This is a genomic window from Bacillus sp. 1A, assembly GCF_052682215.1.
This window is the reverse complement of the sequence record NZ_JBQYLZ010000001.1, coordinates 230,687-346,029: the sequence shown is the minus strand read 5'-3', so window position 1 is coordinate 346,029 and position 115,343 is coordinate 230,687. Positions and strand designations below refer to the sequence as shown.

Here is a 115,343-nt window from a genome sequence, read left to right as displayed (position 1 = left end):
CGGCATGAAATTGGAAGAAGTAATTACGATGTTGAAATAATTGGTGTATATAAATAGGGATGATAGATGCGAAAATAGAAGAAACTTATAATAAGCGCTTACAGTAAATATAAAAAAATAAAAGTGAAGAAAAAAACTCTGAATATGAAAATAAGGTAACAGTTGGGTTTGCTTTTTGCACATACAAAACTTATAATTGATAAAGTGTAATAACGTTTAGAAGTATTTTCGCGAAGAATATACGCCCGTTTATATACGTGAGCATTCAGGAAAAGGGCTTTTCCGCAAATTCGGAAAACGCCTTTTTTTAAATGATAAGTATAGGATAGAAAAGGAGAAGTAACATTGACAACATTTCGAGAATTAGGATTAAGTGAGTCTTTACTACAATCTGTTGAAAGTATGGGCTTTGAAGAGGCTACGCCGATTCAAGCTGAAACAATTCCACATGCATTGCAAGGTAAGGATATTATTGGGCAAGCGCAAACAGGTACAGGGAAAACAGCAGCATTCGGATTACCACTATTAGATAAAGTGGATACAAATAAAGAAGCAGTTCAAGGTATTGTTATCGCGCCAACGCGTGAATTAGCAATTCAAGTTGGAGAAGAGCTGTACAAAATTGGTAAACATAAACGCGTTCGTATTTTACCAATCTATGGTGGTCAAGATATTAACCGCCAAATTCGTGCTCTAAAAAAACACCCACACATTATTGTTGGTACGCCGGGTCGTATTTTAGATCATATTAACCGTAAAACACTTCGCTTACAAAACGTAGAGACAGTTGTTCTTGACGAAGCGGATGAAATGTTAAACATGGGCTTCATTGAAGATATTGAAGCGATTTTAACAGATGTGCCAGATACACATCAAACATTATTATTCTCAGCGACAATGCCAGATCCAATCCGTCGTATTGCTGAGCGTTTCATGACTGAGCCTCAACACATTAAAGTAAAAGCAAAAGAAGTAACAATGCCAAACATTCAGCAGTTCTATTTAGAAGTGCAAGAAAAGAAAAAGTTTGACGTGTTAACACGCTTACTAGATATTCAATCTCCAGAGCTTGCAATCGTATTCGGTCGTACAAAGCGTCGTGTTGATGAATTATCAGAAGCATTAAACTTACGTGGTTATGCAGCAGAAGGTATTCACGGTGACTTAACACAAGCGAAGCGTATGTCTGTATTACGTAAATTTAAAGAAGGTGCTATTGAAGTTCTTGTTGCAACAGACGTTGCTGCACGTGGTCTTGATATTTCAGGCGTAACACATGTATATAACTTCGATATCCCACAAGATCCAGAATCATACGTTCACCGTATCGGTCGTACTGGCCGTGCAGGTAAAAAAGGTATTGCAATGTTATTTGTAACACCACGTGAATCAGGACAATTAAAAAATATCGAGCGCACTACAAAACGTAAAGTTGATCGTATGGAAGCACCGACACTTGACGAGGCACTAGAAGGTCAACAACGTTTAATCGCTGAAAAACTTCAAAGCACAATTGAAAATGATAATTTATCATACTACAAGCGTATTGCAGAAGAAATGTTAGAAGAGAATGATTCTGTAACAGTAGTAGCTGCTGCTTTAAAAATGATGACAAAAGAGCCAGATACAACTCCAATCGCTTTAACGTCAGAACCACCAGTTGTTTCAAGAGGTGGCGGTTCTAAAAAACGCGGCGGTAACGGAGGCGGATACCGTGATGGTAACCGTAATCGTAGTCGTGACGGACGCGGCGGTGGCGATGGTCGTAACCGTGATCGCAATCGTGATGGTGGTAGCCGTGGTGGCGATGGCCGTAACCGTGATCGTGATCGTAATCGTGATGGTGGTAGCCGTGGTCGTAAAGGTGAAGGTCAAGGTCGCCCTGGATCTTCAAATGGACGTGGCGAAAGAAAACATCATAGCCGTCCACAAGCTTAATAAAAAAGAGAATGCCTTTTGCTGGCATTCTCTTTTTTTATTTCTGTAATTGTACATACTACATAATAACTTGTGTAGAAAAGAGGTGCTACATGCTTGTTAGACTTGGGTATGTTGCGATGAGTGTACATTTAAAGAATGCATCTCCATCTCAAACGATGACATATGCGCAGTTTCAACGAATTGGTGATCGAGAGGCTGCAATTCGTAAACTCGAAAGAATTGCTAATTCGAATTTAGAAAATTGTTTACGGTTATTAAAGCATAATAAAGGGCATGATATATCTTTCTTTCGGCTTAGTTCCAAGCTTGTTCCTTTAGCGAATCATGAGGAGTTGTTAGAGTGGAACTATATTCGTCCCTTAAAAGAAAATTTAAAAGTACTAGGTGATTACGCTATTCGAATGAATATGCGTATTGATTTTCATCCAGATCATTTCGTTGTGCTGAATTCACCTGAGAAGAATATTTTTAAACAATCTGTAAAGACATTGCAGATGCATAAAAAATTATTAAAAGGTATGGGGATTGAACATAAGCAACGATGCGTATTACATGTGGGTGGAGGTTATAAAGATAAGGAACTCGCATTAGAACGCTTTATAGAAAATTGGTCAAGTGTTCCAAGGAGTATCCAAGAGATGGTCATATTAGAAAATGATGATACGACCTTTTCTTTAGAAGAAACATTGTATTTAGGTGAAAAATTAGATATTCCAGTCGTGTTTGATTTGCATCACCATATGATGAATAATGATCGAGAAGATTGGCATGAAGATTGGGCGCGTGTTGTACATACGTGGGAATCGTCTTTGTTACCAGTGAAAATGCACATTTCTAGTCCTAGAGAGGGAAAAGACCCGAGAGCGCATGCGGACTTTATTGATGTAGATACTTTTTTATCTTTTTTAAAAAAGATAAAGGGAAGTGTTTCGCAAATTGATTGTATGATTGAGGCGAAGAAGAAGGATGAGTCTTTATTTCAACTAATGAGAGATTTAAGTAAACAAACAGATGTAGAAATTGTCGATGGTGCGAGCTTTTATATTAAATAAGCTCTGCACCATCGAATTTTTTTGTTAATAAAGGGGTGCAAATACCACCAATGATCAATCCTGTTAAATGGCTTATAGGGTTAGCGGAGGGATTGAAGAAAGTGAATAGTAGTAATATACATATCATGATTGAAAAAATAGCAATGTCTCTTGGATTGGAAGAACGATACCGACTATACAATAGAAATAATTGTGCACCTAGCAATCCGAAAATACCACCAGATGCCCCGGCATGAATATATTCAAGAGGCATAATGAGATAAGAAGAAATATTTCCAAGAATGCCAGAAAGGAAAAAAATAATGATGAAAGAAAAGTGTCCGAGTTGTTTTTCGATAGAAGAGCCAAGCACAAATAAACAAATACTATTAGAAAGGAAATGTTGTAAGTCTATATGTACAAGTAAGGAAGTTATGAGACGCCACCATTCTCCTTTAGCGATATATTCATTGTAGGATGCCATGGGAAAGAGAAGAAAGTCGCCTAACATAATCATGACTAATTGTATGAGAAGTAAAGCGATGACGATTGGTTGTAAGGAAATGCGGGCAGAAGGTATTAGCATGTTGTGAGTATCACTCCTTTTGCATCAGAAAGATTCTCTGTTATTCTTACAATATGAAAAAAGAAAGCTAAATAGAAGAAGGGGGTTTTGGAATGATTGTAGGGATTGGAATCGATATTATTGAATTGAATCGAATTGAAAAAATGCTAGATGGAAAACTTAAATTTATGGAGCGTATTTTAACTGAAAGTGAACGTAATGTTGCTAAGGAGCTGAAGGGAAGTCGCCTTACAGAATTTGTAGCTGGAAGATTTGCAGCGAAAGAGGCGTATTCAAAAGCGGTAGGAACCGGTATTGGAAAAGAAGTAAGTTTTTTAGATATTGAAGTAAGGAATGATGATAGAGGTAAGCCGATTCTCGTTACAAGTACAGAGCATATTGTTCATTTATCAATTAGTCATAGTAAGGAATTTGCTGTTGCTCAAGTTGTTTTAGAAAGCTCGTCACGCTAGTCTGCATATTTTATATCTTTGTCTCATATATTTGATGTAGCGATAAGGAAGGTACATCTTCCATTCATTTATAGGGGCAAAGGGGCTGAAGTGATGAAAAGGCGTCTGTTTTTAGTTCTTGTCGGTTTATTAACCGTTTTTGTGTTGGCGGGTTGTATGGAAAAGAAACAAGATGATGTTGTGAGAGATTTAGAGGCGAAAGTAAAAGGGATGAAAAGTTATCAAGCTGAAGCAAAATTATCTATTAAAACAGGGAATGAGCCTCAGGAGTACAAGGTAGAAATATGGCATAAGGAACCTTCTTTTTATCGTGTGAATTTGCAGAATGCGAAAAAAGATCAAAGCCAAATTATTTTAAGAAATGAAGAAGGGGTATTTGTATTAACGCCAGCACTTAATAAGAGTTTCCGTTTCCAAAGTGATTGGCCGCAAAATAGTAGCCAGGCTTATTTATATGAATCCCTTGTGAGAGATATTTTGCAGGATAAGAAAAACCTTACTTTTGAAAAAACAGATAAGTATTATATTTTTAAAACAAAAACAAACTATCAACATCAAAACATGTTGCCGAAACAAGAGATTACATTGAAGAAAAGTGATTTAACACCAGTTTCGGTGAAGTTAATGGATAATGATCAAAATGTTCTTGTGAAAGTAGATTTCTCAAAAGTGAAATTTGATGCGAAATTTGATAAAGGTGCATTTGATACGAAACAAAATATGTCTAGAGCGCAAGTAGATGTTCAAACAACAGCGAAAGAAGAAAAACCATTTGCTATTTTGTATCCGCGTGATACGCCGCAAGGTATGGTTTTGAAAGATGAACAAGAGTTGAAGACAGAAAGTGGCAAGCGTGCGATACTCACATACACTGGAAGTAAGAAATCCTTTACTTTGATACAAGAAAAGGCAAAAGTTGCAGAGGCTTCGTCAGCGATAAGTGTGAGCGGAGAATTGGTTGATCTTGGCTTTACAATTGGGGCATTGACGAAAGATTCTTTAACGTGGTCGCATAACGGAGTAGAATATATGCTCGTGTCTAAAGGTTTAGAGCCGAAGGAGCTATTAATGGTTGCTCGTTCAGTTACAGAGAAGCAAGTGAAGTAAACTTCTTAGACGTGGTGATATATGTGCACCACGTCTTTTCTTAGTTTGAAGGGTGGATTTCATAAAAGAAGCATATAAAAGAATAAGCTTCGCATATCGTGTATAAGGAAGTGTATTTATGGAAGAAGCACCATTTTACCGTGATACTTGGGTGGAAGTGGATTTAGATGCGATCTATAACAATATTACACACATTAAAGATTTCATTCCAAGTGATGTAGAGATTTTTGCTGTAGTCAAAGCGAATGCATATGGACACGATTATGTACCGGTAGCTAAAACGGCATTAGAAGCAGGGGCGACAAGGTTAGCGGTTGCCTTTTTAGATGAAGCTCTAGTGCTTCGAAGGGCTGGTATTACTGTGCCGATTTTAGTGTTAGGTCCTTCCCCGGCTCGTGATGTCAATGTAGCTGCTGAAAATGATGTAGCGTTAACTGTTTTTCAAAAAGAATGGGTGGATGAAGCGATCAAACTTTGGGATGGTTCATCTACAATGAAATACCATATTAATTTCGATAGTGGTATGGGGAGAATTGGAATACGCGAACGAAAAGAATTAAAAGCATTTTTAAAGAGTTTAGAAGGTGCGCCATTTTTAGAATTAGAAGGAGTTTATACACATTTTGCAACAGCGGATGAGGTGGAGACTTCTTACTTTGATAAGCAATATAACACATTTTTACAGCAGTTAAGTTGGTTGAAAGAGTTCGGAGTGGATCCTAAGTTTGTCCATACAGCTAATAGTGCTGCGACGCTACGTTTTCAAGGGATTACATTTAATGCAGTACGAATTGGCATTGCGATGTATGGGTTATCCCCGTCTGTAGAAATACGCCCTTTTTTACCGTTTAAATTAGAACCAGCGCTATCATTGCATACGAAAGTTGCCCATATTAAACAGGTGATTAAAGGGGATGGGATTAGTTATAACGTCACTTACCGAACGAAAACGGAAGAATGGATTGCAACTGTTGCGATTGGATATGCAGATGGATGGCTTAGAAGATTACAAGGGTTCGAAGTGCTTATAAATGGTAAAAGGGTACCGATTGTAGGTCGAGTAACAATGGATCAATTCATGATACACCTTCCTTGTGAAGTGCCGCTTGGTACGAAAGTTACACTCATTGGAAAACAAGGTGATGAGTATATTAGTGCTACTGAGGTTGCTGAATATTCTGGGACTATTAATTATGAAATTATTGCAACGATAAGCTTCCGTGTGCCGAGAATATTCATACGGCACGGCAAGGTTGTAGAAGTAATCAATTATTTGAACAATATATAGAAGGTAGTATGGTTTGCTTCTTGTCATTTGAGAGGACTGTTCATTGGTTAAGAATAAGCTCATTTTTGATGAGAAGCTTTTTACTTATCATTACTTTTAACATAATTTAACGTGAATTTTGCTGGGGAACTTTTTCGTTTCTTGTTTGTAATAAGATAAAAATAAAAGAATATGAATGTTTTGTTTGTGAATTGGAAAACATAAGCAAGGAATAAGGAAGTCTTTGCAACAGGCTCCATACAATGGTATTATTACAATAGGTGTCATATATATATTTGGGTGTGTAGTTGACGGTGGAGGTGTATTTTTGTGTCCGAATCAAGTGTAACTACTGAAATCGTGGTTCGGTTGCCAAAGCAAATGGTAACGGAATTGGACGGAATTGGAAAACAAGAGAATAAGAATCGCCATGAACTAATTTGCCAGGCAACACAACTGTTATTGCGTCAACATAAGACGAAGAAACGCTACCAACATGAATCAATGCGACGTGGGTACATTGAAATGGGAAAAATTAATCTTGGTATTGCATCGGAAGCTTTCTTAGCAGAGTATGAAGCAGCTCATACAGTAGAACGCTTAGTTAGCGGGGGGTAATATTTTGATTGTAAAACGCGGCGACGTGTATTTTGCAGACCTTTCCCCAGTTGTTGGTTCTGAGCAAGGAGGCGTTCGTCCGGTTCTTGTCATTCAAAATGACATCGGAAATCGTTTTAGTCCAACGGTGATTGTAGCGGCTATTACTGCACAGATTCAAAAAGCTAAATTACCCACTCATGTGGAAATTGATGCGAAAAAGTACGGTTTTGAGAGAGATTCTGTTATTTTACTTGAGCAGATTCGAACAATCGATAAGCAGCGCTTAACGGACAAAATCACTCACTTAGATGAAGTGATGATGATTCGTGTGGATGAAGCGCTACAAATTAGTTTAGGACTAATAGATTTTTAAATCGGCAGTTTAAGTTGCTCTCTTTACAGGGCAACTTTTTTTTATTATAGAGGAGGTTACGGTTGTATATGGAAATGGTAGATAATCGACAAGCGTTAATGAAAATGTTAGTGAAGGAATTAGGCTTTACCGAAAAGCAAGTTCGTCATGTTATTCAATTAACAGAAGAAGGTAACACAGTTCCATTTATTGCTCGTTACCGAAAAGAATGGACAGGCTCTTTAGATGAGGTGCAAATTCGTACAATTTTAGAGAGATGGCAATATATGATGCAGCTTGAAGATAGGAAAGGAGAGGTTCTTCGTCTTATTGATGAGAAGGGGAAACTGACAGGAGAGTTACGTCAGCAAATTGTTAAAGCTGTAAAGTTGCAAGAAGTAGAAGATTTATATCGTCCATATAAAGAGAAAAGAAGAACGAAAGCAACGATTGCAAAAGAAAAAGGACTAGAGCCGTTAGCTGAATGGTTATTGTTATATAAGAAAGAAGATCCAAATCAGAAGGCAGTGGAGTTTATTAATGCAGAGAAAGAAGTGCAATCTGCAGAAGAAGCATTACAAGGTGCCCAAGACATTATTGCAGAAATCGTTTCAGATGAAGCAGCTTATCGTAGTTGGATTCGGAATGTTACTTTTAGAAAAGGTGTTATGTCTTCGTCCGTAAAAGATGAAGAGAAAGATGAAAAGAATATATATGAAATGTATTACAGTTATGAAGAACCGTTGCAGAAAGTAGTACCGCATCGTGTATTAGCGATGAATCGCGGTGAGAAAGAAGATATATTGAGAGTTTCTGTTGTTCCACCAGTAGATGAGATAGTAACTTTCTTATATAAGAGAGTAATTCGTGATAACGATTCTAAAAGTGCACATTATGTAAAGTTAGCAATTGAGGATGGTTATAAACGATTAATTCAATCCTCCATTGAAAGAGAGATTCGAAAAGAATTAACAGAAACAGCTGAGGAACAAGCGATACATATTTTCTCTGAGAACTTACGTAATTTGTTATTACAACCTCCAATGAAAGGAAAGGTTGTGTTAGCTTTAGATCCTGCATATAGAACGGGGTGTAAATTAGCTGTTGTAGATGATACGGGGAAGGTTCTATATATTGATGTTATTTATCCGCATCCACCTGTTCGTAAATATGAAGATGCAAAAACGAAAGTTCTTTCTATTATAGATAAATATCAAGTTGAAATGATTGCGATTGGGAATGGTACAGCTTCTAGAGAATCGGAAGAATTTATAGTTGATGTATTACAAAATGTGAAACAAGAAGTCTTCTATATTATTGTGAACGAAGCTGGTGCGAGTGTGTATTCGGCCTCCGATTTAGCTCGTGAGGAATTTCCGAATTTACAGGTTGAAGAAAGAAGTGCTGTTTCTATTGGGAGACGTCTGCAAGATCCACTTGCTGAACTTGTGAAGATTGATCCTAAATCAGTTGGGGTTGGACAATACCAACATGATGTATCTCAAAAGAGGTTGAATGAATCATTAACATTTGTAGTAGAGACGGCAGTTAACCAAGTTGGTGTGAATGTAAATACAGCTTCAGTTGCGTTATTGCAATATGTTTCGGGTTTATCGAAAACTGTTGCGAAAAATATTGTGGCAAAGCGTGAAGAGGAAGGGAAATTTACAAAACGAACAGACTTAAAGAAAATACCGCGTCTAGGTGCGAAGACATATGAACAATGCATAGGTTTCTTACGTATATTAGAAGGGGCAAATCCGTTAGATCGAACGGGTATTCATCCAGAACAATATAAAAATGTTGAATTGTTATTGAAGAGTCTAGGGTTATCAAAAGATGACGTAGGGCAATTGCAATTACAAAAGAGCTTAGAAGAAGTGGAGATTTCTAAGTTATCGCAAGAAACGGGAGTTGGGGAGCCAACATTAGTTGATATTATAGATGCGCTCATTAGTCCAGAGCGAGACATGAGGGATGAGTTGCCTAAACCGCTTCTGAAAAAAGGGATTTTGAAATTAGAAGATTTAAAACGTGGTATGGAACTGGAAGGAACAGTTCGTAACGTTGTTGATTTTGGTGCTTTTGTTGATGTAGGTGTAAAACAAGATGGTTTAGTACATATTTCTAAACTAAGCAAACAGTATGTGAAGCATCCGTTAGATATTGTATCTGTCGGACAAATCGTCAAGGTATGGGTAGATGATATTGATACGAAAAAAGGTCGCGTTGCACTATCCATGTTGCCGATTGAATAGTAAGAGAAGAGAGCAGATGAAACTGCTCTTTTTTTTATGGGATAAAACGTGTAATGGATTATGAGCTTTGATTTATTTTGCTATAATAAAACCAGCATTCATTTAGTAATTTAATTTGATACCGGTTTTTTTCAAAATATGCGCGTTGCATTTGTTTTTTTAGCCACGTAGGCATAGGAATCCCTCCTTGTTTAATCCTACTCTCAAAAATGTAAGGTGCTATTGATGAGAGGTTGGTGAGTGGATTTCTATTCATGCTATATTTTTAGAAACCACGCTTCTTGAATGAGGATGGGTATATGTACTATTTAATATATGTATAAGGGAGGAGAAAAGTGTAAAAATATTTTTTAGTTTAGGAGGAATGAGAGTGGATGAGCAAGAAATACAGCGTCTGGTGGAAGAAGTATCACTACAATACTTCGGAATGCCATTTTTACATAGAGCTATGTTCAATAGTAGGTTGCGTACAACTGGTGGACGTTATCTATTGAATACACACAATATTGAACTGAATTATCGATATTACGAAATGTATGGGAAAGAAGAGTTAGTCGGAATCATTAAACATGAGCTTTGTCATTATCACTTACATATTACAGGAAGGGGCTATAAGCACCGTGATAGAGATTTTCGTGAATTGTTGAAAGAAGTTGATGCGCCACGCTTCTGTAAACGAATAATTAATGAAGAGAAGGAAAAAAAGGTTTATACGTATGAATGTATGGGCTGTTTGCTTCAATATGTAAGAAGACGTCAAATAAATACAAAAAGATATGTCTGCGGAAAGTGTAAAGGGAAACTGAACCTGATAAAGAAAACATCTTGACAGTGAAAACGCAATCCAGTATATTATAAACATGTCACGTTTGTACAAGATGTTGAGAAAAAACATCTTGACTTACGATAAGAAATTTTATAAGATACAAATTGTCTTTATTATTCCGCAGTAGCTCAGTGGTAGAGCTATCGGCTGTTAACCGATCGGTCGTAGGTTCGAGTCCTACCTGCGGAGCCATACAGAGAAGTACCCAAGTGGCTCAAGGGGCTCCCCTGCTAAGGGAGTAGATCGCTAACGCGGTGCGAGGGTTCGAATCCCTTCTTCTCTGCCATACATACTGGCCCGTTGGTCAAGTGGTTAAGACACCGCCCTTTCACGGCGGTAACACGGGTTCGAATCCCGTACGGGTCACCACTTCGGAGGATTAGCTCAGCTGGGAGAGCACCTGCCTTACAAGCAGGGGGTCGGCGGTTCGATCCCGTCATCCTCCACCATATAAATTATATAAATAGTATCATCGCGGGGTGGAGCAGTACGGTAGCTCGTCGGGCTCATAACCCGAAGGTCGCAGGTTCAAATCCTGTCCCCGCAACCAAATGGTCCCGTGGTGTAGTGGTTAACATGCCTGCCTGTCACGCAGGAGATCGCCGGTTCGACCCCGGTCGGGACCGCCATTTTAACTTCTGCTATTTGGCAGTTGTTTTTTATTGGACATTATGTTACAATAACATTTGTCTTTGGAAAGAAGATAAATATTTCGATGGGCTATAGCCAAGCGGTAAGGCAACGGACTTTGACTCCGTCATGCGCTGGTTCGAATCCAGCTAGCCCAGCCATTTACGAGCCATTAGCTCAGTTGGTAGAGCATCTGACTTTTAATCAGAGGGTCGAAGGTTCGAATCCTTCATGGCTCACTTTTGTTTTTTCCGCGCGGTCGTGGCGGAACGGCAGACGCGCTAGGTTGAGGGCCTAGTGGGGGAAACCCCGTGGAGGTTCAAGTCCTCTCGGCCGCATCAAAAAATCTTTTTAAAAAGTACTTGCATTTGAAAATGTAGTATGATAAGATAATTGAGTCGCCAAAATACAACGACGAAAAAACATCATGAATAAGCGCCCGTAGCTCAATTGGATAGAGCGTTTGACTACGGATCAAGAGGTTAGGGGTTCGACTCCTCTCGGGCGCGCCATAACGGGAAGTGGCTCAGCTTGGTAGAGCACCTGGTTTGGGACCAGGGGGTCGCAGGTTCAAATCCTGTCTTCCCGACCACGCGGGTGTAGTTTAGTGGTAAAACAAGAGCCTTCCAAGCTCTGGTCGAGAGTTCGATTCTCTTCACCCGCTTTTGAAACGTGTCGCACAAAGGATTATTTTGTTCAGTTTTGTAATAACTCCGGATTTTCATTGATGTTTCCCAAAACTTTTACATTGTCGTACCATCTAAACTCAAATCCTGTATATCCACCATTACCTGCATTCGCTTTATAAAGATTGATAGGGCATTTCTTATATGTAGCCTGTTTTGTATCGTAGACAACAACACCTGTCATTCTTTCTCCTGTTTCAATCATCAGGTTGTACCAGGTAACTACATCACCCTCGTATATTTCATTTCCCTCTGAATCCTTTTGTTCAATGTACTGCATTAAAATAATGTGCCCTTTCCTGTGTTCTTCAATTGGTTCTGTAAATGATTCAACATTATCCTCCATGTACGGATCTTGCAATCATTATCAAATTCAGCTTCACCCATGCACGAAACTTTATTTCTCTCATTTCCCTCTACCCCCTGAATAAAACTCAATATTTCGTCAATACTATAGACAACCCATTTCTAAACCACATTCCATGATTGGAGGAGCAGTTAGCTTTTGCTAGCTGCTCTTTTATATTGAACTAATAATAAAATTTCGTTCTATTTTTCCTTTCTAAAACATATAAATTCAACCTCAGAATTCAGCTCAAAAAGTTACCTCCTATCGTATGAGCGCCCTATAAGGGTGCTCTTTTTTATATTCACGACACAAGAAAAGTATTTTATGCATATCTTATAAAAAGTGAATTCACACCTCATACTTTCTCCTGAAATTCTTGGTCAAAGAGCATCTACACATGGTGCTCTTTTTCATTTCCTATAAAATGAAATTTTTATTAAGTTGTTCCCACATAGCATTTCAAGTTCTGTACATACTATAACTGTAACTTAAAGTTACATATCCGAGCTTGTAGGGCCTAATTTCTTTTGTACAACAAGCAGTTAGCTAATTAAGCTGACTGCTTGTTGTACAAAATGAAGTTTTTATAAAAAGCTTTCTCAACACCTATATACTGGAAATTAATTACCTTTTATGGTAACGTATTGGTAATCCCATAAAGATCTATCGTTCCATTAAAAGGACCCGTCCCCTATGAACTGAACCCAAAAAGTTAGACAAATATATTAAGCAGCTACTAAGGATTGAACTCTGTATTGCACAGGGGACAATCCTTTTAGTTTTGTTTTAATTCTTTTGTGATTGTAGTAATGAATATAAGTTTCTAGTTCTTGCTTAAATTGTTCCATACTTTCAAACTCTTTAAGATAAAGTAATTCAGACTTTAATAAGCCAAAGAAATTTTCCATGACTGCATTATCTAAGCAATTTCCCTTACGGGACATACTTTGGATAACGTTATGTTTTTTAAGCGACTGATGATATTGTCGCATTTGATAATGCGAACCTTGATCCGAGTGTAAAATAGGAGTTTCCTTATCATTCAAACGTTGAAACGCCTTATTTAACATTTTAGAGACAAGGGAATACGCAGGTCTATGTTCTATGTTGTAAGCTATAATTTCTCCGTTATATAAGTCTAAAATGGGTGATAGATATAGTTTTTTACCATGTAAGTGGAACTCTGTCACATCTGTTACCCATTTTTCATTTGGTTTTGATGCGTGAAAATTACGTTTTAAAATATTAGGAGCGAATTTCCCGACAGTCCCTTTATATGAACGATATTTTTTTAATCGAACAAGACATTTTAATCCCAGGATATTCATTAAACGTTGTATAGCGTTTTTCAAACGCCTTTTCCCCTGAAAATTCAAACCGTTTAATCCATTGATAAAGTTCTCTAGGATGAACCCCTATAGAATTAGCAATGGTTTTTCCGCCTTCAGTACCTTCTAGATATCGTTTTACTGCTTGTATTTTATCTTTTGAAGAAAATTTTCACTATATGAAAGTTAAACATGTTTTAAAATTTGTATCTTTCGAAACACTTCACAGACGTATCGAAGATTCTTTTTATCTTAAGATATATGAAAATAAAAACTATTTATGAAGGGGTTCTTTACAAACGAAAAGAAGGCATCTCGAATAAAGATTAATCAAAATGGCCCTCTCTACACATGCCCAGCAACTTAAGAATTCAAAATTACCCCAAAACGAAAATTCTATTCATTATTGACTACTAATAATGATGCATCATTTTAATTAGGTTTGCATATCATAAACATCTTCTTTTCTTCTACTAAGAGTGCGGATTTATACAATAAGATTTATTTTTTCAATTATTAAAAAATAAACAACGAACCAATATTACAACTGATAGAGGTATGTTATAATAAGTGAATAAGGATTTTACCCTTATTCACTTATTATAGGAGAGTGTTTAACATGATTATCAAGTTCATTCGTTTACGTTAATTTTAAACACAATTTGTTATGCCCAATTATTTTTTTCAAGATGTTTGGGTTTATTTGATTGTGTCTTTTTTATTAAATAAATACGAATGAAATGAGGAGTTAATCATGAATGAAAAAATTATTAAAATTAATGAAATTGATATATGTACAGAGAGCTTTGGCAATTTAGAAGATCCAGCAGTACTACTGATTATGGGAGCCATGTGTTCAATGGTTTATTGGGATGAAGAATTTTGTCAACAATTAGCTGATACGGGCCGTTATGTAATTCGTTATGATAATAGAGATGTCGGACGGTCAACAACTTATGAGCCGGGGAGTTCCCATTATACTGTGGTAGATATGGCTGATGATGCGGTTGGGGTACTCGATGCATATCATATTGACGAAGCACACATTGTTGGAATGTCATTGGGTGGAATGATTGCTCAAATTATAGCCTTAAGGAACACACAGAGAGTTCTAAGTATAACTTTGATTGCATCAGGTATTTTTGGTTCTGAAGACAACAACCGTAATTTGCCTCCGATTGACGAGAAGATACTCGCTTACCATGCTAATGGGGCCAAACTAAATTGGTCGGATGAAGAATCTGTTGCAAATTACTTGGTTGCAGGATCAGCGTTACTCTGTGGTTCAAAGCATAAATTTGATGAGAAGAGGACTTATAAGCAGGTAGAAAAAGAAATAAAACGAGCAAATAATCTACTTAGTATGTTTAATCACTCCCTTCTTAAAGGCGATGATTCTTATGAGGGGAAGTTAAAAGGAATTAATATACCAACTTTGGTTATCCATGGTACAGAAGATACAGTGCTTCCATACGAGCACGGTCTTGCTCTTGTTAATGAAATTCCGCATGCTTTGTTACTAACCCTAAAAGGATCGGGGCACGAAATTCATTGCGACGATTGGGTTCATATAATCAACGCTATTTCGAATCATACTTCTGTCTTGTAATCATTATAGGAATCGTATAAAACAAAAAAACACTTGGAAAAAGGGCTACAATCGATCTTGTAACCCTTTTTTCTATTAAAAATCAGTTTTGGAACTGTTGCTCAGTTAAAGAATATTAATATTCTTTAACTGATATTCCCTTCCTAAAAGGGGTAGCGTCGCATTGTCATCAACTTAAGAATTAAAAATTACCCCATGCGTATCTAGCTAAGATTTTGAATCGTCTCCAAAAAGAAAAATAAGCTAACTTCTCAGAGTAACTATTTGAAGAGAAAGAAATTTTTCATTTAGGGGGTTTATGAAAACCTTAGCTTGATAGCGATGGGGTACCGCCAGCATTTTTGAAAAAAACCATGTTAAGTAAATTTCAACACAAAACAGCCGGCTTTAACCCTTTAAGGCTAAATCGGCTGTTTTATATTCAAAACTTAGTTGTATGTAATATCAAAAGAAAATGTTTCTTTTAGTCCCTTTTTCCCGTCAGAAGTAATTTTTATTGCTCTTGTTTTAGGTAAACGTTGAACCCAATTTAATTCTAATAGTCTTTCTAGAAGGGCATTTCCTAATGCTCCCGCAAGGTGGTGACGTCTTTCACTCCAATCTAAACATTTATGTGTGAATGAACGACGCTTTTTCTTAACCCTTTCAAGATCAATTTGAAAAGTTGCAAAGAATGACTCTCCTTTTTCAGTAACAGTAAACCCGTCCTTTTCTTCATAAATAACACCTATTTTAATTAAAGAATCTGTTAATTGTACTCCTAAATTCCCTGCAAGATGATCATAACATGTTCTTGCAAAACGCATCGCTTTATCTTCAGAAGCCTGTTTTAATGATTTAATTTCAATTGGTGGAGCTATTGATAAAAATGACTCCATAACTTGAGCAACTTCCGGATTTCGAATTCCATAATATCGATGTCTCCCCTATTTCTCAACTGTAACTACATTCGCGTCGACCATTTTTGTCAAATGGAAACTAGCCGTCTGTGGTTTGATTCCTGCCATATATGCTAATTCGCTTGCAGGATGGAATCTACCATCTAATAAGACTGTTAATATTGCTGCTCGAGAAGCTTCACTCACAAGAGTAGCAATCATTGCTACATTTGGATTTGCGTTCATTTTAATTCCCCCTAATGTAATCCATATTTCGATGATAATCGAAATGTTTATATTCTACAATAAATAAGGAAGAACATATGAATAGGAGGAGAAATAAAGATGAAAAAAATGGCTCAGGTTCCAAACACAGAAATTATTAAACCTAAAATTCTATACTACGGAACTTCTGTGATTTTACTAAATTCGCTAAATGAAGATGGAACAGTAAACATCAGCCCTATGTCATCATCATGGGCATTAGGCGATTGTATTATATTAGGAATTGGACTTGGCGGGAAAGCTATCGAAAATTTAGAACGACATCCTGAATGTGTAATCAATGTTCCGAGTCCTTCATTATGGGAGAATGTTGAACAATTAGCCCCCTATACAGGGAAAAATCCTGTTCCAGATTATAAGAAAAAGAATGGATTTATATATGAAAAAGAAAAATATGATATTAGTAGATTAACACCTACTGAGTCTAAATCGGTAAAGCCTACTCGAATTATGGAGTGTCCCATACAAATTGAGGCAAGGGTGAAACACATTCGAATTCCTGATTACTCTCCTGATTTTGCAATTGTTGAGACACAAGCTATACATGTACATGCTCATAAGGAAATCATTCTTGAAGGAAATCATATTGACCCAAATAAATGGAGCCCACTTATATATAATTTTCGTCATTATTTTGGCCTTAGTAACCAGTTAGGTAAAACCTTTCGATCCGAAATATAAATAAGTATATTATCTTTTATTGAAGAAAGGTTTTTCACTAATCGGACAGAGCGCTTTTACAATCAATTATACAAGTAATCGTACAAGCTTACCTGGGGCAATAGTCTCAGGTATTTTTTCGTTCGTAGTGTTCGTTTGTTTTGTAAAACAAGGTAAATTTATTAATTCTATCAAATGCGTTAATTTACCTATTACACATTATCATTTAATTCATATACTGTAGTAGATTACTAGAAAGGAGGCGTGAGCATGGACAGTTGTGTTTTGTTCGTTAATGGACAACCTTTTTTAGTAGTCTCAGTTGCTGGAATTGAAATTGCTAGACTAGAGATTTCTCTTCAAGTAGCATTGACTTTAATAGCGTTAGGAATTCCAATTTGTGCGTAACCCTTAGGTGTATAATGATAATAAAGTTGTTTAATTTTGTTATGAAAATATAAGAGCCTTGCTACAATCTAGTGTGTAGTAAGGCTCTTAAAAGTTATTTAATTTCTATACATTTAAAGGTATTTAAACTCAAAAATCATTAATAAAGTTGTTTAATTCTTATTGAACTAAGCACCCGTTAGCTTAGGTGCGATCGTTCACAACCTTTAAGATACTTCTTTACAAATCATTAATAAATTACCATCTAGATCTTTGAACACAAAATAAAAATTATCCTGAATCTCTGTAACAAGTTCAACATTATTTTCTTTCATAAATTGATAAGCAGCTTGAATATCATCTGTTAAAAACTGAATTGATGGAACTTGGTAAGTGGAAATATCACCATCTTCTTTTCTCCACTTTGGCATGGCATCTAAAACTAATCCAGCTGTACCTTCCATGGGTACCACGAATATATGCCCAAAATATTCTTCTCCCCCTTCCAAACCAAGCATTTTTATGTACCATTCTTTAGCTTTCTCTAGGTTACGAACTGGAACAAACACACCACTGATTCGGTTTTTAACCGGTGTTCTGTAGTCAGGTTTTGTCACAAAAACAGCCTCCCTTAATAAATCATTTAATACACTTTAGAATTCTATATTTTCTAACATTTGCCTCTCTTATGTTTAAAAATAATTCGACAAATAACCAATTCTTGTTCAACTAGCCTGCCCTGTTAATAGAAGAAGGATTTTTTAAATAACTATATTATTTTTTAAATGCCTTTATTGTAAATTAAACAACTTTATTATCTCTGCACATTAGGTATTTATTAAAAAGAGGGCTTTAGTCCTCTTTTTTTATTTATCCCTTATCTTTCCTTAACAACAAACAATACGCAACCCAGACCACGGTAGCGCCTACGATAATTGTTATTGGCCATTGCTATCATCCTTTCTGTTAATATCAATTCTCTCAGTTTTAATCCATATATATGATCAGTATCTTGATTGATGCTAGAAATTAAATTATCTTCACTTACAGTCGTGGTAACACTTAAATTACTCATCATCCTCCCTTTTTAGGCGTCCGATTTGTCCAATAAAAAGAGAGCATCTACTAGCGTAGGTGCTCTTCATATAGCAAGGATTTTCTATGAGTATTGAAATATGAAACTATAGAGGGGGTGCCCCATACCTCAATATATGCTTGTCCTTATCAAAAAGTGCGCAAATAAAAAGGCACCTAAGCAAGGTTCCTTTCCGGAATATAAGGAGCATCCACATCGAGAAATTCAAGAAAATTTCTAATATTTGTCTTATAACCTCTGATTCTATTTATAACGATGGTTGCTTATAAAAATACTCAAAAACCCCAAATCATAGACTTTCTTAAGTGTCCACGGTTTGGGGCAGTTCATGAAAGCAAGTAGGCTTTATTTTTCAAATTCTTTAAAAGTACCTTTTAAATCCCTATCTGTTATTTTTATATCTGCTTGTTTGAATAAATTTTTGAAGAATTTCTGTTGCCATTGCTGATCTTTTAAACGTTTCGCTTCTAATTCTTTACTTATATTCTCTTTTTCTTGATTAAACGGTTTTAATTCTTTTTTCTCTATCATTTTAATAATATGATAACCAAAAGAAGATTTAATAGGTTCACTTACTTGTCCCGTTTCTAAATTATAAGTAGCTTCTTTAAATTTAGGATCCATCCGATCCATTTGAAATGCATTAAGTTCTCCCAATTCTCCTCCTCTTCCCTTGGTATCAGGATCTTCTGAATGTTCTTTAGCTACCGTAGTAAAATCTTCGCTGTTATATATTTTTTCTTTTATTTCTTTCGCCGTTTTTTCATCTTTTACTAGAATATGACTTACTTTTAAAATTGGTTTATAGTAATTTTTTATTTCTTTTTCTGTAATTGATGCTTTAATAGCTTTTTCAAAAGCCATTTTTGTTTTCAATTTATCCTTAAGTTCATCTTCATTTCTAACATTCTTTTGTGTTAAATAAGATTTAAAATTATCTCCCATTTCTTTTTTCAATTCATCCACATTTTTCTTTGTTTCATCATCTGAAACTTTGTATTTATCTAATAAAATCTTTTCTAACATTACTTGTTGTAAAACAGATTCCCCTGCTTTTTCTTTTAATTCTTTGTTAAACTCCTCCTTAGTTAAATTTCCTGATTTTGATGTTGCGATAGTGTCCGAATTGCCACATGCTGATAATAATAAAACACTACTCATTGCAGCACCAATAAAGATACGTCGTTTATTCAATTTTTTATACCTCACTCTATACATAAATTTATGTTAAAAATCTATCGCCATTCCTCAGCAATTGCATAGTTTTTCATTCCGTATTTCGTTGAATACTCCTCTTTTTTAATAACGTCGACTTCACCAGGAGCCATGATCCAAAAACCAGGTGCTAATTCTCGGTTGTCAAACGTAGAATGAACCAAAATCAGCCCTGTAGACTTAGCTTCCACAAGTGTTTGTTTTGTTGGTAATCCTTTATTTTTAAGACTCTTTATTTGTGATTCCTCAAGCTCAAATGAATATTTTGGTTTATAGATATTTTGATTACCATTAGTTTTTCTACCTATATTTTGTATATTTTCTACTTTATGTTCCTTTTTATTAGTGTTTTCTGCTGTTTTTGCATTCATTAAAGAAAATATAGACACGCCGATCACTGTTACTATTCCTAAAATTGACCAGCAGTATGACTTTCTATTAAATTTTTTAATCATCAAAATTCTCCTCTTTAATGCATATTTATTTCCACTTAAATTTGCTAAACTTGGTGTTTGATTGTAATTAGAATAGTGTTCTAATAATGTAATAATGGTATGACCGTATGCCAGTTTTTCTTTGTGACCAATAAAAGTTAGTGCTAGTGCATCACATGCAATTTCTTGATCTTCACGCATGGCATAATATGCATACCAAAGAATAGGATTAAACCAATTTAAGATGAGTAAACTATACATGAGCCAATTTACTCCCACATCTCTTCGTTTAAAGTGAGCTAACTCATGATAAAAAATAAATCGTAGCTGTTTATTATCTAATTGTTCAATATGTCTCTCACAAAGTAAGATTCTAGGCCTAATATATCCGAGAAGTGTTGGACTTGGAATCTTTCCAGCCAGAAGTAATGAGATATCTCGTTTAATTGACATTGTCTCTTTGCAACTTTCAAAAATACGTAAAACTCTGTCATCTGTAATAATAGATTGTTTATGTAAATAAACATGCAAACGTCTATTTATAATTATGATGGAAGAACTTAAGCAGAGTACACCTAATAACCACACATACAGAAGAATTTCATACATAGATAAATGCCAAAAACCTTTATCTGTATCCTGAAACATCATTTCATTTTTCACTTCATTCTCCCCTTTTAAATTGAAAGAATATGTTTTTTGCTCATTAATTTCTTTTGAAGTTTGTACCTTTATATTTTCCTGCATGGGATAACGGAGATATTCATAGCCTTGCGAGAGCAAAGAATACATACTAAATGAACTATTAGGTGACCAAGGTAACATAAGTCTTACAAGAAGAATTAACCATAATGCATATTGCCATCTTGGTGTTAGTTGATTTTTTAATAACACTTTCATACATAAGATCAAACCAACTAATATGCTTGCCATAATAGAAGTTTCTATTACCCAATCAAAGATAATAGGAAGATAAACATTGCGTAATATACCAAACATAATTATTTATTCCTTCTTCGATGAGGTTTAGCTTTGTCATCTAGAATTTCCCTAAGTTCATCAATTTCTTCTAAAGAAAGTTTTTCTTCTTTTATAAAATTCACAAGTAATGGTTTTAACGCAGCGCCATAAAAACGTTTCAGAAAAGATTTTGTTTCTATTTGCAAATAATTATCTTGGGAAATTAATGGAGTATATGTATACAGTTTTCCTTTCTCTTGATTAGAAGAAATTGCTCTCTTTTTTACTAACCTGTTAAGCAAAGTTCGGACAGTTTTAGGACTCCAATCATTCGTTTCCTCAAGGCATTGAATTACTTCATTTGCTGTAAGTGAGGATTTCGCAGTCCAAAGTACTTTCATAACTTCTAATTCAGCTTCTGATATTTTGGGTAGACTATTCATACTCAATCTCCTTTCTTAGATTACAATTGTAATACGGTTATCATATTACAATTGTAATCTACAGAAGTCAAGAGTATAGTAAAATATGATTATTCGTTAATTACGTTGACCAATACCGTTAATTTACTGATTTTATTTTTAAAAAATGGATATTTGAATAGAAAGGGTGTATATATTCTTCTAACAATTACTATTTTAGAAGCTACTGTAATTGGTATAGGGTTCTATTTTAAATAGGAGATGTGACACATGGATAAAAAGATGATGTTATTTGCTATTTTAGGACCTTTTTAATATTTTGGATTTCTTTTGCAGGATGTTCAGGTATTTGGTTGGGGGGAGCGATGGTTATTAGTTTTAATTCTAATTTATCTAAATGACGGTATTTACAGTTAGTTCGATTGTATATGTATTGATTATCATTGCGAAAGTAATTTTTGCTTTTATAGGTTCGAGAGTTTTGGATAAGTTATTCGTTAATAGTTGCCTAAAACATCAAATAAAATAAACAAGAATAGAGATAATTAAAGAAGCTATGTTTATACGTTCCAAAAGATATACAAAGGAAAATATATAGGGTTGTTCCAAACTTGTTACTGAGAAATAAAATTTTATACCTAAACGGCTAAAAATCAGCATAACTTATTTCATTTCTGAGGGATATTTCCAATCTCGTTCCTTTTTAGGCAGGGAAAAAGACTTAGATGTTTTTTGAACCTTAACATGTCTATCTGATGTGCTGCCGCGTCACTATCAAGGTAGCAAAACAAAATCTCTCTAAAGAAAAAATATGATTTTTTTGTTACAAATTAACACAAAATTCCTCTTGAAGAAGCGAGTTATGGTTATCAAATATTTAATAATCGTAAAGACGATTGTATAAAAGTTATTCTGAAACCTTAAAGGACTCCTTGTCAATTGCTTAATTTCAGTTATTTTTTATGATAAAGTTAAAACTAAATCCAAGACCTTATCTTTTTCACTTTTAAAAAAATATATATTTAAGTTTTACAAAAAGGATCTTCATTTTAAGGGCTAACCTATAAATATTTTCTCTTTTACCAGAAGCTCCTAGTTATCTTTCATTAACTGGATTTTTAATCCTCCAATCAACTATATAATTACTATATCTATAAAATAGAAGATAAAAAATAAAGCTGAACAAGGGTATTTAAACTGTTCAGCTTTATCCAATAAAATCTAATTAAATATTTTAAAATTTGCAGCTTCCTATTTCTTATATTATTTTAACGGCTGATTAATAGGCTGATAAATGCTTGCTATAGCTCTTATTTCAGAGTCTGGTGCTGGAGATAACGGATAGTAACCTTCTTTAACCATATATTGCCAAATATCATACGCATGTCTACTACTATTTAAAAAGGCCTTTTCTAAAAAAGACCTCAAATTTGGATTCGCGCACTCTAATACAGCCCCAGCATAATTTAATGCAGCTGATTTTTGATTTAAGAGATAGCCCGTAGCAATTGCTCGATCGTTTAGAGGTGCTCCATTTATACTAGGTGCAACTGATGGATATTGTTCAATAGGTGCTTTTAAATAAGAAACCAATACTGGATTTAACTTAGAGGGCTGAAAACGCTCAATATCGGGTGTATTCTGGCTTTGGACAAATTCTACTTTTAAATTATAGTCTTCCACATGGAGCGGAAAGTGTTGCTGTAATAGTTGTTTTAATTCTAGATCTTGTGCTTGCTGAATATATGTACCCATCGTATTAATTGTATTGTAACAGCCAGCAATTAATTCACTTAAATCACGTAACTCATGTGTAGCTAATTGCATTTTTGAATCCTCCTTTTTAAAGTTTTTTTAGTCTCTCCCAAAATATAAAAAATGCATATGAATTTTCTTATTACTCATACTAAAACTATTCATTTTCTTTTTATGGAGGGAGAAGTTTCAAATGCACACGGTATGGAAAGACTCTCTTTCACTTGGATTATTAAACATCGGCATTAGGCTATATAGTACTGTAGAAGAAAAAGATATTAAATTTTTAAGTCTTCATAAGGAATGTCTTACCCCCTATTAAATATAAAAAGATTGCCCCTGATTGTACGGATACTGAAGTAAAAGATGAAAAACTTGTGAAAGCTTATGAATATGCGCCGCATAAATATATAATTGTTGTTGATAGAGAATTAGAAGCACTTCAAAAAAAATATGAGCCGCGAATCATTCGCATTTCATATTTTATCCAAAATGATGAGATTGATTCAATTTTTTTGATCATTCCTATTTTGTTGGTCCTATCCCTGGGAATGAAAAACCCTATTTGTTAGTAAAAGAAGCTTTAGAGAGAACAAATAAACTTGGTCTTATTCATATTACTATCCTTGACACTCCCACGGCTAAAGCCGCAAGTCCTACACCTTACGGTGTAACGGATGGGATTCTTGAATAACTAACCGTTCGCAGTTCATTTCTGTTGTAAGAAACCGCATCTAGCTATTATTCGTAACTTTCAAGAAGGCCTTATTCTACAGACCATCCATTATCCTGATGAGATTCGGAATATAAAAAATATGCCCGGTCTTCCAAATAATGAAGAGCACCCTATTCACAAACAAGAATTAACTACAGCAATGAATCTAATTCATCACCTTACCACTCCATTTAAACCAGAAGAATATGCAGATGAATATAAAGAAGCGCTTACTGATCTTATAGAAGAGAAAATTGAGCAACAAGAAAAGAATAAAGAAGGAATAAACGAACAAAAAGCCACATAATTGTGGCTTTTTTATCTACTCTTAAAGAGGATCACACTTTGGCATCTCTAATCCAGATGATTGTGCTAATTTTAATAAATAGTAGCATTCCTCTCTTGCCATATGATCTGCCATTCTCGCAGACAATGCACTTAATATTTGCTCAGATAGTTCTAATTCTTCTACTTCATGAAGAAAATGTGAAAATAAATTCAGTTCTAATGAAACATCTTTTGTAAACTTCTTCAATGCTGGAAAATGTTTAAGTTCTGTACGTAAATATCCAGTCATTTCAACAGCCTTTAAATAAAACTGCTCAAAATGTTTAGCGTACATCTCACTCTTCTCTTTCAATCGTTTCTCTACAAAATCTAATTCACCTGAAATCGAACCAGCATGACCAGCCGCATCCGTTAACCAAACAAGATGATAATGTAACTCATGAAAAACAGGTGGGACCTCTCTTTTTATTAAATATCCTAATACGTTTATATACTCTTCTACTTCATTTACCATATGATTAATGAAAGTTGGGGTAAAGTGGATAACAATCTTTCCCTCCAATTGTTTTTGTATAATACTCAACTTAAATTTTCGGATTTCCTCTGCCAATTGTTTAGCATCTGTTGCGAATTCGATTAAACTGACTGTATGAATGCGACTTAAATATTCATCAAATTTTTCTACAAAATATATGGCTCTCTGAATATCTTCAGTCTCTTTTGGAGCTAAAGCATCTAAAAGAAACTGTGCATGATCCCCAAGAACTCTCAGCCAGAATTTATGTTCAAACAATGCACTTTCTTCATAAGTTTGATTCACTCTACGTCTCCTCCTTACCAACTTGTCTTTCATACTGATTAATACTAATGAAAGATATAAAATATGAATTTGAGCTAGTTTTTATTAGTTCAAGAAGGTAAATGATTTAATTGTAGTGTATGAATACTTAATTTTTACTATTAATTAGATGAAACTTGTTCAAGAACTACGCTACCAATGTATTAAATCGCTAGTTAATTATCAAAATATCTGTAGATACTTAAATACGGCCAAATAATTGCATGATTGTTGGTATTTATGACCTGTTGGTTAATCCATATATCAAGCAACTAAACCTTGTGCGTGATACTTATATTTAAGCTAATGTTAATAAAAGAGGTATATTCTAAACATGAAAACAGGACAAGCTATATTGCTTGTCCCATCAGGAGCAATTCATAAAGATTTTTAAAATGTCCAAATGACTCATATTGGTAAAATGAATCATTAATAGTTTGTGTAAAATCAATGTAATTATACAAAAAAGAGCAAGTAACTTCTTTAATTCCCTGCTATTACAGCACTTGTATAATGGGGAAGAATTCCGGAATTCCATTATTGTTAACATATAAAGGATATGTACGAAACTGTCATTTGTTATATAAAAAGTTAATGATTTGGCAGACAATATTTTAGATTGTCTGCCTGTGGGTTTCATGAGCTTGATTGGAAAACTAATTGTTTTCCAAGAGTGAAGCCGCTAGTTCAACCGGCTTAGAAATAGTTTATGTAAAAACAGCAAAAATATGTAAAGTGAAGTTAAATTCTAATTCTATAAATAAAATATATCAATATATAAATTTCATACTTTAAATAAGTGGAGTATCAGAGTTCTTACAACTGAGGGCGAAGTAGCATTTACCATAGAATAGATTCTACTTTGCTTCTTCATATTGCTTAATTATTTTATAGTGTTTTTCTTTAATTCTAACATTTCCATAAACATAACAGCGTTATTTCGCCACTCTTCCATTTGGAATAAGTTTCTTCTATATTAAAAAGCCTAATTCCTCAGCATTAAAATTGAGAAATTAGGCTTTTTTCGTTCCTCAATAAAATAGAAACACAGAATATAATTTGTCATAATATAGGTTTACTGAGATTTCTTTAAACTTTTAATAGCGAGAAACAGAATAATGACTGCGCTAAGTGAAAAGACCACATTACCAATCTGGTCTACGGTCCCTGTGGCCCCAATGACTGGTTCTTCGATGAAGCTGTGCCATGCGTAAGTCAGGAGTACTCCTGCTGCTAGGGCTAACTCGTGTATATTACCCCAACCTTTGCGCCGTGACCAATGCAAGAATAAGATCGTCATTATGGCGAACAGTAATATCCAGAAAACGACAACCCCCCAGGCATTGTACTCACGGACAATCATAAATAAACTTGAGGCTATCAGAGAAACTACACCGATTACCCAAGGATTTGGTGCATCTCCTCTTACAAAAGTGCTTGGAACATGGCCAATGCTGACAGCAATGATAATCACTAAGAAAATAGCAATGAGTGTACTGATTAATTGTGTTGGAGTAGCGAGAAAATGTCCTTGTGCATACGAACCATAAAAGGTGAATATCATTCCAGCTACGAATAACAGGCTAGTTATGAATATTCCAATCTTTCCTAACCAGGGTGTTGTTTTCCGGTTAGGTATAAATGATTCAATGAGTGCAATGGGCACACTAGTACTCCAAACTGTGTGTAATGTAAGGACGAACAAAGTCCATCAAGCGCTTATCCCTAGTTCCGGGATAGGTGCATTACTCAGAAGATTGGCATTTGCATACGAAGGATTAAAGAGAGATTGTGTGATTAATCCTTCTTCTAAGATTCCATACGCTAACCCCATTAAGATCATTGTGGGCCATCCGTAACCTCTACGCCTGGTAATCTCCCGAATGAGAATCGACCCACAGCCATACATCAACGCAAGAAAAGGCAATGCTGCTATTGCGCTAATTGAAATGTTTCCTAGCAAATACTCTGCAACGAGCGGTGATAAGAAGAATAACCCGAGTGTTAGAGTAATTCGTCTACCCTTTGTTAGAGGCTTAATGGAAACAGATTTAGAATTTATATCCATCTTGTTATCCACCTTCATAACTTAGTTGTAAATCCGCATTTTCCTGATGCTTCTCCATATCCCCTTGTAAAGTGCGCATACGGTTCCCGTCCCTTTTATAATCGTTTCATAATTTAATTGTAATACTGTATCTTTTATGTATTTCGAAACTAATGCATCTATACCCCCAATCTATAGAAAGTGTTATCCCAAAGGTACAAAGGCCTTCCCCCTATATTAGATAAGAATTGGATGGTGAATAGTTTTTATTTTATATTTTTTTATTAATAAAATTTTCAAAATATGAGTTCAACTTGTTATTAGATTATTAATTTTTATAAAATAGTTTTCTCATTATTCATGAATTTTCCTATACCATTAGATACATGTTTGCTTCTTGTCCTAATCGGGTCAAAAAAGAAGGAATTCTTTTCTTTGCTCTTGAAGAGAAATATGTTCATTTGATTAGATACGAGAATCAGATGTATCATTTTTGCAACATGGAAGGTCATAGAATTATACGGTAAAGAGGAGTATTAATACCAGAGCATTCAATAGTTATGCGCTGATAAGGAGGAAACTAATGAAAAAGATCACTTTTAACGATTTGAACTCACAGGAAACTATGCGCAATCCCATTAAGTTCTATAAAAACCTCATCAAGCAACAAGAGCGTTTCTTTCATATTGATGACTTTTATGGTATGGGAGGAGCATGGGTCGTATTGCAATATGATGATGTTGTTTCTATACTGAAAGACCCGCGTTTTCATAAAGATTTACGGAAATTCACACCGCCCCATGATAAGCAGATGTCCATTGAGGAGAATACACCTGTGAGTAAACTGTTTGAATGGATAATGAATATGCCAAATATGCTTACGGTAGATCCTCCTGATCATACGCGCCTACGTCGGCTAGTCTCTAAATCCTTTACACCACGTATGATCGAAGAACTTCGTCCCCGTATTCAGCAAATTTCTGACGAATTAATAGCTGCTGTGCAGAAACAAGGAAAGATGGAAATTATTGCAGACTTTGCTTACCCACTACCCATTATTGTCATTTCAGAGATGCTCGGAATTCCCGCCACTGATCGAAACCAGTTTCGCAAATGGACACAAGAACTCATGAACGCCTCTGTGGACCCTAGTCAGGGGACTGCAGTTACTGCAGCAACACTTGAAAAGTTTATTCATTACATCGAAGTATTGCTGAACGAAAAGCGCCTAAATCCTGGTGATGATTTGATAAGTGCTCTAGTTCAATCAAAAGAGCAAGAAGACAAGTTGAGTAAGAACGAGCTTCTTTCGACAATTTGGTTGCTCATTATTGCTGGACATGAAACGACAGTCAATTTAATCGGTAATGGCGTACTGGCGTTAATTCAACATCCCGAACAAATGAATTTACTAAGGCAGGACCCTTCCCTGCTTCCTTCCGCCATCGACGAGCTATTACGTTTTGCTGGTCCAGTTATGTTTAGTAGCCGTTTTGCTGGTGAAGATATGACAATACATGGAAAGAAGATTCGCAAAGGCGAATTAATTCTGCTCTCTCTGACTGCCGCGAATATTGATCCAAAGGAATTTACTTATCCAGAGGCATTGAATATTTCACGGGAGGAGAATAATCATTTAGCCTTTGGGACTGGTATACATCACTGTTTGGGAGCTCCGCTGGCGCGTCTAGAAGGACAAATTGCATTAGGCACTTTGTTACAGCGGTTTCCTAATCTTCGCCTGGCAATCGAACCGGATCAACTAATTTATAGCCATAGTAAAATTCGTTCTCTCGCAAATCTACCAGTGGTTTTTTAATCTATAATGCGACATTAATAAGGAAACGTGTCGTGCAAATAACTATTTTGTTAAAATTTTTTTCACATTTAAACCGGACAAGCATATGTTATTGCATTGAGACCCTCTATGCATAGGAATCTACCTTTCTAATCTAAGAACATTGTTATGTGCGTGCTCTTAGATTTTTTATTATGAAATAACAGTATTATTTTTAATATTATTTCAAAGGATTTATTCTCTCAGAGAGCATAAAAACCACGTATAAATCATTATTCAGAAACAGGCATAATAAAAAGAAGAAAAAACATCCTACAAAATGTTTTTTCTTCTTTAATAATCTGGTTGATCACTACATTTTTTCTAATATTCCTTGTCTCTCATACCACTTAGACATTTTTTCAACTGCATTTGCAGATAGCCGCTTGGTTTCTCTGTTACAAAATCTAGATAATGTAGGTGCCGATATTCTTATTTCTTTTGCTAATTCTCGTATAGACTTATTATCAACTTTGCGTTGTTTAAGTATTTTCTCTCGAACAGCCTCTTCATCAAATCTATTAAGCTCTTCACTATTTTTTTTCGGAGGCATATTAACAACATCCTTAGCCCTTTCAAAATACTCTACAGATGCTTCAGTATTATTTTCTAACTCTAGTGTTTTTTTCTTAGGTAAATTATACATAGACTTAATTAATTCTTCCGGTGGAAGTATAGTAATATTTAAATTCACCCAATAATCTTTAAACCAATTCTTCTTATTAAAACGTTCTTCATCTAATGATACTGTATACTCCCACTTAGAAATTACGTTCTCTTTTTCTAAATCAGTAAGAACATTCTCTAGGTGTTCTCTAATCCGACTCGGTTTCCAAGTGAGCGGGATTGCCATAACAGCTAATAAGCCTTTATCTCCCCCAATGGAGTATGGTCGCTTCAAAGTTGAATATATTTGTCGTATTCTCCATTGCCATGTTAGATAACGAATTAAACGTTTATGATACTTATGTCGATAACTATTATACTCAAGTGCCTTTTTAGATAACAATGCTGTGGTATTATTTGAACCATATAAATAACTTGTTAAAAAACTCCCTGGTTTGATACGGCAAGATTCAATGCCCATATATTCATTTGTTGTATTGTGTCTCCATAATACAACTGAATCCAATACAAATAACCGTTTGACAACTTCTCTCTTTACTTTATATTTTTCATCATGTTCATTTTCTTCATTTAAGACTACTACTTCATTATCATCATTTAAATAAATGAAGATACTTGCTAGTGCTGCAATACGCTTAGCAACCTTAATTTTATCTTCAGGTCTGTAGTACTCTCCTTTACTTACTTTCTTTTTTGGTACATTGCACATATCCAATACTTGCTCATATGAAAATTCTATGAATTCATCTGGAGATTTTGCTTGTGCTAGCCACTGGATGGTAATGGAGTCCAATACATCAGCTGTCAGATCATCCATATTACTCATTACATCATTCACCAAAGTATTCCAACGAGATGCTTCATCATCTTTAATAAGCTTTAAATCTTCATCTCTGTGAGAAGAGAGCTGAGCTATTGCATTACTTTCCTTTGTTTCAATAGGGTAAGATTTTACACCCATACCTGCGTCTTCTTCAAAGTGATTTTTAGAGATTCCATCACGTAATTTAAAATAAACTGCAGAATTATTAACTTCAAAATATTCTTTATCAACTGGTTCATCCGTTTCATCCTCATTTACGTCACCCTGGATGATTGTTCCATCATTAAACTTATTAGCATTCTTAAACTCGTCTTCTAATACCTTTTCAATAGTTGCATGAATCTCATCTTTATACTCTTTTAACTTAATACCAATTTGTAACGAAGTAATTCCTTCTTCATTCTTTTTACTCAACCATGATACTAATGCCGAAAAAGATGGGGAAACATATTGAGAAGTCACAACCTTAGTATTATCTTTTTCTATATCTGAACTATAGGCAGTCCATTTGTTCCAAACTACTTTATTATTTCCATATAAGGGCTCAGATATTAATAATGCATCCGTAAACAGTTGTGTTAATCTCTCCATATTTTCACTCCTTCCGTAATTTTCTTTCAAACAAACATTTAATCTAATACATATATGTAAACAATTATTTTTTCCACTTTAGTTATATTCAAACAGTACTGACACGATTTTTCTTTATTTACAACATAAAATAACATTAATTATACATTAGTTTTCCATAGGTCTTCAATCAATCTAATGAATTAAGAGATGAAACACTTTTTACCATATAGTGAACCTTCACTATAAATATGAAACATTTTTATCTAATCGTTTTCATATTCTCATAAAATGTTCATTTGAATAGAATTTATACCGCATATACACTAAATTCTTTACTATTTATTTGAAAGAAATTTGCCATACCCTTAACCTAAACCCGAAAAAATAAGACATCAATTAATTTTATTAATTTAAATACGTAATACAAAATTTTTTCCAATACCTTATAAACCCATAGATATCAACAGTTCACCTTTATTTTAATACATAAAACCTTTAAATTTTAACAAATTGTTTTTACCATATCCTTGACCTAAATACATATATGAAACAGCCATAAACCCTTATGTACCAACGTTTCACCTTATTCCCCCGATAATTTCATTATATATTAAACATGAAACACTTTTGCCATATCCTTGACCTTATAAAAATCAAAACATGAAACACCTTTTACCATATCCTTGACCTTAAAGCTATTACATTTTCTCCTATAACCCTTTCTATAAAGGGATTTACAGTATCTTTCCCTAATGAACGACCTATGATTAAAACATGAAACACTTTTGCCATATCCTTGACCTAAAATTAGAAACAATTCTCCTTAACCCTCTCTATATCAACAATCTTCCCGTGTTTCATTATTGTGTTTATACAATTAGGACATGAAACGTTTTTTACCATATCCTTAACACAAATTTTTTTCCATAGATTCTCCGATCCCTTATAATCATTGGGTTTATAACGTGTTTCATGTTTTAAAAATTCCTCTTAAAGGGGCACCTTTCAACAATTTTCATTTTGCTATAATCAAAATTGGTATATTTTATAGTATTTTGGCATATATTTCTGAATTTGTAGAACGGAGGTGAAAAAGATGGGAAAATCATTTGTAATACGAAATCAACGTAGCTTAAATGGGGAAACAACCAATGCTGTGCTAGTAACCATAAAATCTTGGCAAAAGTTTGTGGAAACATTTGAGGAGAAATACTACAGCTATAAAGATACATATTTAGAAGATATTCTGCAGAACATGACATACGAAGAACGTATTGCTGATGTAGAAGGCTTTGTCGAAAAAGCTAAACCATATTTTTCACGTCGCGCAATGTCTGCACTTGCAGAAAAAACAGGAAGAAAACATAAGCTATATGGCATTACGAATGCAGATCTTGAAGTATTCTTATATCTACATAAGAAATGTTATACAAATGGTGTCATTCCAAATGTAACGATACATATGATGTGGGAAGATTACAAGCAATATAAAGAAGAATTTGCTTTTATCCAGCACTCACAATTCTATATCGCTCTAAAGAAATTAAGCATACATAACATAATCTCTATCGAAAATGGCCTAGATGGCCGATATACAATCAAACTTAATCATTTTATGAATGAAGAAACAGAAAAGGCAAATCCTTACGTATATATTAGTCCTGTTGTATTTACAAGGACTTTCTTTAAGCTTTCTGTAGCAGCTAAGAAACTATTCTTAGACATTGCGATGCAACAACATACGGAAACAACATTAAAGCGTTCTTTGGACAAGCAGGACGAAAGAGGAAATAAAACTCACTTTGGCGGGATGTATCGTTTCTTACATAAAAAATATCCGCATCAAATCCGTGCGGTTATCGATGAATTAACAACTGTATTACCATGTACGGGTAGTCCCCTATTCAAAATTTGCAAAATGCAAAAAGGTGTAAAGCATACAAAACGATATACGACATTATATCTGTCTATCCATTCAGACTTCTTATGTTCGAAAGAAGCTGGAGAAGAACAACATAGGGATCCATTTACACCAAAAGCTACCTATGCTCGAAAAGCGAAATTTATCGAAGCAGTCCTACAAGAGATGAATATCGGTGAACTGTCTGCAGACATGAATAAATTCATTCATGTATTAAAGCATACTTGTCATCGTCAAATTCGCAGTGTAATCCGTGGACTACGTGACATGGTTGATCGCAAAGAAGGATATCCAACGAAAATTGTATATACACTGAAGAAACTATTGCATCAAACATCTCAATATCAAATTCTCGATACAGCAGCAAAAGAAGGTATCTACCCTCTTATTGCGCAGCATATACCAAAAGAGAGAAATAGTGACCGTGAGCAAGCTGTCTTTAATTTCGGTTTACATTATTCTATGTACTCTCTTCACAACATTAAGAAGATGTTTAAGAATGTGCATGCACTACTGAAGCAGAAGTTTGCGGTACCAGTGACGGAAGAGTCTTATCACCGTAATTATCTAAAATACCAGGAAGAAACGTTATTTAGAAAATATGCATATGATCAGGGTGTTAATCTCCATGCATATATCGCTTTAGAAATTGAAATGCGTGAAAAGCTAAAAGTTCGTGGTCATAAAGAACGCACAATTCCAAGTGATGTGCGCGAATGGTTTATCGAGGCAATTGATAAGCTGCCACAAGAAAAACTTCGTGTTATTGAGCTACCAAAGCAGTTTAATTTACTAGAGTTTATGCGTACCTTCGAACGTTTAGTACGTGCTGGTGTAACAATAACAGCTCCAGATCAGGTGCTAAACGTAATGGAAATAAAATAATAGTAATAAGCTCTCTATTTTTGAAAAAATCGAAAGTAGAGGGCTATTCGTGTTTATTTGATTAGCAATCCTTGTTTACTACTCTATTTATAAATACCAAATCCGAAGGACTTCATGTAAAATGGAGTCTTTTTTTATGCACTTCTATACAAATTCTCTTCTACCAATACATAACTCTCCACATAGCGCTAGGGTATATTCTTCTAATGTAGTAAAACCTATCCCATAATACCTACAAAAAATCAGAAGGAAAATTATAAAAACAGTGGATATGAGGACAAATATGATCGGATGTGAATAATATTTTCCCAATACCCTTGAGAATACTAGTGTTGTTGAATATATCTAATAAAAATCATCAATAATAATGTAAGTTATGTGTAAATACTGAGTAATGTTAACAAATAGCAGCCTAATCTGAATAAAATGTGGATAATTAGACGTTTAACATCAACTTAATTACCAAAATAAGTAAAACGAGTTCTATTTTCGAGGTTGAATATATATTCTGCGATTCGTATCAAATTCTTTCCGATTTCATGTAGAAATATAGTATTTTCTTTCTGCTTTTTTGTAGAATTAAAAGTCTAATAATCCTTGAATCTACGGATACATTTTCTACTATTTATGATTTTTTACGTTCTAATATGAATTTTCCCCTTGTGGGAGTAGGTCTTCTCCCTATTTTTGATAACCTATAAAAGTTTTATCTTTATTTCTTTTTAATATATAAGATATATATTTATATTAGATTTTTAATACAGCTAGTATACTTGTTAATAAGATGTCTGACCTAATTGAAAATATTTGTAAATTACGTTATAATAATGGTAATTAAACATATCATTACCCACATACAAAAGGACAAACCTACGTATCCCTACCAGGACGAGGTTTGTCCTTTTTTCATTTTAATAAACAATTTATATTAGTAGGAGGATTAAACATGACTGTACTTAAAGATACGACTTACATAGAGATGAATACCTATAACGAAATTGGATTTTTTAAAGGACTTCTTTGGGGATTAGTTTTTGTAGTACCATTTTGGATATGCCAGCAACCGTGCGTAGCAAAGGGCGGTAGCAGGTCTTCAGCCTACTTTCTGTTATAATATACCCAAAGAAATTAGGTGATTATAATGAACAAGACAATTAGCTTAGAAGAAACATTAGAAGCTTTTTCTAATTACTTAACTGAAAAAGGTCGTAAACATTCTACAATCCAACGTTATTCATATGATATTAAGGATTTTTTTAAATGGTTAGAATTAAATGAGATACTTTTTCATATTAAATCGTGGAGTGAATTATCTCCAGAAGATTATCAGGCGTATTTCTCTGAGTTAGAAAGCAGTCGTAAATATTCCGAGAAAACAAGACACAGAATATGGGTGGTTTTAAAGAAGTTACACATGTTTTTAGGTATAGTTAGTCCATTGGATGGTATTAATATCTCTTTAAATCCTGATCAATCACTAAGTGATAAGGATTTTATTACCGAAGCGGAAGAAAACCTATTAAAACAAACTATACTTTCAACAAAAGGATTAACAGAAAGACAAGCTAAATATCGCCCTCTTATTATGGATAGAAACGCTTGTATAATAAATTTAGTAGTAAACTATGGGTTGTCCTTGCAAGAGCTTGTATCGCTTAATATGAGCCATATACAGTTTGCTAGAAATACCTTAATGGTACCTGGAGAAAATGGAGCAACTAGGTCTGTCTCTTTAACTATGGAAGATACGCAGCAGCTTTACAAATACTACACGACTATTCCGGAACCCGTAAGGCCTCGACAACACACAGATAACCCCCTATTTGTGGCATTTGATTTTAATCGACGTACGTATCGTTGGGTGTACGAAAAGGATGCGCCAAAAGCTTTGTCTGAGGTTGCTATACAAAAGATGATACGACTTGAAGTGAAACGAGCGGAGTTAACTAGGCGTATTTCTGCACAGCAGATGAGAAACACTTTTATTCTCCGTCTTATAAAGCAAGGAGTAACTGAAAAAGATTTGGTAAGTAGGATGGGGTTCAAAACTAAAATATCTTTAAAAAGATATTATCAATATTTACAGTGACCTATATTAACCACATTAAAATAAAAAGACGTATTCTATTTATAGAAAACGTCTTTTTAATAATGTATTTTTCTGTGATTACTTCTTATTTTTCCTCATCTATCTTTTTAATTGCAGCTTCGTTCTGATTGATTATATCTTGAAAATGCTCTTCTTTATTTTCTTCCACAAACTGTATAAGTTCTTCGAATTCCATTATTATCACCTTATTTTATTTACTTTCATTACTTGTTCTAATTCGAATACAGAGAGTACCTGAATATGTAAAAATACCTTTAGGGCATTCCAAAACTCTCCATGGTCATCTAATGATACCTGGAGAACGCTTTTCCAAACATCCATCCCAACCTCGTTATATTCAGGACTTTCTTTCATAAAGCATGCTTTATGAATAGTAAACGAAACCGGATCAGCTTTTTCATCTTGATATAGTACAAGTGTAGGAACCCAATCAATCGGAGTATATAAGTGCATAAGATTCTCTAAACATTTCTTTAGAACGCTATTGTCGCCTATACAATGTATTTCACCGTTTATTGTATCCATTATTAATTTTTCACTCGGATGTATCTCTCTTACGTAAAATGGTACTTGTTTTTCATAATGTTTATATATCCCTTTAAATGCTTCTATGGCCTTTTCTATAGATGTCGCATAAATAAAACTTATTTTATGTTCCGTAGTGATTTCTAATATGTATAGGCGCATTATGAATCATCCCCCTATATTTTCAATATATTAATTAATACAATGTATCTTCTTGCTTTAAATATAGCTTCTATTTACATATTATGCTATTAGAAATGTTTCGTTTCCTAATTCCTTAAGTACTTTTGCAAAGAGATGGTTTGTCTCTTCGGATTGTATTTCCTCTGCTTCTATTAATCTAGAAAGTCTATTTGTAAACTCTGTAGCATATAAGAGCTTCGTACTAGCTTTTTCATCTTCTTTAAACAATTGTTCATTCTTCATGGAATGAATTAAGAGCTGAATAAGCATTTGTTTATGTTGTTCTTTCCTCTTTAATTTCTTTATATATATCCCCATAGCAAAGTATCATTTCATACTACTTTGGAGCATACCCCCTCTTTTTTTAGATAGAAAAAGAGAGTCCCTCGTTAGTTTTATTAAGAATGAAGAAATAACCCATAGGCATTTGTATATCAAGGATAAATATATAATGTTACACTTTATATGTATGAAAAGAAGAGGATAGAGACAAACAGAGAAATTCTGCTTGATTCTATCCTTTTTTGTACGACAAATGACCGCATTTACAACAACAACTACAAATTTGTGAACAGCGAATTATTATGTAGGAAATGCGAAACTTGTATTTTTTTGTCTATATTTATATATTGAATTTTTATATATAGAATATACAATTTAAATTGATTAGAGGGAACTCTACAAAAATATTGAAGGGGATGTTTAATATGAGAAAAATGAAAAGAATTAAAGGCTTAGCTTTAGCTTGTGCAATCGGTTTAAGTTCATTTAGTTTTATTAACGTAACAAGCGCTAGTGCGGCAGAAAAAAACAATGCCACATCAAAGGGTCTTGCAGTCTGTTACGCACAATATGAAAATACAAAAGTACGAACTGACAAAAGCACGAGTTCAAAAATAGCGTATAGTGTTGCTAATGGAACTAGATTTAATGGTGAATGGGTAAAAGGACAAACTGTCAATGGAACTAATCAATGGTTAAAATTTTACAACTCAAACTGGGGAACCTATTTATACGTTTCAAAATCAGTGTGTAACTAAGTACAAAATATAAGAAAAGGCACTTCTTCAAGTGCCTTTTCATTAAGTATAATAATGTGTAACATTATATACATCCTCTTATCCTTATAAGGAAAGATAGATATTGTCACTTATTTATTTTACAGAGTAAGACACTCCCTTTAATGTATATCCTCTATTTTTAATCAACTGTGATTTCATGTATATTCAGCTTGTTTAACTTTTCCATATACAAACTCATTACTTCTTGAGCATGTTGTATAGCGATTAATCCATCTTGAACAGTAAGTGCTTCAAAATACGGATAACGAATGTCAGTAGCATACCCATTTAGCTGCACGCACTGTTCTAAAATCAATGAGAATTCCTCATCTAATTTCCGACACGATTTGTGCAGCATTAAAAGGTTATGAGTTTTTGGGACTGTCCTACCGTTTAGTGCAAGAAATCCTTTTAGAAGTTTTTCCACACATTGTTGACTATGATAACAAATAATTGCAGTAGGGAAAGGTTTCATGTGAGTTAAGTAACTAGCAGAATCTAAATCAGATTTTGCAATAAATCCCCACTCTTTTAGATCCTCAGTATTTCTCATATAGGACCTTCCCTTCTAGTGCAATCTTATGTTCCATAGTAACGGTACGGCTAGCACGTTCTTGAAACTCTTCTGGTCCATACACTAAAATATCAACTGGTGTTTCCATAACATCATAAATACCCCAATTGATACGATTAATGACTTCCCTTTTTCTTTCTCCGACACCTTCCACAACAATACAGAGATCAAAATCACTGTCTTCATTTGGTGTGCCATATGCATGAGAGCCAAAAAGGATGATTTTTTGGACAGAAGATACAGTTTCACGAATCTTTTGTACTAATAGGTTTAATTCCCTTTGTACTTCTTCGTTAATCCGAATCACCTCTTGGATAATTGAATTATATTGACGTTTGATTATATTATACATGCGTTTCTCTTCTCCCTGCTATTACATATTTATTTTTATATTGCTCTCTTGTTTCCCAACGTTCTGCAATGCTTGATAACATTCGTATACCTGCTTGAAGTCTTATAAGAGACTATCGTCTGAACTACTATTCTCTCTTTTACTTACTAAAACAATATATGATACAAGCCTTTTCCCTTCTGCAATATCGATAATAATGCTCATTCTAGATATCCCTTAGTTTTATTTTGAAAGTGTATTCCCTAAGTTTCTTAGATATGAAATTGATAAATTTGTAATCCTGTGTACGGTGTACAAGTCAAATGAATACATCAATAGTATTGATGCAGCATGAATAACTCCTTCCTCCTGCACAATGGATATAACATATTGAAGTAAATTCGCCTGCTTAATAAGTGTATGTATATATACTGGATGAGCATTTGAATCCATATAAGTATCATTCCTTTGGCCTTCAATTGCTTCATATATTTGATTGACCTCTAATTTGCACATGAATTGAAATAGCTTATAGTCATGATGTGGTTCCTCTAATATTGGCTTGGCCTTTGTAAGCAGAAACATGTAATGCTTAATATTTGTAAACATTGCGAATTGGATAGTTTTAAATGTCATCATAACAAAAGAAGGAGACATCAAAATATGCCTCCTTTACGCCCCCTTTTATATTTATTTTAGAAACCTAATCCCACTTAGCTTGTACTCTTCTCTAACTCTTGTTACTAAATACTCACCTGCAAATATGAATTTTGAATGAATACAGTAAAAGTTAGTTACCCTATTTCTATTTTTCCTATCTCTATGAATTTATTCAAAAAAAGACATTGAACCAGGTCGTTCAATGCCTTCTCTCTTCTTACATATTTGTGTACTCGAAGTACAATTTTTCCGGTTTTCCATACTTATTAATTTCATCCTGATATACAGCAGCTAATTGCTGTGACATCTCAATACTCTCCATATAGGATAATGAAGTAACTGCTTCTATTTTTTCTTTAATGCTATTAGGAATAACTGAATAAGATAAGCTATCCATCTTATTCCCTAATTTGGTTTCTGTAGCAGTCTCGTAATAAATCTCAGTAATTAGAACTTCATTATCATCTGGATCGTACATATACCCTCGGTTAACTGTAATCATATTATATGACTCCTCTCTGGTTTATAAATCCTAATCTCAAGTGTTTTTAGCATTGCAACAAGTACCCTACTTCTATATACATTCTCTAGTTTTTAATTTTTATATTCCACTCTGTATCTAGTTTATTATGAATTAGAAATTAATCTCTTTCTTTTATGTCAAATTCAAAAATCCTTAACAATAATAAGAAACGCTGTAAACATAGTGGTGTTATTCACATTATTTTTTATTTATATTACCTGTGTGCTTAACTTTTAAACCTTTAGGTACCTTACACAATCGCAGACATGATATGTTTCTGTTAAATAAAGACCCATTGTTTCATGGTAATTATGAGTACTAATGACTCTCATATTCTTTTTCTTATTCCATACTTTGTAAAATTTCATATAATCTCTCCTCTAAATGAAAAAAAGCAAAATAGATGTACTTTTTTATTTCGCATATTATTAGCCCCGAAGGTCTATGTACAGGTGATTCCTAACTTAAAGACAACACAAAAAGGGCTTCTTTAAGTCGATTAAAAATGTGCATAGCAAAATAAGCTATATATACACTAATCGGCTCAAAGAAGCCCTTTCACAATTGAAACAAGACGCAACTCGCTTCTACAACTCAACCACAACACAATAAGGTGTGGGAATAAACGGAATCAATTAAACAATAAATATACGTTTATATTAAACTAATTTTATGTTATATTCAAACGTTTTTAATGAAACGAAGATAAGAAGGGACTTTCTATGCAGTGGTTATATGTTGTGAAGAATAGTGCCCCTGTTTCCCCTACTAAAAATCCCTTCTTATTTTCAGTTCTTGGTATTACTTCATGTACTGCAGTTCAAAATATAGCTTTTCTGGCTTTTGATTTTGGTCTAAATGGCAAAGTATTTCTTGAATAGTTTCTTCTTCTACTTCCATACTTTCCATATAAGACATACTTTCGTTTTCTTGGATCTTTTCAAAAATGGAAGTAGGTAGCTTGTCTACAGCAAACACACTCATTTTACTTCCTAGCTTTTGTTCGGATGCAGTGTTGTAGAAAATTTCGTTCACAATGACCTCATTATCATCTGGATCGTACATAAACCCTCTTTGTATACGTAGCAAAGTAGTGCTCCCTTCTTATGTATTCCTTCAATTAAAAGACAATATTTATATATATTGCTATTCCGAAAGAAGGTTTCAAAGAATATTATTTCTTAAAATCCGCACTTTGTATAGAGGTAGATACAGGATAATTGGTTTTCTCAAGGTATTTTTAAATATTTCATTCTTTAAAAAACAAAGTTAAACCCACCACATCTGTGAAGGATTTTCTTCAATTAAAATAGATTGAAGATTTTTTGTTGCACGTTTAAATCCTTCTTGAATAGACATGAGTGGATCTTCGTGTTCAATACTTACAACATAATCATATCCATATGTACGAAGTGCACTCATCATTTGCGACCATTCTTCTAAGCTGTGGCCACAACCAACAGAACGGAACGTCCAAGATCTTGTTTTCACCTTACCATAGGGCTGCATATCTGTTAATCCATACATGTTTACATTCTCTTGGTCAATGTAAGTGTCTTTTGCATGAAAGTGATAAATCGCATTTTCTTTCATCAATAACTTAATAGCAGCGACAGGGTCAATTCCTTGCCACCATAAATGACTAGGGTCTAAGTTGGCACCTATCGCATTACATGTCTCTTCACGTAGTTTTAGTAATGTATATGGCGTATGTACTAAGAAACCACCGTGAAGTTCTAAACCAATTTTCACACCATGTTCTTTTGCAAATTCACCAACTTGTTTCCAATAAGGAATGAGCTTTTCTTCCCATTGCCATTTTAAAATATCGTTGTATTCATTTGGCCATGGTGCAACAGGCCAATTCGGGTATTTTGCGTTTTCGTGGTCACCTGCTACGCCTGAAAAACAATTCACAACAGGTACGTCTAGTAGTGAAGCTAGTTGAATGGTTTTTAACAATGTTTCATGGGATTCTTTTGCAAAAGCAGTATCCGGGGATAAAGGATTTCCGTGACAACTAAAAGCGCTAATGATTAAATCTCTTTTTTGTACATGTTCTATATATGTGCTTCTGGCTTGTTCGCTTTCTAATAATAAATCTAAGTTACAGTGCGATCCTCCAGGATAACATCCTGTACCAATTTCTACAGCATTCAAACTGGCTGCTTGTACATAATCTAGCATTTCTTCAAACTCCATATGAGAAAAAAGTGTTGTAAATACTCCTAATTTCATTTATCTTCCCGTCCTTTCTACATGTGTGTTACTACTCTCGTAAATTGCATCAATAATTTGTGATACTTGCAGCGATTCCTCAGGTTTTACAATTAATTCCTCGTCGTATAAGCAAGCTTTTATAAAGTTTTCTGCTTGCAAAATTCCAGGATCACTGTTAGTTCCTATCCAAATAGGTTCACTATTTAATAGCATATTATGTTTTGTTGTATATAATTCAATTGGGAAAACATTCATTCCACCGTTTACTCCGGAGATACTTACTTGTTCTTCATCATTTTTAATATTTGCTGCCCAAGAAGTTTCAAATATTAATGATGCTCCATTTTCAAACTTTATGTATGCGGTAACATGATCATCAACTTCAAATGTTTTATAATCATATTTCCCCCACATGTTTATTTGATTTGGTAGCTTACTAACTGCATTATAGACACTACCAATGACTTCTGTTTGTTTTGGATTTCCAATTAACCATAGTGCTAAATCAAGAAGATGACAGCCGTAATCTATTAAACTTCCTCCACCTTGTAATTCTTTATTTGTGAAAACGCCCCATCCTGGCACTTTTCGGCGACGGAGTGCCTTTACACGAACAACAAGAGGCGTTCCAATCTCATCTATCATCATTTTTTTTGCAACTTGTGACTCCTTCATGTAGCGATAATGATAAGCGATAGCAAGTTTTTTACCGTTGTTTTTTGCAGATTCTATCATTTTTTCGCATTCTGCCGCTGTTAAAGCCATCGGTTTTTCGCATAATACATGTTTCCCTGCTTGTAATGCTGCGATAGAAATCTCAGCATGAAACTTATTAGGTGTACAAATACAAACAGCATCAACTTCTTTAAAGACTTCTTCATACGTTTCAAATACATAAGGAATGTTATATGTTTCAGCGATTTGTTTTGCGTGTTCTATGTTTCTATCATGTATAGCCGTAATCGTACAATATTGATGTAACTTTACAAATGCAGGGATATGGCGATTTTGTGCAATTCCTCCTGCCCCTATTATTCCAATGCGTAGTTTTATCATGTCTTCCCCTTTTCTCATAATGGAATTGTAACAATTTGTTTTGTTTCACTTGATTGTATGGCTGCTAAAATGACTTCTAACGATTTCATTCCATCTACACCATTAATTAATGGTTCCTTATCAGATAGGATAGACACTACAAATTGCTCAATCACATGTGAATTACTTTGGCCAACAGTGGCGTTTGATTGAATTTTATTAAGCTCGTATTTTACAACTTCCCCATTTTTATATTGGATAATGAGTGAGTTAGTTGGGTCATCTTCTAGGCGAAGAGTGGCCTTTTCTCCATAAATAATTGTTGAATTATCTTCCTTGCTAACGTAAGACCAACTTGCTGCAAGTGTTCCGATAATACCACTCTCGCTTTTTAATATGCATACCGCACAATCATCTACATTCGAAAATGTTTTCGCGCTTGTCTCAACAAAGGCACCAACCTCTGTAATTTCTTCATTAAGAATATACCGAATTAAATCCGCTTTATGTACACCTAAATCACCCATTGCACCAAGAAAAGCCTCCTCTTTTTTAAAGAACCAGCTCTCTTTTCCATCTACACTCCAATTTTCAGGACCACTATGACCAAACGCTGTACGAAAGCTATATATTTTGCCGATTGCACCACTTTTAATCAATTGTTTTGCTTTTTGATGAGAAGCAACAAAACGCTGGTTATGGCCAATCATTAACTTTTTACCGCTTTTTTCAGCAGCTCCAATCATCATTTCCGCGTCTGCTTTTGACGTTGCCATTGGCTTTTCACATAGCACATGGATCCCTGCTTGTAATGCAGTGATAGAAATTGATGCATGTAAATGATTTGGTGTACATACACTCACTGCATCTAACTCTTCACAATTGATAAGCTCGTTATAGTCAGTGTACATATTTACACCATAATTATTGGCAATCTCTTTTGCACGTTTTTTATTACTATCACAAACAGCCACAATCTGTACATATGGGTTTGCTTCATATTCTGGTAAATGACGATGCTGCGCGATGCTTCCACATCCAATAATACCTACCTTTAAAATATTCAAGATCATATCCTCCTTTTGCTTGATTTGAAATTATTATAGAAATTTTTTGATTGAAAAAATATGCTATATATCGTTATGTTTTTATCAAAAGTTGCCTTTTTTTATAAGAAATAAGAAAACTTTTGATAAAAGTGTTATATTGCTAACAAGGAGGTGTAAACGTCTATGACAGAAGGGAATTGTAATAAACATACTGAAGCAATTGAAGAAAAGGTCATTTATCAAAATCCATTACTATTTTTAAAGGTATGGGACATTGTTATGGAAACTTCTTATTATGATCAAATTGAGAGGGCGCCTTGGCATTATCATGAAGAGATTGAGTTTTTAGCAATTATAGAAGGATATTTAGGCATACAAAGTAAAGATAAGTATATTGTTCTTGGCCCTGGAGATGTTTTTATTTTAGGGAAATCGGAGTTGCATCGGTCACATAAACCTTCTGCAGATTCTTTACACTACGTTGTGTTCCAAGTGAATTTAAAACAACACTTTGACCGAAGCATTATACAATATTTACATTGCTTTTCAGAACGAACAAAATCCTTAAATGAGTTAAACTATATTTTTGAACAAAATAAAGTAGTAAAACATGAAGCTTATGCTCTTATTATAGAAATTTTTACAGAATCAAAAAAGAAAATAAACGGATATGAAATCGCTATTAGTGTTGCTATTAAGAAATTACTCTTAATACTATTAAGAAACGACAAACATAACATTTTAAATTATAGTGAACAAGACGACTTGGCTCGTTTAAAACCAGTACTTGATTATGTAGAAGATCATTTAGGAGAAAAGATAACCGTAACCAAAGCATGCGCTTTAATAAATTTAAGCTATCATTATTTCATAAAATACTTTAAAAGAATTATGGGTATTTCCTTTTTTGATTATGTGAATTATAAGCGCATCAAACAAGCAGAAAGTTTATTAATAACAAGCGACCTTAGTATTACAGATGTTGGATGTGAAGTTGGAATTGCAAACATGTCACAGTTTTATAAGTTGTTTAAAAAAGAGAATAACTGTTTACCAAAGGAGTTTAAGCAGCGAATACAAAGCAGTAAACAAGCCACCCTTAAAAGAAATTAATAGCTGAACCGCACCCAATTTGTTAGACACATAACTAACAATTGGAGGTGCGGTTTTTGTTATGGCAAAATATACTTTTGAAATAAAACGAAATGCTGTTGAACATTATTTAAATACAAATGATTCCTTTAAAGTGACGGCAAGAAAATATAACGTGAATTATTCTTTATTAAAAGAGTGGGTAGCACGTACTAGAGAACAAGGAATAGAGTCTTTAAATTCTAAATGTACAAGATACGATGTTCGTTTTAAAATGGAGGTATTGAATTTTATGAATAATACAGGAGCTTCGCCCCTACAAGCGGCCGCTATGTTCAATATCCCATCAGCTCGTATCATTAGAAATTGGAAATCAATCATAGAAAAACAGGGGATAGATGCTCTTCGTAAGACAAGTGAGGAGAGTTCCACTGTGAAGAAAAAGAAAGCTATTACACCTAAGAAAAAAAGAAATAACGACTCTCAAAATGATTTACAATCAGAGGTTAAATATTTACGCATGGAAAATGCTTATTTAAAAAAGTTACATGCCTTAATTCAAGAGAAAGAAAGGTCACAGACAAAGAGAAAGCGTACATAATATTTGAGTTAAGGCACGAATATAAAATTATAGACTTAATTAAAGTATCTAGAATTGCTCGTAGTACGTACTATTACTGGATAAAACAAATGAATCGTGAAGATAAGTATAAAGATCTTAAAGAAAGTATTAAACAGATTTTTCATGAACATCAGGGGCGATATGGCTATAGACGAATCACACTCGAATTACGTAATCAAGGCTATATCGTTAACCATAAAACGGTTCTTCGTTTAATGAACCAATTAGGACTAAAATCATTAGTGCGCATCGCCAAGTACCGCTCATATCGTGGGAGAGCTGGAAAAGTTGCTCCAAACATCTTGAAACGTGATTTTAACGCCTCTAGGCCTAATGAGAAGTGGGTTACAGACGTAACTGAAGTTCATTTGTTTGGTGAAAAGCTCTATTTATCACCTATTCTGGACTTGTTTAATGGTGAAATTATTTCTTATAATATTGAAAAACGTCCAACATTTCTCTTAGTTGAAAAAATGTTAGATCGAGCTTTACAACGTTTGGATAAGGATGATACTCCTATTCTTCATTCAGATCAAGGTTGGCACTATCAAATGGATAAATATCAAAATACTTTAAAAGCACATAATATAACGCAAAGTATGTCCCGCAAGGGAAATTGTCTAGATAATGCAGTCATTGAAAATTTCTTTGGCTTATTAAAATCTGAATTACTTTACCTTAAAGACTTTGAAAGTATGGAACACTTTAAAATAGAATTAGAGAATTATATTCATTACTATAACCATAAAAGAATTAAAATAAAATTAAAAGGATTGCCCCCTGTAAAATACAGAGTTCAATCCTTATTAGTTGCTTAAAATATGTGTCCAACTTTTTGGGTCCAGTTCAAGCTTGTAAGGGTGGCTTAGTGTGTTGCGAATAGCTTTGTATTTAATTGTTTAATCTCCCCTTCTGAAAGGGGCTGATAAAATGCATGTTGTAATCCTTGTATATGCAAGGTCTCTCCTATACATAACAATACTTTACCAGGAAGCAGGTCAAGTAATAGTTCATTATTAATTTGCTTTGCTTGTTTTTCAGTAGAAACATAAATAACTAAGATAGTAGGATTATTTCCAAAACCCCGCATAAGAATATCTTTTCCTGATTCTACAAAAGTTTTCCATCTAGCAATAATTCGTTTTAATCGGTCTTTTTTATCAGATAACAAGGTAGAGTATACAACGAAATTAAATTTACGTTCTTCCCCGCCGTTTACTATAAAACTTAAAGGCGGGGTAAAAACCCCTTTATTAATGGATGGATGCATAATATGCCCTAAAAAGGATGAAGCATAACGCAGGTGGCAAAGTAGGTCTATATCATGCCAATAACGTAGGTGAACATATTTACCATGATTATCAATTCGCTCTGGAGCAAAGAAGAACATATTTCCTTGCCAGTATTTTAAGAGTTTATAACCATTATCGGATAACGTATATGTTTCTTCAAAGATCTCCATATCAAAAATCTCTACTTGCCATTTCTCAATTAGACGATAGTAAAGTAATCCTTGAAGTGCATCATTTATTTTCTTACGTGAATATTTACTTTTGAATAAATATAATAAATGATTGAATCTAACGGACATATGCAAACCAATGAAAGTGAGTAATGCATATTGTTCTTCTGTTAAACGCTGCTTAAACTTAACTAATTCGTCATAAGAGTGGAATACATAGGCTTTATCCAAATCATGTATCCGATATATTTGAAGTCCTTGTACATCCTCACTTGATAAATGAGGAATAGAAGGGATATAAGTAGACATTTGTTTCTCTATTGTACGCATAATCATCCATTAAAATTGGTAAATTGACGAATTAGATTTTTTACTCTGACCTTGCGGATAATTTAGGATACGTACGGTTCCTCTTCTATTTTTAGCATCAATATTAAGCAGCTCACATGTAACGATTGTTTGGTTAATTGCATCTTCTGGGTTTGGGTTTGCAAGATTACGGCTCTTTAGTCCTTTAAACTGAATACCTGGTGCAACCTCAACGAAAATCCCAGCAATTGCATCTACACCTACAATTTTACCTACAAAGCGGTCACGGCGTTTGTTTAGTTCTAATAGCTTCTCCATAGGATCTGTTTCTAATATTTTTTTATTCCCTCTAAACTCATAGCGGCCATTTTTTTCTACCACTTTATCAATAATAAGTTCTATAACATCACCAATAATAATATCCTCCGGACGGACGAATGAATGGGACCAGTGTGAGTACCTTATCCCTACTGTTACACCATGAACTTCAACCAACACAGTTTGTGCAGATGGAATATGTCCAGAAACAGTTCCTGTGTATACTTTATTCCCCTCTTGTGACTCTACTTCTTCATATAACCTTTTTTGAAGTGCTAGTTCCCCTGCTGTGATAGATACAACAGCAAAGTTTCCTTCTTCAGTTTTCTGGAAGTGTTCAATGATAACAGGCTTTGTTCTACCCACTAGCCATTGAGGATTTTTAGGAATGTTTATACCTGCCTCTGTAATTGGGCAATATGCTGTTGTATGAGTACCAATTTGCATTGTAAGCACTTGTATACGCTCAGACTTTCCGTTTTTAGTCGGGAATAGCTTTTCGGATACGACTGTAATCAAGCCTTTTCCTACAGTACGCTCACGTTTCATACGGGCTAATTCTTCTAGTTCATGTTCACGTACTCGCTCAAATTGATGAAAGTTTGTTTCTAACTGTGGGTCACCTTGTGGGTTCTCTGATTCAAAAACCATTCCAAGTTCTTCTACAGTTTGAGTGTTTGTCTTATCTTCGGCCATTATATTTTCCTCCTAGAACGTAAAAAAGGACACACCTGTACCGTTGGGATGGTACGTAAGGTGTGTCCTTCACGTAAATTATGATTTATTTATATAGTTGTTAATACAAATATAATGGTATTTTTACTCAAATACAAGAGTAATTTTAAAATCATAAGTTGGCTATAGGTTAAATCAAAATCTAGAATGCAGTCTTACTAAGGGTACCGCCACATCGCTATCAAGCTAAAATTTTATAGTACCCCCAGAACGAAATTTTGTATTAACTTGTAACAAAAAATCTCATTTTTTCGTTTTGGGGTAATTCTGAATTCTTAAGTTGATAGGCATGTGATGCTACCCCAATCAAGAAAGTTTTTGAAAGTAAACTAATGAATAATAATTTACATTAGATCTTTTTAAAAAGTGTAAAAAAACGACCTTTAATCAATCGTTTTTTTTACAGTTCTTTGTTCTAACACTACAGAAAATATAAGTACTATAGTTAACACCATTATAAACCTTACTTCACTTCCATCACTTACAAAAAATGAATACAAAGTATAAATTAAAATTAATATTCCATAAATAATTTTGTGCAATGAACTCCCCCCCTTTTTTCGTAAATTTTTTAGTATAAAAGTTTAATTCAAGTTCTATATCAAAATGAAAAGCACCTGTGATATACACAAAGTGCTTTTCTCTTGTCAATTTATCTAGTTTCTTTTTATAAACTCAAACTTCTTCGAATTGTACTTTTCTAGAGTTTGCTGCAATTCATTTTGTTCATATGGAATATGTTTATCTGTCTGTACATCTTCAACATTTGCTCCATCTAATAATCTCTTGTACTTAAAAGAGTGCCTTGTTAATATTGTAATCAATTTTGTATTGCCCTCCTTTTGTTTGATTACTTGTATCATAAAACAAGTATCTGAAGTTGATACGTAGTCTATCTAGAGTGTATGTAAATTTAAAAAATCTCTAACAAAATGTTTATATTGTAACGTTACCACCAAAACTATTGCTCCAAACACCATAATTTGAAGAGACAGTCCCCCATGTTCTAGCCTCAATTCCACCTACAGTTCTATATTAAGTAAAACTAGTTAATCCCTATAATATAAAAAGAGCACCACCTTTGAACTGCACCCCAATTGTTAGACACAGTCTAACAATTGGAGGTGCAGTTTTTCTATGGCTAAATTTACAGCTGATGAAAAAATACAAATCGTTCTACGTTATTTGAACGGAAATGAAAGTTATCGAGAAATGGGTAGAGCGATCGGTATAAGTGGCACAATCATTTTGAATTGGGTAAACCAATATAAGCAAAATGGTGTGGAAGCTTTTCTAAAACGATGTACAAATTACACACAACAATTTAAACTAGACGTACTAAACTTTATGATTGAAAACGGTATGTCCTTATTTGAGACGGCAGCTATCTTTAACATTCCTGCCCCTTCAACGATTTCTGTTTGGAAAAAACAACTGGAAACACAAGGAATTGATGCCCTTCAATCTAAGAAAAAGGGGCGTTTATCCATGAAAAAAGATTCAAATAAACAATTAAAACAAGCTTTAGCTGAAGGGTCAGTCGAAGCACTTGAAGCACGTATTAAACAGCTTGAAATGGAAAATGAGTACTTAAAAAAGTTGAATGCCTTAGTTCAAAACAAGGAAAAATCACAAAACAAGATAAAGCGCAAGTAGTCTATGAATTAAGGCATAAATATTTGGTGAAGGCACTCGTGGAGCTAGCTGGTATTCCACGAAGCACGTATTATGATTTAGTAAAAAAAATGAATCGCCCAGATGTAGACGCCGATTTGAAAGCGGAGATTAAAGCGATTTATGAGGAGAATGAAGGTCGTTATGGTTACCGTCGCATTCGTGATGAATTAACGAATCGTGGTCAGAAAGTGAATCACAAGAAGGTGCAACGCATTATGAAAGAGCTTGGCTTAAAGTGCGTTGTGCGCATGAAGAAATATAAATCTTATAAGGGGAAAGTCGGTAAAATTGCACCCAATATTTTAGAGCGTAATTTTTATGCAGATGCACCGAATCAAAAATGGGTAACAGACATCACAGAGTTTAAATTGTTTGGAGAAAAACTGTATGTATCACCTGTATTAGATTTGTATAATGGTGAAATTATTACCTATACAATTAGTTCTAGACCGACGTATTCGCTTGTTTCAGAGATGTTAGAGAAAGCATTAGAACGTTTACCTGAAAACCACCAGCTATTGATGCATTCGGATCAAGGATGGCATTATCAAATGAGACAGTACGTCCGTACACTTGAATCAAGAGCTATCGTACAGAGTATGTCTCGAAAAGGAAACTGTTACGACAACGCAGTAATAGAGAATTTCTTTGGGATTATGAAGTCGGAGTTCCTCTATATAAAAGAATTTGAATGTATTGAGCATTTTAAAATAGAATTAGAAAAATATATAGATTATTATAATACGAAACGGATTAAGGCAAAATTAAAAATGAGCCCGGTACAATACCGGACTCATTTTGATCAAGCTGCCTAATGAAATAACCGTGTCTAATTTTTAGGGGTCACTTCACCTTTTGGATGCTCTTCGTTATAACTATATATTATTTAATTTCCTTCTTTTGTTTGTACCATTTTTCCTTCTTGAGAATCTGTACCTTCTGTTCTTTCAACAGTTTTTGCATGTTCTCCAGGTTGTGATTCTGTACCTTCTTTTGTTTCTAACATTTTTCCTTCTTGAGAACCTGTACCCTCTGTTCTTTCAACAGTTTTTGCATGTTCTCCAGGTTGTGATTCTGTACCTTCTTTTGTTTCTAACATTTTTCCTTCTTGAGAACCTGTACCCTCTGTTCTTTCAACAGTTTTTGCATGTTCTCCAGGTTGTGATTCTGTACCTTCTTTTGTTTCTAACATTTTTCCTTCTTGAGAACCTGTACCCTCTGTTCTTTCAACAGTTTTTGCATGTTCTCCAGGTTGTGATTCTGTACCTTCTTTTATTTCTAACATTTTTCCTTCTTGAGAACCTGTACCTTCTGTTCTTTCAACAGTTTTTACATCTCCTTTAGGAGTTGCTGGCACTGCATCTTTAGGCACATCAAAGTTTTGTGAGAAAGATGTTGTTCCATCCGCACCCTGTGTAATTACTTGATTTGAACTATCTTCATTTGATTTTAAACTGTCCATTTTCGCATCATCTGCACCTCCCGCTACTAATCCTGTACTTAAAAGTGCTCCTGCTAATAATGTTTTAATCATTTTTCATTACCTCCTGTTTATTTGTAATATTCATCAAAAAAGTATCTAGAGTTAATGTTTTAGTCATTATCTTTATCTACTTGCTTTTTGATTACATTTAGCATAAGACAAGAATCTATAGTTGATATGGACTGTATCTGGAGATTGCGTAAAGAAAAATAGATGATCAGTTGTATATCTTAATGGGTGTTTAGATAAGATTGAAACTTTATATGAGTTTGAACAATTGAGTTACCCTTTGTTTTGGTTGTGAGGTTTTTGGCTGGGGTGAAGCGTATCGAGGAGCTAACCCTTTCTAATTTGAAAGTAAACTTTTAAATATTAGTTTATATTCATTTCCTTGATTTTATTGACTCTATTTCAATTTACCCATTCCCTCCAAAATCACTAATAAAAGTATACATTCAAAATGCAACAAATAAAGAAGTTAGAGTACTATGAACAAAAAAGAAAAAAGCTAGATCCATGAAGTGACCCCTAAAAGTTAGACACGGTTATTTCATTAGGCAGCTTGATAAAAGTGAGTCCGGTATTGCACCGGGCTCATTTTTAATTTTGCCTTTATCCGTTTGGTATTATAATAATCTATATATTTTTCTAATTCTATTTTGAAGTGCTCTACACTTTCAAACTCTTTTATGTAGAGAAATTCAGACTTCATGATTCCAAAGAAATTCTCCATTACTGCGTTGTCATAACAGTTGCCTTTACGAGACATACTTTGCACGATACCTCTTTCTTGTAATGTGTGACGGTACTGTTTCATTTGATAATGCCAACCTTGATCTGAATGCATCAATAGTTGGTGATTTTCAGGTAAACATTCTAATGCTATCTCTAACATTTCTGAAACAAGTGAATACGTCGGTCTAGAGCCAATTGTATAGGTAATGATTTCACCATTATACAAGTCTAATACAGGTGACAAATAAAGTTTCTCACCAAATAATTTAAATTCCGTAATATCGGTTACCCATTTTTCATTTGGCGCATCTGCCGTAAAATTACGCTCTAAAATATGAGGTGCAATTTTACCAACTGTTCCTTTATAAGATTTATATTTTTTCATACGTACAAGACATTTTAAACCTAACTCTTTCATAATTCGTTGCACTTTTTTGTGATTCACTATTTGATTGCGATTGGCTAATTCATCACGAATACGACGATATCCATAACGACCTTCGTGTTCATCATAAATCGCTTTAATTTCTACTTTTAAATCGGCATCTGGATCGATTCTATCCATTTGTTTTACATAAAAGTAATAGGTGCTTCGAGGGATACCCGCTAACTGTACTAATTCTTTCACTTGAAACTCACGCCTTAATTCATAGACTACTTGTGCCTTGTCTTGTTTGGTGATTTTTCCTTGTTTTGAACTAAGGCATTCAACTTTTTTAAATACGCATTTTCCATACGTAAGCGTTCTAATTCAGCTTGTAACGCTTCAACTGAACCTTCTGCCGGAATCTTTTTCGTATCCTGTTTTGTGTTTTTATTTTTCATGGATGGACGCCCCTTTTTCTTTGGTTCAAGGGCATCTAAGCCACCTAATTCAAATTGCTTCTTCCATTGATAAACCGTTGTAAAAGAAGGAATCATGAATATAGCCGCTGTATCCATTAACGATATACCCGATTGAGCCATAAAATTTAGTACGTCTAGTTTAAACTCTACGGTGTAATTTGTATAGACCTCGTATAAACCTTCTTCCCCATGGAGTTCGTACAAGCGCAACCAGTATTGAAATTGTGCCTTTGTAATATGCAGCTGTTTTGCATATTCTGTTTGAGAAATTGTTTTTGGATTAAATCTTTGGATGAACTTTAACTTTGAATCCTTCGTAAATTTTGTCATACAAAAAACTGCACCTCCAATTGTTAGACTGTGTCTAACAATTGGGGTGCAGTTCACCATACTAGCTTTTTTACATAATTTTCGTTATCGGCAATCGAAAATATTCGAGTTTTATTATATTGCCTTCAAAAATTAGCTAATGACTTGTAACTTTCTTAAATAGAGATAATACCAGTAAACCCAAATATAAGGGATGATATAAGAAAAAAATGTCCAGATAATATTCCATCCGTTACCATATACGACTTTCCCACTTAAAACCAATGTCATTTCAAGGAGAGTAGTAAATAGCGATATAAAAAAGACCATCAAGTAAGGTCTTTTGATTTTCTTTATAAAGAATATCAAGTAACTTGCCAAAATCGGATAAAGTCCTATATTGAAAGGTAAGCCAGACAAAGTTTTTTGATCAAGGAAAGGAGCAATTCTCCAAAAGCCACAATAAAAGCCGAATTCATTTACGACAAAAGCAACGACACAACAAAATGAGCCAATCAGAGGTATAATTCTTCTCTCCTTTTTGTAAAGGTGAAAAATTCCAACACTCCAAGGTAACACAAATGCAATTAGGATATTAAATAGCATTTTGACTCTACCTTCCTTTCCCTATAACCATCTTCACCTTACTCCTTATAATTTAAACTAAAAAAGTTTTCCAAACCAACGCAATTAACTCTTATTTTGTTTTCAAAAATATATCCCATATACAAATCTAATTTACATAACTCCACTTATCAGTAGTCAATCTATCTAGAAATCTATAAAAGTCCCTTCAGAAGATCTAAAGGGACTTTTATAACATTTTCCTTAACTTGATAGTTATAGCCTACAACCTATGCAATTCTATTTTTCGCTTTTATCTAAGTCGCGTAATAACAAGATGTGCTGAAACAGACTCTGTTCCTCCAGCCAGAGGAGTAATTGTTAGTGCTGTGGATTCGCTAGCAGGATTTCGTACAGTAAGTATTGAATTGATGACTGATGTTTGTACAAGAGCCATTCCTACTATCTGAGAAGTACCAGTTGCTCGACCAACTACCGTATAAGTTAATTCAACAGCTCCTGCTCCCGAATCAAGAGTTAAAACTAGTTGACCCGCTTCGCTCACACTCACCTGAAACAAGACCTGATAAGTACCGATTACAGACAAATTAAATGTATCAGCACCAGTACGTGCAATCCCCGCCCCACTAAAAGGTCCGTCTCTTGGAAAATCTACGTCTCCACCGACTGCAACTGTTGCAGCATTATCAGGGGGCATCAACGCATAAAAATCCGCAAAATCTAATACTCCTCCTGTCGGACCTGTTGCTCCCGTTGGACCTATGTCTCCTGTTAGACCTGTTACTCCTGTCGGACCTGTTGCTCCCGTTGGACCTATGTCTCCTGTTAGACCTGTTAGACCTGTTACTCCTGTTGCTCCCGTTGGACCTGTTGCTCCCGTTGGACCTGTTGCTCCCGTTGAACCTGTTGCTCCTGTTAGACCTGTTACTCCCGTTGGACCTATGTCTCCTGTCGGACCTGTTGCTCCCGTTAGACCTGTTGCTCCCGTTAGACCTGTTGCTCCCGTTGGACCTGTTGCCCCCGTTGGACCTATGTCTCCTGTCGGACCTGTTGCCCCTGTCGGGCCTAACTGAGCCAAGGGCAAAATAATCTTTTGTATTAATTGTATTTGAGCCTGTCTTGTAGTGTTATCAATAACAAATAAATTAATAAGGGATAATAAATTATTTACTAATGTTTGTAATTCAGTTGTTAAAACAATAAAATTTAGTGGAGATATATTTAAAATAGTAATTAAGTTCTTAGTAATAGATATAAGATCTGCTTGTTGTTGTTGATTTAAAAATCCAGCTTGTGCAAATGCTAATAATTGATTTAGAATAACAATTAATTTCCCTATATTTTGCGGTGTGGGTACTGTAAGTACTGCTGGTATAGATACAATGAGCTCATTAAGAATATTGGTCCAATTAGTCAATGCTGTTAATGTCAAAGGAATTATATCTTGTCTTTGAATTGGAGGACAATTACAAAAGTTAGGTTGGCAACCCCTCCTGCAATTTAGCATATTTATCACGTCCTTTAAATTTATACATACATATACAATATATTTAATGAATCAATAATTTCTTTTGAACCTATACAAACATCTATAAATTACAAAAAAGGCTCACTCCTTATCTATTTTTATATAGGAGTGAACCTTTTTTGTATTATTAAATTCTAATTTATTTACTAAATAGACGACTCCAAATTGATTTCCTCTGTTCTGAAGCTGCTATTAGTCGCTTGCTGTCTTGTATTTCTCTTAATACTTGCATTAATTGAATATCTCTTTTTTCTTCTCTTATTATTCTTTGAGCATCTGTTTCTTGTAAGAGTTTACTTTGTTGATCCAATCTTTGAATTAACTCTAAATTAAGCTGTTCTAAACGCTCTATACGTTCAGATAATGTTTTTATCTGTTCTGTATCTACTACACTATCCGTAGCAACAGTTGTTATCTCATTTTCTGTAACACTTGTTATTGCTAGGTTTATAGCCTGTTCTAGCGTTACGTTCTTCTTGTTCATAGCTGTTACTAGCCGTTCTATAGTTGCTACATCTTTATGATAAAAAATTCTAGAATTATTACTGCCACGTTCAAAAAGATACCCAGCTTCCTCCAGGGCAAGGCAATATTTACGCAAAGTACTTGAACCAATCCCTAAGTTCTTGGCTACCTCAGACCCCCAATAAGTTTGAACCATATTTTGTCCTCCCTCTGCTCTAAGCTGTTCTTCAGTTGCTATATAGTGTTTTCCTTCTTTAAAAAGGTAACACCTTCTTTTTAAAATTTAAAGAAAAGCTTTCAATTTTCTTTTGAAATTAACTAGAGTAAAACACTATATAGCAACTATTTTTTTATACAAGATTTTATACAAATTTTTGTACTAATACAGGACATTTGTAAGCCGAATAAACCCTAGTATCTCTACAATGTATAAAATCGTGTATATCATAATCAATAAAAGAAAAAGCTAAATCCATTGAAATAAAGGAGATTTCGCTTTTGATTTGCTACCGATAATAATATGTTATGTAAATTAGCAATGAATAGAATATACAATTTCATCGTGGTATTTTAATTATATAATAATATTAGAAAGTAGGTACGGAGTTTGAAAGAATGGATTTTGTTAAATGAACAAGAATATGAGAATGTTTGGGATAGATTTTATGATGAATTTGCTTTTAATCCTAATATAGATGGTGACCAATCATTTAAATTTTCTTGCCCATATATTACTTATGATTTACCTAATTATTTTGAAGGAAAATGGACTGATGACGATGATTATATTTTTGATCATATATTATTAGAAGCTCTTATTTTATGTACCGAGAAACATGAATATATATATGCGTTAGATTGGCAGCATGCTGGCTACTGGATGAATCCTAGTTTAAATTTAAATCTAAACGAAGATGATCATCAATGGAAAATCCCATTTTTTCCGGATGGGGATTATTATTTCTTTTTGCAAAAAGACTTTAAGTGGGGTTATTTAGGGCATCCATGGGAAAAAGTTATTTATATTTTCGGAGAAGAATTAATCAAGAATTTCAAAGAATTAAGGGCTAGTAGATTAAAAAAGACCAATGATAAAGTATAAATTTCACTTCCCATATCGATAATTATGTAAATAAGCTGCCTATATGGGCAGCTTATTTTATTTTTGGCTTAGCGTGGTTTTTTCGAAATGCTGGCGATACCTCTACTAGATTTAATTTGAGGTTTACTAACTATTAATCAAAGAAATTATTCAATTCCTTACTCATTACGTTCGATGTTTTTTGCTTTGGTTTCTCAATTTTATTAAGCAGCGACTGCGAAGTGTTATTCTTATTTTTTTGCTGAGATTTTAAGTGCTCTTGGCGTTCTTTATAACTCATAGGTTTATATTCTGATTGCTTCTCATCCTTTTTCGAATGATCTTCTCGATTTTTTTCTAAGTTTTCTTGAACCGTAATACTAATAGATTCGTAAACTTTTGCTACATCTTCATCTAGCTTATTTTCTTCGGTATGATTAAGCGTTTCTTCAATTGGAACTGTGTTGATTTCTACTTGTGTTTCTTCTGACTCTGTTATTATAACGGGAAGTCCATCAGATGGGAATTCTTCAAACAGTGGTTCAGTCTCATCAGGAATCTCGGAATGAATGCTGGAATCCTTATTCCAATCTTGCTCTAACATAGTAATAGATAATTCTTCGTTTAGTTCAGCTACCTCCATGTTTATTTCATGGCATTCGCTCATAGAAAGTAATTCTATATCTATGATTTTCTCAATATCTTCCTTCACGACTGATTCTGTTATTTCAGCGCTTATACTTTCTATATGTGTTTCTTTTGCTTTAACAGGCAGTTCACCATTTCGTTGTAGGGCTTCTATTAATCTTGATGCATGTGTATAACTAATTTTAAATGTGTCTTGTAGTATAGATATAGAAGCGCTTCCCGACTCTTTTACAAAACTTACAACATCGTCGTATAGAATATCCTTAAAGAAGCTAGTTTCCTCTTGTACGGTTCCTTTGTCTTCGCTTGGAATCGCTACTTCCTGTGAAATAGTATTGTCAGATGAGTGAGTGGTATTAATACTTGTTTCTTCTGTTATTCTACTATTATTTGAAATTAATACTTTACGAGGACCATCCCCTGTGTAAGAACTTACAACTAGATTTTGTTCTAATTTCTCAATACATTGCATAGCTTTCATATAGCCAATTTTGAATTTTCTTTGCAAAAGAGATGGCGAGACTTGTTGTGATTCGATAATAAATTCTTTAATTTCTTCATACAACTTATTTTCAACTTCATCATCAACATCTCCATGCTGATTCATAGCTGCAGATTCATTAGGTAATGTTTCATTTTGAGACTTGTGTTCCTTATAATCTTCCAATGATACAATGTGTTGTTGCTCTTCGTTTGTTTCTATAGAATTATTTTGTTCCATCGCACTCCTTTGCATAGATGGCAAAGGTTGTATTTTCTTCATATTCTCTGCATCTACATGCTTCATAGGATTTGCTTTTGCAATAGATTCATTAATAAGACGAAGACGTTCATTTTCCCAATATCGGCCCATCTCTGTATCTACCTGTATAATTGCTTGAGCAAATTCCTCTTTAGGCACAAAGTTACTTGTAATTTGTTGGACTGGTTGCACATGATTATCTTGTACGATACGAGCAGCACAGATGAATGCCCCTTGTGCCATGATATCTCCTGGTGACATAACAACTTCTTTTGCTTTCTGATAGGTTGATCCTAATCGACTAACAGGATTGTCTTGCATAGGAGAAATACCTTGTTCAGATTCAGCCTCTTTAAATTCTTCTTTCTCACCAAACATATCTGAAAAGATTTTTGCATCATACGGCGTTACATCTCCGAATATCATTTTGTTACGGAATGAGCCTAACAAAGTAAACATGTATTGCTCTGTGAAATCGAGAGCCAATTGAGATAGTGTTTGACTAGCAATTGTTAGAATTACTTTATATTTACGAGATTGTGCAGGGAATTCTTTAAAAGGCCGTACAACATAGTCCGGGAACTCATCGACAATTATGTGATGGTAAGGTGAGACGTTTGGTTCCCTACGGAATACTGCATTCTGCATACTCAGCAATACAAATTTTCCTAATACGTTTGAAAGATCTGCTAATTCCCCTTTCGCAGTATTAACAAGTAGAATGCCACCTTGCTCCAAGTAGGGTAAGTACCCAGCGCCTTATCATATTTCTATGATAGGTTTCCATGTACTCCCCCCCGAACCGTACGTACTTGTCTCCAAGTATACGGCTCTCCATTTATCAATCCAACTTACCTGAGTGTAAATCTACGTGACATTGATGGCAGAGTGCCATAGTTTTTCTTTTTCTAGCAATCATCATTTGCTCCCACATTTTCTTACCTTTTAGGTCTTTTAACTTCCTTATGTGGTGCATTTCGATTGCTTGATTCTTTTTGCCACACACTTCACATTCTTCAGCTAATAATCGTTCAATGAGACTTGTTCGTCCAGACATTTTTAAGGTATTTGGGAGAATATCGACTTCTATGTTGGTATCTATACTTTTTTGTCTCTGAAATCCTTGGTCATAAAGATATCTTATTTTTTCACCGTTTTTAGTTTTGTATCGTATACCAAATTTCCCATTAGTTTTATATTTGTTGAGTATTTTTTTAACACTTTTTTTGTACTTGCTAGCGAACGTCTTATACATACTATATTCCATTATGTATTTGTATTTATTTATAACACTTACGTTGTTCGCCAATTTGTAGTATTCATATAGACCACGAATTTCTGCGTTGTATATACTTAGAATCTCTAAGTCGTCATTATCTTTTAGATAGGTTCTGTGCTTAGGTTTCCAAGTACCTGTATTTTTGTCAATTGTTAGTGCATCTTTTTGAAATAGGTTCTTTATCCATTTGCTTTTGGGTACGTATAGTTTAGGCGTGTAAGAAAATAGCCTTTTCGTCCTTCTATGGGTTGTTTTCGCTGTGGCTTCTTCTCTTGAAATTGTAATATCGTAACTGAGAAATTGTACTAATTTTTCACTATGGGTTATGAGAGTCTTTTCTTGTGACAACTCGAGTTCAAGGGTTTCTTTAAGAAAAATCGTAAGATTTTCTTTGACCTGAATTGCGTCTTCTTTACTACCTATAATTCCTATGAGGAAATCATCTGCGTACCTGGTATATACAATTCTTTTGTAGTTTTCGTCCATAGGTTCTTTTGAATGGATAGAGAGCTGTTCTTTGTGTAGTTTGTTCCACTGTAGTTTCACTTCTCTTTTTTCTTCCTCTGGCATTTGTCCCCATTGTTCCTTATGTTTCTTTCGTAATCGGTATTTCTTTTCCGATAGGTACCCATAATCACGATTTGTTTTTCTTGTTGACCCTTTATCAAATTGTTGTTTGTAAATCTTCATAAATTTGTCTAATTCGTTTAGATAAATATTTGATAGTATGGGACTGATTATGCCTCCTTGTGGAGTGCCAGAGAATGTGTTGTTATATGTCCATTCTTCGAGATAACCTGCTCTGAGAAACTTCCAGATTAACCTTATAAACTTTTCATCATTAATCCTTCTTTTAAGGATATTTATAAGTGTATGATGATTTATGTTATCGAAGAAACCTTTTATGTCTCCCTCTACAAACCATCGTACACCTCTATATGTCTTTTGAATTTGAGTTAACGCAGTATGACAGCTCTTTTTAGGTCTAAACCCATGTGAATCATCTGAGAACGTAGATTCATGAGTACTCTCAAGGATACTTCGTATTATTTCTTGTATAATTTTATCATCCATAGAAGGGATGCCTAGTGGTCTTTTACCACCATTAGCTTTCTCCCTATAAACTCGTCTAGCTGGATAAGGGTTGTAAGTCTCGTGTTTAATTTTGTCTATAAGAGTGTTAATTCTTTCAATACTCATTCCATCGATATTCTTTCCATCCGTACCTTTGGTCATATTACCTTCTTTGGCATATATCTTAGAATATGCCATGTAATAAAATTCTGGATTATACAGGTTTCTGTATAGCCTCTTGAACTTGTAGTCTGTATTACTAGCCATGGTACGTAGGCTGTTTAATACCTCATTTGGATTTCTCATAGAGCCTCGCGCTCCTTCCTAATTTGTATTAAACTGATAAACTGTTTCCCTTCGCCTTGTAATAGGCTTTCCCTATCTCTGACTACTACGGAAACTCCGTTACCTTATTGGATATTCATAAGCCACATACCTTGTTTTGCACTTGGTATCATCCTTAATAGCCAGTTTGTGTTGGCGTTCCAACTTAGGTAATCCCCATTTAGTACATTTAGAGATAAGCTTGTTATAGTGTCGGATGCGACTTTCGTCCTTTTCCACCTACAGTGGATAGTTAGTAATGGGTCTCTGGGGCATGAGTCTAAGGTTACAGAACTCGACCTTCTTTACCATTTAACATCCACCTGATTAAATGGTCATTACTACACAACGTTACTAGTTACCTTTCGTCATGGGGTTCGATATCCCCCTTTGGACTATCGTTTAAGCAGTTTAGCTTTCATCCTTGTCTATACATTTCATCTGGCCATTCAGTCGTAATTGGGTAACTAATTAACTTATGGCTTTACCAACATGCTACACTCCCCGTTCAGTTTCCTTCATGGATAAGTTGGTTGATGATAGGCTTTTGTGAGACCTGAGCCTACAACTTTGCTAGAGTTGAATCTCTAAATGCCCGTATGGGCGCACATGGACATCGAAATCAAAATCAGATTTCCCAAATAAAACACGACGTATTAAAACGTTTGAAGCTAAATCTTTTAAGATGTTGCGTAAACCTTTTACATATTCTTCTTCTCTGTCATAATGCATTGGTTGTCCGCGGTATTTTCCTGATTTATAAATCGCCGGTTCACCTTGAAAATCCATCTTTTCTCGAATAGTATTATTAAACCATTCGTCAATCCCTTTTATAATTTTATATTCATTTTTTTGGTCACGTGAAGCAGCACCACTTTGAACAAAATCATATAACTTTTCGACCTGTATCTTGAATAGTTTATGCATACGGTGAACACGTTCTACATCGTCATACATGCTTATTAAGTCATCAAAGGTGACATCTTTTTGCGGGTTGTGAAGCTTTAATAAATAGATATGTTGTTTAAGGTGGTTACGTTGTGCTTGTTCAAAGAACGCATTGTTAGATTCAGACAAACCTTGAATAACCATTGCGAAAACCTCTGCTACTTTATCAACTGGCCCCCGCAGAATGTTTATATTTTTGGTATCAGGATTAGTTGGATCAATGTAATAAACTGAGCTTGCTGGGATCTTATGTGCTTGTACCAATTTAAATACTTTTTGACATAAATCATTACTTGGTTCAATAACCGTGACACCATTTAAAAATGTTCCTTTTACTTCTTCTGTATCATAATCATTCTTTTTATACGCAGTTTCAAACTTGTTTATGAAACGCACCATCCAGTGTAAATCTTGATTTATCATAGGAATAATTAAACTTGATGTTTTACCAGAACCAATCGGACCAATAATGATACCATTTAACGTTCTATCTTTTCCCTTAATCCGGACCATTTCTTTATGCTCGATATGCGGTCCAATTTCTACATCAGGGTATATTTTTTCTTCTTGGCTATTAAACCATTTCTGTAACTTGTGATTTTTATATTCGTATTTTTGTACCCATTTTAAAATTTCTTCTCGGTAACGAACAATATGGCCACTATACCAAAGTGAAAACAAAATCATAAATACTGTAGGCAAAAATACAAAAATCATAGTGAGTGTGTGAAAATTCCCTGTTAAAACATGACCTATGGCCTCATACTCACCAAAATTAACATGCTTTGATTTTTCTGTAAGATACGGAATAATCTTTGCATGGATCGGAGCAGTTGCAAACCATAAAAATTGAATATCAACTGCAATATGAGAAGCAATTAAAATTATTAACTTCCCGTTCTTCACATGCAAAGCAGGAATACGGCTGTAAAACCTAAAACTAAATTCTCCTAATAGCAAGGAGAAGAACATTAAAATGAGCGGTACATATGTAATTTCTATAGGATAAGACGGTGGTTCAAATGCATAGTAAAGTAGTTTTATATAGTTTACTAAACCGAATCCAAATGAAACAATAAACCCGCTAATTAAACCAACTGTAGTAAATAGAGGTAATCGTTGTTTAAATGTCTCCATATAGGCTCACCTACCTCTTACAGATATAATTGAGCTTTATGATGGAGTGTAAATCGATTATTGAATTCTTGTTTAAATTGTTCTTTTGATTTTTCTAAAAAGAATTTCGCTGCATCTTCGGTTTGTTTTAAATATAAATCAATGCTATTTCTTTCGCATAGTTGGTCGTATTCTTCTTGAGAAAGTACCGCAATATTTACTTCTATTTTTTTATTCGTTGCCGTTTCAATTATGACATCATACCAAAAGTAATTCGGCTTTCCTGGAATTTGGATATCTTGTAGAGAAACATTAAACGTTGCACCCTCTTCTGTCATATGTTTAAGGACTAGTTCAGGATTTTTAAACGCCTCTCTTGCAGAGATTACTCCCCCATTAGTAGTTGTTGCTAATTGTAAATTCATATTCATTTTTCCACCTTTCTCCATATAAAAAAAGGCAAGCGACACCCACTGTAAAAACAGCGTGTGTCGCTTGCCTTAATTTCATATGTTCTGATTTGATTGTAGTTTTTATTATATGTTCAACCGTTATTCTAACACCCTGAAAAATAAAAATCAATAAAATTATATAGAAGTATATGAAAAATAAGAGATTAATATAATTCAACAAGTTTACGTCTTTTCGGATGTATGTTATTTGCAGTACGTGCCATGATCTGTTCATCCGCGTTTATAGTGACACTTTCATTTTGGAGGGATAGCAGTAGTACGTTGTCATAAGTGTCCATTAAAAGTATATCTCTAGACTTTTTGCGCTTCGGGTATATCACAACAAGTGGCACCCCTTCCTCACCTTCTCTTCTTGAAAACACAACATCGTCTAATTTAGCAATCATTCGGTAATCATTTTCATTCCCAAAAATAAAGAAGAAATCTTGCATAGCATCTTTATCTCTTCTATACGTTCGTCTAAGACCACCATCTATTGTTTCTTTAAAGGCTTGAACATTTTCAACAAATGCGTAACGCCAATCGGCATCGCCTACTGTACGTTGAGATAAAGGCAAAAGAATATCTTGTTCAAAGTTTTGATTATCATCTATTCCTAGAATGCTATCTGAAATAACATCTCCAGCTTCTTTCAAAGAGCAGATGTGCATATTCAGATTTGGTAGATTTATTAATAGTTCATGATACTCTCGCATAGAAAATAAGAGATTTTTCATACGTACGTACGGTGGTTCTGCATCTTCTGCAAGGAACATCGACTTGTCATACATAACAAAAACAACAGTTATATTCTTAGTGTTTTTTTGTGCATATTCAATATACTTCCCCACCTTTTCAACTAAGGTAGCATTGGTTTCTTTGCACATATCCATTTCAATGTAAATATTTTTGTCTTGATATGAAATGTGTTCATCAGGAATTAAGAGTAAACCTGCATCTTCAATTTCTGTTTTCTTTTGCTTTTGATGATATGAGCGAATATCTAGTTCACTTAATATCTTATTCGTATTGGTCTTTTTCGAGATTTCTAAAAGTGTGCGTACTAATATTTCTCGTGAGCAGAGTGTATGCAGTGAGATTGAAGAAGAATATCTACGTTTTGAAGACCCTTCAGGAATCCGTCCTATTTCTTGAAGGTAATCAACCATTCTATCTTTTAAGGAGAATGTAGCGCGTCTGGTTATACTATCATCTCTTTTATCAATTTTTTTAGTCAGGATAGCACCATATTTTGAAAAACGATTAAGTTTTGTAAACACACTATCCTCAGAAAAATCCCTACCTTCAAATGCACTATAAAGCTGAGTAATTTGTCGTGTAGTAAGATGCCTTTTGTAATATAAAAATGTGAATACAAATATATCAGCCTCTTTTAAACGAAAAGATTTCTGTGTTCCTTTACTTGTATATTTATACGTTTTACTTTTCATTATATGCAACTCCATAATTCGAATTTATTTTCAATAAATAACAACTATTTCTATATATCTTATTACAGCAAAATTTAGTTGTAAATTATTAAAAGTTTAAACTGAATTTGCGCTAATCTAGATACTAAAACTCGTACGCTGAAGTTTGGATTACTTCTCTTCCTAAAAATCCGCTAGAAACATTGATTTATATAGTCTTTTGGTCCTTTTAAAATTGTTCGGACGGAAGACATGTTTTAACCGAACAATTTTTTTAAGGATTAGGTATTGGAATGAAATTGTTCGGACGTCCTAACAATTTGTTTAAACAATCACATTATATAAAGCTGTGTTAAACATACAGAAAATATAATAGATATCTTATTTGTTCATTGTAGTTTTTTATTGCTATTGAAATAGAAAAAGACCGACAAAAATTATATTTGTCGGTCTTTTGTTTAGAATGATAATTTCTTCTTTGCTGGTTGTGAATCGTCAGCAACTTCTACTTCAGGTTCAGCACCAAAATTCAATTTTTTCTTTTTAGGTTTTTCTTCTTGCACTGAATCATCAAATGCGAAAAGTTTATTTAAAACAGCATTTGATTTCTTAGAATTAGCTTGCTCACGTTCTTCTTTAATTCTCGTAATCTCATCAATGATATCACTCACACGTTTTGGCAATGGTAGCCCTGCAACAACTGAATAGAATTTTACTATATCCTCTTCTTTTTTTGCTGTATGTTTATTAACATATGGAGCTATAGGACGTTCATCTACATATGGAGTTCTTTCTTTTAAGAAGTTTTCCATTTGGTTAAGGAAAGAGAAGTTATATAATCGACCTGCTCGTAGCGGTGATGTAACGATAGATAGTGCGCTCTTTTTAGCACTTTCTAGCTCTTCTCTTTCTGTATCGTATAAAACACCTTTTTCTAGTGCGTTCCCTAATTGAGTCAAGTAACCTAGCGGGTTTTCAGTGTCTAATTGATTTGATTTTAGTTCTAGTTTTGCTAATGATAAAATGCCTGGTGTATTAATTACTTGAGCAAATTCACTCGCATCAAAATGTGTATCTGAAAACGGTGTAAATGATGAAGTAACTAAGTTAATCTCATGTAATGCATCAGCAATATATTTGTTACTATAGCTAGTATATTCGTTTGCTAAAGCACTTGGATTTTCCTCTTCAAATTTTCTATATAGTTTAGCGTTATCTATTAATACAATTGAACCAAAAGCTTCTTGGTTCATAGCAATACTACGAATGCGTGAAGTTGCGTTTTCTAATACTTTTAAAGCCTCTGCATCACGTGGTAAAGTCAGTAATAATCCAAAATTGTAATCATGTTCATATAGCATTTCAATTGCCTTTAATAGAGCTCCAGTTCCTGTTCCTCCACCAAGACCACAAGTAATCCAAATGAAATCACGATCTTCAAATTCCTGCTTAACCGCTTCGAAAATCGTTGTTTCATGCTTTACAAATGCTTCTTCACCAATCTGTGGATTACGAGCTGCACCCTGCTCATATCCTTCTAACTGTATTTTACGGACATTTCCCGCGTTTTTAATCTCAATCTTGTTAAAATCTTGACTATTTGTATTAACAAGAATCGCACGATATGGGTATTTGTTATTTTTAATTTGAGTTTCTTTATTTGCACACTCTGCTGCGATTGCGCATCCACCCATACCTAGTCCTAAGAATCCAAATTTTAAGCTAATATTTCCTTGGCTTTCGATTTCTGAAAAATTGCCTGCCATATGTATAGCCTCCCTCAAATATATATTTTAGTTGTTTTTCTCAACTCGTTTTTCTAGTTCTTTAATTAAAACATTACCTAGATTTGTTACTTCGTAAACTCGAACGCGTCCAAATGGTTTAAAAGATATCAACCCTGCTCCCTCAAGTCGTGCAGTCATAATATCCAAAGCATATCGCGAAGGAAGTATCTTTTTTCCTTCATAATCCTTTTCATTCTCAATTTGATATTCTTTATGATATTGGTTGATACAATCCCATAGCTTTTCTTTGTGCATTGCACCTTCAGCGTATAGTACACGTAGAGCCCAAATTCCTTCATTCAAATTCTCACAGAGTACATCAATAATTTCATTGCTACTCATTGATATATTAGACACTAATTTCACACCACCTTTAATGAAAAATAAAATTTATGCATAGTTACAAGAAAGTTTACTTAATATTACGGAATTCAATCCCGCTATATATGCCGTAAATACTTCGGGATATACTTCCGAAGTATCGTATGTATTAACTATAATACATCTATACTATTTAATCAAGAATCTTTTAACATCAAGGTTTTAAATACTTCCGAAATATAACCCGTAATAACAACCGTATTAATTACGGGTTATTATTACGTACTTATTCCGTTAATTATTACCGCTATTTTTATCTAATAACTATCAGGTGCAACTGCAATTATGTAAAATTCTTTTTTATAGGAGTTGATTTATTTACGATTTACTGAGCTGTTTTCCTATATATTGAGGTGTTACGCACGCTCATCCAACTAATCACCGCTTAACAACATGGGCAATTTTGATACATAACTTATAGATTGAGCAATGATTGGTTGAGTGATCAGATACAAAAATACACAAAAATTTACGTAATCTGCAAAGGTATCCTTTTAGTTTCTATAGAATTTCTATATAATGTATTATAGGACAGGCATCATATAGTTAGGTGGTGAGCAAATGATTGATGAGCAGTTAAGCGATGGTTATTATCGTGTATCTGAAGTAGCAACCATGCTTGATATACCTGAAAGTACTCTTCGAAGATGGTTGAATGATTTTGATGAGTACTTGAACATAAAAAAAGAACGACAACTTAAATATGTTCACGAGGATAGTATCGATACAGTAAAAAAAATAAAACATTATTATTCAGAGTCAAAGAAAAAGCACGAAATAGTAGTGCTTTTAGATATGGATCCGGCTGTTATTCGTAACGTTTATGCTGAAGAGATTGATGACGATGATGAGCAAAAGGAAACATCGCTAGTTAAAGCACAACAGGTAAATACAGACTTGATTGAGGCTTTGACAGAAAAAATCACTGAGGAAGTTACAGCTAAAGTGACCGCCGAATTAACAAAGCAAAATATGGAATTCTTCGCTGCTGTAGCTAAACAAAGTCAGGACAATTTCGATAGAATTAATAAACGTCTAGAGGAACGTGACGAAAAACTAATGAGCACTATACGATTAATTCAAGAACAAAAAAGTGCAAATGCTCAGAAACAAGAAAATACTGAACAAAAAGGCGGATTTTTCTCTAAGTTTTTCGGGAAAAAATAAAAGAGACTATCATTTTGATAGTCTCTTTTATTTTCTAAATCCTTAGGACACTTAGTGTCTTTACTGAGACTAAATTCATTAATAAATAACATGATTAATTCAAAGTTATTATGTTAATTCTATATATTTTTATGTAAAATCATAATATATAGAATTAACATATATTTACAGGAGTTGATACATATGTGGAAAAAGATTAATAATTATAAATATCACCTAAAAGATTTAAAATTCATGACTTGGCTATTTCCCGCTATTGGCTTGTTATATGCTTATGAATTCTTCTCTGGTATAATGTTCGACCAGGAGTTTCGTTGGCTCAAATTATTATGCACGATCATAATGATTCTAGCATTTATGGATATTAGAAACAAACTTAGAAACAAAGACTATAGAACAACGTGATGCAAATGGAATCCTTATGGGTTCCTTTTTCTTTACAAAATAAAAAAGTAACGAATTCGCTACTTTTATTTCTTCCAATCTTTGAAATTGGCATACTTCATATATTCTTTTTTAACTACTCCTTTATACCATTTATTCTTACTTTCAGGTCTAGAAGGTTTTTTGTTATATTCATTAATATCTCCGTCTACATTAAGCCATTGTGGATTTTCATAAGCATATTTGTAGATGAATTGTCTAGCTTCTTTTAGTGAACTAAATTCTCCTAAATGTAACTTTGGTTTAGTGGTTCTATATCCATATACAAAATAAGTTGTACCATGTTCCCCTATAGTTTCAAAAAATGGTTTTGGTATCAAATCAATTCTTCTCATTTAAACATCCCCTTTATAATAACCATAGGTTTATTATACAAATTAAGTATTATTAAACTATTGTTCTGCCAATTAATTTACGTTAATTCTCAGAACAATAGTTTAATAAACCTGTTTATTACTACAACTGTATACTTTGCTGTTTATTCGAGAGTTAATTTTGTAACTAAAAAAACCTATGATTGATTCTCAACCACTCAATCACCGGTCGTTCGCTTTTTAAAATACGAACAAAACTATGTAAGTGACTGGCGATTAATTGACTGATTGGAACTATATTTAATACAATAAAACCACTCACTTAATCACCACTCAATCTATTGAGGAAAACTAAGTGCGTTATTATTAAGTGACCGGTGATTAGGTGGGTGACTCTTATTGATTAGAGGTGAAATGGTATCGAAATCAAGGTGGTGTGTTGATTGAGTGACAATTGATTAGGTGAGTGTCGTGAAAATGATTGGATTTTAAACCATATTTAGTTGGTTTTTGATTGAGAGGCGATCATGTAGATGTTTAATGTGCGGATTTTCGTTCGTGTTAAGTTCACCAGGTTGTTACTTTTGAAAATCAGCTTGCAACCATGAAAAAAACTATATATGATGTAGTTACTTTAATAATTTTATATTTTTCTAGATATAGATTTATTAATAATAGAACTTTTATATAATGTAAAAATAAAATATAACAAAGCAAAAAAAGGTTCATCAGCCCAATGAAATAGCGCCAACTATCTCATTGTGGTTAACCGCGAATCGCTGAAACTCTAAATCTTTTTCTAGAGCGCGGTAAACAAAGCTTCTAAACCTTTTTTGGTTTGCATGAAATTATAAGATAATTTTACTGTATCTTATGTATTTGTGCAACTTAAAAAGGGGATTTCTTGCGTATTTTTAGGCATTGTTTACCGTGGTTATACATGTATTGCTTTTTTAAAGAGTAGTATTTTTGTATACGTGGTATGACAGTGCCTTTTTTGTGCTCTTTTGAAAGGAGTTAGCAACATTATGAATACGCAAATGGCTTTTTCCCAGCAGAACTTTAAGGTTCATGGGGTTAAGTTTTTCGATGGATTATTAAACATCGTGAAACTAGAAAATGAACGAAAAGAATTACCATCTTCAGCTTTAGCTACTTATATCTTGCTTCACTTTGAATGTAATGATATTGGAATGCTACCACGTAAATTTCAAATCATGGATCTTGCTAAGAACAGTGGGATTCCCTACACAACAATTTATACAGGGTTTCAAGTTTGCTTGGAGCGTAAGCTCGTAAAAGAGACACCTGTTGGAAATCGTACTGTATATGAGGTTGTAGATTATGCCTTGTATAACCATACAGCTGCAGAAACTACAAAAACTACAGATATATCACTATCATATTTCCGAATTCCATTTCATCTTATTCAAACAACTATACTTAGTAGTCTTGTAAAGGCTCGTGATAACAGAGGGATTATGTTCCTATTAGAATTAATAAATACTTTTTCTAGAAAAATTGGTATGGAGCATTATAAGCACCAGATTCAAGAGTTCGAGATTACAAGAAGAATGGCTTTTTTAAAGGATAAATTGAATCGTAATGCAAAGAAGGTACGACAATACATAGAAATTTTAAAACCAATTGTGCAATTTACAGCAATTGATTCTAAGGAAAAGAAGTCTAGCGACTCTCGCATAGCGCGTGTTAGAAAACAGGTGAAACAAGTCATCATTGAAAAGTTCAATGTGGTGTTTTCTTCAAACTGCGTAATTGAGAATGATAAAAAAGATTTACATAGGCCGGTAGCGAAATGTAGAAAGGAAGCAGTATCTCGTTTAAAATATATGGGACAATCATTACGAAAGAAAGATCGTGAAAATATGATGATTGCATTTAAACAGGAAATTGTAGACATTGCTGCATACATGCCAACAAAGGAAAAACAAAACGAATTACTGATTACCGCAATGACTTATGCATTAGATCAGGTTGAAAATTATACGAAAGAGCAAGAAATATTCTCTATTCCTGCATTTATGCGAGTACAATTTAGAGAATCTTGGACTGATTTTACGGAAAAAAGCTTGTCTGTAGAAGAAAGACACGATGTAATGATGAATTATTATAATCAAAATGGTGCCTATCCAGACTTCATAAAATCTTAAAAAATATAGTAAGCAGAAGCCCTTGTTAAAAAATCACATAAAAGCAAGGGTTATTTGGCATGTTCTTTAATTTGAGGACATGTTTTTTTGTTAAGGAAATGTCTTTATCGGCGCTTTTACGTAAATATATAAACAGTTTATGCTGCTTTTGGATACGATTCATTTTGTTTATAATTCGATTCAATACTTGTGTTTATCTTAATACTATATATTAAAACCTGTGAATTCTTAGTAATATGATATGTAGCTTCTTAATTTGTGTTTTTTATGATTCATTACTTGTATGTAATGGGGATAGTACGTATGTAATTTGGCCTATTATAAAAGAACGTATGGTATATAAGGATTCATAAGCACTTGTATTTTCTCTTTATATTTAATAATTGAGTTTAGTTATATATGATTCTTGTATTATTTATATAAAATACTTGAATATATTTTTATTTGAAATATTGTTTTCTTTAGATTAGATACATAAAAAATAAGAAAAATATAAGTGAATATATTAGCGTTAGGATTTTTTGAAACTGTTGACTTTTAAAATTCAGAGATGTATTCTTATACATGAACAACAATTTACTAAGAGAAATATACAAATTAATAGATTCATCCTTTAGCTAAACGGACACACCGAAGGCACATAACCTGCCATCGGTGTGTCTTTTTTTTGTATAAATATCAAAAAAAGGGAGAATATGAACTATGAATGACATTGTAAACATGAGTAAAGAGCGATTTACAAAGTATTGTGAGGACAATACAGCATTTGAGGAGAATATTAATCGCATTATTAATCACTACTTTTTATTACTAGGGAATAAAGCAAATATCTTACAAGAAAGAGAATTTAATAATGAAATTGAAGGAAAAACGTTTAAAAATAATGTAAAGCGTTTTGAAACTCTATTCCCTGCAGCTGTTAAGAATGCATTTTTAAAAGGGTATCAATTATGTCTAGAGTTTATACAACATCCTGAAACACAAATACCTGAGAATCTATATAGTGATCCGAATTTTATAAAAGACATTCCTTTTGCCCTAGCAAATGCATCCGAATATGAATTGTACGAAATCATTCGAACAGATGAAACACAGGAATTTAGTGTGTTTGCTATACGAACATATGAGGGAATTCGTCCATTATTAGAACAAGTATTTTGTGAAGTTGCATACAGTGGTGCTGAATATGCTTTTGAACATGAACGATTAGAAAGAGGATTTGAATTAGTGAAAGGTGATACCACTTTATTAACCAAAGTTCCTGTAGATCGTTTCTTCTCAATTACGCCTTCTGTAAACGGAGTTGTTGTGCATGCGGAAGAGCATTGCGAGATTTGGACTTTAAATTGGAATAGCAAAGTAACCATTGACGATCCTTTTATTGAGGTTGCTGAGGTTACATTTATTCATCAAACAAAGGATATGATTCAAAAAAATATTGAAGATGGTGTTTTATACTACAGCTTTCTTTATCTTGATACACCTTTACATGAGATACAAGATCGATTAGAAATACGAGTAAAACTAAATTCTGATTTTGGGGCTCCACGTCCAATGGAACAAGTTGAAATGCAGTATATTCTGAATGAGATTATTGGGATGATTCATCTTCAGGCACAAATTCCAATTGAAAATATGATTTTAATCCAACGTTAGAGTTTGTAGGAGGTTCACTATGGTAAAAAAAATCGTTTTAGCTATTAGCGATACTGTATATACGGCATATTTACGTGAGGATTTTATTGGTGTGGGATTTGAAGTAGCTGATAGTGATGTGATGCACATCAAGTATCTAGATGAAATTCTAGATACGGAACAGCCCAATATTCTATGTATTAATGACAAACGATTAAATATTGATGCGGGACATGAAGAGAAACGTGAATTGATTATCTTACAGAAGTTAAGGGATATTCGCTTTAATCGGGATATTCGTATTGTAGTATTTACAGAGCGTGAAAATGATGATGAGTTTTTGGCGAAACTGATTTATCTAGGTATCTATGACATTTTTAACTCTCGTAAAATTGATATTGATAATAAAGTCATCCCGCAGCTGCTACAGGAATCGGATATTAAAAATGTAGCGGAAATTGTAGGAGCAAGTCAGGCACCGCAACAAACAAAGTTGCCTGAGGTTCCTGTTGATGAGGAAGAAGAGGAAGTATCAAGTGAATTAGAGGAAGGTGGCAACAGTGAACCTGCCTCTAATTCCAACAAACTATTTAAAAACAAACAAAAGCGTAGGTCTGTTTCAGAGAAGATGCCAAAAGCACCTGTTATAAAAAAACAGTATAAATTGGCTTTTGAGCCGGTATATGAAAAACAAATCGGTATCGCTATTCCAAGAAGAACAATTGTTGTGGCCAGCATGAACAGGAGAAGTGGTGCTACTTTTGTTTCACATCTTTTAACTGCTTACTTAAATGAATTACAGATTGATGTGAATTATATAGAGAATCTATATGATGATGGCTATACGTATCCGTTACTAAAGGGATATACAGAAGCACCAGAAAACTATCGTAGTGAATTTATGTTGCAGCGATATAAAGAGATGCTACAGAAGGAATCCGATATATTATCAATTCCAAAATGGAAGCAAGGAAGAATAAATTATATTGTTAAGAATCCTATTGTAGATCAAGAGCTAAAAAATGAAACAGAGCAGGACTTTGACCATTTTATTAAGGTTTTATTGGCTAACCAAGAAGCACCTATATCTATTATTGATGCAGGGAGCGATTGGGATAAAGATTTATACCATGAGATATGTGAAATGGCAGATTATATTTTCTTTGTAGCGGAACCAGATCTGCATCAATTGCTAAAGATAGCGCATCCTCTTACACAAAAAGAGAGAAAGCTCGTTTCTTACTTAGCTTTAGAGAAAACGAGAATCATTGGGAATAAGTTTTCTCCTGCACTTTTAAAGCATGAAATAGTAGAAGAATGTTTTGGAGATAAGGTATTAACTGCTTTACCACCATATGAGATAGAAGATGTATTTGAATCTCAATTAAATAGTAGTACGTTACTATCTAGTCGGAACTATTATAAAGAGCTAGAAGGAATAATGAAGGAAATAGCAGAGCTATTGCTACCAAATGAATTATTGAAACAGAAGAAAAGCTCTATATTAAGTGGATTTCGATTTCGGAAGTCTGAAAGTTAAGGGAGGATGAAGAGGGATGCAAAAGTTTATTGTTGCAGCAAGTATGTTGCTGTTATTTGTAGGGTGTCTATTTTTTGTAACTGATATGGTGATTGGAGATACAACACATACTGATAATAAATCGTCTTTAGAAAGGGGTGGCGAGATAGCTTTGGCTAAATCTGTAAAAATAGGTACTCTTCGTGCAGAAGAAGAAATAGCTATTGATCGAGAAAAAGCGAAACAAGAGTTTGAAAAAGCGTATAACGGTAATGCGGATTTTAAAGATCCTGCTTCAAAACGTAACTTCACTGTCCATGATGTACGGGAGAAACCAGCAATGATTGCTGTCGAAGGTGATGCAGAAGCTGCTAGTTATTTTAAGCAATTTGATGAGAAAAAAGAAACGATAAAGAGTAAAGCAAGAAGTATTATTATCTATGATACGAATGGAAAAGAAAAACAATTAGGCGGAAACGTAAAATAAAGAAAAAGAGTAGGTGCACTAAGAATGCAAAATACAGTAACTACCGCTCTATTCCTTACCCTTTCTTTATTATTAATTAGTCTATTACCCGAAGGCGTTTTATATGGGATACAGTTGGTGAAAGCACATAACTTTGCTTCTGATATGGTAGAAATAGCAGAGAATAAGGGTGGATTTCAATATGATTACAATGGAAAAAGGGTTGATTTAGTCCCTGGGATAGAGAAAAGAATGAAAGAAGAAAAGATGGATGGTTGGAAGTATGAGTATACAAAGGGACGCATCGATCATAATCAATCCCTTTCTTTTAAAGTGAAAGCAGAACACCATTTCTTCATATTTAAGTTGATTGGGGTAGATGGCATAAAGGCTCCGATATGGGCGAGTAAAGAAGGATTGGGACAAGTATATTTTAAATAATGAAAATCCTAAGATTTGTACTATAAAAGACTATGCTGAAAAGTATAGTTTTTTGCTAGAAAATTATATTTAAAAATAAATATATAAAAATACTTTACAAGCTCATTACCATATGGTAATATTTTCCATGCAGAACAACGGTTATAAAAACCTTTTATTAATAAATTTATATGTTAAATTATCTGGATTTTATATTTAAATTCGGTACAATAAAAGAATCTATGAAAAAACTAATATATTTGGAGGAACAAACAATGGCAAATAAATTTTTAAAAACAGCAACAGCACTAACAATTATGGGTACATCACTATTAGGAGCAGGAGCATTTTCAGCAAAAGCGGCTGATAACACAGATTCATTAAAGTTCAATGATGTTCCAGCAAATCACTGGTCTACAAAAGCAATCTATGATCTAGCAAATCGTAAAGTAGTAGCAGGATACGGAAATAATATCTTTGGTTTTGGGGACAATGTAACTCGTGGGCAAGTGGCGCGTATGATTTATGCATACGTAAAACCAGCAGATGTAGATGCTAGTTTCAAAAATCCATTTACAGATATTAAAGGACACATGTTTGAAAAAGAAATCTTAGCACTTGCTAAAGAGGGTCTTGTTGCTGGTTATGGTGAAGGGAAATTTGGCCCAGATGATATTTTAACCCGTGAGCAAATGGCGCAGGTACTTACAAATGCTTTTAAATTTAAAGCAACTACAACAACTTCATTTATAGATGTTGATAAAAACTCTTGGGCATATAATGCAATTAATGCATTAGAGGAAAATGGTGTTACAGCTGGTACAGGTAGTAATAAATATTCACCACAAATGCATGTAACTCGTGAACAGTACAGTCAGTTCTTATTCAACTCTATTAATGCCGTTGAAAAAGAAACTAAACCAGAAACTAAACCAGAGACTAAACCAGAAACTAAACCAGAGACTAAACCAGAGACTAAACCAGAGACTAAACCAGAAACTAAACCAGAGACTAAACCAGAAACTAAACCAGAGACTAAGCCAGAAACTAAACCAGAAACTAAGCCAGAAACTAAACCAGAGACTAAACCAGAAACTAAGCCAGAGAATCCTAGTATCCCGGAGGGATTAGATAAAAATTTAGTTACAGATAAATTAGAGATTTATCCAAACTGGTTAAAAGATCCGATGATTGCTAAACAGGTTTCTCCAGAAGCTCAAGCAATTGTAAAAGATATTAATGGCAAATATAATACAAATTTAAAATATAATGAAATTGGCGGAGACGTAGCATTTTTAGATGAAAATATGTTTCTTCCTCCTGGATCAATAGGGGCACAGTTTGTAGTTTCACCATATTCAGACGGGGTTAAATTAATTTTCTTAGCTAGTAATGATGCTACTGTAGAAATGACTAAAAGATGGGCTACATTCTTAAGTGGATTAAATTTAGATAAAGAAATTCAATACACTGTAGATACTGAGGAACTTAAGATTTACTACAAAGATGATTATAAAATTCGTGTTGGACATTCTACAGCAATCGATACAATGTATGTTGAAATAGATAAAGTAAAATGATTTAATAGTAAATAGAAAGTTGTTTAATTAAATAGATGAATTAATAAATTTGACGTAAAGGACACACCTTACGTACCATCCCAACGGTACAGGTGTGTCCTTTTTTTATATTTAGGAGGAAAAAATATGAGTGTGAAAAGAAAATTTTTATTTGCTTGTACTTCAGTTTTACTAGCAATACCAACAGCAGCTAATGCTAAAAATAATGATGTACCTTTTTTTGATGGAAATAACGAGACCTATTTAAAATCGTTAGAATTGCAAATGCCTGGTAAGTATTTTCGTCCTGGTAGTGGATATGAACCAGTAAAAACATTATATAAAGCAGATATACATTATCCAGCGGTTTATAATGGTTCATTTAACTGGGGGAATCCTAAAGAAAATTTGGTACAAAGTGAAGATACTGCAGAGCCATTTGTTCGAATATCGAATGAAGGTTATTTTAATCCCTCAATTAAGGTTGGAGATCGTATGGTAACGGAATTTGAGCGTGTAAATACATCTGTAATTCAAGATAAATATTGGGGGAATCCTGATTTTGTTTTAACCAATATGAAGAAGCATGTTATTAATTCAATTGTCAATCGGACTGATTTTGGAAGTTTCTATTGGATTAGGGATATAGCATATCTTTCTGGTGGATATGCGGGTGCTGGGGCTGTAGATGGGGTTAATAAATATAATTTATGGTATGTACGTACAAGCAAGCCACAGATTAAAGATTTTAAAGTATCTAGCAAAAAAAATGAACTGAATAAGCCAGTAACGTTTAATTTAAATGGTTTTGAGTATGTGAGTAAAAATAAGGGCTATAATGATCGTGATTCTAATGGAACAACAGTAAACCCTTATCAAAAAGCTGCTGGAGAACGGAACCGAGTTAAATGGATGTTAGATATTATAAAAGATGGCGAAACTGTGCATCATCAAGAAAATTATTTACGTTCAAATCCGCAAAGAGATAATGAAAGAGCCAATGAGGGAGATGCTGGGAAATTTGTAAAGGATGATGTGAAATGGCAGCCACAAATGTGTGGTCGATATACTGCGAAAATGAAAGTGCTTGATGCTGTTCAGAGGGAATCTAACGAGAAAACTGTTGATTTTACCATAGATGGTAACTGCGGTACTGAAGTAACACCTAACCCAGATCCAGGCGATGAAGATGACTTTAAATATAAAATTGATTTTTCTAGTGACAGAATTGAAGGAGAAACAGCAAGAGAAGGAAAGAATATTAAAACAAGAGTAGATGTATCGCGTGATAATTTTAAGCCAGAACGTGACCAATATAGAGCAAAGGTAAATAATAATATTAATAAATCTCAGCAGGAAGTATATAGTGCTGAATCTAATAGAGATAGTGCACAGTCTAGTTTAAGTTATTGTCGTCGTAATCCAATTCATGAGAAAGATGCGGAAGGCCATGATTACTATATTGATAGAGATTGCTCTTGGGAAGAAGATAGATTAGACGATGCTGCAAGTAGGCTAGATACAGCAAGACAAAAACTAGAAAAAGAGAAGAATAAAATTAAAAAGTTAGATGCACTAGAAGCGAAATATGCAAATCCTGAAACAGTAGTCGCGCTAAAGCATAACGGACAACAAGTAGCATCACAAAAGGTAAGATTAACTGAGGGAGAAAAGAAAACCTTGAACCTTGACTGGCAACATAAAGGGAAAGGAACAATTCAGGCAGAAATTAACCCTGCTGGTAATCGTATAGACATAGAGGAAACTACGTATAAAAATAATCCTATTAAAACCGCTATCTATGAGCCTTCAAAAGAAAAAGAAATGTGTGGTGTAACGAGTGTAAAAGGTGTAGTAGAAACAGTAAGTGAACGTGTATCAAAAGAAGATATAGTTGGGGAAATGTATTATGAAACTTTGACAGGGAGTATTGATAATTTAGCTCCTTCTAAGCTACATTCTGGTTATGGATTTTCGTATGAAGTAAACGGTAAGTACAAAAATGATTGGAATGCAAATTACCCTGGTGTATTTACTACTGCTAAGGCACAATACCCGTTTGCAGACGAAGGATTAAAGTCTACTCAAGATTTAGAGAAGAAAGAACTTAAAGATAATACAGCAAAATTCCTACCTAAAAATATGTATTTATCTGAAGCAACAGGACATGTCTTTGATAGTAAAAGACCAACTAAGTCTTTATACTGGGATGGACAAGAGAAAATCATTGATGGTGGCCAAAAGTGGTATTCGCCACTGAAGACAAAAGATGGTGTATATACTTTTAATGTAGAAACAGCTCCAGCAGGTGTCAATGAAATGAGTCTATGTTTAACTGAGCAAGTAGAGATTAAGGGTGTTGCATACGATGATTTCATAAAAAGAAGAGTATTTCCTGACGATCCGTTTCCTGGGGGCAGTGGAGTAGGTTGGAATTGGGTTGGTAAGGAAGACATACTTCATAAATTAACAGATTGGTATTACATGAAAAAAGGAAAATAAAGATAAAATATAGTATAATTAGATGGCTCGAAACAATAATATATCTAACTTAAACTAGTAGCTGAATGGATAAACCAAAGGCACATCCCTTAACGGGATGTGCCTTTTTTTCGTAGAAAGGGGAATTTTAAATGGATAAAAAGAAAAAACAACGTATGAGACGTGCGATTTTTATTGGAGTTATCGCAATGATTGCATCGTTATACATCGGAAACGAATTTCAGGATCGAAATGGGAAAAGTTATGCTCCTGCAAAGTATTTTGAAACAGGAACAAAATTGATTTCGTTTTAATAATAATTATGTCTATATTATCTACTATCGTGGACAAATCTGCATGACATGTACAATAGTTGATGTTATAATATGTGTAGAAGTATTATAATAATAGTTTTTGCATAAACTAATAAAGACGAAGTGCTGCTAACACTTCGCCTTATGTAACTGTTACCGCAAGGTGGATGGTTGCTAAAAAAGTTTATTTTTTCTTAGAACCGCCCTTCAGACGCTTGCTGGCATTGAGGGTGGTTCTTTTCGTTTTTCGTCGCTTTTTTTGTGTTTTCTTCCAAGACGTTGATAGGGATTTTCCTACTCGTTTTGCAAAAAACACAGCGACTTCTCTAGCAATAACTTTTACAATTTCAATTGCTATCATGAAAAGAATTTCCATAGTGTCACCTCCTTTCCCCATAAAATAAAAGAGAAAGGAAAGCAACCGACCACCCTGAAATATTCAGTTACGTTATATTTATTATACCATATCTACGGGTGGGTTAATAGCTTAAAAGCCTTGATATGACAACGTTTTAAGGCTGTTTTTATTTTTATAATTAGAATTTTTGAATGGTGAAAATAATATTTTTTTTAGAAATGATTGACATAAAACTCTATATATCATAATATTGAAATTGTAATATTAAAGAAACTAAATCCAACATTTTCATATAGACTTTAGATTAGCTAAAAGGACACACCTAAGGCGCATTATGCCATAGGTGTGTCCTTTTTTTGCGTTTAAAGGCTACATAAGGAGGAATACAAACATTGAAGCCATCTAAGTTTCAAAAGAAGCAGATTGTTGCGGTAGGTCTAGCCGCTGCAACAGTAGCGGGTATCTATGGATACAATCATTTCGCAGTAGAAAATGCTGTAAAACCAACAAAGATCGTTGTAGCCGCAAAGGATATACCTGCACATACAGAGATTAAAGAAGACATGCTAGTGGAACGTACATTGCCTGGTGATGCCATTCCACCAAATGCATTACGTGTAAGCAAAAAAGAGGTTGTAGGAAAATGGACAAATGATGGGCAACCCATTGTTGAAAACAGCTATCTTTTTAAAAACAAAGTAGTAAAGAAAGAGGAGTTACCGGACTCTGCCATTTTAAATTTAAAAGATGGAGAAGTTGCATTCCCGTTACTCGTTGATTTGGAAACAAGTTCAGGGAATAGTATTATCCCGAACACGTATGTGGACTTGTATTTCAAACAGGTTGTGAAAGAAGGAGACAATGAGAAGGTTGTCTTTGGTGGTCTGTTCCAACGTGTACGTGTGACGGCTGCAAAAGATAGCAATACAGAAGATGCATTTGTGCTAGAAAAGAAAGAATCAAAAGAGGAACAAGAAGGAAAACAGAAGCCAAAAGTAACACGATTATACACACTGGCTGTCTCACCTGAACAACTTCAATACTTAAATCGTGCAAAAACACTTGGAGATGTGATTCCTGTTGCAGTCGGACAAAAGGTGGAACAAACAGGGAAAGAATTAGAACCAGCTGAAGGATTCTCACAAATATCTGATCAAAAAAACATTTTAGACTATGTAGAGAAACATTCGACTAATCCAATTTCTAAAAATGTAAAAGAGTATGTAGCACAGTATCTGAATGAATCTAAGTAAGAAAGGGGTTATTAAGATGGAGCGGCAAGTAAGAATCATTTCCTTTTATGCCACAAACGAAAACGTTGGAAAAAGTACGTTAAGTATTGCAATGGCAAATGAGTTAGCTCATTTAGGGAAAAAGGTGCTTTATGTAGAAGCAGACCAAGTAAGACCAAGCTTTGCAGTTGGAACTGGTCTTAGCCACGATAGTAAAAATATATTAGAGCTTGTAAGAAAAGAAAATGATTACAACCTCTTGCAGTATATTTGTACCAAGCAAGATTTACTAGAGAAAAAAGTGAATCCAAGGTTGATGCAAAAATTACACGATAAGATGGATTTTCTTGTATTTCCATCAGGTTATAACCTAGCTCAATTCCCTGAGATTCAAAACAAAGAATTGTTTGTAACGACATTAATAGAATCACTTGTAGACACAGAATACGATTATATCATTCTATCGGTGCCGACTGAATTATCAGAGGTGTTGAGTTATCCAATCCTATACCAATCAGACCTTGTTGTTCATGTGCTAAATGGAAATCCTCGTGGTGCGATAGCAATTAAGCGAGAATTACAACTAATAGAAGATGCGAAGCTAACATTACCTCGAATGATTCATGTGCTAAATATGGCAGATGAGAATTATGTAGAAGATATTGAAAAGCTTTCTTCTCAAAAAATAGCAGTAACCATTCCGTATGACAGAGATCGTACGAGTTACGAATGGGGGATGCAATTTGGTTCCCCGCAAATTAATACAAAGGTCCATCAAATTATGGAAGCAGCTGGTCTTGGTATTCCATCCCAGCAATCTTCCATGAAAAAGGGTTTCTTTAGTATACGAAATTAAAAGGGGGGACAGGAGTATGTGGGGCTATTTACAGGAAAAACAAATCGCCTTAAAGCGAAATCGAGTGGATTTATATCACTTTGGTTACATGATTCGTTCCAAGTCAGCTCGAAAATTAGGAACAACTATAGCTCAACAAATTAAAGATGTAACGGATGAAATTCGTGCATTTTTAGTAAAAGACCATCGTGATATCTTAAGTGAATCCTTTATGAATAAAGAAAAGAGAGCAGCTGTAGAACAAATCATTAAAAGCTTTTTACTAAGCAATCAAGTCGTGATTTCAGATGTACCTTCTGAACAGTTACTAAATATGGTGTGTGATGAAATCGTGGGGTTTGGGATTATAGAACATTTGAAAGAAGATAAGGATGTAACTGATATTTATATCAATGGCACAAAAGAAATCATTTACGAAAAAATTGGAGAGGGAGAATGTACATTTCCCTACCGATTTGAGACGGAAGAAGAAGTGAAAGCTCTAGCTTATAAGATGGTAAACAGTACATCAGAGTCATTAAATACAGCAAAGCCATATGTGGACTGCGTGTTTCCGTATATCCGTATCAATATTGCGTTAGATGAACTTGGGGGACTAGGAACAACAATAACGATTCGTAAGAATGCGGATCACCTTCGTGCTTCTGAAGAGCGTATGCTATCTACTAATCAAGCATCGAAAGAGATGTTGAACTTTTTGGCTGCAGCTGTGAAAGCCAAAATGAATATTTTAGTTGCTGGAGCTACAGGTACAGGAAAATCAGAGTTTATGAAATATCTTGCTTCTCATATTCCGAAAGGGAAGAAAAAAGAACGTACTCTGGTAGTAGAAGATAACCCTGAACTTTATTTACATCGTATATTTCCAGAACATCACTTTGTTCCGATGCAGTGTAGGGCATCCGAAGTAGAAGAGAATGCAATCGACTTTGATAGATTGTTAACAAATGCTTTACGTCAAGGACCTAAGAGATTAATTGTAGGGGAATCGAGGGGGAAAGAAGCGTTAAAAATGATTAACTTCTTCCAAACAGGACATCCTGGCTTTACCTCTGTCCATGCAAGAAGTGCAAAAGAAGCAGTTAGACGTTTAATGCTCATGTGTCTGCAGAGTGGTGCGAATATCGATGCTCAGTATTTATATGAATTAATTTCTCAGACATTTGATGTGATTGTCTTTTTAGAAAAGAAAGATGATGGGAATCGCTATATTACAGAGATGATTGAATTATTGGATTATCAAGATGATATACAGTTCAATCAGCTCTCTCAATTTATTCCGTCGGGTGAAGAATATGATGAAATGAATGAGAGAGTAGGAAAGATTCATGGAGATCATATCATTACAGCAAAAATGTCAGCTGAAATGGAGAAGAAATTCCGTTCTTCTACTGTAAATCCAGCTCTTTATGCGCCATTCCTTTCAAAACAGGAGGTGCAGTATGCATAGTTTATTGGCTTATGGATGTATATTTTTGATCTTTATTAGTGTTGGATCGCTCGTTTTACTTTTTACAAAATCTAAAGGTTCTGCTCTTTCTCAATTTGTTCAAGAAAATGAGAAAGAAGAAAGACGCTTGGAATTAAGAAATATCAAAGGTATACGAATGTATCTGCCACAATCCGTTATCCAAGAAGCCCAAAAGTACGAGTGGAAATTGAAGAAAAGTATGTACTGGATATATACGATTCTTTCCGGAATGAGTATTGCAGCAGTATTCTATTTTTCCTTTGGTAGAGATCCTTTTACACTGATTACCGTTTTATGTGGATTTTTAGTTCCAAGGTTTCTTCTCTATCGAAGAAAAAAACGTTACTACTTGGTTGTCATTGACCGTCTTTCTATTTATATGAAGGCTGTAGCAAATGCACTTCAAATTAGCAACAATGCAAAACGAGTGTTAGTTCAGGTGAAACCAATGATGCATGAAAGCATTCAAGAAGAAATAGAGAAAGTTTCTCTTTTATTAGAAGGTGGAACTACAATGCACCGTGCATTTAGAGGATTCAATGAAACTTTTAATTTTAGAGAATTGGTTTTCTTCCATGAAATGTTGGAAGTGTGTAGCCGAGAAGGTGGCGCGAATTCAGTGCAAGTCTTGCTAGATATTGCAGAAGATTTCGAAAAACAAAAGCTATATCTGGCAAGATTACGTTCTAGTTTGTCACAAGCACAACGTGCATTTGTACAGAACTGCTTAATTGTCATTGCCATGCCGATTGTGATTATGTTGATGTCGAAAGAAGCATATGGATTTTTAGCAGGTTCTATGATGGGGAAAATTGCATTAGCGGTAAATATGTTCATTGTCTTCTTCTTAGCAACCCGTGTAGAAAAGATTGCAAATTATAATCCAACAGAAAGAGGGGAATAAAGTGGCTGCGATTTTAGCTGTAGTGGTATTCGTTGTCATGTATTGGGTATTCTCTACCTTTCTACATAGTAAAAAAGATAGTGGTAGCTTACTTACAAACTATGTAGAAAATGCAAAACGAATTGAAAAAAAGAATTTAAATCAAATGATGCTTGCTCCCTTCCAGTCGTTATCTCATAAGTATCTGACAGAAGAAAAGAAAGAGCAGATCCAGAAAAAATTAGAAGAAGCTGGTTTGGATACGAAACCAGAAGAATATTTGAAAATGAAGGTTGCATATCCGATCATTTTCACCTCTGTTTTCTTGATATGTACGGTGTTTCATGATTACTACTTATTTAAAGTGGGCGTTTTGATTTCACCACTGCTTTATTTCTATCCTGATTATCTATTAAAGAAAAGAATCAAGCAGGCGATAGAAGCAAGGAAGTTCGAATTACCAGAGTATCTAATTCCAATGCTGCAGTTGTTAAAAACACATACAACATTAGAAGCAGTAAAAAAGGCACAGATATATGCCGGAAGACATCTTCGACCGTATGTATCTACACTTACAGCGGAATTAGAAATGTATGCGGGTTCGGATCAACCGTTTCGAAACTTTGCAGCAGCTTTAAATAGTCCAGAAGTAAATACCTTTACCATCGCGCTACAACAAGCGCAAAAAACGGACAAGGTACAGAGTCTTCGTATTATGGACGCGCAGATTAAAATGATGCGTGAGTTAAAACATGAGAACTATAACCGTCTCATTCAAAATAAACCAATGGAAATGAATAAATTTAACGTTGCCGTTATTGGCTGTATTGTGATTTATCCAATGGTTATTGTTATTCAATCCTTAATGCAAGGATTTGCAAGTATATAAGAGGCTAGTATCCCAAATTGAATAAAAAAAGGAGCAATACACATGTTAACAAAAATGAAGAATTGGTTAAAAAATGAGGATTCACAACTATCATCGGAAAACGGTATGTTAATCGCCTTGGCAGTCATTATCGTATTAGTGATTGGGCCGTTTGTATGGAAAGCGATCCAAGGCGGATATGACACGATTCTAGCTCGATTTACAAAAGCATCAAGTAATGCAGATGTGAATTCTTGGAACAAACAATAGAAGGTTTAAATTAATGATGTTTATTATGCATAGCTCAAATAAATAGATAAGGGAGATTCAATCATGTTAGCAAAAATGAAAAATTGGTTAAAAAATGAGGATTCACAACTATCATCAGAAAACGGTATGTTAATTGCCCTGGCGGTCATTATCGTATTAGTAATTGGCCCGTTTGTATGGAAAGCAATCCAAGGTGGTTATGATACGATTCTGGCAAGATTCACAAAAGCATCAAGCAATGCAGACGTAAATTCTTGGAATAAGTAATAAAATATTTAAATATATAAGTTCTTATTTTAGTAGATTCTTAAAATCGATATATAAAGGAGACGAAATACAATGTTAGCAAAAATGAAAAGTTGGTTGAAAAATGAAGACTCACAATTATCATCAGAAAACGGAATGTTAATCGCTTTAGCGGTCATTATCGTATTAGTGATTGGGCCATTTGTATGGAAAGCAATTCAAGGTGGTTATGATACAATTCTAGCTCGATTCACAAAAGCATCAAAAAATGCAGATGTAGATTCTTGGAACTAAATTTAATTTTTTAGGGGTGTAGATAAGGGGAGTCACGTTTTAAGTGGCTCCTTCTATTCCAAAAATGAGGAGGGCTAATGATGAAATTTTGTAAAGTAATGATTCCTACATTGGCAACAATTGCACTAGGTATATCAGTAATGGGTACACCTGCAAGCGCAGCAACAACAGCTGAGACAAAACTAAATCAAAGTATAACGGGTGGTGAGCATAATATTGCCGTTACACCAATTAGTAACTTTAATGCCGTAACACTAAGTGGAGAAACGCAAGTGACAAATGCAAATCCTGGTGTGCTAACAGTGACAGATGCAACTGGTTCAGGGAATGGATGGAGAATTAATGTAAAAGCAGATCAATTTAAAGTAAGTGGAGATGCAAAATCAAATCGGACACTTCCAAAGGGTTCCTTAGTTTTAAATAGTAGTGGCGCTGCTATTACCAAAGTAGGAGGAACAAGTTCACCAAATCCTGAGTTTAAAGCAGCAAACTTTATAGTCGATACAGATAACCAGGTGACAGTATTAAGTGCGAAAAAAGATGAGGGTATGGGGAAATATAATGTTAGTTTCAATGATAAGTCTCTAGCTTTAACGTTAAATCCACATAGTACGTATGTTGAGAATAAGGCTGGTGCTACCTCATATGAGTCAAAACTGACATATTCTATTGTAACAGGACCTTAATAGAAATTTATTATACAGAAGAGAATCGCGTATGTAGGATTCTCTTCTGTACATAGAAAGAAGGAGCAGAATGAAAAGCAATGTATATAAAATTTTAATTAGTATTTTGGTTGCGATTATATTTATTTTAAGTGTAAGCCTGAAACCTTTTAAAGTTGTTTATGCAGAAGAAAAACAAGATAGTTTACCGTTTGATGTTAACATTCATGTTCCAGATAATCAGTTAGGCGATATTAAAAATTATTATAATTTACAGGTGAAAAAGAAACAGAACCAAACAATAAAAGTGGAAGTACATAATAAGGCTAATACCCCAATCAAAGTAAATGTAAAAGTGGCTAATGCTCTTACCTCTACAAATGGCGGTATTATGTATGTGCCAAATCGTGAGGTTTTACAAAGTACGTTAATGGATACAGATTTTTATATGGATCAGTATGTGCAAGCCCCTTCTAATGTTAGTTTAGAAGGAAATCAAACGAAGACCATAGAGATACATGTAACGACACCAAATCAAGATGGCGTATTTTTAGGTGGGTTATTATTTGAGTTAGCACAAGATACAAAATCGCAGGAGCTTGAAAAAGGCGGATTAAACTTCTCTGTACATAACAGAATTGAATATGCGGTAGCGATACAGCTGAATGTAAACAAGACTGAAAATTTTGTTAATGAACCATCTCTGAAGTTAACTGGCACAGCAATAGAATCATATCCAACACAACCGCAAGTACATGCACTTTTTCAAAATACAAATGCAAATATCGTGAGGGATGTGGCAGTTTACTATGAAATTTCATCTGAGGGTAACGTTCTATTTCACGGGAATATTCCAACATTCAATGTTGCCCCGAAATCTAAGGTAGGATTGGCTATTCCCTGGAAAGCAAAAGAGTACAAAGATGGAAAGTATATGCTAAAAGTCACAATAAAAGAGAATGGTGTATCTAAAACATATATAGAAGAATTCCAGATAACTGCTTCTAATGTGACAGAGTACGCGGAACAAAATGGTGCAGTAAAGGTATTACCGACGTATTCAAATCAAACGTATATGATAGTGGCTGGTGTTGGAATATTAATCATTTCGATATTTGTATTTGTATGGTGGAGAAAGAAAAGTGAAAAACAGAGAGAAGAATTAAAAGCTTCTTAAATACGAAAGAAGTGAAAGGAGAGGATAGGGTGAAACGGGGGAAGATTTTCACTTCAATCATGCTTTTAACTGCCGCATGCTTGTTTATAGGTACAAAAGATAACACTATTTTAGCCGAAGAATCAATGAAAAAGCAGAGTGGTATTCCAACACTCACTGCAAATGGAAAAGAAAATGAAGTCAAGCTAGAATGGGCGATTGATATCTTAGAGCAGGACGTATTATGGAAAATTGATTTTAATAACCCAAAAGACGTTAATTTGATGAGTGGTTGGGGAGAGTTTTACGGAAATGGGAATCAAGGTTTACAATCTGAAGTCTTTTATCCAGGTGGTACAGATACTAGCGGATACAAAGTATTTGATACAAAATCGGGAGGGAATCGAGTCTTATATCCTTATACAGTAAGAGAGAGTTCCATTGCTGTTTTTAAGCGATTAAACGTACCTAATAATGCTTATATTTCAGCAACATTTAAAGCGAAATCACAAAGATTGGGGAGAATTAGTTTCTATGGTGATGGAAGCTGGGAAACAGGGAGAGAATTTGATTATTATGACGCTACTGTTTTAAAGGATGTTCCAAGCGGTTCAAAAGAATTAGAAATTAGTAATATCTCTTTGTTTCCAGAGAGAGAACCCGGTACCAACATACCAAGGGATAGAAGACATATAACTTCGGATATAAACAAAGATGTGTATCAAGATTCTCCCATGATAGATAAGGTGATCCCTTACCAGGATGGTTCTGGAAAGGGCAAGTTAATGTTAAATAGTCCAATTGTGACTCCCATGAAACAAGGGGATCGCCTAAAAACAAGAAAATGGGCAGCACCTATCCAATTACCGAATAATCGTACAGTCACAAAGAATGATACGAACAAAGACATAAATGGATGGTCTACATTTAGTATGAATACTCAAGTTGCAAATAATCCGTTTTATATTACCGAGCAACGAGGCGTAACTTTTTATATGCTTGCGTATTCAGAAGGAATTACCTATGTGGATGAGTTAAAAGTGGGGTATGCATCGGAAGCAGAAGTATACAGGGGGAATCAGCAAATATATAAGGGCAGACTCTCTGACTATGTAGATAAAGAAGCAAAAGATCAAGCAGTACCAACAACACCAGAAAGCTTTCAAATTGAAAATAGAGAACTGAAAGAAACTAAAGTAACGTTTGCACCTGCGAAAGATGAGGGGAGTACCTATCATTATAAAATTCGTGGAGTTGGTAGGAATGGCGTTTCAGACCTTTCTAAGGAAATTCCTGCAACTGTAACAAGTGGCGTAAAGGGATATGAATATGTAGTAAATGATAAATCTGACACATCCCTTGATAAAGTAAGTGGTGTTCAGTTTACAAATCAGACTACCATTAAGTTTCCGACTGATTATGCGAAACCACAATATGTACATATCCGAACGGTAGATAAAGCTGGAAATAAAAGTGCGACAAAGCATATTTTCACCACACAAAAAGGACAGGTAGACATGCTCACTGTGCCAAAAAGTGTAGAGTTCAGTCCGATTCAATTAAATGGAGAAAAACAAAATTCATTTGGCACATTAGGGAAACTCACGATACATGATAGTCGAAATCAAGCGGATGGATGGAGATTGAATATGACTATTTCGCAATTTACAGAGTCGAACATAGCAAAACAATTGCCAAAGGGTTCTCTATCCTTAAAAAATCAAGTGAGTGTAACAAAAGTAAAAGGTCCAGAGACAGGGAAACCTATTGTACAGATCCCAAATACACCTATTGATAATGGGGCAGCACACACTATTATCCGGGCTTCGAAAGATGTAGCAATTGGAGAGTATCAAGTCGATTTTGGACAAAATGGATTACAACTGCAGTTAGATCCAGGGACAACTTATGTAGGGAAGGATAGACAAGCCACTTATACTTCTACGGTCACTTGGACTGTAGTGAGTGGACCGTAATAATCCATCAAAACCGGGAAAATAAGGAGAAAAATTATGAGTATATATGTAATAGGAATACTAATAGGATATATGACCCTGAATGTATTTACTGATTTGAAATATAGAAAAACGAAAAATATATGGCATCTATTATTCTTAATTGTTGGTATAGGAATCACGTATTTTACTGGAATAAGAACGGGAAAAGAGATTGTAATTGTACTAGTCATGGCCTTAGCATGCGGTTTATTACTAGAGACGTTTAAATTCTCTTCACCCGGTGATACGAAAATGCTTGTGGTGGTAGCTTTATATGTTAGCAATGTAGTAGAAGAATCGGCTATGCTTACCTCAATTACATTAACAGCTTTCCATTTACTATTCTTTTGGATTGCTAGTGTGTATCGATTAATTAAAATTTTAGGGTTTGTAGGAGCGATTAAAGACCAATTGGAGCATGCTGCTTCTATATTTGGGGCAAAACTGCCAAAGAAAGAAATACAGCTGATACAGAGCTTTCCAGGGGCTTGTTCTATTTTATTAGGAGCAATCGTGTATGTTGCTTTCACTATTTATCAAAACGGGGGTATATTAGCTTGAATAGTAGAATCATTCATCAAAGAGAAAAGTATATTTATTTCACGATATTCGCACTAGTAGGGATACTGATTACAAATATGTTTATTAATATGGTATTTATACTAGCGTATCCGTTACTTATCGGATTAATTGTACAGGTTATCCTGCTTCAGAAGATAAAAAAACCATTTTATCGGAGCGGAAAAGAATTAACGGAACAGTTAAAACTAAAAAATATATTTCTAGTAGAATCAAACATTTTAGGAGATGAAGAAGGAACTGTCTATGAGGTGCATCAAATGCCTTTTTCATTTTCTAATGGATTAATTAATAAAGATAAGAGTTATAAAGTCATAAAACAAGAGTATGATAGAAAAGTCAAAGAGGATTTAACGAAAATTGCAAAATGGCAAGTTACAACAAAAGCTAGACTTGTTACGACAACTCATTTTCGTTTATATACAATTTGGCAGAAAAATAGTACAGGTTATCAGTTAAAAAAGTTTGAGGATTGTATCGATCCTTACGCAAAGATGAACCTAATTCAATGGATGATTGCTTCATTTTGTACAACTGGACGTATAAAGTATGACAGGGTGCCTAAAGAATGGGCTAGTTTTGAATGGATAGCTTTAAAATAAAGTTTGATTAAAACTCATTTAGAACTCTTCGCTTGAAAAATAAACGCATCGGATTAAACTTAAAGAAAAAAATAACAAAAAGAAAAAGGCCTATTTCTATATGGGGCCTTTTTTTAAATGACGAATGAGATACGACTCAATATCTCGTGTAGGATACTTTTATTATACATGATTTACAAAAATTTCAAAAGTGATAGGTTGTGTTTTTAATATTTAATAAGATTTATTGGAACAGTTGGAGCGGGAAAACCAGCCATAATACTAAAAAAATCAATGGCTTATGTTTATTTGAAAAAGTTGAATGCCTGGGTTCAAAACAAGGCAAGGCGCAAGTATCTATGGACTAAGGAAATAATTCCCAGTGAAGGAACTACTTCAACTGGCAGATATTCCACGCAGCACGTACTACTATTAGGTAAAACATTTTAATCGTCCCGATAAAAGGCGGAGATCAAAGTGCTCATTCAAGCTATTTACGAGGAACATGAGGGCCTTTATGGTTATCGTCGTATTCACGATGAATTAATGAATGGTAGGCATAAAGTAAATCATAAAAAAGTGTATCGTCTGATGAACGAATTAGATTTAAAATGCCTCGTTAGTATGAAAAAATATCGTTCTTATAAAGGGACAGTTGGAAAAATTGCACCTGAGGGTGAGCTTTTCAAAAACTAATCTGATTAAAATCACCCCCAGTGACATCTTTCCACTATTAATCTTCTGTGGGAATAAATTCAAAAATACTCTCATCTTCTATAGAATCTACTAATTTTTGCAGCCACTTGTAATAAACTCGAGAGTCTTCTAATTGCTCATAAATCTGTTCTGCACTCGCTTTGATTTCTTCTGGTTCTTCCTGATTATTCAGCAATTCTCTTAATATTTTTTGAGATTTCTCCAACGCATTTAAATTTATCTTTACTTCCCTTTCCCATTTACGAGAAAAGAAATGAGTGAAAAATTTAAAAAAATCTTTTTCCGCTATATAAGTATGTTTTCTGCTCCCTTTAATAAACTTCATTTTGACAATATCAAAGTCTTGCAGCTTTTTTACACTTGTGCTCATACTAGGTTTGCTCATTCCTAGTCGTTCACGCATTTCATCTAAATTCATGTCATCTTCAAAGTACATTGTTCCGTATAATGTCCCCGCGCTTCTTGTAACTCCATAAAGATCCATTGTTTCAGCAATCGACTCAATCACTAATGTCTTTGCCCTGTTAATGGCCTCATATCCACTTTCGTTCATCCTGCAAACCCCTCCTAGTAGAAAAAAGTCGAAACCTTAAGATTATAAAATTTATTTTGAACAATGATTATATTAACGTATTATAGAAAAATGTCAAAAAAAATGTTAATAAATAATTTTTCCTGCCCGATGAACCCGTACGTATCAACAGGTTATAAAATTCTGAATTTTTATCCTATTTTGACAATGTTTTTCGTTTATGTTAAGTTAATTTTGTTAAAAACGTTAAGAAAAAACTTAACAAAATTATTCTGAAAGGAGTGATTAGATGTCTCGAAAGAAAATGTATATAAGCGGAGAGTGGGTAGAGTCCGTTTCTGGAAAAACGAGAAACATCATCAATCCCTTTAATCAAGAAATAATTGCTACTGTAACTGAGGGAGACGAAAAGGATGCCAAGCTCGCTATTAAAGCGGCGCGCGTAGCATTCGACAAAGGTGATTGGGCAAACAAACCTGCGAACGAACGTGGAGAACTTATTCAAAAGATTGCTGAGCTAATTCGTCGAGATAAGGAAGAATTGGCCAAGCTCGAAACTTTAGATACAGGAAAGACGTTAATCGAAAGCCAAGCAGACATGGACGATATCGCCAATGTATTTCAATACTATGCAGGTCTTGCAGATAAGTATGGTGGAGAGATTATCTCTTCTCCTATATCTAATTCTCAAAGTCGAATTGTTCGTGAACCTGTCGGAGTCTGTGGTCAAATAACCCCATGGAATTATCCTCTACTTCAGGCGGCATGGAAAATTGCGCCCGCATTGGCTGCAGGGAATACAATTATTATGAAACCTAGTGAAATTACTCCACTAACGACTATAAAAGTATTTGAATTAATGGAAGAGGTTGGTGTTCCTAAAGGAGTGGCTAATTTAGTATTAGGTCCTGGATATACAGTAGGGGCAGAATTATCTAGCAATCTAGACGTCGATCTCCTTTCTTTTACCGGAGGGATTGAATCAGGAAAGAAAATTATGCAAGCAGCTAGCGGTAATGTGAAGAAAATTGCTCTTGAGCTAGGCGGAAAGAACCCGAATATTGTATTCGCTGATGCAGATTTTGAAATAGCGGTAGATCAAGCGTTAAACGCTGTTTTTTTTCATGCTGGTCAAGTGTGTTCAGCGGGATCCCGTTTACTAATTGAAGAAAATATTCACGATGAATTCTTACAAGCCGTTGTTGACCGTGCCAAAAATATAAAATTAGGAAATGGATTTCATGAAGATACACAAAGCGGCCCTCTTATCTCAATGGAACATCGTGCGAAAGTAGAAAAATATGTAGAAATCGGAAAAAAAGAGGGAGCGCAATTAATTCTCGGCGGGGAACGTCCAGAAGATCCGGAACTTCAAAATGGATTCTTCTATAAACCGACAATTTTCGTAAATTGTCATTCACAAATGCGAATTGTTCAAGAGGAAGTGTTCGGACCAGTCTTAACGGTGGAAACTTTTAAAACAACAGAAGAAGTAATAGAACTTGCGAATAGTACAATTTACGGACTAGCAGGAGCTGTGTGGTCAAAGGATATCGAAAAAGCTGAGTTTGTTGCTTCATGTCTTCGAATGGGAACCGTTTGGATTAATGATTTTCACCCGTATTTTGCTCAAGCGCCTTGGGGTGGGTATAAACAATCAGGTTTTGGCCGTGAACTAGGAAGCGCGGGGTTGGAAGAATATACTGAAATCAAACATATTTATCGAAACACCAAACCAGAACCGATTGGTTGGTTTAAATAAAGGGATAAATAAAGAACAGGAGGTTTTAATGTATGAGTTTAAATATGAAAGTTGAGCATATGTATAAGTTCCATCAATTTGAGGTGCCTACAGCTATTAAACACGGGATTGGATCAATTCGTCATGTAGGAAAGGAAGTCAAAAATTTGGGTGTATCAAAAATATTACTTGTAACAGATCCCGGAATTTTTAATGCAGGTGTTGTTAATCCGGTTATTAAATATTTAAAAGAAGAAAATTTAGAGGTAGTTGTCTTTAATAAGGTTGAACCGAATCCGCCAGTACGTCTAGTTGCTGAAGGTTCTGCGCTTTATAAAGAAGAAGGCTGTGATGGGCTAGTTGCTGTCGGTGGCGGTAGCTCAATGGATACAGCAAAAGCGATTGGGGTTGAGGCAACACATAAAGGTTCTGTCTTAGAATATGAAGCTGTGGAAGGGAAAAGGCCGCTTGAGAACCGAATTCCACCATTGACAACCATCCCAACTACAGCTGGAACGGGATCTGAAGTAACGCAATGGGCCGTGATTACAGATGAAGAGCGGGAATTTAAATTTAATACAGGGGGGCCACTCATCGCCGCCCATTTGACAATTATTGATCCAGAATTACATGTATCTATGCCGCCACCTGTAACAGCCATGACAGGTGTTGACGCCTTAGCGCATGCCATTGAATGTTATACAATGAAATATGCTCAGCCCATTACAGATGCGGCAGCATTAATGGCGATTGAGTATGCGTCAAAATATATTTACCGCGCATTTGCAGATGGTGAAGATTTGGAAGCTCGTTACGGTATGGCACAAGCAGCAATGCTAGCGGGGCTATCCTATGGAAGTGAATCCGCAGGCGCTGCGCATGCCATGAGCCAAACATTAGGCGGGATTATGCCTGTTGTTGCCCATGGACAATGTGTCGCAGCTATGATGGGTCCGGTTATGGAGTTTAACTGGAAAGGAAATCCTGAAAAGTTTGCACGCATTGCTCAAGCGGTGGGAATTAATACTCATGAATTATCGACTGAAGATGCAGCAAAAGCAGCTGTAAATTGGATGTATAATCTTGTAGACGAACTGGAAATACCTAAACTTGAAAAACAAGGAGTATCAGTCGATATGATTGAACGTCTAGCCAAAGAAGCTATGAACGACCCTCAAACGGTTGGGAACCCGCGTGACCTAAAAGTAGAAGATTACGAATGGATATATAAAAGATGCTTTAATCTAGTTCCAAAAACCTTGTAGTGGAAAGGAATGTAAAAGGAGCTGGTTCTTATGAATGTGGAATATTTTTTCATAAGAGTAAAAACTTATTGATTAAATCAAATTTCTCTTTAAATATATGCTGAATTTAAATTTTACAGTTGAACACACAATCGATTAATCACTTTTTCAGGTGTACGATTTAACTCATGAATAAAAACTTGTACATTTTTTTGAATCTCGTGAACGGATGAATAAAAAACATTATGACTGATGTCTGGTTTGAGCTATTTCCATAATCCTTCAATTAGACTTAAATCCGGACTGTAGGGAGGTAAAAAGACCCATAAACAAAAATTAAAGAGGGTATTAAATGAAAAAAGGGACTTATTTTGGTCTACTGGCAGGTATCGCTTGGGCAGTAGACACAATCTTAATTGGAATGGTTTTATCATCACAATTAATGATGGAAAATAAAGAAGTCATATTTTTGGCTCCACTGGTTAGCACATTTTTACATGATTTTATTTCAAGTCTTTGGATGATGCTTTTTATGATGGTTAGAGGAAAATTTAAACTAACTATATCCAAAATGAAAACCAAAAGTGGCCGCTTTGTTATGCTAGGAGCTATTATAGGTGGACCTATAGGCATGACTTGTTATGTACTAGGTGTTCAATTTTTAGGAGCCTCTTACACAGCAGCTATTTCAGCAATTTGTCCTGCAATCGGAGCATTCTTTGCATTTATTTTTTTAAAAGAACGATTGAGTTTTATAAATTGGATAGGTTTGACTATCAGTATCATATTTATTATGATTTTAGGATTATTCAATAATAGCGGGTGTTCAAAAAATTGTTTAATTGGTTTTTTATTTGTTTGTATATGTGTTATTTCGTGGAGCTTAGAGGTTGTGATTTATGCATATGGTATTAAAAATGATGAGATGACAGCAGCTGAAGCGCTTCAAATACGACAATTTATTTCTGCGTTAACATATGGGGGTTTCATAATTCCCGTATTTAATAGCATAACATTTACTCTAAAAGTTACACAACAATTTGAATTTCTGATGATAGCTCTTACCGCACTCATCGGAACGACTTCTTATTTATTGTATTACCAATCCATTAAAGAAATTGGTCCAGTAAAAGCTATGGCGCTGAACACAACTTATTCAGCATGGGCAGTTGCGATTTCTATAATATTCCTTGGAACCTCATTCTCATGGGTTTTAGTTATATGTTGTCTATTAGTTTTCTTAGGAGCGATTCTTACTATAGTTAATCCTAAAGATATTCAAATTTGGTACAAATAATAATTTTGGTTCTGTTGAAAAGTTAACAAAATTAAAAAAATAGAGAGATATCGTTATTTTATTATGTAACGTTTCGTAATTCTGCAACCCATAATAGACCAAAAAGGCGAAGTCAATTTTTGAACTGCCCCCAATTGTTGGACATACCTAACAATTGGAGGTGTAGTTCATTTGAAAACCTCTCTTTGTCGACGTACAATTAACGGCAACAATAATTGTCACCGCTTCAATATTCTCTCGTATGTAATAACTTGTTTATGATTTAAACAGAACGTTTTATAGTGTTAGCCTGTAGGATTAACTTTCAGATTTTTTGTAAACCGTTTTATTTTCTCAATACAGGTACCACAGAAGGTATCTGTAAATTTTGTTATGATACAACCATCTGGATTCTATATCAGATATTCCCTCGAGCTTTGCCTCAAAAAATATTGGTAAAAGAAAAGGCGATGAAATGTGTATCGTAGATTGATCTTCGTCATTATTCACAGTTTCTTGACAGACAAAAACGTAACTCACGAATACCGTCGTCGAATATATCGAGAAAAGAGTTCTGTTACAAAGCTTTTAAAAACTTAAAGTCTATAGATTAAACTTTTTAAAGTAGGAGTTTTTATACTGGAATCATGGAGTTGATACAGTGAATCTATTAAAAAAGGATATTAATAAAGTCGAAGAAACATGCTTGGAATTTGGTGTAAGTTTGGAGCTGATAGAAGCTGTTATTAGTAAATTGGGGTTTCAACAATGGCCTAAAAATAGTGAAGATAACCTGAGAATGCTTTATCAGTCATGGTGCAGAAATGTTCCGCAAGATAATATACATAAAAGGATTTATTTTGGAAATCACATGTCAGGTCCGTTACCAATTGGAAATCCTTCAGAATTCTTTTCGAATTTTTTAGAACATTCAACGGGAGGGACATGTTGGGGACATTCTATAGGTTTATATAGTCTGATAAAAATTTTAGGATATGATGTACGTGCTGCGGCAGGATCGATGGTAGGGCTTACTCCACCGGAAAATGGTCCAAGTCATGGCACGGTCATTGTTACAATTGAAGATCAACAATATTTGGTAGACGGAATTTTAATGATTGAAGATATTGTCCCTTTATCCCAAGAACGACCTTCAATTGGAGGACCTTTACCTTTTACAATCCAGGTATATCCGAATTTTAATGATTTGTGGGATATTGTATTTCGAACGGGTCACAGTGAGAAAGAAATTACCTGTAGATTAGAGATTGATAATGCCGAATTTTCATATTTACAGGAGCGTTGGGAAAATACTCGAAACTATAGCCCATTTAATAGTAGTTTATTTATTCGTAAAAACATTGGAAAAAAGGCTGTTACACTAGGTCGAAATAAACTTTTTCATTTAAATGAAGATGGTAATATTACAGTTGAGGAGATAGTAACGAATCAGGAAAAGAAACGAATTCTAATTAACATATTTAATTTGAGTAAGGAAATCGTTAATGCAATACCGTTAGATGACCTTTAAAAAAATTGGACTTGTCAATATTTACAGAACCCTAAATATTGGTTTGGAATTTATATATAAAGGCAAAGCATTCAAAACGGTTGCTTTTTTCTTTGTTGTATAGAAATTACACAATAAACGTATTTAGAGGTTACTTTAGGCATAATGAAGGTCAAGCAACATATAATTATACAGAAAGGCTTTTCTGACATACAACTGGTACCCCTACAATTTATGTGGCATCTGAATAAGGTGCCTATTTTATTTCATATGTATAAATTACTTGTGATGATTCATAAATACATAATAAATTAATCATTAATTTTATAAAAAATTTGATTGTAAAATTACTGGAATTCAGATAAATTAACGTTTATTGTAAAGTAGTAGGGGAGTTTGATAAAGTTTTTTTTGAACTTTAGTTGAAAATCTGATGTAAATTAATTAATATAAAACTATATTTAATGTTTAATTGATTCCGTTTATTCCCACACCTTATTGTGTTGTGGTTGAGTTGTAGAAGCAAGTTGCGTCTTGTTTCAATTGTGAAAGGGCTTCTTTGAGCCGATTAGTGTATATATAGCTTATTTTGCTATGCACATTTTTAATCGACTTGAAGGAGCCCTTTTTGTGTTGTTTTCAAGTTAGGAATCACTTGTAAAAAGATATTTAGATTTAGGTATACAAATAAAAAACACTGCGAGAAAAAAACACAAGATTTGTGTTTTTTTTGCTTTGGAAGGGGATCTTTATAATGAAATACGAACATGCTATTACACTTGATAAACCATTACTACCATTAGAGACAATAATAAAAATCTTTCAGGGGAATGAAGTTACTCAACCAATTCGAGAGCGTGATTCTAGCATTAGCTATGATACAGAAGATTATATTTCAGATAAAATGACAGCCTTACACATCAACTCTGATGAGTATTACAATACGATTTTTTTACCAATTTTAAACCATGATTGTGAAGAAGATTGTTATTTTGCATTTGTAAGGAATTACTGTTTAGAGGTGTATGGCTATCCATGTACGTTAGAAGATGCGTTTAAGGAATGGGGTCTTTATATTATTAACAAAATGGATTGTAAATTAGAAACAGTAATGTCTGAGTATGTAGAGGTTACAAATCCTTTATTTGATCCGACTGTAGAAGAATTGGCCAGAATTATTAAATATAACAAAGAGCGTACTAAGGAGTGTAGTAGATTATTTAATATTTCTCTTGAACCATTGAAGAAATTATTAAAGGAGTCCCCCCATACCGTTATTGAGATCATTCAAAACATTGAAATGGAGGACATATCAAAACTTCCTACACACTTAGGTGTTCAATTTGCTTATAGAAGGGAAACGAAAGAACTTTACATGTATTATGGAGAAAAACATTTGCCGTGGCTTTATCGAGTATTACTTTTTCTTCATATTTTTGAGTTGTCTATTCTAAGTGTAAAGTAATCAATTGTTGTGAAGTAGAAAAATAATAAATATATAACCAGGGGGAAATTTAAGTGAAAATGAGTTATGAAGTATCTATATTTTGTTCTGCACATCCAGAAGATTTTATGCCAAATTTGCGTGCATTTCGAATGAGAGTAACAAAAGAAGGAGCATTCTGGGAACGAGATTGTTATCAGTTTTCCATTAAACCATCAAACTTGTCACAGCGAGCAGCCAAACAAGGAGGGGAAATCTATTTGTATCATGTCTATTTCAATAGATGTATACGAGATTTCCTTTTTTTGTTGGAGCGATGCTTTAGAGGGATAAGTTATCGCTTTACTGCAATCCGCGGTTTCCTAGAAATAGAAGGGTATTCTCTTAAGAAATGGAAGCCAATTTTATGTAGTCATCATATAAACTCTACTGATGTACAATGTATTTTCAAGAAAAATGATCTTACAATGATTGTACATCACCATGGAGGTTTAGAGGTAGCTAAGCGTGCGGAGAAAGGCGAGCAATTAAAAAAAGTAAACTTTCTAACGGTAGATAGTTGGTTACAGGCACTTAACCCAACAAAAGAAGATCTATTCTCTTTAACAGGTGTGAGTGTATCTTAATGAGTAATTTGCAAAAACGTGTGAAAGTATACAGGCAGAGGAAAAGGCAGAAATCCGTAGTTAAAACGACTATGAATTTCTGTCTTTTTATTTTAATAAGGAGGATTTTAGCATGGATTTATTTGAACTTTTTGATTTAGAGGTAAGAGAAAACATAATAGTACAAGATGTGAGGACAGATAAATAAGTTCGCAATCGATACAGCTATGATGTTGGTGAGAAATTAGTAGGAGCTAAGAAAGAGCTACGAGCCTTAAAAGAATCATTTTTAGTATCATTTTCTTTAGATGTTTTAGCGGAAATTGAAAAAGAATCTCCAGTAGAAGCGCTCAATACATTGGATCGAAATACATTGATTCCATTTTCTTTTGAACTAGAAAAAGATAATGATATACCGGCACGTGTTGCAAAGTTAAAGCAATTACTAGTGGGCAGGATTGATAAGAAGCCAATTGTAGATACACCGACTGCAAGGAAACTGTATGTGCAAGCATGTAGAAGAATATGGCATGATATACAGTTAATACATACCTCAGAACAATGGATAGATCTTGTTGGTTCTTAAGGTAAGGAAATGCAAAACGGTTGGTATGCATTTAAAAAAGATAAGAATGTCACATACACATTTAAAAGAATGGTAGAAGAATATTTTGATGAATTTGTTGATGCAGATGGTATGGAGTTATTAATATTAGGAAAGAAATTCATATCACTTTGTACAAATTCAAAAAGTATTAAATCTACATACCTTCGTGTATCACATGAACTAACATGGAATGATTTACTTACGAAAAAGGTTATGACTCGTAAGTAATCCACAGCCGCTTGGAGTAGGAAACTACCAGATACCCTGCAAAGAAAAGGACTAGGAGTAGAACTTGCGACCAACCCTGAAGATGTAGTTGTTATGTTTGCGTTAAAGGGAATGCAATTTGGGCATTATTGCACCGAACAATATGCAAAAGAGCATATTAAGTATGTGTCTGAGGCATTACATGATTTAGCTCGTATATTGGGAATTCCACCTGAATATATAGGGCTAGGGGGACGCTTAGGACTTGCGATTGGTGCGAGAGGAAGCGGCAATGCATTAGCACATTATGAACCTTCTACCAAATTGACACTCCCACCCCTAAAGGGGCCAGCTGACTAACGTCAGTGGGATTCTTGCTACCAAAGGCGAAGTCCATTTCTGGTATCGCTGACGTGCAAGATTGCGGTGTGCCATCACCACTCCCACAACAGACCATATAGGTTCGTGGGCTACGGTACTGTGACCATACCGTACAGATTGTTGGTTCTTAAATGTTTTTACGTCTTTTGCATGACGACTTAATACATTTTACGGAGTAGAAGAATTTGCTACCCCAACCTCATATGTATTCTGTTTTCAGAGAACAGTCGTTTTAGAGTCTTTTGCATGACTATGAATAAAGTATACCATGTTTTGCTATGCAAAAACGATGCTTCCATCCCACGTCTAAAGACGGACTAAAGTCCTGCGTGGGCTTTCCCCTATCGTAAATTCTGTAATTAACGTGGAAAGTGCCTAAGATAGAAAGTGGTATTTCTATGGTGCTGTCATCGATAGTTATGATGTATATAAGGGAAATGTGTCAGGTATTTTGGAATCACATCACTTAAGTTCGTACAGAAAGCTGGATACCCTATCGGGAGCAGCAAAAACGCGTATGGAACGTAAAACTGAAAAGGAATTTGAGCGAACTGCACAAATGCTAGCTGCTTTCCATTATAAAAAACAGGGGAAAAATTTGATGAAATATCCTATCAAGCGAAAGGGTCTGTATACTTTGATACAGCCATTAAGTTAGATAAGAAGAGAACCAAAAAGTATTGGTCTACGAATTATGAGATGTTTACTAGAGCATTTGAAGCGTATGTAGAATCAGCTTTGCTAGATCAAGATCATAGAAATGATTATTTAGTTTGTGACACATATTCTTTTGTATATCCGTTAGGAGAACAAAGAGAATATCTGAATAGGAGTATAAAGAGTTTAATGGAAGTAGCAGTTCCATATATAATAAACAGTATACAAGGAGTGGGGAATAATGAATTATAACATTCAAAAAGGTCAATTTCGTTTAACGAGTGCTTATCCAAGAGGTAGCTGGTGGGAATTTTACCGTGTTACGTGTCCGATTTGTCATGATACAGGTAATTGCATGCTGCATGTTTCGCAAGAGAAGGTAGCATGTACACGTGTAGAAAGTAAATGGATTTACGGAAAAAACACGGGCAATCCAAGCTACATTCATTACATAAATGGAAAAGATAAGTATCAATTGCCTGAGGCGGATGAAGTTCAAATTCATGATAAGAAAAGTAATGAAGAATTAGATGTGTTTAATCGTAAGTTAATGGATTTCATACCATTACAGGAGCAGCATCATACACATTTATTACGAGATAGAAAAATGACTGAAGAACAAATACAAGTACGTCAATATCGATCTTTCTTAAAACAACAAATTGTGTTAGAGGAGGATAATACGTATACGACTGTTTGGGAGCAGCTATTTAAACAGATGGGGAATAAAAACTGTTGGCAAGGGGTTCCGGGCTTTTATGAGATGAGGAAAGGTCAACTTTCTCTTCGTTTGATGTCAGGATCTCCTGGTATATTGATTCCTTTTCGAAACCAGTACAATCAAATTGTTGGGTGGCAGGTTCGTGTGGATGAAGTGAAAAACTCCGTTCATGTGAAATCGGCACCTACTGGAGTTCAAGCGGAATTAATCGAGCAGCCTAACGTTGTAAAGATAACTAAAGATGGTGATTGTATCTTTGAAGGCGAACTAGAAGTGAGCAAAAAGGTAGAGATTCCATTTCAAGAGGGACAAATTGTTGTAAAGATCCATAAAGGGCAAAAATATCTGTGGCTCTCATCAGCAAACAAAAATCAAGGGACTGGGGCAGGCGGTAGTGAAAATCCACTTCCAGTGCATGTTGCGGTACCAAGTTCTCATTTGAAACATTGGAAGTCTGGTACATTGCATCAAACGAAATCAGTAATGATCACAGAAGGACCCATGAAAGCTGATTTGATTGCTGATTTAATTCCAAAACGATTTAATAAAGCAGAACTTATTGAAGTAGGAACGACGGTTCTTGCGATTCCTGGTGTAAACGCTTGGCGAATTACTATGCCTGTATTAAAGGATATGGGTGTAGAGAATGTCTATTTAGCGTTTGATGCCGATTTAGTAGAGAATCAAAAAGTAAGAAAAGCTCTTATAGACTTTGCAACAGAGTTAAAGCGAGTAGGCTATAACGTAATCATAGCTGCATGGAACCCAACGCAAGGTAAAGGGCTGGATGATACAATGCAAGCGGGATTTAAACCTGTATTTCAGAGATTGTGAAAGTCATATAGTAGGTTGATATTTTCATAAATAGATAGATTAAAAAAGATAGAGTTTGTAATTCTATCTTTTTCTTATATCCAATTACACAGAGGATTTAAATTAACTAAAAGAAAGGTAGAAGAGAATATGAATACATCTATGAAAAAAAATCTAGTAAATTTACGAGTTGATTATGCTTTTAAGCGTTTGTTTGGAGTAGAAGGAAATGAAGATATATTAATTGGGTTTCTTAACGCGGTACTACAATCATCTATTAATGAAGAAATTACATCTTTGCATTTAGACGATCCGCATCTTCCAAGAGAGCAGAAGGATGATAAATTGTCTATTTTAGATTTGCGAGCTACACTAAATAATGGTATAAAAATTAATATAGAGATTCAAGTTCGAGACAAAAAAGATATGATAGAGCGCTCTTTGTTCTATTGGTCAGGCATGTATTATTCCCAAATGACTCAAGGGATGAAGTACACAGAATTAAGACCAACCATATGTATTAATATAGTGGATTTCATTTTGTTTCCAGAAGAGCAAGAGTTTCATAGTGTTAATACAGTGATGAACAAAAAATCTAAGCGTATCATTACAGAAAATATGCAGTTGCATTTTCTTGAAATTCCAAAAGTGATTCAAGAATGGCAAAGAGAACGAATGAATCCATGGGAAGACTCTTTAGCGCGTTGGTTATTATTATTTCCCGCGCATGAAGATGAGAGATTAACAACAATCCTGGAGGCGATAGCAATGGAAAAAGATCCAGTTTTGAAAAAGGCAATAGAGGATTGGGAGCGTTTAAGTAGCGATAAGGATTTTTTACGCTTATATGAGGCTAGAGAGAAAGCAATAAAAGATAGAATATCAGAAATAGAAACGGCGGAAGAAAAAGCTGCGAAAAATGCGGCAGAAATAGCCACCAAAAAAGCTACAGAAGAGACTAGAATCGCAACTAAGATAGAGATGATTCACAATTTAATTAATGTCGGTGTACCTATTGAGAAAGTAGCGGAAGCCACTGAATTAAGTGTGGAAGAGGTTAATGAAATTTTAAAACATAAAGAGTAAATATAAAGGATATAAAATAGGTAATTGTGATTACAAACAATTACCTATTTTTTATTTTTGATTGAGGCCCATTTTGTGATTACAACTATATTTTTTCTTGCTTTAGGATTCCCTCTAATTCATAACGAAATTCATTAGTCTTCTTAACATCCTTTAAGATTGCCTCAAGATCCTCTTTTTTAACAAATTCTCTAATAGAATGGTTAAATACCATTAATCTACCGTATCTTTGTTCAATCTCTTTAAACCACGTTTCTTTTTTCAATAACTTAAAGTTTTTACGAATCATTTTTTCCTTTTTTGAAGGAATGGACATAATGAGGCCTCCCAATACATCACTGATTAAGTCACCCATGAAGAAGTCTCCTTTTTCCTTTATTGTACCATTCAGGAAAAACGATATGTCTTAAAAAATTGAATATAGCTAGTTATTTAGAATACAGTTTACTGATTCATTTTGTTTTTTGGTGTAAATAAGGGGTTGTATTTTAGAAATCGTATTGCTATAATATAAACGTAATAAGATTTTACAATAAAATATAAAATTAATCAGTTCGCATATAAGAGAAGACCTCAATATGCGCCATGTCCTTAGGGGACGTGTGCGTGTATTGGGGTCTTTTTGCGTTTTGCGAGCAAAAACACCCGGAGGTGCAGGAATTATGTTGAATTGGTTGTCTGCAAAACTTATGACAACATCAGTAGGAGATTTCTTACTGGCAAAAAGTAGCTTTACGAAAGGTCTTGGTGGTAGTGGCAGTGGTGCCAATGCTGAAACTGTCCAAAAAAGCATGAACACTTTAGTGAAAACCTTAATTGGTTTTGGGGGAATTTGGGTAGCAGCTTGCGTTGTATTCGCAGCTATTAAACTATCTGGTGCACAAGGGAAGAACCCTGAAAACCGTACACAAGCTATGATTGGTTTAGCTTGCGCGGCAATTGGAGGCTTTGTCATGATCAAAGCGTACGACATCGCTGCTTGGGTTACAACAATCTAACATAAGAGTTTGTACAAGCTCTCCTCCATTTGGGGAGAGCTTCTCTTATATAAGGGAGGAAACAAAATGAGAAAAGTAACTGTTCCTGTTGATATGACTTCGGAACAAAAAACGCTGTTAGGTGTATTAAGTAAGCGCCAATTGATTTATCTATTAGGTGGCGGGGCGGCCCTTTATTTATATGTACCATTTTTATGGCAGTTGTTTGCACCTATTGATGCGGTAGTAGCATTTTTTATTTGCGTAATTTTAGCAATACCAACAGTAGTAGTTGTAATAACGTTTGGTTTTATTTATAAAGAAAAACAACACATGTATTTAGATAAATATTTACTTATCAAAATGCGTAGCCGTTCTGAAAAAGGCAAGTGGAGAAAAGGGTACGAGCCAACTACATGGGCAAAGGAGAATTTATAGATGTTGGAAATGATATATTTTGCGGCGATAGCCATTGTAGGATTTTTCTTTTATCGGAAAATGAATGGAAAACCGCTGTTTGGTTCTAAGAAAAAGGGGAAAAAGCAAGGTGGAGTAGAGAAAAATACTGCTGAAAAATCTGGAAAGAAAAACAAAAAGAATACGCCTGCTGAATCGGAAATTGATGAGGATAATGTTGATTTCTTTCGTGCTTTTGTAGAAGACATTAAAGAAATTGATAATCATATGATTCGGTATCATGATGACACATTTGTCCTGATTGCGGAAGCACATCCGGTTAACTATTACTTACTTTCCAATATGGAACAAGAAGCGATTGATATCAAAATTGAATCATGGTTAACCACATTAGAGTTTAATACGAAAGTATATATTCAAAGTAAGTTCGTAGATTTAACAGATCCTGTACGAAAAATGACAGAAACGATGAAAGGTGCGAAGGACCTTACACCAGAGACGGTTCTATATGGACAAGAAGTTATCGATAACTTAGAGTACTGGCAGCGTTCGCAACCTCGATATGAACAAAAACGTTATTTAATTTATCCATACAAGGTTGATATTAGTACGATTACGGCTGATACAGAGGACGAATTAGAAGAAAAGATTGTAGATAAGGCATTTAACGAACTATATCGTCGTTATAATGCATCCCGAAATCTACTATCGAAAGCAAAAATTAATGTAGAAATGTTAACGAAAGATAAATTAATAGAACTTTTATATGTAGCATTTAACCGTCGTAAAGCTGTAAAAGCTCGTTTCCAGGACTTAATTGAAAACGAGAATTTCTCCCTCTATTCAACAGGGGAAACAAATGAAAGAAAACTAGAGTTAATGAAGAAAGTGCTAGCGGAAGAAAAAGCAGAAAAATCAAATAACGGGGTGGCATAAACATGAAGTTATTCGGAAAAAAGAAAAAGGAAAAGAAAAAAATAGAAGCGGAAGAAAAGGATGAATTGGAACTAGAGGAAGAACAGGAACAAGAAGAAGTACCCACCCAATTAGACAATCAAACAACCGTGTTTGATGTCATTGCCCCAGAAGGAATGAAAATTGATGCAGAAGATTATGGGGTAATTAAACAATCTTTAGGAAGTAATACGTTCTTCCGTCCGTTTTATATTCCACGTGATGGGTACCCACGTATGATGCAAACCAATTGGCTCAACATGTTAACTTCAGCTGGGGAAGTGGATGTCATGATCGATATTCATAAAGAATCAAAAGCTAAGGCAATGCGATCATTAGATATGCAGCTTACGATGTTACGTTCCAATCTTTCTTTCCAACGTACACGAGGGAACATTGACCAAGAAAAAGACTTAGATGCAAAAATTCAAGATACAAACAATTTAATGGATGAGATCCAGTTCAATGAAAACGACTCCTATATGGTGAGTACCATGGGTGTTGCGTATGCTGAATCAAAGAAAGAATTGGACGTTTTATGTGAGTATATTGAAGATGAAATGCAAGCATCTCACTTTAAGATAGCAAGTACTTGGAACCGTGTAAAAAGTGGTCTGAAAGCTACTATGCCACTAGGGGCACCGAATACGCTGCAAGATACCTATCGAAATATCGATAGACGTGCGTTATGTACGTTTGCACCATTTGTATCAGGATCCGGGAGATTTAATGGTGGCATACCAATAGGAAAGAATAAAATTACTGGGCAAGTAGAATTTTTGAATTCATTTGGTAATGCAGATTATCGCCCGCCAAACTATAACATTGGTGTGACCGGGATTTCGGGTTCGGGGAAAAGTTTACTTTTAAAAATGAAATTAGCTCGTGAAACGTCACTTGCAGATACGCATGCAATGATTATCGATCCAGAGGGAGAGTTCGTAAAAATTACAAAACGTTTAGGTGGTATTAACCTAAACATTTCTCCTGAAAGTAATATTATTATCAATCCTTGTGCAATTGCAGTAACAGAACTGCAAATTACAGATAAAGATGAAGAACTAGAAGCGCTGGAACAATACGATAAGAAAGAACTCGTAGAGCGTGATGGCGTGAAGTATGTAAGATTTGTACCAATTTTAGAGAAAATCAATGAAATACTAGGATTCTTTGACATTATTATACGCGGACAAGATTTTGATCAACCAGGATTAAATGTATTCCAACGTACAATGCTAGAAGATGCAATACGTGAAGTGTTTGAGAGACATGGCATTACTTCCCACCCTTCATCTTTATATACAGATGAAGTGAAGAAAGTGGATGGCCAATTAATTCAGTCACAAGTGAGAAAGCCTGAGCCAGAGTTAAAAGAAATCTACGATGTAATAGTAGAAAATCATGGAGACGATGTGAAGGCAGAAGAGTTAATCGCCGCGATTCGTCCGTTCTTACGTGATGGTTCAAAACCATTATTTGATGGACAAAGTCATTTTGGTCGTGGTGTAGAAACACAATTAAATGAATCACGTGTTGTTAACTTTAATATTAGTCATTTAGAAGAAGGATTCTTAAAACCAATCGCCTTCCACGTTATCCTGAACTATATCTGGGAGCATTGGATTAAGAGTCCAGAACATGCTATCAAACGAAAAGTACTGTATGTGGATGAGATGTGGCAGTTTATTGATTATGAACAAACGGTTAACTTCTTAGAAAAAGTAGCACGTCGTTCACGTAAAAGAAATGCTGGTATGTGTTGGGCGAGTCAGGACTTTGTTCGTATTTTAGAAAATGTGAAAGCACGTGGTATCTTGCAATCTACTTTCTCTTATTTCTTCTTAGAGCAAAATAAGATTGATAAGAAAAAAATCCAAGAGAACTTTAACTTAACTGCTGGGGAATTAGATATTATCCTAAACAACCCAGGAAAAGGAGAAGGAATCTTCCGTGTAGGGGATAGTTCGGTTTGGATTCAAACAGATCCATCAGACAAAGAAATGATGTTCATTGAATCGAATGAAGCGGTACTACAAGAGCTTTTAAATAATATGAAGAAAGGACAAGGGTATGCAGGATAATAGCGTACCTTTGAAAAGGAAGGTGAAATTATGCTTGAGAAAATAATAGATTGGGTGGGTGGCCTTATTATCCATATGGTAAAGACCCTCCTAGCGCCTATTTATGGATTTATGGATACTATTCCAGTTCTAGTCTTTGGTGGAGATAATGCTAATCTAGATTTTTTATATGAAAAGAATGCGGTTACCAATGTATTAGATACCGGTATGCCTGTCATGTTTAAATTTGTTGCTTTTTGTGTCCTCGTCAGTGTAGTTGTTACAGCAGCAAAATATTCCGCAACGGCTATAAATCCAAATAATCGGACGGCATTAATTGAATATGCAAAAGACTTAATGATTATCTCGATTTGCCTCTGGCATTTAGATTTCTTTTATAATTTTGTATTTAATCTAAACAATTGGATTACATCGGAATTTAAAGAGGCGATAAATGGAGTAAATAACGGGAATTTCAACCCGGATCAACAAATACCTTTGTTAAAGTCGGGGCTGTCTGACTATAAGACAATTACAGAGCTCTCAATGAAAGGTCATGAAAACGATTATATGTTTATCATATTCGGACTATTTATTGAAGCTGGATTAATGATATGGGCAAACTTTTATTATTTAATGCGTGCGGTGACGCTGTACGTATTAATGTTACTAGGCCCTGTAATGGTAGGAATGTGGTTGTTCCCACAAAAGAAACAACAGACGTTATATTGGATTCGTGAGTTTATGGGGGCAGTATTAATCCAAGCGATTCACGCAATTACCTTATGGTTAGTCATTACGCTTATTGGGGGTGCACAAAATCCTATTATAAAATTAGTATTGCTTGCCATGTTTATCCCAGTTGGTGAGATTGTAAAAAGCTTTATTGGCCTTAGCACCAATGCATCCGCTGGTATTCATAGAGCAGGTACGATGATGGGTATGGGTGCTTTAGCGAGTGTGGCTGGACTGGTTAAAGGTGTTCGTGATGACTACCGTAATTCAAAAGCAAAACCTGATGATAAAGGGGATAAAGAAAAGACAAAAGAAGATGCTGATAACCCGAAAAATGCATTAGGAGCGAATTTAGGGACAGATGTAGGTACAACATCTCGTGCAGCTCGTATGTTAAAAGCTGGTCAAATTGGAAGTTCAATGGGTAAAGCAGCGACAGGACTTGCAGGTATGGCGGCGGGAGCTGGTTTGGGTCCGGGAGCGATGGTAGCAGGCTCGCAAGTTGGAAGTGCATTAGGTGGTGCTCCTGGTGCAGTGGCTGGTAGAAGTGTTGCTGCAGTCGGCGAAGGGGCTGTAGCCTTAGGGAAACATATTGGTTCAAGCGTAAGTAAGGGTGTGGGCACGTATTCAAATTTAAATGGCGAATCGTATCCGGAACTAACTGATGAAGATATCGCACAGGATTTAGCTACAAAAGATTTTGAATCTTGGAAAGCGGATAATCCAGATTCTGCAGTTGCAAGTCGCCTGAAACAAGCATTCCTTGGTGCGTCCGATGCGGAGATTGCCAAAAAAGTAGCGAAAACAAATAGTGATCAAATGTCTCATTTCAAAAATCAGCGTAAACAAGATTTACAGGGTATGAAGAAGAACGCTACTCCATATGGAAACGCTAGAGATTTAGTTAACGCTGCAACGAATGCATTCCAAAAGGGTTATGAGGCAGACCATAAAGATACGTTTATGAGTCAGTTACCAGAAAATATGTCAGCGGAAGAGAAAGAGAAACACTGGAACGACCATCTGAACACAAAAGTACAAGGATTTAGGAACCACGCAGAACAGGCGGCAATAAAAGCAGGAGCCATGCCAGTTGATGCGAAGGATAAGCAAGGAAATAATCTGTTTGATAAGTCCTATGTGAATAAAGATGCGTTTGCTTCTCGACTTGCATTAGGAAAAGTCGGAAAAGCAGTCGAGGGTGTAAAAGGAGAAACGTTAGAAAGTGGCCATCAAAATATGGGACAAGTAGGTGCTCTTGTCGGTGCTTCTACTGCTGCATTTAAGAAAGCGTATAGTGCAGACCATAAGGCTGGATTCATGAAACAATTCCCTGCAGATATACCGCAACAAGAAAAAGAAGCAGCATGGAATAAGCATTTAGATCAAAAAGTACAAGGATTTAAAAATTATGCACAACAAGCGGCGGAATCAGCTGGTATTGTACAGCAAAAAGACGGTACAAACTATGCGAATAAAGAAGCTTTCGCTTCTCATTTATCACAACAGTTACAAAAAAATCCTGGCTTAAATGCTATGGGTGTATCTAGTGCAGCAGGCATTCAGAAGGCAGTCAACGGTGTGAAAACGCACGGTTTGACAAGTGGAACAGGAAGCCAGAAAGCGAAACAAGTAAGTAATGTTGGGAACCTGGTACAAGCCTCTACAGAATCCTTTAAACAAGGCTATGCCGCTGAGAACAAGGCAAACTTTATGAAAAACTTGTCTCCAACTATGTATCCAAAGCAAAAATTAGAAGCGTGGCAGGCACACTTGAATGAAAAAGGAAATGAATTTAAAGCAGTTGCACAACAAGCAGCAGTACAAGCGGGAGCGATGCCCGTACAGGCAAAAGATACGAGTGGTAAGAGTCTACATAATCAATCGTATATTAATAAAGATGCCTTTACTTCGCAATTAACGAAAGGTTTACAAAATCATACAACTCTTGGAACAGTGAGCCAACAAGTAAGTTCTGGGATTACAAGTTCAATTCAAGGAGTTAGAACACACGGTGTTGCTGCAGGTGGTGCAATCAATAAAGCTGTATATGCAGCTACGCAAACACAAGCGAGTGTGGCACGTGCAGGAAATCTCTCCGTTTCTGAAGTTGAACGCTCGTATGCAGATGCATCAGCTAGTATAGCAAGTATTGCTCAAAGTGCTGGTAAAATGTCTATCCCAACTTCTGCAGTGGGACGTATGACACAGCAAGGTGCAAAGCTTGGCATGAGTGTAATGGAAGGTACCAAACACCTTATGTTTGCGGATAGCATTGGTAAGGTATCAAATGCATATTATAGTGCCGCAAATGCTGTACAACAATCCGGAGGGAATGCAGTACAAAGAGTGATAAGCGGGACCAATGCTGCTGTCAATACTTCATTAGGTGGGAATGCAGCAGAGCGTCACTATAATGTGACAAAAGGCTTAAGTTACGCCGCAGGTGTGATTGGTGGTGCGGGTGCTTATCAAGCAACTGCGCGTATGGTTAGTAAATATAATCCGTATAACAGTGCAGTTCGTACAGAAGCAAAAGAGATTCAGGAAATTCAACAGATGGTACCGACGACAACAGATCATACAGGCGCGCAATCGGTTGTAAAAGGTGCAGTACGTCTTGTGACGACAAATAATAAATCATGGATTGAAGCAAAAGACGCTAGTGGTATGACGCAAGTTGTATCTCGTTATGGGAGTGGAGATAGTAGCATACGCTCTGGACAAGTCGTATATCAGGATTTAAATATTTCAGATGGACAGTTAACACAGTACCGGAATGGTACGAAAGCTTCTCCAGCTTATATACAAGATTCAAGTGGTGGGAAAATCAATATTAATCGCTCGATAAATGTAAATCCAAATCAATTAGTAGGAAACCAAAATCAAAGACCTTTACAACAGAAACCGGTATTTAATGAACCACCACTTACGGTAAATCACAAGGTAGACAATGGTCACTTCTATATGTCTGATTTAGACCAAGGTGGCTATCAGAATGTACAAATGGTGGTAGAAAGAGACCGTAGTTACATGGTTGCGACGACAACGGATGGTACGGTTTCACGTGTTTCTCCATTTGGAAAGGGAGATACGCGCTTACAAACAAACCAAAGGATTGAAAGAGCTTGTGATGTGAAAGATAGTAGTATTAAGCCAAGAGAAGAAATCTTAGTAACACATACACAGGATGAAGTTGTTCGTACAGAGACGCATCTGAATTTATCAGAACATGACCCGCAAAATCTGATTCCATTTGCGCCAAACCCTCGCTTGGCACAGCGACGAGGAAGAAATTCCGAAAATGGAAAATATGGTGTGATAAGTCTATGAGTCAAAATCCTAACGATCCAAATGAACAGAAAAAAAGTAACCCTTTAAAAGATGTAGCTTCTCACTTTATTAAGAAAAAAGGGATGCAAGCACGAGGGAAAATGGTAAAAATGGCAGGGAAAGCAGGAAGGGCGGCAGCGAAAGCTGCTGCCAAAATGCTAAAAGCAGGTATACTAAAAATTGTAGGTGCTGTTGTGGCGGCAGTTGGAGTACCTGCCGCTTTGGTAATGGGAGTAATTATTGCTGTGTGTGTGATTTTAGTCTCTTTGGTACCTTTTACCGATGATGATACGAAAACAGAGGAACAAGTTAAAAAATATATGGAAGTCTCAATGGCTCTGAATGTGGATTGGAAAGAGGTTGTCGCTTTTGATATGGCGCGATATGATAATGACCTCACCGGTAAAGATCCACATGATGCGATTTCATATTTTTTGGATATCCAATATGAAGAATATACGGAAAAAGAGGTATGCGAGGCGGGACCGAATGGTCCTTGTGAAAAAAAGAAAAAAGAGATGCAAAAAACCAAATCTGAAAGTTACTCTGGACCAGATGTAAAAAAGATATTAGGAGATACAGATTTTAAGAAAAAAATAGATGAGATTAATGCGAGTGGAAGTAAAAAAGTGACAACATCTTCTCATGGGCTTGAGAAAGCCATGGAACTCGCAAAGTTTAGTAAGAGTCAAAAAGAGCGTGCGCGTGAGATATTGGAAGCTGGGTTGTTAGAGGCAACGTATGGACATCTTGCACCTTCTAGTAATTTTGTTGGTGGTATGTGTGTAGGTAATGTGAGTCCTGGCGGGGAGCCTGTCAATCTTAATGAAAAGGTAACAGGGTATCTTCCTAAAATTAAAGAGATGGCAGAAAAACATGGTGTTGCTGAATATGTTGGCGTTCTAGCAGCTCAAATGATGCAGGAATCAGGAGGAGCAGGAAATGATCCAATGCAAGCATCAGAGGGGCACTATGGGGACATGAGCTCATCTTGTATAGGTGTAAAGGGAAATGCTCGTGTAGGGTGTATTAAAGATCCCAATATTTCTATAGAAGCAGGTGTAAGGGAATTTAAAGATGTACTAGGAAAGGCGAATGGTGACATTGCTCTCGCCTTGCAGTCTTACAATTTTGGTGAAGGTTTTATTAGTTATGCATTAGCTAAGGGTGGCTATTCAGAGGAAACAGCCATTGAATTCTCAAGAAGTAAGAATCATTTAAACCCAGCTGGTTGCTCCGATCCGAATAACTTCCGAACCAAGGTTAATGCGTGCTATGGGGATTTTTCATACGTTACCAAAGTTTTGAAATATTACAAAGATTTAGGTTGCGTGGCGGCTGGTGATGGAGAATGGATTTCTGATAAAGGTTGGAAGTGGCCAACGAAAAGTGGGCGTATTACAGATACATTTGATGCGGTTCGTGGTGGAAAGCAACATAATGCTGTAGATATTGGGGCCATGACCGCCGGAAAAGCTGGAGATCCCGTGTGGTCGATGGAAGCAGGTATTGTAACAGCCCAAACAGGAAATGTAAACGGTGGTGGTCTAGGTGTCTATATAGACCATGGAAATGGTATTGTATCCCGTTACTTACATTTGAGTAAAATATCAGTTGCATCAGGAACCATGGTAACAAAAGGACAAATAATTGGGGAGATGGGCGGTTCTAACTATGATAGAGATACTGGTCTCCTTAATATGAATGGATACGCTGTCCATTTAGATTTCCAAATACGTATTAACGACCAACCAACTGATCCAATGAAATTCTTTAAGAAAAATGATGACCCAGGATTATCATCAGGTGGTTCTCCTACAATGACAAATGCTAAACGACAAAAGGTATTGGAAGAAGCGAAAAAATGGCTAGGACAAGGGAAAGTGAGATATGTACTAGGGGATCGTAATCCACCAGGTGGCACGTCAGATTGCTCAGGATTTACACAGTATGTCTTTAGAACAAGTATAGGTGTACAACTTGGAGATTGGACAGGTGCTCAAGTCGGACAAG

The 115,343-nt window shown here is 34.8% G+C and carries 99 protein-coding genes, 12 tRNA genes and 9 pseudogenes (2 of these 120 running past the window's edge); 75 read left to right on the top strand and 45 right to left on the bottom strand.

Annotation, left to right across the window (positions count from 1 at the left end; genetic code table 11):
- The 3 genes from murF to uvsE form a co-directional block, all read left to right on the top strand.
- Positions 1–40, top strand: the 3' portion of a protein-coding gene (gene murF / locus ACUN0F_RS01830; RefSeq protein WP_000610687.1) for a UDP-N-acetylmuramoyl-tripeptide--D-alanyl-D-alanine ligase. The gene continues 1,337 nt to the left of window position 1, outside the view; 40 of the gene's 1,377 nt are visible here — the last part of the coding sequence; the start codon falls outside the window, past its left edge; it ends in the stop codon at positions 38–40.
- 305 nt (positions 41–345) lie between these two features.
- Positions 346–1,938 carry a DEAD/DEAH box helicase gene (locus ACUN0F_RS01825; protein WP_000206595.1) on the top strand — a complete coding sequence of 531 codons (1,593 nt, stop codon included), beginning with the start codon at positions 346–348 and terminating at the stop codon, positions 1,936–1,938.
- A 92-nt stretch (positions 1,939–2,030) separates the two neighbouring features.
- Positions 2,031–2,993 carry a UV DNA damage repair endonuclease UvsE gene (gene uvsE / locus ACUN0F_RS01820; protein WP_046956659.1) on the top strand — a complete coding sequence of 321 codons (963 nt, stop codon included), beginning with the start codon at positions 2,031–2,033 and terminating at the stop codon, positions 2,991–2,993.
- Here the strand turns inward: uvsE and ACUN0F_RS01815 are convergent.
- Positions 2,986–3,558 carry a rhomboid family intramembrane serine protease gene (locus ACUN0F_RS01815; RefSeq protein ID WP_445539071.1) on the bottom strand — a complete coding sequence of 191 codons (573 nt, stop codon included), beginning with the start codon at positions 3,556–3,558 and terminating at the stop codon, positions 2,986–2,988. The two genes, uvsE and ACUN0F_RS01815, sit on opposite strands and share 8 nt — an antisense overlap.
- A gap of 92 nt (positions 3,559–3,650) precedes the next feature.
- On the opposite strand from ACUN0F_RS01815, the gene acpS reads away from it, so the two are divergent.
- The 6 genes from acpS (at position 3,651) to ACUN0F_RS01785 (ending at position 9,594) form a co-directional block, all read left to right on the top strand.
- A complete protein-coding gene (gene acpS, locus ACUN0F_RS01810; RefSeq protein WP_000635044.1) occupies positions 3,651–4,010 on the top strand; it encodes a holo-ACP synthase in 360 nt (119 codons plus the stop codon).
- A 156-nt stretch (positions 4,011–4,166) separates the two neighbouring features.
- Positions 4,167–5,117 (top strand): LolA family protein, encoded by a 951-nt coding sequence (locus ACUN0F_RS01805; protein ID WP_445540793.1) that lies wholly within the window; start codon positions 4,167–4,169, stop codon positions 5,115–5,117.
- 118 nt (positions 5,118–5,235) lie between these two features.
- Positions 5,236–6,405, top strand: a complete 1,170-nt coding sequence (gene alr / locus ACUN0F_RS01800; RefSeq protein ID WP_000390586.1) for an alanine racemase — start codon at positions 5,236–5,238, stop codon at positions 6,403–6,405.
- A 309-nt stretch (positions 6,406–6,714) separates the two neighbouring features.
- Complete coding sequence (locus ACUN0F_RS01795) at positions 6,715–7,002, top strand: antitoxin EndoAI (protein WP_000004570.1); 288 nt, start codon at positions 6,715–6,717, stop codon at positions 7,000–7,002.
- Between the two features lie 4 nt (positions 7,003–7,006).
- Positions 7,007–7,357, top strand: coding sequence for a type II toxin-antitoxin system endoribonuclease NdoA (ndoA, locus tag ACUN0F_RS01790; RefSeq protein WP_000635963.1), 351 nt, complete (start codon positions 7,007–7,009; stop codon positions 7,355–7,357).
- Between the two features lie 68 nt (positions 7,358–7,425).
- Positions 7,426–9,594: a Tex family protein gene (locus ACUN0F_RS01785; protein WP_445539070.1), complete on the top strand. Its 2,169-nt coding sequence runs from the start codon at positions 7,426–7,428 to the stop codon at positions 9,592–9,594.
- Between the two features lie 58 nt (positions 9,595–9,652).
- On the opposite strand, the gene cmpA is transcribed toward ACUN0F_RS01785, so the two are convergent.
- Entirely contained in the window at positions 9,653–9,769 is a 117-nt protein-coding gene (cmpA, locus tag ACUN0F_RS01780) for a cortex morphogenetic protein CmpA (RefSeq protein WP_264462652.1), read from the bottom strand.
- Between the two features lie 195 nt (positions 9,770–9,964).
- Between cmpA and ACUN0F_RS01775 the strand changes: the two genes are divergently transcribed.
- The 13 genes from ACUN0F_RS01775 (at position 9,965) to ACUN0F_RS01715 (ending at position 11,714) form a co-directional block, all read left to right on the top strand.
- Positions 9,965–10,423, top strand: a complete 459-nt coding sequence (locus tag ACUN0F_RS01775; RefSeq protein ID WP_000344252.1) for a SprT family protein — start codon at positions 9,965–9,967, stop codon at positions 10,421–10,423.
- Between the two features lie 114 nt (positions 10,424–10,537).
- Positions 10,538–10,612: transfer RNA gene (locus tag ACUN0F_RS01770), tRNA-Asn, on the top strand.
- A gap of 3 nt (positions 10,613–10,615) precedes the next feature.
- Positions 10,616–10,706 (top strand) — tRNA-Ser (locus tag ACUN0F_RS01765).
- Between the two features lie 8 nt (positions 10,707–10,714).
- A tRNA-Glu gene (locus ACUN0F_RS01760) sits at positions 10,715–10,789 on the top strand.
- A gap of 4 nt (positions 10,790–10,793) precedes the next feature.
- A tRNA-Val gene (locus ACUN0F_RS01755) sits at positions 10,794–10,869 on the top strand.
- Positions 10,870–10,893: 24 nt separating this feature from the next.
- A tRNA-Met gene (locus tag ACUN0F_RS01750) sits at positions 10,894–10,970 on the top strand.
- A 3-nt stretch (positions 10,971–10,973) separates the two neighbouring features.
- Positions 10,974–11,049: transfer RNA gene (locus ACUN0F_RS01745), tRNA-Asp, on the top strand.
- An 87-nt stretch (positions 11,050–11,136) separates the two neighbouring features.
- A tRNA-Gln gene (locus ACUN0F_RS01740) sits at positions 11,137–11,211 on the top strand.
- Between the two features lie 5 nt (positions 11,212–11,216).
- Positions 11,217–11,289 (top strand) — tRNA-Lys (locus ACUN0F_RS01735).
- 16 nt (positions 11,290–11,305) lie between these two features.
- Positions 11,306–11,388 (top strand) — tRNA-Leu (locus ACUN0F_RS01730).
- Between the two features lie 97 nt (positions 11,389–11,485).
- A tRNA-Arg gene (locus tag ACUN0F_RS01725) sits at positions 11,486–11,562 on the top strand.
- A gap of 3 nt (positions 11,563–11,565) precedes the next feature.
- A tRNA-Pro gene (locus ACUN0F_RS01720) sits at positions 11,566–11,642 on the top strand.
- Position 11,643: 1 nt separating this feature from the next.
- Positions 11,644–11,714: transfer RNA gene (locus ACUN0F_RS01715), tRNA-Gly, on the top strand.
- A 32-nt stretch (positions 11,715–11,746) separates the two neighbouring features.
- On the opposite strand, the gene ACUN0F_RS01710 is transcribed toward ACUN0F_RS01715, so the two are convergent.
- From ACUN0F_RS01710 to ACUN0F_RS01700, 3 genes and pseudogenes are all read right to left on the bottom strand, one after another.
- The gene (locus ACUN0F_RS01710; protein WP_131933888.1) at positions 11,747–12,082 is read right to left on the bottom strand and encodes a YopX family protein; all 336 of its coding nucleotides are present in this window, start codon (positions 12,080–12,082) and stop codon (positions 11,747–11,749) included.
- Between the two features lie 728 nt (positions 12,083–12,810).
- Positions 12,811–13,425 (bottom strand): annotated as a pseudogene (locus ACUN0F_RS01705) (IS3-like element ISBth167 family transposase); the annotation flags it as partial.
- On the bottom strand, positions 13,358–13,564 hold the full coding sequence (locus tag ACUN0F_RS01700; RefSeq protein ID WP_327988514.1) for a helix-turn-helix domain-containing protein: 207 nt from the start codon (positions 13,562–13,564) through the stop codon (positions 13,358–13,360). The gene ACUN0F_RS01700 and the pseudogene ACUN0F_RS01705, both read right to left, overlap by 68 nt.
- Before the next feature lie 603 nt (positions 13,565–14,167).
- On the opposite strand from ACUN0F_RS01700, the gene ACUN0F_RS01695 reads away from it, so the two are divergent.
- Positions 14,168–15,022 (top strand): alpha/beta fold hydrolase, encoded by an 855-nt coding sequence (locus tag ACUN0F_RS01695; protein WP_327988513.1) that lies wholly within the window; start codon positions 14,168–14,170, stop codon positions 15,020–15,022.
- Between the two features lie 428 nt (positions 15,023–15,450).
- Here the strand turns inward: ACUN0F_RS01695 and ACUN0F_RS01690 are convergent.
- Positions 15,451–16,146 (bottom strand): annotated as a pseudogene (locus ACUN0F_RS01690) (ArsR/SmtB family transcription factor).
- Between the two features lie 99 nt (positions 16,147–16,245).
- On the opposite strand from ACUN0F_RS01690, the gene ACUN0F_RS01685 reads away from it, so the two are divergent.
- Both ACUN0F_RS01685 and ACUN0F_RS01680 read left to right on the top strand, forming a co-directional pair.
- Positions 16,246–16,866: a flavin reductase family protein gene (locus ACUN0F_RS01685; protein WP_131933891.1), complete on the top strand. Its 621-nt coding sequence runs from the start codon at positions 16,246–16,248 to the stop codon at positions 16,864–16,866.
- 249 nt (positions 16,867–17,115) lie between these two features.
- Positions 17,116–17,253, top strand: coding sequence for a DUF3956 domain-containing protein (locus tag ACUN0F_RS01680; protein WP_000376550.1), 138 nt, complete (start codon positions 17,116–17,118; stop codon positions 17,251–17,253).
- 206 nt (positions 17,254–17,459) lie between these two features.
- Here ACUN0F_RS01680 and ACUN0F_RS01675 read toward each other — a convergent pair whose 3' ends face one another.
- The 6 genes from ACUN0F_RS01675 to ACUN0F_RS01650 all read right to left on the bottom strand — a co-directional run bounded on the left by ACUN0F_RS01675 (position 17,460) and on the right by ACUN0F_RS01650 (position 23,186).
- Entirely contained in the window at positions 17,460–17,849 is a 390-nt protein-coding gene (locus ACUN0F_RS01675) for a VOC family protein (protein WP_327988512.1), read from the bottom strand.
- 260 nt (positions 17,850–18,109) lie between these two features.
- Complete coding sequence (locus tag ACUN0F_RS01670; RefSeq protein WP_445539069.1) at positions 18,110–18,307, bottom strand: hypothetical protein; 198 nt, start codon at positions 18,305–18,307, stop codon at positions 18,110–18,112.
- A gap of 366 nt (positions 18,308–18,673) precedes the next feature.
- Entirely contained in the window at positions 18,674–19,522 is an 849-nt protein-coding gene (locus ACUN0F_RS01665) for a peptidylprolyl isomerase (RefSeq protein ID WP_327988511.1), read from the bottom strand.
- 41 nt (positions 19,523–19,563) lie between these two features.
- Positions 19,564–20,976, bottom strand: a complete 1,413-nt coding sequence (locus ACUN0F_RS01660; RefSeq protein ID WP_327988510.1) for a M56 family metallopeptidase — start codon at positions 20,974–20,976, stop codon at positions 19,564–19,566.
- Positions 20,977–20,978: 2 nt separating this feature from the next.
- The gene (locus tag ACUN0F_RS01655) at positions 20,979–21,380 is read right to left on the bottom strand and encodes a BlaI/MecI/CopY family transcriptional regulator (protein ID WP_327988509.1); all 402 of its coding nucleotides are present in this window, start codon (positions 21,378–21,380) and stop codon (positions 20,979–20,981) included.
- 1,242 nt (positions 21,381–22,622) lie between these two features.
- Entirely contained in the window at positions 22,623–23,186 is a 564-nt protein-coding gene (locus ACUN0F_RS01650; RefSeq protein WP_445539068.1) for a spore coat protein, read from the bottom strand.
- Positions 23,187–23,307: 121 nt separating this feature from the next.
- Here ACUN0F_RS01650 and ACUN0F_RS01645 point away from each other — a divergent pair.
- Positions 23,308–24,136 (top strand): annotated as a pseudogene (locus ACUN0F_RS01645) (Ku protein).
- Between the two features lie 21 nt (positions 24,137–24,157).
- Here the strand turns inward: ACUN0F_RS01645 and ACUN0F_RS01640 are convergent.
- The 3 genes from ACUN0F_RS01640 to ACUN0F_RS01630 form a co-directional block, all read right to left on the bottom strand.
- Positions 24,158–24,937 (bottom strand): DUF2935 domain-containing protein, encoded by a 780-nt coding sequence (locus ACUN0F_RS01640; protein WP_327988507.1) that lies wholly within the window; start codon positions 24,935–24,937, stop codon positions 24,158–24,160.
- Between the two features lie 1,093 nt (positions 24,938–26,030).
- A complete protein-coding gene (locus ACUN0F_RS01635; RefSeq protein WP_327988506.1) occupies positions 26,031–26,621 on the bottom strand; it encodes a hypothetical protein in 591 nt (196 codons plus the stop codon).
- A gap of 45 nt (positions 26,622–26,666) precedes the next feature.
- Positions 26,667–27,023 carry a hypothetical protein gene (locus ACUN0F_RS01630; RefSeq protein WP_327988505.1) on the bottom strand — a complete coding sequence of 119 codons (357 nt, stop codon included), beginning with the start codon at positions 27,021–27,023 and terminating at the stop codon, positions 26,667–26,669.
- Between the two features lie 562 nt (positions 27,024–27,585).
- On the opposite strand from ACUN0F_RS01630, the gene ACUN0F_RS01625 reads away from it, so the two are divergent.
- Positions 27,586–28,821 carry a cytochrome P450 family protein gene (locus ACUN0F_RS01625; protein WP_327988504.1) on the top strand — a complete coding sequence of 412 codons (1,236 nt, stop codon included), beginning with the start codon at positions 27,586–27,588 and terminating at the stop codon, positions 28,819–28,821.
- Positions 28,822–29,152: 331 nt separating this feature from the next.
- Here ACUN0F_RS01625 and ACUN0F_RS01620 read toward each other — a convergent pair whose 3' ends face one another.
- Complete coding sequence (locus tag ACUN0F_RS01620) at positions 29,153–30,880, bottom strand: helix-turn-helix domain-containing protein (protein WP_131933900.1); 1,728 nt, start codon at positions 30,878–30,880, stop codon at positions 29,153–29,155.
- 1,078 nt (positions 30,881–31,958) lie between these two features.
- Here ACUN0F_RS01620 and ACUN0F_RS01615 point away from each other — a divergent pair.
- The 3 genes from ACUN0F_RS01615 to ACUN0F_RS01605 all read left to right on the top strand — a co-directional run bounded on the left by ACUN0F_RS01615 (position 31,959) and on the right by ACUN0F_RS01605 (position 35,757).
- Positions 31,959–33,668: a hypothetical protein gene (locus ACUN0F_RS01615; protein WP_445539067.1), complete on the top strand. Its 1,710-nt coding sequence runs from the start codon at positions 31,959–31,961 to the stop codon at positions 33,666–33,668.
- 946 nt (positions 33,669–34,614) lie between these two features.
- Positions 34,615–34,782 (top strand): hypothetical protein, encoded by a 168-nt coding sequence (locus ACUN0F_RS01610; RefSeq protein ID WP_327987619.1) that lies wholly within the window; start codon positions 34,615–34,617, stop codon positions 34,780–34,782.
- A gap of 27 nt (positions 34,783–34,809) precedes the next feature.
- Positions 34,810–35,757: a tyrosine-type recombinase/integrase gene (locus ACUN0F_RS01605; protein ID WP_445539066.1), complete on the top strand. Its 948-nt coding sequence runs from the start codon at positions 34,810–34,812 to the stop codon at positions 35,755–35,757.
- A gap of 201 nt (positions 35,758–35,958) precedes the next feature.
- Here the strand turns inward: ACUN0F_RS01605 and ACUN0F_RS01600 are convergent, their stop codons facing one another.
- Positions 35,959–36,465 carry a hypothetical protein gene (locus tag ACUN0F_RS01600; protein ID WP_327987617.1) on the bottom strand — a complete coding sequence of 169 codons (507 nt, stop codon included), beginning with the start codon at positions 36,463–36,465 and terminating at the stop codon, positions 35,959–35,961.
- An 81-nt stretch (positions 36,466–36,546) separates the two neighbouring features.
- Positions 36,547–36,780, bottom strand: a pseudogene (locus tag ACUN0F_RS01595) (phosphoadenosine phosphosulfate reductase); the annotation flags it as partial.
- A 413-nt stretch (positions 36,781–37,193) separates the two neighbouring features.
- Here ACUN0F_RS01595 and ACUN0F_RS01590 point away from each other — a divergent pair.
- Positions 37,194–37,526, top strand: a complete 333-nt coding sequence (locus tag ACUN0F_RS01590) for an SH3 domain-containing protein (protein ID WP_445539065.1) — start codon at positions 37,194–37,196, stop codon at positions 37,524–37,526.
- A gap of 160 nt (positions 37,527–37,686) precedes the next feature.
- Here the strand turns inward: ACUN0F_RS01590 and ACUN0F_RS01585 are convergent, their stop codons facing one another.
- The 8 genes from ACUN0F_RS01585 to ACUN0F_RS01550 all read right to left on the bottom strand — a co-directional run bounded on the left by ACUN0F_RS01585 (position 37,687) and on the right by ACUN0F_RS01550 (position 43,957).
- Entirely contained in the window at positions 37,687–38,100 is a 414-nt protein-coding gene (locus ACUN0F_RS01585) for a HEPN domain-containing protein (RefSeq protein WP_445539064.1), read from the bottom strand.
- On the bottom strand, positions 38,087–38,473 hold the full coding sequence (locus tag ACUN0F_RS01580) for a nucleotidyltransferase domain-containing protein (protein ID WP_088060749.1): 387 nt from the start codon (positions 38,471–38,473) through the stop codon (positions 38,087–38,089). The genes ACUN0F_RS01585 and ACUN0F_RS01580 overlap by 14 nt, the downstream gene beginning before the upstream one ends.
- A 222-nt stretch (positions 38,474–38,695) precedes the next feature.
- On the bottom strand, positions 38,696–39,109 hold the full coding sequence (locus ACUN0F_RS01575; RefSeq protein ID WP_445539063.1) for a hypothetical protein: 414 nt from the start codon (positions 39,107–39,109) through the stop codon (positions 38,696–38,698).
- A gap of 220 nt (positions 39,110–39,329) precedes the next feature.
- Positions 39,330–39,614 carry a hypothetical protein gene (locus ACUN0F_RS01570; protein ID WP_046956808.1) on the bottom strand — a complete coding sequence of 95 codons (285 nt, stop codon included), beginning with the start codon at positions 39,612–39,614 and terminating at the stop codon, positions 39,330–39,332.
- 822 nt (positions 39,615–40,436) lie between these two features.
- Positions 40,437–40,700, bottom strand: a complete 264-nt coding sequence (locus ACUN0F_RS01565; RefSeq protein WP_088112850.1) for a hypothetical protein — start codon at positions 40,698–40,700, stop codon at positions 40,437–40,439.
- 204 nt (positions 40,701–40,904) lie between these two features.
- On the bottom strand, positions 40,905–41,873 hold the full coding sequence (locus ACUN0F_RS01560; protein WP_327987612.1) for a sugar phosphate isomerase/epimerase family protein: 969 nt from the start codon (positions 41,871–41,873) through the stop codon (positions 40,905–40,907).
- On the bottom strand, positions 41,874–42,911 hold the full coding sequence (locus ACUN0F_RS01555; RefSeq protein WP_445539062.1) for a Gfo/Idh/MocA family protein: 1,038 nt from the start codon (positions 42,909–42,911) through the stop codon (positions 41,874–41,876).
- A 14-nt stretch (positions 42,912–42,925) separates the two neighbouring features.
- Positions 42,926–43,957, bottom strand: coding sequence for a Gfo/Idh/MocA family protein (locus ACUN0F_RS01550; protein ID WP_445539061.1), 1,032 nt, complete (start codon positions 43,955–43,957; stop codon positions 42,926–42,928).
- A gap of 165 nt (positions 43,958–44,122) precedes the next feature.
- Here ACUN0F_RS01550 and ACUN0F_RS01545 point away from each other — a divergent pair, with 165 nt between their 5' ends.
- Both ACUN0F_RS01545 and ACUN0F_RS01540 read left to right on the top strand, forming a co-directional pair.
- The gene (locus ACUN0F_RS01545; RefSeq protein ID WP_327987609.1) at positions 44,123–45,052 is read left to right on the top strand and encodes an AraC family transcriptional regulator; all 930 of its coding nucleotides are present in this window, start codon (positions 44,123–44,125) and stop codon (positions 45,050–45,052) included.
- 61 nt (positions 45,053–45,113) lie between these two features.
- A protein-coding gene (locus ACUN0F_RS01540) for an IS3 family transposase (protein ID WP_327987608.1) occupies positions 45,114–46,471 on the top strand; the annotation gives its coding sequence in 2 pieces (ribosomal slippage) (positions 45,114–45,579 and positions 45,579–46,471; 1,359 coding nt in all).
- A gap of 47 nt (positions 46,472–46,518) precedes the next feature.
- On the opposite strand, the gene ACUN0F_RS01535 is transcribed toward ACUN0F_RS01540, so the two are convergent.
- The 3 genes from ACUN0F_RS01535 to ACUN0F_RS01525 all read right to left on the bottom strand — a co-directional run bounded on the left by ACUN0F_RS01535 (position 46,519) and on the right by ACUN0F_RS01525 (position 49,340).
- Positions 46,519–47,445 carry a hypothetical protein gene (locus ACUN0F_RS01535; protein WP_327987607.1) on the bottom strand — a complete coding sequence of 309 codons (927 nt, stop codon included), beginning with the start codon at positions 47,443–47,445 and terminating at the stop codon, positions 46,519–46,521.
- Positions 47,446–47,454: 9 nt separating this feature from the next.
- The gene (locus tag ACUN0F_RS01530; RefSeq protein ID WP_327987606.1) at positions 47,455–48,438 is read right to left on the bottom strand and encodes an RNA-binding protein; all 984 of its coding nucleotides are present in this window, start codon (positions 48,436–48,438) and stop codon (positions 47,455–47,457) included.
- Between the two features lie 695 nt (positions 48,439–49,133).
- Positions 49,134–49,340 (bottom strand): hypothetical protein, encoded by a 207-nt coding sequence (locus ACUN0F_RS01525; protein ID WP_003306416.1) that lies wholly within the window; start codon positions 49,338–49,340, stop codon positions 49,134–49,136.
- A 274-nt stretch (positions 49,341–49,614) separates the two neighbouring features.
- On the opposite strand from ACUN0F_RS01525, the gene ACUN0F_RS01520 reads away from it, so the two are divergent.
- Positions 49,615–50,969 (top strand): IS3 family transposase gene (locus tag ACUN0F_RS01520; RefSeq protein ID WP_445539060.1). Its coding sequence is split into 2 segments (ribosomal slippage): positions 49,615–50,068 and positions 50,068–50,969, totalling 1,356 coding nucleotides; the frame shifts between segments, so codons are not numbered across the junction.
- A 356-nt stretch (positions 50,970–51,325) separates the two neighbouring features.
- On the opposite strand, the pseudogene ACUN0F_RS01515 reads toward ACUN0F_RS01520, so the two are convergent.
- The 5 genes and pseudogenes from ACUN0F_RS01515 to ACUN0F_RS01495 form a co-directional block, all read right to left on the bottom strand.
- Positions 51,326–51,688: pseudogene (locus tag ACUN0F_RS01515) on the bottom strand (hypothetical protein); the annotation flags it as partial.
- A gap of 502 nt (positions 51,689–52,190) precedes the next feature.
- Positions 52,191–53,548 (bottom strand): IS3 family transposase gene (locus tag ACUN0F_RS01510; RefSeq protein ID WP_445539059.1). Its coding sequence is split into 2 segments (ribosomal slippage): positions 52,191–53,092 and positions 53,092–53,548, totalling 1,359 coding nucleotides; the frame shifts between segments, so codons are not numbered across the junction.
- Between the two features lie 132 nt (positions 53,549–53,680).
- Positions 53,681–54,133 (bottom strand): CBO0543 family protein, encoded by a 453-nt coding sequence (locus ACUN0F_RS01505; RefSeq protein WP_327988007.1) that lies wholly within the window; start codon positions 54,131–54,133, stop codon positions 53,681–53,683.
- Between the two features lie 271 nt (positions 54,134–54,404).
- Entirely contained in the window at positions 54,405–55,544 is a 1,140-nt protein-coding gene (locus ACUN0F_RS01500; RefSeq protein ID WP_445539058.1) for a collagen-like repeat preface domain-containing protein, read from the bottom strand.
- Positions 55,545–55,779: 235 nt separating this feature from the next.
- Complete coding sequence (locus ACUN0F_RS01495) at positions 55,780–56,301, bottom strand: DUF3967 domain-containing protein (RefSeq protein ID WP_327988010.1); 522 nt, start codon at positions 56,299–56,301, stop codon at positions 55,780–55,782.
- A 411-nt stretch (positions 56,302–56,712) separates the two neighbouring features.
- Here ACUN0F_RS01495 and ACUN0F_RS01490 point away from each other — a divergent pair, with 411 nt between their 5' ends.
- Positions 56,713–57,207, top strand: a complete 495-nt coding sequence (locus tag ACUN0F_RS01490) for a DUF2716 domain-containing protein (RefSeq protein ID WP_098060355.1) — start codon at positions 56,713–56,715, stop codon at positions 57,205–57,207.
- A 133-nt stretch (positions 57,208–57,340) separates the two neighbouring features.
- Here the strand turns inward: ACUN0F_RS01490 and ACUN0F_RS01485 are convergent.
- The 7 genes and pseudogenes from ACUN0F_RS01485 to ACUN0F_RS01455 all read right to left on the bottom strand — a co-directional run.
- A pseudogene (locus ACUN0F_RS01485) lies at positions 57,341–59,317 on the bottom strand (DNA translocase FtsK); the annotation flags it as partial.
- A gap of 100 nt (positions 59,318–59,417) precedes the next feature.
- On the bottom strand, positions 59,418–61,235 hold the full coding sequence (locus ACUN0F_RS01480; RefSeq protein WP_001245663.1) for a reverse transcriptase/maturase family protein: 1,818 nt from the start codon (positions 61,233–61,235) through the stop codon (positions 59,418–59,420).
- A gap of 591 nt (positions 61,236–61,826) precedes the next feature.
- Positions 61,827–63,338: a conjugal transfer protein TraG gene (locus ACUN0F_RS01475; RefSeq protein ID WP_445539057.1), complete on the bottom strand. Its 1,512-nt coding sequence runs from the start codon at positions 63,336–63,338 to the stop codon at positions 61,827–61,829.
- A 17-nt stretch (positions 63,339–63,355) separates the two neighbouring features.
- On the bottom strand, positions 63,356–63,742 hold the full coding sequence (locus ACUN0F_RS01470; RefSeq protein WP_041487991.1) for a hypothetical protein: 387 nt from the start codon (positions 63,740–63,742) through the stop codon (positions 63,356–63,358).
- Between the two features lie 191 nt (positions 63,743–63,933).
- Positions 63,934–65,220 (bottom strand): replication-relaxation family protein, encoded by a 1,287-nt coding sequence (locus ACUN0F_RS01465; RefSeq protein ID WP_445539056.1) that lies wholly within the window; start codon positions 65,218–65,220, stop codon positions 63,934–63,936.
- Positions 65,221–65,657: 437 nt separating this feature from the next.
- Entirely contained in the window at positions 65,658–66,965 is a 1,308-nt protein-coding gene (gene repX, locus ACUN0F_RS01460; protein WP_088610235.1) for a plasmid replication protein RepX, read from the bottom strand.
- A 27-nt stretch (positions 66,966–66,992) separates the two neighbouring features.
- Complete coding sequence (locus tag ACUN0F_RS01455) at positions 66,993–67,328, bottom strand: cell division protein FtsZ (RefSeq protein ID WP_116329672.1); 336 nt, start codon at positions 67,326–67,328, stop codon at positions 66,993–66,995.
- A 600-nt stretch (positions 67,329–67,928) separates the two neighbouring features.
- Between ACUN0F_RS01455 and ACUN0F_RS01450 the strand changes: the two genes are divergently transcribed.
- Positions 67,929–68,534, top strand: a complete 606-nt coding sequence (locus ACUN0F_RS01450; protein WP_327988655.1) for a DUF3967 domain-containing protein — start codon at positions 67,929–67,931, stop codon at positions 68,532–68,534.
- 183 nt (positions 68,535–68,717) lie between these two features.
- On the top strand, positions 68,718–68,939 hold the full coding sequence (locus ACUN0F_RS01445) for a hypothetical protein (protein ID WP_048561905.1): 222 nt from the start codon (positions 68,718–68,720) through the stop codon (positions 68,937–68,939).
- A 65-nt stretch (positions 68,940–69,004) separates the two neighbouring features.
- Here ACUN0F_RS01445 and ACUN0F_RS01440 read toward each other — a convergent pair whose 3' ends face one another.
- Positions 69,005–69,313, bottom strand: a complete 309-nt coding sequence (locus ACUN0F_RS01440) for a hypothetical protein (protein ID WP_046956954.1) — start codon at positions 69,311–69,313, stop codon at positions 69,005–69,007.
- Positions 69,314–70,320: 1,007 nt separating this feature from the next.
- Here ACUN0F_RS01440 and ACUN0F_RS01435 point away from each other — a divergent pair.
- From ACUN0F_RS01435 to ACUN0F_RS01400, 8 genes are all read left to right on the top strand, one after another.
- Positions 70,321–71,463 carry a hypothetical protein gene (locus ACUN0F_RS01435; protein WP_046956953.1) on the top strand — a complete coding sequence of 381 codons (1,143 nt, stop codon included), beginning with the start codon at positions 70,321–70,323 and terminating at the stop codon, positions 71,461–71,463.
- Positions 71,464–72,165: 702 nt separating this feature from the next.
- Complete coding sequence (locus ACUN0F_RS01430; RefSeq protein ID WP_445539055.1) at positions 72,166–73,119, top strand: hypothetical protein; 954 nt, start codon at positions 72,166–72,168, stop codon at positions 73,117–73,119.
- Positions 73,120–73,138: 19 nt separating this feature from the next.
- Positions 73,139–74,638 (top strand): hypothetical protein, encoded by a 1,500-nt coding sequence (locus tag ACUN0F_RS01425; protein WP_445539054.1) that lies wholly within the window; start codon positions 73,139–73,141, stop codon positions 74,636–74,638.
- Positions 74,639–74,654: 16 nt separating this feature from the next.
- A complete protein-coding gene (locus ACUN0F_RS01420; RefSeq protein ID WP_445539053.1) occupies positions 74,655–75,104 on the top strand; it encodes a DUF5411 family protein in 450 nt (149 codons plus the stop codon).
- A 24-nt stretch (positions 75,105–75,128) separates the two neighbouring features.
- On the top strand, positions 75,129–75,524 hold the full coding sequence (locus ACUN0F_RS01415) for a DUF4320 family protein (RefSeq protein ID WP_445539052.1): 396 nt from the start codon (positions 75,129–75,131) through the stop codon (positions 75,522–75,524).
- Positions 75,525–75,745: 221 nt separating this feature from the next.
- Positions 75,746–77,083: an S-layer homology domain-containing protein gene (locus ACUN0F_RS01410; RefSeq protein ID WP_445539051.1), complete on the top strand. Its 1,338-nt coding sequence runs from the start codon at positions 75,746–75,748 to the stop codon at positions 77,081–77,083.
- Between the two features lie 126 nt (positions 77,084–77,209).
- Entirely contained in the window at positions 77,210–79,564 is a 2,355-nt protein-coding gene (locus ACUN0F_RS01405) for a hypothetical protein (protein ID WP_445539050.1), read from the top strand.
- A gap of 131 nt (positions 79,565–79,695) precedes the next feature.
- The gene (locus ACUN0F_RS01400; protein ID WP_445539049.1) at positions 79,696–79,857 is read left to right on the top strand and encodes a hypothetical protein; all 162 of its coding nucleotides are present in this window, start codon (positions 79,696–79,698) and stop codon (positions 79,855–79,857) included.
- 184 nt (positions 79,858–80,041) lie between these two features.
- Here ACUN0F_RS01400 and ACUN0F_RS01395 read toward each other — a convergent pair whose 3' ends face one another.
- Entirely contained in the window at positions 80,042–80,233 is a 192-nt protein-coding gene (locus tag ACUN0F_RS01395; RefSeq protein ID WP_445539048.1) for a hypothetical protein, read from the bottom strand.
- A 374-nt stretch (positions 80,234–80,607) separates the two neighbouring features.
- On the opposite strand from ACUN0F_RS01395, the gene cpaB reads away from it, so the two are divergent.
- From cpaB to ACUN0F_RS01325, 14 genes and pseudogenes are all read left to right on the top strand, one after another.
- Positions 80,608–81,468, top strand: coding sequence for a Flp pilus assembly protein CpaB (cpaB, locus tag ACUN0F_RS01390; RefSeq protein WP_445539047.1), 861 nt, complete (start codon positions 80,608–80,610; stop codon positions 81,466–81,468).
- A gap of 16 nt (positions 81,469–81,484) precedes the next feature.
- Positions 81,485–82,303: an AAA family ATPase gene (locus ACUN0F_RS01385; protein ID WP_098413075.1), complete on the top strand. Its 819-nt coding sequence runs from the start codon at positions 81,485–81,487 to the stop codon at positions 82,301–82,303.
- A 16-nt stretch (positions 82,304–82,319) separates the two neighbouring features.
- Entirely contained in the window at positions 82,320–83,753 is a 1,434-nt protein-coding gene (locus ACUN0F_RS01380) for a CpaF family protein (RefSeq protein WP_445539046.1), read from the top strand.
- Positions 83,746–84,678, top strand: coding sequence for a type II secretion system F family protein (locus ACUN0F_RS01375; RefSeq protein ID WP_445539045.1), 933 nt, complete (start codon positions 83,746–83,748; stop codon positions 84,676–84,678). Before ACUN0F_RS01380 ends, ACUN0F_RS01375 begins: the two co-directional genes overlap by 8 nt.
- 1 nt (position 84,679) lies before the next feature.
- Positions 84,680–85,546: a hypothetical protein gene (locus tag ACUN0F_RS01370; protein ID WP_445539044.1), complete on the top strand. Its 867-nt coding sequence runs from the start codon at positions 84,680–84,682 to the stop codon at positions 85,544–85,546.
- A 42-nt stretch (positions 85,547–85,588) separates the two neighbouring features.
- Positions 85,589–85,795: a hypothetical protein gene (locus ACUN0F_RS01365; protein WP_000956354.1), complete on the top strand. Its 207-nt coding sequence runs from the start codon at positions 85,589–85,591 to the stop codon at positions 85,793–85,795.
- A gap of 63 nt (positions 85,796–85,858) precedes the next feature.
- The gene (locus ACUN0F_RS01360; RefSeq protein WP_000879955.1) at positions 85,859–86,062 is read left to right on the top strand and encodes a hypothetical protein; all 204 of its coding nucleotides are present in this window, start codon (positions 85,859–85,861) and stop codon (positions 86,060–86,062) included.
- Between the two features lie 72 nt (positions 86,063–86,134).
- Entirely contained in the window at positions 86,135–86,335 is a 201-nt protein-coding gene (locus tag ACUN0F_RS01355; RefSeq protein WP_087983660.1) for a hypothetical protein, read from the top strand.
- Between the two features lie 80 nt (positions 86,336–86,415).
- Positions 86,416–87,021 carry a WxL domain-containing protein gene (locus tag ACUN0F_RS01350; RefSeq protein WP_088060768.1) on the top strand — a complete coding sequence of 202 codons (606 nt, stop codon included), beginning with the start codon at positions 86,416–86,418 and terminating at the stop codon, positions 87,019–87,021.
- A 70-nt stretch (positions 87,022–87,091) separates the two neighbouring features.
- Positions 87,092–88,177, top strand: a complete 1,086-nt coding sequence (locus ACUN0F_RS01345; protein WP_445539043.1) for a DUF916 and DUF3324 domain-containing protein — start codon at positions 87,092–87,094, stop codon at positions 88,175–88,177.
- A 29-nt stretch (positions 88,178–88,206) separates the two neighbouring features.
- Positions 88,207–90,132, top strand: coding sequence for a WxL domain-containing protein (locus ACUN0F_RS01340; protein ID WP_445539042.1), 1,926 nt, complete (start codon positions 88,207–88,209; stop codon positions 90,130–90,132).
- A gap of 36 nt (positions 90,133–90,168) precedes the next feature.
- Positions 90,169–90,714, top strand: coding sequence for a hypothetical protein (locus ACUN0F_RS01335; RefSeq protein WP_445539041.1), 546 nt, complete (start codon positions 90,169–90,171; stop codon positions 90,712–90,714).
- Positions 90,711–91,334, top strand: coding sequence for a hypothetical protein (locus ACUN0F_RS01330; RefSeq protein ID WP_445539040.1), 624 nt, complete (start codon positions 90,711–90,713; stop codon positions 91,332–91,334). The genes ACUN0F_RS01335 and ACUN0F_RS01330 overlap by 4 nt, the downstream gene beginning before the upstream one ends.
- Positions 91,335–91,624: 290 nt before the next feature.
- Positions 91,625–91,985 (top strand): annotated as a pseudogene (locus tag ACUN0F_RS01325) (IS3 family transposase); the annotation flags it as partial.
- A 61-nt stretch (positions 91,986–92,046) separates the two neighbouring features.
- On the opposite strand, the gene cudC reads toward ACUN0F_RS01325, so the two are convergent.
- Positions 92,047–92,583, bottom strand: coding sequence for a choline uptake/conversion transcriptional regulator CudC (cudC, locus tag ACUN0F_RS01320; RefSeq protein ID WP_131934977.1), 537 nt, complete (start codon positions 92,581–92,583; stop codon positions 92,047–92,049).
- Between the two features lie 268 nt (positions 92,584–92,851).
- Here cudC and betB point away from each other — a divergent pair, with 268 nt between their 5' ends.
- The 10 genes and pseudogenes from betB to ACUN0F_RS01270 all read left to right on the top strand — a co-directional run bounded on the left by betB (position 92,852) and on the right by ACUN0F_RS01270 (position 104,854).
- Complete coding sequence (gene betB, locus ACUN0F_RS01315) at positions 92,852–94,324, top strand: betaine-aldehyde dehydrogenase (protein ID WP_131934976.1); 1,473 nt, start codon at positions 92,852–92,854, stop codon at positions 94,322–94,324.
- Between the two features lie 32 nt (positions 94,325–94,356).
- Entirely contained in the window at positions 94,357–95,568 is a 1,212-nt protein-coding gene (locus tag ACUN0F_RS01310; RefSeq protein ID WP_131934975.1) for an iron-containing alcohol dehydrogenase, read from the top strand.
- Between the two features lie 331 nt (positions 95,569–95,899).
- The gene (locus ACUN0F_RS01305) at positions 95,900–96,844 is read left to right on the top strand and encodes a DMT family transporter (RefSeq protein ID WP_131934974.1); all 945 of its coding nucleotides are present in this window, start codon (positions 95,900–95,902) and stop codon (positions 96,842–96,844) included.
- 640 nt (positions 96,845–97,484) lie between these two features.
- Positions 97,485–98,354 (top strand): arylamine N-acetyltransferase, encoded by an 870-nt coding sequence (locus ACUN0F_RS01300; protein WP_131934973.1) that lies wholly within the window; start codon positions 97,485–97,487, stop codon positions 98,352–98,354.
- 733 nt (positions 98,355–99,087) lie between these two features.
- Positions 99,088–99,798, top strand: a complete 711-nt coding sequence (locus ACUN0F_RS01295) for a hypothetical protein (protein WP_445539039.1) — start codon at positions 99,088–99,090, stop codon at positions 99,796–99,798.
- A gap of 53 nt (positions 99,799–99,851) precedes the next feature.
- Positions 99,852–100,403 carry a hypothetical protein gene (locus ACUN0F_RS01290; protein WP_445539038.1) on the top strand — a complete coding sequence of 184 codons (552 nt, stop codon included), beginning with the start codon at positions 99,852–99,854 and terminating at the stop codon, positions 100,401–100,403.
- A 112-nt stretch (positions 100,404–100,515) separates the two neighbouring features.
- Positions 100,516–101,520, top strand: a pseudogene (locus ACUN0F_RS01285) (LPD1 domain-containing protein); the annotation flags it as partial.
- Positions 101,521–101,923: 403 nt separating this feature from the next.
- Positions 101,924–102,486, top strand: a pseudogene (locus ACUN0F_RS01280) (LPD1 domain-containing protein); the annotation flags it as partial.
- Positions 102,476–103,789 carry a DUF3854 domain-containing protein gene (locus tag ACUN0F_RS01275; RefSeq protein WP_445539037.1) on the top strand — a complete coding sequence of 438 codons (1,314 nt, stop codon included), beginning with the start codon at positions 102,476–102,478 and terminating at the stop codon, positions 103,787–103,789. The pseudogene ACUN0F_RS01280 and the gene ACUN0F_RS01275, both read left to right, overlap by 11 nt.
- Before the next feature lie 129 nt (positions 103,790–103,918).
- The gene (locus ACUN0F_RS01270) at positions 103,919–104,854 is read left to right on the top strand and encodes an Rpn family recombination-promoting nuclease/putative transposase (protein ID WP_445539036.1); all 936 of its coding nucleotides are present in this window, start codon (positions 103,919–103,921) and stop codon (positions 104,852–104,854) included.
- 85 nt (positions 104,855–104,939) lie between these two features.
- On the opposite strand, the gene ACUN0F_RS01265 is transcribed toward ACUN0F_RS01270, so the two are convergent.
- Positions 104,940–105,209, bottom strand: a complete 270-nt coding sequence (locus tag ACUN0F_RS01265; protein ID WP_088610186.1) for a hypothetical protein — start codon at positions 105,207–105,209, stop codon at positions 104,940–104,942.
- Positions 105,210–105,432: 223 nt separating this feature from the next.
- Here ACUN0F_RS01265 and ACUN0F_RS01260 point away from each other — a divergent pair, with 223 nt between their 5' ends.
- The 6 genes from ACUN0F_RS01260 to ACUN0F_RS01235 form a co-directional block, all read left to right on the top strand.
- The gene (locus ACUN0F_RS01260; protein ID WP_061885148.1) at positions 105,433–105,852 is read left to right on the top strand and encodes a hypothetical protein; all 420 of its coding nucleotides are present in this window, start codon (positions 105,433–105,435) and stop codon (positions 105,850–105,852) included.
- Between the two features lie 66 nt (positions 105,853–105,918).
- Positions 105,919–106,269, top strand: a complete 351-nt coding sequence (locus tag ACUN0F_RS01255) for a PrgI family protein (RefSeq protein ID WP_202283741.1) — start codon at positions 105,919–105,921, stop codon at positions 106,267–106,269.
- Positions 106,270–107,184, top strand: a complete 915-nt coding sequence (locus ACUN0F_RS01250; protein ID WP_445539035.1) for a hypothetical protein — start codon at positions 106,270–106,272, stop codon at positions 107,182–107,184.
- A gap of 2 nt (positions 107,185–107,186) precedes the next feature.
- The gene (locus tag ACUN0F_RS01245; RefSeq protein WP_445539034.1) at positions 107,187–109,283 is read left to right on the top strand and encodes a VirB4 family type IV secretion system protein; all 2,097 of its coding nucleotides are present in this window, start codon (positions 107,187–107,189) and stop codon (positions 109,281–109,283) included.
- Positions 109,284–109,313: 30 nt separating this feature from the next.
- On the top strand, positions 109,314–113,330 hold the full coding sequence (locus tag ACUN0F_RS01240; RefSeq protein ID WP_445539033.1) for a type IV secretion system protein: 4,017 nt from the start codon (positions 109,314–109,316) through the stop codon (positions 113,328–113,330).
- Positions 113,327–115,343, top strand: the 5' portion of a protein-coding gene (locus ACUN0F_RS01235) for a lysozyme family protein (RefSeq protein WP_445539032.1). It continues 194 nt past the right edge of the window; the window shows 2,017 of its 2,211 coding nt (coding positions 1–2,017); its start codon is at positions 113,327–113,329; its stop codon lies off the right edge, out of view. The genes ACUN0F_RS01240 and ACUN0F_RS01235 overlap by 4 nt, the downstream gene beginning before the upstream one ends.

What these genes read in the sequence shown, in the direction of transcription:
- uvsE (WP_046956659.1), top strand. Translation starts at nt 2,031, where the DNA reads ATGCTTGTTAGACTTGGGTATGTTGCGATGAGTGTACATTTAAAGAAT.
- ACUN0F_RS01815 (WP_445539071.1), bottom strand. Translation starts at nt 3,558, where the DNA reads ATGCTAATACCTTCTGCCCGCATTTCCTTACAACCAATCGTCATCGCT.
- acpS (WP_000635044.1), top strand. Translation starts at nt 3,651, where the DNA reads ATGATTGTAGGGATTGGAATCGATATTATTGAATTGAATCGAATTGAA.
- ACUN0F_RS01805 (WP_445540793.1), top strand. Translation starts at nt 4,167, where the DNA reads ATGGAAAAGAAACAAGATGATGTTGTGAGAGATTTAGAGGCGAAAGTA.
- alr (WP_000390586.1), top strand. Translation starts at nt 5,236, where the DNA reads ATGGAAGAAGCACCATTTTACCGTGATACTTGGGTGGAAGTGGATTTA.
- ACUN0F_RS01785 (WP_445539070.1), top strand. Translation starts at nt 7,426, where the DNA reads ATGGAAATGGTAGATAATCGACAAGCGTTAATGAAAATGTTAGTGAAG.
- cmpA (WP_264462652.1), bottom strand. Translation starts at nt 9,769, where the DNA reads ATGCCTACGTGGCTAAAAAAACAAATGCAACGCGCATATTTTGAAAAA.
- ACUN0F_RS01710 (WP_131933888.1), bottom strand. Translation starts at nt 12,082, where the DNA reads ATGGAGGATAATGTTGAATCATTTACAGAACCAATTGAAGAACACAGG.
- ACUN0F_RS01695 (WP_327988513.1), top strand. Translation starts at nt 14,168, where the DNA reads ATGAATGAAAAAATTATTAAAATTAATGAAATTGATATATGTACAGAG.
- ACUN0F_RS01685 (WP_131933891.1), top strand. Translation starts at nt 16,246, where the DNA reads ATGAAAAAAATGGCTCAGGTTCCAAACACAGAAATTATTAAACCTAAA.
- ACUN0F_RS01680 (WP_000376550.1), top strand. Translation starts at nt 17,116, where the DNA reads ATGGACAGTTGTGTTTTGTTCGTTAATGGACAACCTTTTTTAGTAGTC.
- ACUN0F_RS01670 (WP_445539069.1), bottom strand. Translation starts at nt 18,307, where the DNA reads ATGAGTAATTTAAGTGTTACCACGACTGTAAGTGAAGATAATTTAATT.
- ACUN0F_RS01660 (WP_327988510.1), bottom strand. Translation starts at nt 20,976, where the DNA reads ATGTTTGGTATATTACGCAATGTTTATCTTCCTATTATCTTTGATTGG.
- ACUN0F_RS01655 (WP_327988509.1), bottom strand. Translation starts at nt 21,380, where the DNA reads ATGAATAGTCTACCCAAAATATCAGAAGCTGAATTAGAAGTTATGAAA.
- ACUN0F_RS01650 (WP_445539068.1), bottom strand. Translation starts at nt 23,186, where the DNA reads ATGCAATTAGCTACACATGAGTTACGTGATTTAAGTGAATTAATTGCT.
- ACUN0F_RS01630 (WP_327988505.1), bottom strand. Translation starts at nt 27,023, where the DNA reads ATGGATATAAATTCTAAATCTGTTTCCATTAAGCCTCTAACAAAGGGT.
- ACUN0F_RS01625 (WP_327988504.1), top strand. Translation starts at nt 27,586, where the DNA reads ATGAAAAAGATCACTTTTAACGATTTGAACTCACAGGAAACTATGCGC.
- ACUN0F_RS01620 (WP_131933900.1), bottom strand. Translation starts at nt 30,880, where the DNA reads ATGGAGAGATTAACACAACTGTTTACGGATGCATTATTAATATCTGAG.
- ACUN0F_RS01615 (WP_445539067.1), top strand. Translation starts at nt 31,959, where the DNA reads ATGGGAAAATCATTTGTAATACGAAATCAACGTAGCTTAAATGGGGAA.
- ACUN0F_RS01610 (WP_327987619.1), top strand. Translation starts at nt 34,615, where the DNA reads ATGACTGTACTTAAAGATACGACTTACATAGAGATGAATACCTATAAC.
- ACUN0F_RS01605 (WP_445539066.1), top strand. Translation starts at nt 34,810, where the DNA reads ATGAACAAGACAATTAGCTTAGAAGAAACATTAGAAGCTTTTTCTAAT.
- ACUN0F_RS01600 (WP_327987617.1), bottom strand. Translation starts at nt 36,465, where the DNA reads ATGCGCCTATACATATTAGAAATCACTACGGAACATAAAATAAGTTTT.
- ACUN0F_RS01590 (WP_445539065.1), top strand. Translation starts at nt 37,194, where the DNA reads ATGAGAAAAATGAAAAGAATTAAAGGCTTAGCTTTAGCTTGTGCAATC.
- ACUN0F_RS01585 (WP_445539064.1), bottom strand. Translation starts at nt 38,100, where the DNA reads ATGAGAAATACTGAGGATCTAAAAGAGTGGGGATTTATTGCAAAATCT.
- ACUN0F_RS01580 (WP_088060749.1), bottom strand. Translation starts at nt 38,473, where the DNA reads ATGTATAATATAATCAAACGTCAATATAATTCAATTATCCAAGAGGTG.
- ACUN0F_RS01575 (WP_445539063.1), bottom strand. Translation starts at nt 39,109, where the DNA reads ATGTCTCCTTCTTTTGTTATGATGACATTTAAAACTATCCAATTCGCA.
- ACUN0F_RS01570 (WP_046956808.1), bottom strand. Translation starts at nt 39,614, where the DNA reads ATGATTACAGTTAACCGAGGGTATATGTACGATCCAGATGATAATGAA.
- ACUN0F_RS01565 (WP_088112850.1), bottom strand. Translation starts at nt 40,700, where the DNA reads ATGTACGATCCAGATGATAATGAGGTCATTGTGAACGAAATTTTCTAC.
- ACUN0F_RS01560 (WP_327987612.1), bottom strand. Translation starts at nt 41,873, where the DNA reads ATGAAATTAGGAGTATTTACAACACTTTTTTCTCATATGGAGTTTGAA.
- ACUN0F_RS01555 (WP_445539062.1), bottom strand. Translation starts at nt 42,911, where the DNA reads ATGATAAAACTACGCATTGGAATAATAGGGGCAGGAGGAATTGCACAA.
- ACUN0F_RS01545 (WP_327987609.1), top strand. Translation starts at nt 44,123, where the DNA reads ATGACAGAAGGGAATTGTAATAAACATACTGAAGCAATTGAAGAAAAG.
- ACUN0F_RS01535 (WP_327987607.1), bottom strand. Translation starts at nt 47,445, where the DNA reads ATGCGTACAATAGAGAAACAAATGTCTACTTATATCCCTTCTATTCCT.
- ACUN0F_RS01530 (WP_327987606.1), bottom strand. Translation starts at nt 48,438, where the DNA reads ATGGCCGAAGATAAGACAAACACTCAAACTGTAGAAGAACTTGGAATG.
- ACUN0F_RS01525 (WP_003306416.1), bottom strand. Translation starts at nt 49,340, where the DNA reads ATGATACAAGTAATCAAACAAAAGGAGGGCAATACAAAATTGATTACA.
- ACUN0F_RS01505 (WP_327988007.1), bottom strand. Translation starts at nt 54,133, where the DNA reads ATGCTATTTAATATCCTAATTGCATTTGTGTTACCTTGGAGTGTTGGA.
- ACUN0F_RS01495 (WP_327988010.1), bottom strand. Translation starts at nt 56,301, where the DNA reads ATGGTTCAAACTTATTGGGGGTCTGAGGTAGCCAAGAACTTAGGGATT.
- ACUN0F_RS01480 (WP_001245663.1), bottom strand. Translation starts at nt 61,235, where the DNA reads ATGAGAAATCCAAATGAGGTATTAAACAGCCTACGTACCATGGCTAGT.
- ACUN0F_RS01475 (WP_445539057.1), bottom strand. Translation starts at nt 63,338, where the DNA reads ATGGAGACATTTAAACAACGATTACCTCTATTTACTACAGTTGGTTTA.
- ACUN0F_RS01470 (WP_041487991.1), bottom strand. Translation starts at nt 63,742, where the DNA reads ATGAATTTACAATTAGCAACAACTACTAATGGGGGAGTAATCTCTGCA.
- ACUN0F_RS01465 (WP_445539056.1), bottom strand. Translation starts at nt 65,220, where the DNA reads ATGAAAAGTAAAACGTATAAATATACAAGTAAAGGAACACAGAAATCT.
- repX (WP_088610235.1), bottom strand. Translation starts at nt 66,965, where the DNA reads ATGGCAGGCAATTTTTCAGAAATCGAAAGCCAAGGAAATATTAGCTTA.
- ACUN0F_RS01455 (WP_116329672.1), bottom strand. Translation starts at nt 67,328, where the DNA reads ATGAGTAGCAATGAAATTATTGATGTACTCTGTGAGAATTTGAATGAA.
- ACUN0F_RS01450 (WP_327988655.1), top strand. Translation starts at nt 67,929, where the DNA reads ATGATTGATGAGCAGTTAAGCGATGGTTATTATCGTGTATCTGAAGTA.
- ACUN0F_RS01445 (WP_048561905.1), top strand. Translation starts at nt 68,718, where the DNA reads ATGTGGAAAAAGATTAATAATTATAAATATCACCTAAAAGATTTAAAA.
- ACUN0F_RS01440 (WP_046956954.1), bottom strand. Translation starts at nt 69,313, where the DNA reads ATGAGAAGAATTGATTTGATACCAAAACCATTTTTTGAAACTATAGGG.
- ACUN0F_RS01435 (WP_046956953.1), top strand. Translation starts at nt 70,321, where the DNA reads ATGAATACGCAAATGGCTTTTTCCCAGCAGAACTTTAAGGTTCATGGG.
- ACUN0F_RS01430 (WP_445539055.1), top strand. Translation starts at nt 72,166, where the DNA reads ATGAATGACATTGTAAACATGAGTAAAGAGCGATTTACAAAGTATTGT.
- ACUN0F_RS01425 (WP_445539054.1), top strand. Translation starts at nt 73,139, where the DNA reads ATGGTAAAAAAAATCGTTTTAGCTATTAGCGATACTGTATATACGGCA.
- ACUN0F_RS01420 (WP_445539053.1), top strand. Translation starts at nt 74,655, where the DNA reads ATGCAAAAGTTTATTGTTGCAGCAAGTATGTTGCTGTTATTTGTAGGG.
- ACUN0F_RS01415 (WP_445539052.1), top strand. Translation starts at nt 75,129, where the DNA reads ATGCAAAATACAGTAACTACCGCTCTATTCCTTACCCTTTCTTTATTA.
- ACUN0F_RS01410 (WP_445539051.1), top strand. Translation starts at nt 75,746, where the DNA reads ATGAAAAAACTAATATATTTGGAGGAACAAACAATGGCAAATAAATTT.
- ACUN0F_RS01405 (WP_445539050.1), top strand. Translation starts at nt 77,210, where the DNA reads ATGAGTGTGAAAAGAAAATTTTTATTTGCTTGTACTTCAGTTTTACTA.
- ACUN0F_RS01400 (WP_445539049.1), top strand. Translation starts at nt 79,696, where the DNA reads ATGGATAAAAAGAAAAAACAACGTATGAGACGTGCGATTTTTATTGGA.
- ACUN0F_RS01395 (WP_445539048.1), bottom strand. Translation starts at nt 80,233, where the DNA reads ATGGAAATTCTTTTCATGATAGCAATTGAAATTGTAAAAGTTATTGCT.
- ACUN0F_RS01385 (WP_098413075.1), top strand. Translation starts at nt 81,485, where the DNA reads ATGGAGCGGCAAGTAAGAATCATTTCCTTTTATGCCACAAACGAAAAC.
- ACUN0F_RS01380 (WP_445539046.1), top strand. Translation starts at nt 82,320, where the DNA reads ATGTGGGGCTATTTACAGGAAAAACAAATCGCCTTAAAGCGAAATCGA.
- ACUN0F_RS01375 (WP_445539045.1), top strand. Translation starts at nt 83,746, where the DNA reads ATGCATAGTTTATTGGCTTATGGATGTATATTTTTGATCTTTATTAGT.
- ACUN0F_RS01365 (WP_000956354.1), top strand. Translation starts at nt 85,589, where the DNA reads ATGTTAACAAAAATGAAGAATTGGTTAAAAAATGAGGATTCACAACTA.
- ACUN0F_RS01360 (WP_000879955.1), top strand. Translation starts at nt 85,859, where the DNA reads ATGTTAGCAAAAATGAAAAATTGGTTAAAAAATGAGGATTCACAACTA.
- ACUN0F_RS01355 (WP_087983660.1), top strand. Translation starts at nt 86,135, where the DNA reads ATGTTAGCAAAAATGAAAAGTTGGTTGAAAAATGAAGACTCACAATTA.
- ACUN0F_RS01350 (WP_088060768.1), top strand. Translation starts at nt 86,416, where the DNA reads ATGAAATTTTGTAAAGTAATGATTCCTACATTGGCAACAATTGCACTA.
- ACUN0F_RS01345 (WP_445539043.1), top strand. Translation starts at nt 87,092, where the DNA reads ATGAAAAGCAATGTATATAAAATTTTAATTAGTATTTTGGTTGCGATT.
- ACUN0F_RS01335 (WP_445539041.1), top strand. Translation starts at nt 90,169, where the DNA reads ATGAGTATATATGTAATAGGAATACTAATAGGATATATGACCCTGAAT.
- cudC (WP_131934977.1), bottom strand. Translation starts at nt 92,583, where the DNA reads ATGAACGAAAGTGGATATGAGGCCATTAACAGGGCAAAGACATTAGTG.
- betB (WP_131934976.1), top strand. Translation starts at nt 92,852, where the DNA reads ATGTCTCGAAAGAAAATGTATATAAGCGGAGAGTGGGTAGAGTCCGTT.
- ACUN0F_RS01310 (WP_131934975.1), top strand. Translation starts at nt 94,357, where the DNA reads ATGAGTTTAAATATGAAAGTTGAGCATATGTATAAGTTCCATCAATTT.
- ACUN0F_RS01305 (WP_131934974.1), top strand. Translation starts at nt 95,900, where the DNA reads ATGAAAAAAGGGACTTATTTTGGTCTACTGGCAGGTATCGCTTGGGCA.
- ACUN0F_RS01295 (WP_445539039.1), top strand. Translation starts at nt 99,088, where the DNA reads ATGAAATACGAACATGCTATTACACTTGATAAACCATTACTACCATTA.
- ACUN0F_RS01275 (WP_445539037.1), top strand. Translation starts at nt 102,476, where the DNA reads ATGAATTATAACATTCAAAAAGGTCAATTTCGTTTAACGAGTGCTTAT.
- ACUN0F_RS01270 (WP_445539036.1), top strand. Translation starts at nt 103,919, where the DNA reads ATGAATACATCTATGAAAAAAAATCTAGTAAATTTACGAGTTGATTAT.
- ACUN0F_RS01265 (WP_088610186.1), bottom strand. Translation starts at nt 105,209, where the DNA reads ATGGGTGACTTAATCAGTGATGTATTGGGAGGCCTCATTATGTCCATT.
- ACUN0F_RS01260 (WP_061885148.1), top strand. Translation starts at nt 105,433, where the DNA reads ATGCGCCATGTCCTTAGGGGACGTGTGCGTGTATTGGGGTCTTTTTGC.
- ACUN0F_RS01255 (WP_202283741.1), top strand. Translation starts at nt 105,919, where the DNA reads ATGAGAAAAGTAACTGTTCCTGTTGATATGACTTCGGAACAAAAAACG.
- ACUN0F_RS01250 (WP_445539035.1), top strand. Translation starts at nt 106,270, where the DNA reads ATGTTGGAAATGATATATTTTGCGGCGATAGCCATTGTAGGATTTTTC.
- ACUN0F_RS01245 (WP_445539034.1), top strand. Translation starts at nt 107,187, where the DNA reads ATGAAGTTATTCGGAAAAAAGAAAAAGGAAAAGAAAAAAATAGAAGCG.
- ACUN0F_RS01240 (WP_445539033.1), top strand. Translation starts at nt 109,314, where the DNA reads ATGCTTGAGAAAATAATAGATTGGGTGGGTGGCCTTATTATCCATATG.